Annotated in this window: 74 protein-coding genes and 1 tRNA gene (1 of these 75 running past the window's edge); 32 read left to right on the top strand and 43 right to left on the bottom strand. The window is 71.8% G+C overall.

Annotation, left to right across the window (positions count from 1 at the left end; translation table 11 throughout):
• Positions 1-295 precede the first annotated feature (295 nt).
• From ACOTKD_RS06925 to polA, 4 genes are all read right to left on the bottom strand, one after another.
• A complete protein-coding gene (locus tag ACOTKD_RS06925) occupies positions 296-502 on the bottom strand; it encodes a hypothetical protein (protein ID WP_424887959.1) in 207 nt (68 codons plus the stop codon).
• Positions 499-1,530 carry a DUF3068 domain-containing protein gene (locus ACOTKD_RS06920; protein WP_424887958.1) on the bottom strand — a complete coding sequence of 344 codons (1,032 nt, stop codon included), beginning with the start codon at positions 1,528-1,530 and terminating at the stop codon, positions 499-501. Before ACOTKD_RS06920 ends, ACOTKD_RS06925 begins: the two co-directional genes overlap by 4 nt.
• 15 nt (positions 1,531-1,545) lie before the next feature.
• The gene (locus tag ACOTKD_RS06915) at positions 1,546-1,680 is read right to left on the bottom strand and encodes an SPW_0924 family protein (protein WP_424887957.1); all 135 of its coding nucleotides are present in this window, start codon (positions 1,678-1,680) and stop codon (positions 1,546-1,548) included.
• Positions 1,681-1,858: 178 nt separating this feature from the next.
• Positions 1,859-4,516, bottom strand: a complete 2,658-nt coding sequence (gene polA, locus ACOTKD_RS06910) for a DNA polymerase I (RefSeq protein ID WP_424887993.1) — start codon at positions 4,514-4,516, stop codon at positions 1,859-1,861.
• A gap of 252 nt (positions 4,517-4,768) precedes the next feature.
• On the opposite strand from polA, the gene ACOTKD_RS06905 reads away from it, so the two are divergent.
• From ACOTKD_RS06905 to ACOTKD_RS06870, 8 genes are all read left to right on the top strand, one after another.
• Complete coding sequence (locus tag ACOTKD_RS06905) at positions 4,769-7,054, top strand: FdhF/YdeP family oxidoreductase (RefSeq protein WP_424887956.1); 2,286 nt, start codon at positions 4,769-4,771, stop codon at positions 7,052-7,054.
• 119 nt (positions 7,055-7,173) lie between these two features.
• A complete protein-coding gene (locus ACOTKD_RS06900) occupies positions 7,174-7,629 on the top strand; it encodes a PaaI family thioesterase (RefSeq protein WP_424887992.1) in 456 nt (151 codons plus the stop codon).
• Positions 7,630-7,864: 235 nt separating this feature from the next.
• Entirely contained in the window at positions 7,865-8,257 is a 393-nt protein-coding gene (locus ACOTKD_RS06895; protein WP_424887955.1) for a hypothetical protein, read from the top strand.
• 301 nt (positions 8,258-8,558) lie between these two features.
• Positions 8,559-9,803: a branched-chain amino acid ABC transporter substrate-binding protein gene (locus ACOTKD_RS06890; protein WP_424887954.1), complete on the top strand. Its 1,245-nt coding sequence runs from the start codon at positions 8,559-8,561 to the stop codon at positions 9,801-9,803.
• A gap of 167 nt (positions 9,804-9,970) precedes the next feature.
• The gene (locus tag ACOTKD_RS06885; RefSeq protein WP_424887953.1) at positions 9,971-10,903 is read left to right on the top strand and encodes a branched-chain amino acid ABC transporter permease; all 933 of its coding nucleotides are present in this window, start codon (positions 9,971-9,973) and stop codon (positions 10,901-10,903) included.
• 5 nt (positions 10,904-10,908) lie between these two features.
• Positions 10,909-12,759, top strand: coding sequence for a branched-chain amino acid ABC transporter permease (locus tag ACOTKD_RS06880; RefSeq protein ID WP_424887952.1), 1,851 nt, complete (start codon positions 10,909-10,911; stop codon positions 12,757-12,759).
• Complete coding sequence (locus ACOTKD_RS06875) at positions 12,756-13,622, top strand: ABC transporter ATP-binding protein (RefSeq protein WP_424887951.1); 867 nt, start codon at positions 12,756-12,758, stop codon at positions 13,620-13,622. Before ACOTKD_RS06880 ends, ACOTKD_RS06875 begins: the two co-directional genes overlap by 4 nt.
• Positions 13,619-14,335 (top strand): ABC transporter ATP-binding protein, encoded by a 717-nt coding sequence (locus tag ACOTKD_RS06870; protein WP_424887950.1) that lies wholly within the window; start codon positions 13,619-13,621, stop codon positions 14,333-14,335. Before ACOTKD_RS06875 ends, ACOTKD_RS06870 begins: the two co-directional genes overlap by 4 nt.
• 56 nt (positions 14,336-14,391) lie before the next feature.
• Here ACOTKD_RS06870 and ACOTKD_RS06865 read toward each other — a convergent pair whose 3' ends face one another.
• Positions 14,392-15,042, bottom strand: a complete 651-nt coding sequence (locus ACOTKD_RS06865; RefSeq protein ID WP_106680612.1) for an ANTAR domain-containing response regulator — start codon at positions 15,040-15,042, stop codon at positions 14,392-14,394.
• 102 nt (positions 15,043-15,144) lie between these two features.
• Between ACOTKD_RS06865 and ACOTKD_RS06860 the strand changes: the two genes are divergently transcribed.
• Positions 15,145-15,217 (top strand) — tRNA-Leu (locus tag ACOTKD_RS06860).
• Positions 15,218-15,346: 129 nt separating this feature from the next.
• Positions 15,347-16,111 carry a helix-turn-helix domain-containing protein gene (locus ACOTKD_RS06855; protein ID WP_424887991.1) on the top strand — a complete coding sequence of 255 codons (765 nt, stop codon included), beginning with the start codon at positions 15,347-15,349 and terminating at the stop codon, positions 16,109-16,111.
• 10 nt (positions 16,112-16,121) lie between these two features.
• Here ACOTKD_RS06855 and pyk read toward each other — a convergent pair whose 3' ends face one another.
• The gene (gene pyk / locus ACOTKD_RS06850) at positions 16,122-17,543 is read right to left on the bottom strand and encodes a pyruvate kinase (RefSeq protein WP_424887949.1); all 1,422 of its coding nucleotides are present in this window, start codon (positions 17,541-17,543) and stop codon (positions 16,122-16,124) included.
• Between the two features lie 120 nt (positions 17,544-17,663).
• Positions 17,664-18,350 (bottom strand): SIMPL domain-containing protein, encoded by a 687-nt coding sequence (locus tag ACOTKD_RS06845; RefSeq protein WP_424887948.1) that lies wholly within the window; start codon positions 18,348-18,350, stop codon positions 17,664-17,666.
• A gap of 140 nt (positions 18,351-18,490) precedes the next feature.
• On the opposite strand from ACOTKD_RS06845, the gene ACOTKD_RS06840 reads away from it, so the two are divergent.
• Positions 18,491-20,305 carry a bifunctional metallophosphatase/5'-nucleotidase gene (locus ACOTKD_RS06840; protein ID WP_424887947.1) on the top strand — a complete coding sequence of 605 codons (1,815 nt, stop codon included), beginning with the start codon at positions 18,491-18,493 and terminating at the stop codon, positions 20,303-20,305.
• Here the strand turns inward: ACOTKD_RS06840 and ACOTKD_RS06835 are convergent.
• Positions 20,261-21,775 carry a lysine N(6)-hydroxylase/L-ornithine N(5)-oxygenase family protein gene (locus ACOTKD_RS06835; RefSeq protein ID WP_424887946.1) on the bottom strand — a complete coding sequence of 505 codons (1,515 nt, stop codon included), beginning with the start codon at positions 21,773-21,775 and terminating at the stop codon, positions 20,261-20,263. The two genes, ACOTKD_RS06840 and ACOTKD_RS06835, sit on opposite strands and share 45 nt — an antisense overlap.
• Positions 21,772-23,274: a pyridoxal phosphate-dependent decarboxylase family protein gene (locus ACOTKD_RS06830; RefSeq protein WP_424887945.1), complete on the bottom strand. Its 1,503-nt coding sequence runs from the start codon at positions 23,272-23,274 to the stop codon at positions 21,772-21,774. Before ACOTKD_RS06830 ends, ACOTKD_RS06835 begins: the two co-directional genes overlap by 4 nt.
• A gap of 220 nt (positions 23,275-23,494) precedes the next feature.
• Here ACOTKD_RS06830 and ACOTKD_RS06825 point away from each other — a divergent pair, with 220 nt between their 5' ends.
• Positions 23,495-24,049, top strand: coding sequence for a F0F1 ATP synthase subunit B (locus ACOTKD_RS06825; protein WP_424887944.1), 555 nt, complete (start codon positions 23,495-23,497; stop codon positions 24,047-24,049).
• Positions 24,050-24,136: 87 nt separating this feature from the next.
• On the opposite strand, the gene pepN is transcribed toward ACOTKD_RS06825, so the two are convergent.
• From pepN to ACOTKD_RS06805, 4 genes are all read right to left on the bottom strand, one after another.
• Positions 24,137-26,662 (bottom strand): aminopeptidase N, encoded by a 2,526-nt coding sequence (gene pepN / locus ACOTKD_RS06820; RefSeq protein ID WP_424887943.1) that lies wholly within the window; start codon positions 26,660-26,662, stop codon positions 24,137-24,139.
• Positions 26,663-26,963: 301 nt separating this feature from the next.
• Complete coding sequence (locus ACOTKD_RS06815; RefSeq protein WP_030364772.1) at positions 26,964-27,269, bottom strand: chorismate mutase; 306 nt, start codon at positions 27,267-27,269, stop codon at positions 26,964-26,966.
• Between the two features lie 11 nt (positions 27,270-27,280).
• Positions 27,281-28,171, bottom strand: coding sequence for a helix-turn-helix domain-containing protein (locus ACOTKD_RS06810; RefSeq protein ID WP_424887942.1), 891 nt, complete (start codon positions 28,169-28,171; stop codon positions 27,281-27,283).
• A gap of 95 nt (positions 28,172-28,266) precedes the next feature.
• Positions 28,267-31,374, bottom strand: a complete 3,108-nt coding sequence (locus ACOTKD_RS06805) for an endo-alpha-N-acetylgalactosaminidase family protein (protein ID WP_424887990.1) — start codon at positions 31,372-31,374, stop codon at positions 28,267-28,269.
• A gap of 121 nt (positions 31,375-31,495) precedes the next feature.
• On the opposite strand from ACOTKD_RS06805, the gene ACOTKD_RS06800 reads away from it, so the two are divergent.
• Positions 31,496-31,876: a VOC family protein gene (locus ACOTKD_RS06800; RefSeq protein ID WP_424887941.1), complete on the top strand. Its 381-nt coding sequence runs from the start codon at positions 31,496-31,498 to the stop codon at positions 31,874-31,876.
• Between the two features lie 9 nt (positions 31,877-31,885).
• On the opposite strand, the gene ACOTKD_RS06795 is transcribed toward ACOTKD_RS06800, so the two are convergent.
• Positions 31,886-32,791 (bottom strand): hypothetical protein, encoded by a 906-nt coding sequence (locus ACOTKD_RS06795; RefSeq protein WP_424887940.1) that lies wholly within the window; start codon positions 32,789-32,791, stop codon positions 31,886-31,888.
• Positions 32,792-33,036: 245 nt separating this feature from the next.
• Here ACOTKD_RS06795 and ACOTKD_RS06790 point away from each other — a divergent pair, with 245 nt between their 5' ends.
• The 4 genes from ACOTKD_RS06790 (at position 33,037) to ACOTKD_RS06775 (ending at position 37,051) form a co-directional block, all read left to right on the top strand.
• Positions 33,037-33,846, top strand: a complete 810-nt coding sequence (locus tag ACOTKD_RS06790) for a S1 family peptidase (protein WP_424887938.1) — start codon at positions 33,037-33,039, stop codon at positions 33,844-33,846.
• Positions 33,847-34,389: 543 nt separating this feature from the next.
• Positions 34,390-35,091 (top strand): hypothetical protein, encoded by a 702-nt coding sequence (locus tag ACOTKD_RS06785; protein WP_424887937.1) that lies wholly within the window; start codon positions 34,390-34,392, stop codon positions 35,089-35,091.
• 134 nt (positions 35,092-35,225) lie between these two features.
• A complete protein-coding gene (locus ACOTKD_RS06780; protein ID WP_424887936.1) occupies positions 35,226-35,903 on the top strand; it encodes a response regulator in 678 nt (225 codons plus the stop codon).
• The gene (locus ACOTKD_RS06775) at positions 35,900-37,051 is read left to right on the top strand and encodes a sensor histidine kinase (protein WP_424887935.1); all 1,152 of its coding nucleotides are present in this window, start codon (positions 35,900-35,902) and stop codon (positions 37,049-37,051) included. The genes ACOTKD_RS06780 and ACOTKD_RS06775 overlap by 4 nt, the downstream gene beginning before the upstream one ends.
• 42 nt (positions 37,052-37,093) lie before the next feature.
• Here ACOTKD_RS06775 and ACOTKD_RS06770 read toward each other — a convergent pair whose 3' ends face one another.
• Positions 37,094-38,155 (bottom strand): glycoside hydrolase family 113, encoded by a 1,062-nt coding sequence (locus ACOTKD_RS06770; protein ID WP_424887934.1) that lies wholly within the window; start codon positions 38,153-38,155, stop codon positions 37,094-37,096.
• Positions 38,152-39,963 (bottom strand): DUF2334 domain-containing protein, encoded by a 1,812-nt coding sequence (locus ACOTKD_RS06765; protein WP_424887933.1) that lies wholly within the window; start codon positions 39,961-39,963, stop codon positions 38,152-38,154. The genes ACOTKD_RS06770 and ACOTKD_RS06765 overlap by 4 nt, the downstream gene beginning before the upstream one ends.
• A gap of 370 nt (positions 39,964-40,333) precedes the next feature.
• On the opposite strand from ACOTKD_RS06765, the gene ACOTKD_RS06760 reads away from it, so the two are divergent.
• From ACOTKD_RS06760 to ACOTKD_RS06745, 4 genes are read left to right on the top strand one after another with little or no spacing between them, the layout of a single operon-like run.
• Positions 40,334-40,543, top strand: coding sequence for a hypothetical protein (locus ACOTKD_RS06760; RefSeq protein ID WP_424887932.1), 210 nt, complete (start codon positions 40,334-40,336; stop codon positions 40,541-40,543).
• Positions 40,540-41,796 (top strand): glycosyltransferase family 2 protein, encoded by a 1,257-nt coding sequence (locus ACOTKD_RS06755; protein WP_424887931.1) that lies wholly within the window; start codon positions 40,540-40,542, stop codon positions 41,794-41,796. Before ACOTKD_RS06760 ends, ACOTKD_RS06755 begins: the two co-directional genes overlap by 4 nt.
• Before the next feature lie 51 nt (positions 41,797-41,847).
• The gene (wecB, locus tag ACOTKD_RS06750) at positions 41,848-43,038 is read left to right on the top strand and encodes a non-hydrolyzing UDP-N-acetylglucosamine 2-epimerase (RefSeq protein WP_424887930.1); all 1,191 of its coding nucleotides are present in this window, start codon (positions 41,848-41,850) and stop codon (positions 43,036-43,038) included.
• A complete protein-coding gene (locus ACOTKD_RS06745) occupies positions 43,035-43,700 on the top strand; it encodes a family 16 glycoside hydrolase (protein ID WP_424887929.1) in 666 nt (221 codons plus the stop codon). The genes wecB and ACOTKD_RS06745 overlap by 4 nt, the downstream gene beginning before the upstream one ends.
• Positions 43,701-43,785: 85 nt before the next feature.
• Here ACOTKD_RS06745 and ACOTKD_RS06740 read toward each other — a convergent pair whose 3' ends face one another.
• The 14 genes from ACOTKD_RS06740 to hisI all read right to left on the bottom strand — a co-directional run bounded on the left by ACOTKD_RS06740 (position 43,786) and on the right by hisI (position 60,024).
• Positions 43,786-45,246, bottom strand: a complete 1,461-nt coding sequence (locus tag ACOTKD_RS06740) for a glutamate synthase subunit beta (RefSeq protein ID WP_424887928.1) — start codon at positions 45,244-45,246, stop codon at positions 43,786-43,788.
• Complete coding sequence (gene gltB, locus ACOTKD_RS06735; RefSeq protein WP_424887927.1) at positions 45,239-49,789, bottom strand: glutamate synthase large subunit; 4,551 nt, start codon at positions 49,787-49,789, stop codon at positions 45,239-45,241. The genes ACOTKD_RS06740 and gltB overlap by 8 nt, the downstream gene beginning before the upstream one ends.
• Positions 49,790-50,111: 322 nt before the next feature.
• On the bottom strand, positions 50,112-50,843 hold the full coding sequence (locus ACOTKD_RS06730) for a VIT1/CCC1 transporter family protein (RefSeq protein ID WP_424887926.1): 732 nt from the start codon (positions 50,841-50,843) through the stop codon (positions 50,112-50,114).
• 619 nt (positions 50,844-51,462) lie between these two features.
• Complete coding sequence (gene lgt / locus ACOTKD_RS06725; RefSeq protein WP_424887925.1) at positions 51,463-52,332, bottom strand: prolipoprotein diacylglyceryl transferase; 870 nt, start codon at positions 52,330-52,332, stop codon at positions 51,463-51,465.
• Positions 52,333-52,415: 83 nt separating this feature from the next.
• Positions 52,416-53,198 (bottom strand): DsbA family protein, encoded by a 783-nt coding sequence (locus ACOTKD_RS06720; protein ID WP_424887924.1) that lies wholly within the window; start codon positions 53,196-53,198, stop codon positions 52,416-52,418.
• A gap of 82 nt (positions 53,199-53,280) precedes the next feature.
• On the bottom strand, positions 53,281-54,096 hold the full coding sequence (trpA, locus tag ACOTKD_RS06715; RefSeq protein WP_424887923.1) for a tryptophan synthase subunit alpha: 816 nt from the start codon (positions 54,094-54,096) through the stop codon (positions 53,281-53,283).
• Complete coding sequence (trpB, locus tag ACOTKD_RS06710) at positions 54,096-55,337, bottom strand: tryptophan synthase subunit beta (protein ID WP_424887921.1); 1,242 nt, start codon at positions 55,335-55,337, stop codon at positions 54,096-54,098. Before trpB ends, trpA begins: the two co-directional genes overlap by 1 nt.
• A gap of 51 nt (positions 55,338-55,388) precedes the next feature.
• Entirely contained in the window at positions 55,389-55,610 is a 222-nt protein-coding gene (trpM, locus tag ACOTKD_RS06705; RefSeq protein WP_424887920.1) for a tryptophan biosynthesis modulator TrpM, read from the bottom strand.
• An 8-nt stretch (positions 55,611-55,618) separates the two neighbouring features.
• A complete protein-coding gene (gene trpC, locus ACOTKD_RS06700; protein ID WP_424887919.1) occupies positions 55,619-56,428 on the bottom strand; it encodes an indole-3-glycerol phosphate synthase TrpC in 810 nt (269 codons plus the stop codon).
• A gap of 149 nt (positions 56,429-56,577) precedes the next feature.
• Complete coding sequence (locus ACOTKD_RS06695; RefSeq protein ID WP_424887918.1) at positions 56,578-57,018, bottom strand: DUF2752 domain-containing protein; 441 nt, start codon at positions 57,016-57,018, stop codon at positions 56,578-56,580.
• A gap of 104 nt (positions 57,019-57,122) precedes the next feature.
• Complete coding sequence (locus tag ACOTKD_RS06690) at positions 57,123-57,356, bottom strand: HGxxPAAW family protein (protein WP_424887917.1); 234 nt, start codon at positions 57,354-57,356, stop codon at positions 57,123-57,125.
• A gap of 109 nt (positions 57,357-57,465) precedes the next feature.
• Positions 57,466-58,068, bottom strand: coding sequence for a TIGR02234 family membrane protein (locus ACOTKD_RS06685; protein WP_424887916.1), 603 nt, complete (start codon positions 58,066-58,068; stop codon positions 57,466-57,468).
• Positions 58,069-58,111: 43 nt separating this feature from the next.
• Positions 58,112-59,644: an anthranilate synthase component I gene (locus ACOTKD_RS06680; RefSeq protein ID WP_424887915.1), complete on the bottom strand. Its 1,533-nt coding sequence runs from the start codon at positions 59,642-59,644 to the stop codon at positions 58,112-58,114.
• A gap of 11 nt (positions 59,645-59,655) precedes the next feature.
• On the bottom strand, positions 59,656-60,024 hold the full coding sequence (gene hisI / locus ACOTKD_RS06675) for a phosphoribosyl-AMP cyclohydrolase (RefSeq protein ID WP_424887914.1): 369 nt from the start codon (positions 60,022-60,024) through the stop codon (positions 59,656-59,658).
• A gap of 74 nt (positions 60,025-60,098) precedes the next feature.
• On the opposite strand from hisI, the gene ACOTKD_RS06670 reads away from it, so the two are divergent.
• Genes ACOTKD_RS06670 through ACOTKD_RS06660 form a run of 3 tightly spaced genes read left to right on the top strand, consistent with a single transcriptional unit; the run spans position 60,099 to position 62,217 of the window.
• Positions 60,099-60,959, top strand: a complete 861-nt coding sequence (locus ACOTKD_RS06670) for a hypothetical protein (RefSeq protein WP_424887913.1) — start codon at positions 60,099-60,101, stop codon at positions 60,957-60,959.
• 45 nt (positions 60,960-61,004) lie between these two features.
• Positions 61,005-61,637, top strand: coding sequence for a TIGR03085 family metal-binding protein (locus tag ACOTKD_RS06665; RefSeq protein WP_424887912.1), 633 nt, complete (start codon positions 61,005-61,007; stop codon positions 61,635-61,637).
• Between the two features lie 40 nt (positions 61,638-61,677).
• Positions 61,678-62,217, top strand: coding sequence for a DoxX family protein (locus tag ACOTKD_RS06660; RefSeq protein WP_424887911.1), 540 nt, complete (start codon positions 61,678-61,680; stop codon positions 62,215-62,217).
• Positions 62,218-62,399: 182 nt separating this feature from the next.
• Here ACOTKD_RS06660 and hisF read toward each other — a convergent pair whose 3' ends face one another.
• The 8 genes from hisF to hisD are packed head-to-tail and all read right to left on the bottom strand — an operon-like array spanning position 62,400 to position 68,113.
• The gene (hisF, locus tag ACOTKD_RS06655) at positions 62,400-63,155 is read right to left on the bottom strand and encodes an imidazole glycerol phosphate synthase subunit HisF (RefSeq protein WP_424887910.1); all 756 of its coding nucleotides are present in this window, start codon (positions 63,153-63,155) and stop codon (positions 62,400-62,402) included.
• Positions 63,152-63,553, bottom strand: coding sequence for a RidA family protein (locus tag ACOTKD_RS06650; RefSeq protein WP_424887909.1), 402 nt, complete (start codon positions 63,551-63,553; stop codon positions 63,152-63,154). Before ACOTKD_RS06650 ends, hisF begins: the two co-directional genes overlap by 4 nt.
• Complete coding sequence (gene priA / locus ACOTKD_RS06645; RefSeq protein ID WP_106677822.1) at positions 63,550-64,275, bottom strand: bifunctional 1-(5-phosphoribosyl)-5-((5-phosphoribosylamino)methylideneamino)imidazole-4-carboxamide isomerase/phosphoribosylanthranilate isomerase PriA; 726 nt, start codon at positions 64,273-64,275, stop codon at positions 63,550-63,552. The genes ACOTKD_RS06650 and priA overlap by 4 nt, the downstream gene beginning before the upstream one ends.
• Positions 64,272-64,913, bottom strand: coding sequence for an imidazole glycerol phosphate synthase subunit HisH (gene hisH, locus ACOTKD_RS06640; RefSeq protein WP_424887908.1), 642 nt, complete (start codon positions 64,911-64,913; stop codon positions 64,272-64,274). The genes priA and hisH overlap by 4 nt, the downstream gene beginning before the upstream one ends.
• On the bottom strand, positions 64,910-65,077 hold the full coding sequence (locus ACOTKD_RS06635) for a hypothetical protein (protein ID WP_189382868.1): 168 nt from the start codon (positions 65,075-65,077) through the stop codon (positions 64,910-64,912). Before ACOTKD_RS06635 ends, hisH begins: the two co-directional genes overlap by 4 nt.
• Positions 65,077-65,670 (bottom strand): imidazoleglycerol-phosphate dehydratase HisB, encoded by a 594-nt coding sequence (hisB, locus tag ACOTKD_RS06630; RefSeq protein ID WP_424887907.1) that lies wholly within the window; start codon positions 65,668-65,670, stop codon positions 65,077-65,079. The genes ACOTKD_RS06635 and hisB overlap by 1 nt, the downstream gene beginning before the upstream one ends.
• Positions 65,667-66,773, bottom strand: coding sequence for a histidinol-phosphate transaminase (locus tag ACOTKD_RS06625; protein WP_424887906.1), 1,107 nt, complete (start codon positions 66,771-66,773; stop codon positions 65,667-65,669). The genes hisB and ACOTKD_RS06625 overlap by 4 nt, the downstream gene beginning before the upstream one ends.
• A gap of 14 nt (positions 66,774-66,787) precedes the next feature.
• Positions 66,788-68,113 carry a histidinol dehydrogenase gene (gene hisD, locus ACOTKD_RS06620; RefSeq protein WP_424887904.1) on the bottom strand — a complete coding sequence of 442 codons (1,326 nt, stop codon included), beginning with the start codon at positions 68,111-68,113 and terminating at the stop codon, positions 66,788-66,790.
• A gap of 145 nt (positions 68,114-68,258) precedes the next feature.
• Between hisD and ACOTKD_RS06615 the strand changes: the two genes are divergently transcribed.
• The 3 genes from ACOTKD_RS06615 to ybaK are packed head-to-tail and all read left to right on the top strand — an operon-like array spanning position 68,259 to position 71,164.
• Positions 68,259-69,860: an oxidoreductase gene (locus ACOTKD_RS06615; protein ID WP_424887903.1), complete on the top strand. Its 1,602-nt coding sequence runs from the start codon at positions 68,259-68,261 to the stop codon at positions 69,858-69,860.
• A 44-nt stretch (positions 69,861-69,904) separates the two neighbouring features.
• Positions 69,905-70,642 (top strand): LON peptidase substrate-binding domain-containing protein, encoded by a 738-nt coding sequence (locus ACOTKD_RS06610; RefSeq protein WP_424887902.1) that lies wholly within the window; start codon positions 69,905-69,907, stop codon positions 70,640-70,642.
• 18 nt (positions 70,643-70,660) lie between these two features.
• On the top strand, positions 70,661-71,164 hold the full coding sequence (gene ybaK / locus ACOTKD_RS06605; protein WP_424887901.1) for a Cys-tRNA(Pro) deacylase: 504 nt from the start codon (positions 70,661-70,663) through the stop codon (positions 71,162-71,164).
• A 418-nt stretch (positions 71,165-71,582) separates the two neighbouring features.
• On the opposite strand, the gene ACOTKD_RS06600 is transcribed toward ybaK, so the two are convergent.
• From ACOTKD_RS06600 to ACOTKD_RS06585, 4 genes are all read right to left on the bottom strand, one after another.
• Positions 71,583-72,227, bottom strand: coding sequence for a DUF2567 domain-containing protein (locus ACOTKD_RS06600; RefSeq protein ID WP_424887900.1), 645 nt, complete (start codon positions 72,225-72,227; stop codon positions 71,583-71,585).
• 56 nt (positions 72,228-72,283) lie between these two features.
• Entirely contained in the window at positions 72,284-73,123 is an 840-nt protein-coding gene (locus tag ACOTKD_RS06595) for an ABC transporter permease (protein ID WP_424887899.1), read from the bottom strand.
• 40 nt (positions 73,124-73,163) lie between these two features.
• Positions 73,164-74,144: an ABC transporter ATP-binding protein gene (locus ACOTKD_RS06590; RefSeq protein WP_424887989.1), complete on the bottom strand. Its 981-nt coding sequence runs from the start codon at positions 74,142-74,144 to the stop codon at positions 73,164-73,166.
• 110 nt (positions 74,145-74,254) lie between these two features.
• Positions 74,255-75,580, bottom strand: coding sequence for an NYN domain-containing protein (locus ACOTKD_RS06585; RefSeq protein WP_424887898.1), 1,326 nt, complete (start codon positions 75,578-75,580; stop codon positions 74,255-74,257).
• A 255-nt stretch (positions 75,581-75,835) separates the two neighbouring features.
• Here ACOTKD_RS06585 and ACOTKD_RS06580 point away from each other — a divergent pair, with 255 nt between their 5' ends.
• Positions 75,836-76,006, top strand: a complete 171-nt coding sequence (locus ACOTKD_RS06580; protein WP_424887897.1) for a hypothetical protein — start codon at positions 75,836-75,838, stop codon at positions 76,004-76,006.
• A 148-nt stretch (positions 76,007-76,154) separates the two neighbouring features.
• Here the strand turns inward: ACOTKD_RS06580 and dnaE are convergent, their stop codons facing one another.
• Positions 76,155-79,700, bottom strand: coding sequence for a DNA polymerase III subunit alpha (dnaE, locus tag ACOTKD_RS06575; RefSeq protein WP_424887896.1), 3,546 nt, complete (start codon positions 79,698-79,700; stop codon positions 76,155-76,157).
• Between the two features lie 169 nt (positions 79,701-79,869).
• On the opposite strand from dnaE, the gene ACOTKD_RS06570 reads away from it, so the two are divergent.
• From ACOTKD_RS06570 to ACOTKD_RS06555, 4 genes are all read left to right on the top strand, one after another.
• On the top strand, positions 79,870-81,216 hold the full coding sequence (locus ACOTKD_RS06570; RefSeq protein ID WP_424887895.1) for a DUF2252 domain-containing protein: 1,347 nt from the start codon (positions 79,870-79,872) through the stop codon (positions 81,214-81,216).
• Between the two features lie 37 nt (positions 81,217-81,253).
• Positions 81,254-81,898, top strand: coding sequence for a hypothetical protein (locus tag ACOTKD_RS06565; protein WP_424887894.1), 645 nt, complete (start codon positions 81,254-81,256; stop codon positions 81,896-81,898).
• A gap of 34 nt (positions 81,899-81,932) precedes the next feature.
• Positions 81,933-82,766: a thioredoxin domain-containing protein gene (locus tag ACOTKD_RS06560; protein ID WP_424887893.1), complete on the top strand. Its 834-nt coding sequence runs from the start codon at positions 81,933-81,935 to the stop codon at positions 82,764-82,766.
• A gap of 96 nt (positions 82,767-82,862) precedes the next feature.
• Positions 82,863-82,970, top strand: partial view of a hypothetical protein gene (locus tag ACOTKD_RS06555; RefSeq protein WP_424887988.1) — the start only. The gene runs 561 nt beyond the window's last position; 108 of the gene's 669 nt are visible here — the first part of the coding sequence; its start codon is at positions 82,863-82,865; the stop codon falls past the right edge of the window.

Below are 82,970 nucleotides of genomic sequence, written 5' to 3'. Positions count from 1 at the left end.
TGCTCGCCGCCGCGGCGGCAGTAATCCGTTCGGCTCCGCCGATCCCATCCCGCCGCGGCGGCGAGCAACCGGACACGACCTGGTCGGCGGTGCCGGATCACGCCGTGCCGACAGCGCCCGCCCGGCCCCGCAGGGCACCCGCGGCGCGGCCGCAGCGAACCCGCCCCCGCCCGGCAGGGCCGGGGCACCCGCGGCGGCCCGTCGTCGCGGCGGAAGAGGTGTTCCCGTTCCCGCGCACCCTTTCCTTCCGCCGCGACGGCGGGTCACCACTGCGCCCCGGACGGCGCGGCGGTCCTCAGGGGAGGTACCGCTCCACCGCCGCCGCACCCTTCTCCTCGATGAGCCGCTTCGCGCGCTCCACCCGTTCCGGTGTCACGTCCCGGCCCGAGGCCATGACCAGGTCCTCGGGGTCGATCGGCCGCTCGCCCCCGGTGTACAGCTGCCTCGGCCGGGACGCGAGGGATCCGTCGTCCGTCTTCTCCTTCGTGGTCTTCTCCTTCACGGCGAGCCTCCTCTGCTCCGCGCGGCCCTCTTCCGCGGGGCCTGCCGCTCGGTTTTCCCTCCATCGTGTGCCTTTTGTCCGGTAAATGCACGACGAGGGCGGGTCCGGGCTTCCAGGAACAGGGCGAGGGCGGCGAGGGCGACGCCCAGCCCGGCGCTCCCCCAGGGCAGCCACGAGGTCAGCAGGAGGACGAGCCGCCGCTGGGAGGTCACCAGGGCGACGGTGGAGTCGACGTAGTCGGCGCGCATCTTCACGTGCCCGGCGAAGGCGGTGACCGGCTGCTTCCCGGGCCGGTCGGTCCAGCGCAGCTCCTCGCGGTGGATCTCTTCGCCGTTGACGGGGGCACCGGTCGCGGGGTCGACCCAGAACATGCGCCGGGTCGTGTACCACCGCTCCAGGCCCAGTTGACGGAGGGTCTCGGGCGTGACCCCGAGGGGCAGCACCTTGGGGAAGGGCACCCGGGTCCAGGGGACGGTCTGCTCGAAGTAGTAGACGTCGAGTCCCCGGAAGGAGCGGGTGCCGCGGTAGTGGATGGGCGCGGAGGTGCGGGTCTGCATGTCGAAGTAGCGGTAGTCGCGCTTCTCGACGAGGAACGGCCACTTGTACTCGATGCCGTCGCGCCGTACGGGCGTGCCGTCGACGTGCTCCCCGCCCGCGTGCACGGGCTGCTGCCCGTGGGCGTCGAACACGTACCGCTCGGGGATCCGGGAGATCATCGCCCCGTCGGGCCCGGTCATGTGGGTGAGGGTGTCCCAGACGACGACGTCGCGCCCGGTCGCGCGCCTGACCTTGCGCGCTTCCTCGACATTGCCCTTGAGGGTCTGGACGAGGGTGACCTTGGGGACGGTCCGCGGTTCCATCCGCGCGTAGTCGACGAGCGTGGCGTCCTTCGCCTCCAGGACGGCGGTCTGGTACGTGCCCGCCGGGACCTTGGCGAGGCGGGGGTAGGCGTACCAGCGCAGCAGCGGGGCGAGGGCCACGAGGAACACGGCCACCGTGAGAAGGACGAGGCTCGCTCTGCGGCGCACGGCGCGGCCGGCCCGTCAGGGGTGCGCGGGGGCGGAGGTGAGCAGGGGCTTCGGGGAGGTCGTGCCCTCGGGCGGGCCGATCGCGGTGACGGTGAGGACGAGGGCGAGGGCGGCGGCCAGCCCGACGGCCGCGGCGACGAGTGCGCGCATGTGAAGCCTCCCGGCGGATCGCCCCGGATCCCCTACAGCTGACGCCTAGTCAGAAACAGGCAGGGCGGCACGGTAGCAACGCACGGCGCAGATGAGAACCACGCGGACGGCCCCTCTCCCCCGCGGGAAACGCGGAGGAGAGGGGCCGTACGGACGTCACGGACGGGCCCGGACGGGCTCAGTGCGCGGCGGACTCCCAGTCCCGCCCCACGCCGACCGACACGTCCAGCGGGGCGCGCAGCTCGACCGCACCGGCCATCTCGCGGCGCACCAGCGCCTCGACGGCCTCCCGCTCGCCCGGAGCGATCTCCAGCACGATTTCGTCGTGGACCTGGAGCAGCATCCGGGACACGAGCTCCCCGGCCTCCAGCGCCTTCCCCACCCGCAGCATCGCGATCTTCACGATGTCGGCGGCGGTGCCCTGGATCGGAGCGTTCAGCGCCATCCGCTCGGCCATCTCACGGCGCTGGCGGTTGTCGCTGTTGAGGTCCGGGAGATAGCGGCGGCGGCCGAGCATCGTCTCGGTGTAGCCCGTGGCGCGGGCCTCGACGACGACCCGCTGCAGGTAGTCCCGCACGCCGCCGAAGCGCTCGAAGAAGGTGTCCATCAGCTTGCCCGCCTCGCCGGGGGCGATGTTCAGCTGCTGGGACAGACCGAACGCCGACAGCCCGTAGGCGAGGCCGTACGACATCGCCTTGATCTTCCGGCGCATCTCCGGGTCGACCTCGGTCCGCTCCACGCCGAACACCTGGGAGGCGACGGTGGTGTGCAGGTCCTCGCCGGAGGCGAAGGCCTCGATGAGGCCCTCGTCCTCGGAGAGGTGCGCCATGACCCGCAGCTCGATCTGGCTGTAGTCGGCGGTCATGAGGGACTCGTAGCCCTCGCCGACGACGAAGCCGCGGCGGATGGCCCGGCCCTCGTCCGTCCGCACCGGGATGTTCTGCAGATTGGGGTCGGTGGAGGACAGCCGGCCCGTGGCCGCCACCGTCTGGTTGAAGGTGGTGTGGATCCGGCCGCCGGGCGCGATCGACTTGATCAGGCCCTCGACCGTGGACCGCAGCTTCGACTGCTCCCGGTGCCGCAGCATGATCACCGGGAGTTCGTTCTCGGTCTGCGCCGCGAGCCACGCCAGGGCGTCGGCATCCGTGGTGTAGCCGGTCTTGGTCTTCTTCGTCTTCGGCAGGCCGAGCTCGCCGAAGAGCACCTCCTGCAGCTGCTTGGGCGAGCCGAGGTTGAACTCGTGGCCCGCGGCCGCGTGCGCCTCCTGCACGGCCTGCTGCACCGCGGCGGCGAACTGCTGCTCCATGCGCTCCAGCCAGCCGCGGTCGGCCGCGATGCCCGCCCGCTCCATACGGGCCAGCAGCGCGCTCGTCGGCAGCTCCACATTGCGCAGGAGCTCCGCCGCACCGACCTCCTCAAGGCGCGTGGTGAACGCCGCCCCCAGGTCGAGGACCGTACGGGCCCGGCCCATGAGGGCGTCGGCCTCGGCCTGCTCGTCGGCGCCGAAGGCCAGCTGCCCGTCGCCCGCGGCGGCCGTGGCCAGCTCGCGGCCCAGGTACTCCACCGACAGGGCGTCCAGCGCGAAGGAGCGGCGACCGGGCTTGACCAGATAGGCGGCCAGCGCCGTGTCCATGCTGACGCCCTCGACCGTCCAGCCGTGCTCGGCGAAGACCCGCATCGCCGCCTTGGCGTCGTGCATGACCTTCGGCGCGCCCGCATCCGCGCTCCAGCCCGCGAACGCCTTCTCGTCGGCCTCGTCGAGCTCCGCCGGGTCGAACCACACGGCCGGGCCCTCGCCCGTGGCCAGCGCGATCTCCGCGACGCGGCCGCTGCCCAGCTTCCACGCGTCGACGATCGCCACACCGAGCGGGGACGCGCCGTGCTCCGCCAGCCACGGCGCGAGCTCACCCGCCCCGAGCACCGTGCCGTCCACCTCGGCGCCCGCCGCCGGAGCGACCTCCTCCTCGGCCTCCGCACCCGGGTCCGCGGCCAGCAGCCGGTCCCGCAGGCCCTGGTTGCGGATCTCCAGGCCCTCCAGGAACGCGATCAGCGCCTTGCGGTCGTACGCCTCGCGCCGCAGGCCCTCCGGGCCCACCGGCAGCTCCACGTCGCGCACCATCTCCGTCAGACGGCGGTTCAGCTTGACCGCCTCCAGGTGATCACGGAGGTTCTGCCCGGCCTTGCCCTTGACCTCCTCGACGCGCTCCACCAGCTCCGCGAACGAACCGAACTGGTTGATCCACTTCGCGGCGGTCTTCTCGCCCACGCCCGGGATGCCCGGCAGATTGTCCGACGGGTCGCCGCGCAGGGCCGCGAAGTCCGGATACTGCGACGGGCTCAGACCGTACTTCTCCTGGACCTTCTCCGGCGTGAAGCGCGTCAGCTCCGAGACGCCCTTCGTCGGATACAGCACCGTGACGTCGTCGGACACCAGCTGGAAGGAGTCCCGGTCACCGGTGACGATCGAGACGTGGAAGCCCTCGGCCTCGGCCTGCGTGGCCAGCGTGGCGATCACATCGTCCGCCTCGAAGCCGTCCACCGCGAAACGCGGCACCCGCATCGCGTCGAGCAGCTCGCCGATCAGCTCGACCTGGCCCTTGAAGTCGTCCGGCGTCTTCGAACGCGTCGCCTTGTACTCCGGGAACTCCTCCGAGCGCCACGTCTTGCGCGACACGTCGAACGCCACGGCGAAGTGCGTGGGCGCCTCATCACGCAGGGTGTTCGCCAGCATCGACGCGAAGCCGTACACCGCGTTCGTCGTCTGGCCGGCGACCGTCGTGAAATTCTCCGCGGGCAGCGCGAAGAACGCCCGGTACGCCATCGAGTGCCCGTCCATGAGGAGCAGGCGGGGGCGACCTCCCTCCGCTGCCTCGGTGCCGGTCGGTTCGTTCGTCTTCACTGCCTTTGCTGCCACGCCCCCGATCCTGCCACGGCCCACTGACAATCCCGGCCACGGCGACCTCGCCCCGGCACCCGGCGCCGCCCCGTGACAGGATCGGGGCCGTACGACACCGCAGCCGTACGACAGCCGCGCACGGGAACCCGTACGCGACACCGCGCACCACCGACCGCTCAAGGGGGAGCGAAGATGGCAGGCAAGCCACCCACCGGCGATCCCGTCCAGGACGCACCGGACGTCACGGCCCCGCAGCACGCCGCCGCCGGACTGCCCGCCGTCGCCCACTCCCTGCGCATCGCCCACCAGCAGATGGGCGCCCGCCGCACCGCCCTCACCCTCCTCAAGGTCAACCAGAAGGACGGCTTCGACTGCCCCGGCTGCGCCTGGCCCGAGCCCGACAAGCGGCACGCCGCCGAATTCTGCGAGAACGGCGCCAAGGCCGTCGCCGAAGAAGCCACCCTGCGCCGCGTCACCCCCGACTTCTTCGCCCGCCACACGGTCACCGACCTCGCCGGGCGCAGCGGCTACTGGCTCGGCCAGCAAGGCCGCCTCACCCAGCCCATGTACCTGGCCGAAGGCTCCGACACCTACGAGCCGGTGAGCTGGGAACGCGCCTTCGACATCATCGCCGAGGACCTCACCGCCCTCGGCTCCCCCGACGAAGCCGTCTTCTACACCTCCGGCCGCACCAGCAACGAAGCGGCCTTCCTCTACCAGCTCTTCGCCCGCGAGTTCGGCACCAACAACCTGCCCGACTGCTCCAACATGTGCCACGAGTCCTCCGGCTCCGCGCTCTCGGAGACCATCGGCATCGGCAAGGGCAGCGTCCTCCTGGAGGACCTCTACAAAGCCGACCTGATCATCGTCGCCGGCCAGAACCCGGGCACCAACCACCCCCGCATGCTCAGCGCCCTGGAGAAGGCCAAGCGCGGCGGAACGAAGATCATCACTGTCAACCCGCTCCCCGAAGCCGGCCTGGAGCGCTTCAAGAACCCGCAGAACGCCCGCGGCCTCGCCGGCGGCGGCACCGCCCTGACCGACCTCTTCCTGCAGATCCGCCTCGGCGGCGATCAGGCCCTCTTCCGCATCCTGGGCCGGCTCGTCCTGGAGACCGAAGGCGCCGTCGACACCGCGTTCATCGACGAGCACACCCACGGCTTCGACGACTTCCGGCGCACCGCCCTCACCGCCGACTGGGACGAAACCCTCCGGGCCACCGGCCTGAGCCGCGCGGAGATCGAGCAGGCCCTCGCCATGATCCTCGGCTCCAAGCGCACCATCGTCTGCTGGGCCATGGGCCTCACCCAGCACAAGCACGCCGTCCCCACCATCAAGGAGGTCGTCAACCTCCTGCTCCTCCGCGGCGACATCGGCCGCCCCGGCGCCGGCGTCTGCCCCGTCCGCGGCCACAGCAACGTCCAGGGCGACCGCACCATGGGCATCTTCGAACGCCCCGCCCCCGCCTTCCTCGACGCCCTGGAAAAGGAATTCGGCTTCACCCCGCCGCGCGAACACGGCCTTGACGTCGTCCGCGCCATCCGCGCACTCCGCGACGGACAGGCCAAGGTGTTCTTCGCCATGGGCGGCAACTTCGTCTCCGCCACCCCCGACACCGACGTCACCGAAGCCGCCGTCCGGCGCGCCCGCCTCACCGTCCACGTGTCCACCAAGCTCAACCGCTCCCACGTGGTCACCGGCGCCCGCGCCCTCATCCTCCCCACCCTCGGCCGCACCGAACGCGACCGCCAGGCGAGCGGCGAACAGTTCGTCACCGTCGAGGACTCCATGGGCATGGTCCACGCCTCCCGCGGCGGCCTGAAGCCCGCGAGCCCCCACCTGCTCTCCGAACCCGCCATCGTCTGCCGAATGGCCCGCCGCGTCCTCGGCGACGCCTCCCCCACCCCCTGGGAGACCTTCGAGCAGGACTACGGCACGATCCGCGACCGCATCGCCCGCGTCATCCCCGGTTTCGAGGACTTCAACGCCCGCGTCGCCCGCCCCGGCGGCTTCACGCTGCCCCACGCCCCCCGCGACGAACGCCGCTTCCCCACCACCACCGGCAAGGCCAACTTCACCGCCGCCCCCGTCGAATACCCGCACGCCCCCGAAGGCCGCCTGCTCCTGCAGACCCTGCGCTCCCACGACCAGTACAACACCACCATCTACGGCCTCGACGACCGCTACCGCGGCATCAAGAACGGCCGCCGCGTCGTCCTCGTCAACCCCGACGACGCCCGCGAACTCGACCTCGCCGACGGCAGCTACGCCGACCTCGTCAGCGAGTGGACCGACGGCACCGAACGCCGCGCCGACGGCTTCCGCGTCGTCCACTACCCCACGGCCCGCGGCTGCGCCGCCGCCTACTACCCGGAGACGAACGTCCTCGTCCCGCTCGACCACACCGCCGACACCAGCAACACCCCGGCGAGCAAGTCGCTGGTCGTCAGGATCGAGCGGACGGAACGGACCGACTGATCCGAGGGGAAGAGCGACCCGGCCGGCTGACGGCGGTTGCTGACGGCGGTTGACGGCAAGGCCGTTGAACTGAAAAAACTTTCACACCACAACGGCCGACGGTGATCGGAGCACGAGGCATGGGCGAGCACGGCAAGACCACGTTCCCGCAGGAGGTCCTGGACCAGTGGGCCGGCAGCGGGCTCGACCTGCCCGCCCTCTTCTCCGCCGGGCACCTCGGCGAGCGCATGAACGTACGCGTCGTCGAGGCCTCCGCCGAGCGCGTGGTCGGCACCATGCCCGTCGAGGGCAACACCCAGCCCTACGGGCTGCTGCACGGCGGCGCCTCCGCCGTGCTCGCCGAGACCCTCGGCTCCGTCGGCGCCATGCTCCACGGCGGCCCCTCCCGGATCGCCGTCGGCGTCGACCTCAACTGCACCCACCACCGGGGCGTCCGCTCCGGGCTGGTGACCGGCGTCGCCACGCCCGTGCACCGGGGGCGCACCACCGCCACGTACGAGATCGTCGTCACCGACGAGCAGGACAAGCGGGTGTGCTCGGCGCGGCTCACCTGCGTCATCCGCGACGCGGGGTGACCGGCGTCGCCGACGCCTGACCGGCGGTGCGGGGTGACCGGCGGCGCCGAAGCCTGGCCGCTGGTGCGGGTGGTTGCCCATTCCGCCGGACCCTCGCCGTCGGAGCACCTCGCCGTTGCGGCGGGCATTTCGTTTCCGCCGCAACGGCGCGACACCACGACGCGCCGGAACCGGCGGTGCCCGGCCCACCGCAAGACGGGTTCCCCGTACCGCACATGCGCCGTACCTTCCCAGCATGCGGGCACCCCGAACGGCCGGCGCGGCACTGCTGCTGACGGCCGCCATCCTCACCGGCTGCGGAAACCCCGGCCCCGCAGCCGGCCCCGCCGGCCCCGCCTCCCGCTCACCCTCGCCCGACTCCCCCGTGCAGCTGTGCACCAGGCTCATCTCGTACTGGGCCGAGCAGGACATCACCGGAAGCAAGTGGGCCGGCCTCGACTGGGAGCAGAAGGGCCTGTCGAACGAGCAGTACGGCCTCTACGGCGACATCGTGCAGGAGGCGCGCGGCGAACAGCGCCGGCGCGGGACGGACGCGGCGCTCGAACTGATCCGGCGCCGGTCGGCCGAGCGCTGCGAGGCCACGAACGGAGCGACGTACAGCTCCGAGAACTGGCGGCCCCCGGCATAACGGTGTGTGACCACAGGGCAGGGCGGGAAGCGTAGGGACGGCGACGCGAGCACGATCGGCACGGCCCCGAACCGCCTTCCCCCACCCACGACCACTTAGCGGAACTGCACTTTCTGGCTCCGCACTCGGGGGACAAATCACCATCCGCGAAGATCATTCGCTCAGCACTGCTACACAAAATTCCCCAGAAGTGATCTGCGTCATAACAAGACAGTCACATCATGGCCAGCACCTCTGCCCCCCGTCGCCGCACCCCCCTAGAGTCACGGCCAGTCACCGCCCGCCGGGGAAAGGACACACCGTGCGCCATCGTCCCCTGCTCCTCCTCACCAGCACCCTCGCCGCCGGCGCGCTCACCCTCAGCGCCTGCGGCTCACGCGACGACGGCGGCAAGAGCGACGACAACGACAACGGCGGCGGCACGCAGACCACCGTGGTCATCGGCGTCGACGCCCCGCTGACCGGCTCCCTCTCCGCCCTCGGCCAGGGCATCAAGAACTCCGTCGACCTCGCCGCCCGCACCGCCAACAAGAACAAGGAAGTCAAGGGCGTCACCTTCCGCACCGAACCCCTCGACGACCAGGCCGTCCCCGCCTCCGGCCAGCAGAACGCCACCAAACTCGTCGCCGACAAAGCCGTGCTCGGCGTCGTCGGCCCCCTCAACTCGGGCGTCTCCCAGTCCATGCAGGGCGTCTTCGCCCGCGCCGACCTCACCCAGGTCTCCCCCGCCAACACCAGCCCCGAACTCAGCCAGGGCGACAACTGGCTCAAGGGAGACAAGAAACGCCCCTTCAAAACCTACTTCCGCACCGCCACCACCGACATCATCCAAGGCCGCTTCGCCGCCCAGTACGCCTTCAACGACGCCAAGAAGAAAAAAGCCTTCGTCGTCGACGACAAACAGACCTACGGCGTCGGCCTCGCCTCCATCTTCGGTCAGGAATTCAAACGCCTCGGCGGCGAAGTCGTCGGCACCGACCACATCACCGTCAAGGAGACCGACTTCTCCAGCGTCGCCAACAAAGTCAGGAACAGCGGCGCCGACATCGTCTACTACGGCGGCCAGTACCCCGAAGGCGGCCTCCTCGCCGACCAGGTCAAGAAAGCCGGCGCCCACATCCCCCTCATGGGCGGCGACGGCGTCTACGACCCCGCCTTCATCAAGGCCTCCAGCGAGAGCAACGACGGCGACCTCGGCACCTCCGTCGGCTACCCCGTCGAAGACCTCGACTCCGCCAAAACCTTCGTCCAGAACTACAAGGCAGCCGACTACAAAGACCCCTACGCGGCCTACGGCGGCTACTCCTACGACGCGGCCTGGGCCATCATCCAAGCCGTCAAGAGCGTCGTCACCGCCAACAACGGAAAACTCCCCGCCGACGCCCGCGCCAAAGTCACCGAAGCCATGGGCAAAGTCTCCTTCGAAGGAGTCACCGGAAAAGTCTCCTTCGACGAATTCGGCGACACCACCAACAAACAACTGACCGTCTACCAGGTCAAGGGCGACGCCTGGAAGTCCGTCAAGAGCGCCACCTTCAAGGACTGAGCTCCTTCAAGGACTGAGCTCCTTGAGAAACGGAGCTCACCCAAGCACCGAACACCCTCGGAACCCGAGCACCCACCGCACCCACCCGGACCCCGGCCCACCGCGCGAGGAAGCGTCCCACGCCCTCGCGAGGACCCGCATCCGACACCCGCATCGGAGGCCCAGCGGTGCACCAACTGCCGCAAACGCTGGTCAACGGACTCGCCCTCGGTGCCCTCTACGGCCTCATCGCCATCGGGTACACCATGGTCTACGGCATCGTCCAGCTCATCAACTTCGCCCACGGCGAGATCGTCATGATCGGAGCCTTCGGCGCCCTCACCATCCACCTCTGGCTCCCCGGAGACACCCCCCTCCCCGCCGCCCTCCCCCTCATGCTCATCGGCGGCGCCATCGCCTCCGTCGCCGTCGCCACCGCGGCCGAACGCTTCGCCTACCGCCCCCTCCGCAACGCCCCCAGACTCGCCCCCCTCATCACCGCCATCGGCCTGTCCATCGCCCTCCAGCAAATCGTCTGGGCCTTCTACCCCGACGCCAAGAAATCCCGCGGATTCCCACAGTTCCAGGGCGACGCCCTCGAACTCGCCGGCAACCTCCACCTCCAGCGCGACGACCTCTTCGTCCTCGTCGCCGCACCCCTGTGCATGCTCGCCCTCGGCTACTTCGTCGCCAGAAGCCGCACCGGCCGCGCCATGCAAGCCACCGCCCAGGACCCCGACACCGCAAAACTCATGGGCATCAACACCGACCGCATCATCGTCCTCGCCTTCGCCATCGGCGGCGCCTTCGCCGCGGTCGCCGCAGTCGCCCAAGGACTCCGCGCCGGACAGATCAACTTCGAAATGGGCTTCATCCTCGGCCTCAAAGCCTTCACCGCAGCCGTCCTCGGCGGCATCGGCAACATCTACGGAGCCATGCTCGGCGGCGTCGTCCTCGGCATCGCCGAAGCCGCCGCCTCCACCTACATCCAGCACATCCCCGGAATGCAACAACTCGGCGGAGGCGGCTGGAAGGACGTCTGGGCCTTCGCCCTCCTCATCCTCGTCCTCCTCATCAGGCCCCAAGGACTGCTCGGCGAACGCGTCGCGGATCGGGCGTGAGAGCAATGAACCCACAACACACCACACCAGCAACAACCGAAACAACGCAAACACCCACCACCGAAACCGCCCCCGTCATCCCCCTCCCCCTCACCACCGCACGCACCCTCACCGCCACCGGCGCCCTCCTCAGCGCCGCCTCCACCTTCCTCTCCTGGACCTGGACCACCCGCTTCCCCGGCAACCTCACCGTCAACGGCTACCCCGGCGGCCTCCAGCTCCTCACCCTCACCGGCGCCCTCCTCACCCTCGCCTACACCCTCACCTCCTGGAACACCCCAGGCCTCCGCTGGCTCAACCCCACCCACAGCCACAACGCCACCGCGCTCCTGGCCACCGCCACCCTCGCCACCACCTGGTACACCCTCATCGCCATCGCCGCACAACTCGGCGGACTCGCCAACCTCGAACCCGGCGGCTACGCGGCCGCCCTCACCACCCTCCTCACCCTCCTCGGCACCCTCGCCCTCCCCCTCGACCGGCACGCCGACGACACCGCCCCGGACACCGGACACCCGACAGCCGCTGCCCGCGCCCGGGCACTCACCCGCACCCTCCTCCGCACCCTCCGCCCCAGCCACCCCAACCAACAGCCACCACCACCCCGGCCCCTACCCCCCTGGGCCGAAATCCTCATCATCGCCGCAGCCTTCGGCCTCGCCCTCGGCATCGTCACCTACGGAATCGGCACCGCCTACGGCGAACTCTTCACCGGCTTCCTGCTCCTGGCCGGCATCGGCACCGCAGGCCTCGCCCGCGCCGGACTCCTCAGCCGGCTCACCACACTGACCACCAAACACCGCACACCCACCATCACCGCCGCCTTCATCGCCGCCGCGCTCTTCCCCCTCACCCAGGACACCGACCAATACACCCTCATCGCCGTCAACATCCTGATCTTCTCCACCGTCGCCCTCGGCCTCAACGTCGTCGTCGGCCTCGCCGGCCTCCTCGACCTCGGCTACGTCGCCTTCCTCGGCGTCGGCGCCTACACCGCCGCCCTCGTCTCCGGCACCACCGCATCCACCCTCGACATCCACTTCCCCTTCTGGGCCGCCGTCCTCACCGGCGCCGCCGCCTCACTCGTCTTCGGCGTCGTCATCGGCGCCCCCACCCTCCGACTGCGCGGCGACTACCTCGCCATCGTCACCCTCGGCTTCGGCGAGATCTTCCGCATCACCGTCGGCAACCTCAACGGCGAATCCGGCCCCTCCCTCACCAACGGCCCCAACGGCATCCCCAACATCCCCGACCTCGCCCTCTTCGGCTACTCATTCGGCGAGACCCACCACCTCGGCAGCATCACCCTCAACCCCTTCGCCAACTACTACCTCCTCATGCTCCTCTTCACCGTCATCGTCGTCCTCGTCTTCAGCCGCGCCGGCAACTCCCGCATCGGCCGCGCCTGGATCGCCATCCGCGAAGACGAAACCGCCGCCACCGCCATGGGCATCAACGGCTTCCGCCTCAAACTCCTCGCCTTCGCCCTCGGCGCCACCCTCGCCGGACTCGCCGGCACCGTCCAAGCCCACGTCGCCTACACCGTCGTCCCCGAGCAATACGTCTTCGCCGGCCCCGTACCGCCCAACTCCGCCTTCCTCCTCGCAGCAGTCATCCTCGGCGGCATGGGCACCATCAGCGGACCCCTCCTCGGCGCCGCCCTCCTCTACCTCATCCCCGCCAAACTCCAATTCCTCCAGGACTACCAACTCCTCGCCTTCGGCGCCGCCCTCATCCTCCTCATGCGCTTCCGCCCCGAAGGCCTCATCCCCAACCGCCGCCGCCAACTCGAATTCCACGACACAACCACCACCGGCCCCGGCACCCTCACCCACCCGGAGGCGTCCACCCCATGACAGCCACCGACGCCCCCGCGAACGCCCCCGCCCCCGTCCTCACCGCCACCGGCGTCACCATGCGCTTCGGCGGCCTCACCGCCGTACGCAACGTCCACCTCACCGTCCACCAAAACGAAATCGTCGGCCTCATCGGACCCAACGGCGCCGGAAAAACCACCTTCTTCAACTGCCTCACCGGCCTCTACATCCCCACCGAAGGCACCGTCGCCTACAAGGGCGACGCCCTACCCCCCAAACCCCACCTCGTCACCAAATCCGGCATCGCCCGCACCTTCCAGAACATCCGCCTCTTCGCCAACATGACCGTCCTCGAAAACGTCCAAGTCGGCCGCCACACCCGCACCAAAGAAGGCCTCTTCTCCGCCCTCCTCCGCGGCCCCTCATTCCGCCGCGCCGAAAAAGCATCCGAAGAACGCGCCATGCAACTCCTCGAATTCACCGGACTCGCCCCCAAACGCGACCACCTCGCCCGCAACCTCCCCTACGGAGAACAACGCAAGCTCGAAATCGCCCGCGCCCTCGCCAGCGACCCCGGACTCCTCCTCCTCGACGAACCCACCGCCGGCATGAACCCCCAGGAAACCCGCGCCACAGAAACACTCGTCCACGCCATCCGCGCCCAAGGCACCGCCGTCCTCGTCATCGAACACGACATGCGCTTCATCTTCGCCCTCTGCGACCGCGTCGCCGTCCTCGTCCAAGGCGAAAAACTCACCGAAGGCACAGCGGAAGCCGTCCAGGCCGACGAACGCGTCATCGCCGCCTACCTGGGCACACCCTTCGAAGGAGCACCAGGAGAAGAAGAAGCCGCAGAAGTCGCCGCCGCCGAAGCCCGCACAGAGGAAGGGGGCGAGCGATGACCCCCCTCCTCGAAGTCGACAACCTCCGCGTCGCCTACGGCAAGATCGAAGCCGTCAAAGGCATCAGCTTCAGCGTCGAAGCCGGCCAGATCGTCACCCTCATCGGCACCAACGGCGCCGGCAAAACCACCACCCTGCGCACCCTCTCCGGACTCCTCAAACCCCTCGCCGGCACCATCCGCTTCGACGGCCGCCCACTCACCGGAGTCCCCGCCCACCGCATCGTCGCCCTCGGCCTCGCCCACTCCCCCGAAGGCCGCCACATCTTCCCCCGCCTCACCATCGCGGAAAACCTCCAGCTAGGAGCGTTCCTCCGGAAGGACGGGGAAGGCATCGCGAAAGACGTACGACGCGTCTACGACCTCTTCCCCATCCTCGGCGAACGCGCCCGCCAAGCCGCCGGCACCCTCTCCGGCGGCGAACAGCAAATGCTCGCCATGGGCCGCGCCCTGATGTCCCGCCCCAAGCTCCTCATGCTCGACGAACCCTCCATGGGCCTCTCGCCGATCATGATGCAGCGGATCATGGCCACGATCACCGAGCTCAAGGCCTCCGGCACGACCATCCTGCTCGTCGAGCAGAACGCCCGGGCCGCGCTCTCCCTCGCCGACCGCGGCCACGTCATGGAGATCGGAAAGATCGTCCTCTCCGGGACGGGGGCGGACCTCCTCCACGACGAGTCGGTACGCAAGGCGTACCTGGGCGAAGACTGACGAGGGCCCGCGTCCGGTACGGACACGGGCCCTCGTCAGTGCGGCTACGGCCGGGACTACTGCCCCTTCGCCGCCTTCTTCTCCTCGGCGTCCTCGATGACGGCCTCGGCGACCTGCTGCATCGACAGACGACGATCCATCGACGTCTTCTGGATCCAGCGGAACGCCGCCGGCTCGGTCAGGCCGTACTGCGTCTGCAGAATGCTCTTCGCCCGGTCCACCAGCTTCCGCGTCTCCAGCCGCTGAGAAAGGTCGGCGACCTCCTTCTCCAGGGCCTTCAGCTCCGTGAACCGGGAGACGGCCATCTCGATGGCCGGGACGACATCGCTCTTGCTGAACGGCTTCACGAGGTAGGCCATCGCACCGGCGTCCCGGGCCCGCTCGACGAGCTCGCGCTGCGAGAAGGCGGTGAGCATGAGGACGGGCGCGATCGAATCGCGGGCGATCTGCTCGGCGGCGGAGATCCCGTCGAGGACGGGCATCTTCACGTCAAGGATCACCAGGTCGGGCTTGTGCTCCCGGGCCAGCGCGACCGCGGTCTCGCCGTCGCCCGCCTCGCCCACGACGGAGTAGCCCTCTTCCTCAAGCATCTCTTTGAGGTCGAGCCGGATCAGGGCCTCGTCCTCGGCGATCACCACGCGGGTGACGTGGGGAGGGGTGTGCGTCGGCTCGTCGTCGACGGGCGGGGTGGGCTCGGCGGCGGTCACGGGTCTCCTCGTTCCAGGGCAAGGGTGCTGCCCCATGAGCCTACCTAGCTGCGGTATGTTTGACGCACGGCAGGATTCCGCTAACCTTGGTTTCATAGGCTAGCCCCGGTAGCCCAGCGGTAGAGGCCATGGATTCAAAACCCATTCAGCGTCGGTTCGAATCCGACTCGGGGCACTTTCCCTTCTTTTCCAAGGTCACCAATCGGATCCGGCCAAGCGCGGACCTTCGCTCATCAGGGTGAACGCACATTCGAATCCTGTCTTCCGGTGAAGCTCCTCGGCAAGGCTCGTCCTTGTGTACGACATGGAGACGCGCAACCGAGCCGTAGCCCTGATGAGGGACGGCGTACCGAACCGCATCGTGGCTGAGGAACTAGGCATACCCCGCGGAACCATCGGCTGGTGGCGATCCGAAGACCGGCGACGCAGGGGCGAAATCTTCACACGCCCGACGGATTGCCCCAGATGCACCGGCCGGGAGTTCGATCACCCGGCCTACTCCTATCTCCTCGGTCTCTATCTCGGCGATGGCCACGTCATCGCGAAGCCCAGACAGCACCACCTGTCCATCTACTGCGGCGACGTATGGCCCGGCCTGATCGATGCAGCCGAGGAGGCCATGCAGAAGGTCATGGCGCTTCCCAGCACCGGCAGGCGTCAGAAGAAGGGCTGCATGGAGGTGAAGTCCTACTCAGCGCACTGGCCATGCATGTTTCCGCAGCATGGACCGGGCAAGAAGCACGAGCGGCGCATCGCCTTGGAGGACTGGCAACAGAGCGTCGTGGACGCTCACCCCTGGGAGTTCTTACGGGGACTCATCCACTCCGACGGATGCAGGGTCATGAACTGGACCACCAGAATGGTGAACGGAGTACGCAAGCGCTACGAGTACCCGAGGTACCTGTTCACCAACAAGTCTGACGACATCCGCCAGTTGTACTGCGACACCCTCACCAGTGTGGGCGTCGAGTGGACCATCCTGGCCCGTGGCCGCGACCCCTTCAACGTCTCCGTCGCCCGTAAGGCATCCGTCGCCCTCATGGACGCCCACATCGGCCCGAAGTACTGACGTAGTCGGTCTACTCCTCACCGATGTGGTGCACCCGCACCATATTCGTCGTGCCCGGCGTCGCCGGTGGCGAGCCCGCCGTGATGATCACCCGGTCCCCCTTCCGGCACCGGCCGATCCTCAGCAGGTACTCGTCCACCTGGTCGACCATCTCGTCCGTCGTCTGCACCATCGGGCCCAGGAACGTCTCCACGCCCCACGTCAGGCTCAGCTGCGCCGCCGTCGACGCCTCCGGCGTGAACGCCAGCAGGGGGATCGGGGAGCGGTACCGGCTCAGGCGGCGGACCGTATCGCCGGATTGAGTGAAGGCGACGAGGAACTTCGCCTCCAGGAAGTCACCCATTTCCGCCGCCGCGCGGGCCACGGAGCCGCCCTGGGTGCGGGGCTTGTGCCGCTCGATCAGGGGGGAGAGGCCCTTCGCGAGGAGGTCTTCCTCCGCGGCGGCCACGATGCGGCCCATGGTCTTGACCGTCTCGACGGGGTACTTCCCCACGCTCGTCTCGCCGCTGAGCATGACCGCGTCCGTGCCGTCGATGACGGCGTTGGCGACGTCCGAGGCCTCCGCGCGCGTGGGGCGGGACGCGTCGATCATCGAGTCGAGCATCTGCGTCGCCACGATGACCGGCTTCGCGTTCCGCTTCGCGAGCTTGATCGCTCGCTTCTGCACGATCGGGACCGCTTCCAGTGGCATTTCTACGCCGAGGTCGCCGCGCGCGACCATGATGCCGTCGAAGGCGGCGATGATGCCGTCGAGGTTCTTCACGGCCTGCGGCTTTTCGATCTTGGCGATGACGGGGAGGCGGCGGCCTTCCTCGTCCATGACGCGGTGGATGTCGGCGACGTCGTCCGCGCTGCGGACGAAGGACAGGGCGATGATGTCGGCGCCGGTGCCGATGGCCCAGCGCAGGTCCTCGACGTCCTTGTCGGAGAGGGCGGGGACGGAGACGGCGACGCCGGGGAGGTTGAGGCCCTTGTGGTCGGAGACCATGCCGCCCTCGATGACGATGGTGCGGACGCGCGGGCCGTCGACCTCGGTGACCTCCAGGGTGACGCGGCCGTCGTCGACGAGGATGCGCTCGCCTCGGCTGACGTCGCCGGCGAGGCCGTCGTAGGTGGTGCCGCAGGTGTGGCGGTCGCCCTCGACGGGGTCGACGGTGATGGTGAATTCGTCGCCGCGTTCAAGAAGTACAGGGCCTTCGCGGAAGCGGCCGAGGCGGATTTTCGGGCCTTGAAGGTCGGCGAGGACGCCGACGCTGCGGCCGGCTTCCTCGGCCGCCTTGCGTACGCGCTGGTAGCGGGCCTCGTGGTCGGCGTAGGTGCCGTGGCTGAGGTTGAAGCGGGCTACGTCCATTCCGGCGTCGACGAGGGCCTTGATCTGCTCGTACGAGTCGGTGGCGGGCCCGAGGGTGCAGACGATTTTTGCTCGGCGCATGGCTCGACCATATGGCCTACCAGTGGGTAGTGGATCCGTCGTCAGCGACAGCCCAACAGCCTTTGGGTAAAAGGTTTTTGACAATGCATGAACGTGCGCGTGCGCGCTCCGATGAGCGGTTCAGAGTTGGGGCGGGGTCATGGTGAAGCGGGCGTTGACCTGGGCGTGGACGGTCTGGCGCTGGGGTTCGAGATCCAGTTCGGGTTCGGCGGCGGCTCCGGCTCCGTATCCGCCGCGGGCCATCCGGGGGTAGCCGGTGTTCTCGGCGCCGTCGTCGGCGAGTTCGAGGAGGGCGGTGAGGCGGGCGCCGAGGGCGTCGGCGTATTCGCGGGCGCGTTGGACGGCTTCCTGGACGGCGAGGCGGCGTGCTTCGCGGTGTGCGGGTGAGTCGGGGCGGAGGGACCACCAGGGGCCGGTGATCTGGGTGAGGGGGAGGTCGGCGAGGCGGGTGGTGAGTTCGCCGAGGACGGTGAAGTCGTTGAGGGTGGCGGTGAGGTGGACGCTGCCGTGGTAGGAGCGGACGCGTTCGTGGCGGCCTTTGTCGGCGAACTGGGGTGCCACGGTGATGAGGCCGGTTTCGAGTCTTTCGACGGCGTCGCCGTAGGACTTGACGAGGTCGAGGGCCCGGGTGTTGCGGCGGGTGAGTTCGTCGAGGGTGGTGGTGCGGTCGGTGTTGCGTGCGGTGACGGCGATGTTGATGTGGGCGATTTCGGGGTCGACTTCGAGGCGGGCTTCGCCGCGGACGGAGACGCGGGGGGTGTCGGGGGTGCCGTAGGGCAGGGGCGTGGCGGGTGTGGATGCGGTCATGGGTTCAGTGTGGCCTCTCGCTGCTCCGGGTGGGGTTACTGGGGAGTCACCGGATCGCAACCTTGGGAGGGTGTCGCGGGTGGGGTGGGCCGGGTCAGAATCTACGCGCGTTGTCAGCTTTGCGACTTTGGGGAGAAGAAGTGCCGCTGAACCGGAGGAATTTTCTGGGGCGTACTGCCGCGACGGGTGCGGGGGTTGCGCTCGTGGGGGCGGTGGGTGCCGGGTCGGCCGAGGCGCAGGGGGTGGATGCGGGTCTCGTGGGTGGCCGGGGGAAGCGGAAGTACTCCTTCACTGTGATGGGGACGACGGATCTGCACGGGAACGTCTTCAACTGGGATTACTTCACGGATGCGGAGTTCGACGACAAGGCGCACAACGATGTGGGTCTGGCGAAGATTTCGACGCTGGTGAATCAGGTCCGGTCGGAGAAGGGGCGCCGGAACACCTTGCTGATTGATGCGGGGGATACGATTCAGGGTACTCAGTTGTCGTATTACTACGCCAAGGTGGATCCGATCACCAAGGCGCATGGTCCGGTGCATCCGATGGCGCAGGCGATGAATGCGATCGGGTATGACGCGGCGGCGCTGGGGAATCATGAGTTCAATTACGGCATTCCGGTGCTGCGAAAGTTCGAGGAGCAGTGTGATTTTCCGCTGCTGGGGGCGAATGCGCTGGATGCGAAGTCGTTGCGGCCGGCCTTCGCTCCGTATGTGATGAAGCGGGTGTGTACGCCGTTCGGTCGTGATGTGAGGGTGGCGATCCTGGGGCTGACGAATCCGGGTATTGCGATCTGGGACAAGGCGAATGTCCAGGGGAAGATGGTGTTCCCGGGTCTGGAGGAGCAGGCGGCGAAGTGGGTGCCGCGGTTGCGTTCGATGGGTGCGGACGTGGTGATCGTGTCGGCGCATTCGGGTTCGAGCGGGACGTCTTCGTATGGTGATCAGTTGCCGTATGTGGAGAATGCGGCGGCGCTGGTGGCGGAGCAGGTGCCGGGGATCGACGCGATCCTGGTGGGTCATGCGCATACGGAGATCCCGGAGTACCGGGTGGTGAACAAGGAGACGGGCAAGCAGGTGGTGCTGTCGGAGCCGTTGAAGTGGGGTCAGCGGCTGACGTTGTTCGACTTCGGTCTGGTGTGGGAGCGGGGCCGCTGGCGGGTGGAGTCGGTGTCGGCGAAGGTGCTGAACTCGAACACGGCGGCCGAGGACAAGAAGATCACCCGGTTGCTGCGTGATGAGCACGAGAAGGTCGTGGCGTATGTGAATCAGGTGATCGGTACGTCGACGGCGGCGATGAGTGCCGCGGAGGCGGCGTACAAGGACACGCCGGTCATCGACTTCATCAATCATGTGCAGAAGGAGACGGTGCGGGCGGCGCTGGCGGGGACGGCGTACGCGTCGCTGCCCGTCCTGTCGCAGGCGTCGTGTTTCTCGCGGACGGCTGCGGTGCCGGCGGGGAAGGTCTCGATCCGTCAGGTGGCGGGGCTGTATCCGTTCGAGAACACACTGGAGGCCCGGGTGCTGACGGGTGCGCAGCTGCGGGAGTATCTGGAGTTTTCGGCGCGCTATTACGTGCGGACGCCGGCGGGTGGTCCGGTGGATCCGGCGAAGCTGACGAATGCGGAGAGCATTCCGGATTATAACTATGACGTGGTCAGCGGCCTCTCGTACGAGATCGACATCGCGAAGGCGCCGGGGGCGCGGGTCGCGAGGGTGATGTTCGACGGGAAGCCGCTGGACGACGCGGCCGAGTTCGTCCTGGCGGTGAACAATTACCGGGCCAGTGGCGGGGGGAATTTTCCGCATGTGGCGCGGGCGAAGCAGGTGTGGGCCAACTCGGAGGAGATTCGTAACACGATCATTTCCTGGGTGCAGGCGCAGGGGACGATCGATGTGGGGCGTTTTGCGTCAGTGGACTGGAAGCTGACGCGGGATGGTGCGCCGGTCTTCTGATCCGGTGGTGCGGGGTCGTGGTTGTGGCCGTGGCTCCAGGCCGAATGTGGTGAAGGCGGTCCGCTCCGGTAGGGGGTAGGCCGCCTTTCCCGTGATGGCGTTGAGGATGGTGGCGCTGCGCCAGGCGGCGAGGCCGAGGTCGGGGGTGCCGATGCCGTGGGTGTGGCGTTCGGCGTTCTGGACGTGGATGGCGCCGCGGACGAGGGGGTCGAGGACGAGGCGGTGGTTCTCGTCGATGCGGGGGCGTTCGCTGTGGTCGCGGCGGATGTAGGGGTCGAGGGCGGCGAGGAGGGTGTCGACGGGGCGTTCGCGGTAGCCGGTGGCGAGGATGACGGCGTCGGTGGTGATGCGGGAGCGGGTGCCTTGCTGGGCGTGTTCGAGGTGGAGTTCGACGCGGGTGGTGCCGACGCGGCCTGCGGTGCGGACGAAGACGCCGGGGGTGAGGACGGTGTCGGGCCAGCCGCCGTGGAGGCTGCGGCGGTAGAGCTCGTCGTGGATGTCGGCGAGGGTTTCGGCGGCGATGCCTTTGTGGAGCTGCCATTGCTGGGGGAGGAGTTGGTTGCGTACGGGTTCGGGGAGGGCGTGGAAGTAGCGGGTGTAGTCGGGGGTGAATTGTTCGAGGCCGAGTTTGCTGTATTCCATGGGGGCGAAGGCGGGGGTGCGGGCGAGCCAGTGGAGTTTTTCGCGGCCGGCGGGGCGGTTGCGGAGGAGGTCGAGGAAGACTTCGGCGCCGGATTGGCCGGAGCCGATGACGGTGATGTGTTCGGCGGCGAGGAGGCGTTCGCGGTGGTCGAGGTAGTCGGCGGAGTGGATGACGGGGACGGCGGGGGCGTCGACGAGGGGGCGTAGGGGGTCGGGGACGTGGGGGGCGGTGCCGACGCCGAGGACGAGGTTGCGGGTGTAGGTGCGGCCGAGGGCTTCGGCTTCGCCGTCGGAGTCGAGTTGGGTGAAGTCGATTTCGAAGAGGCTGCGTTCGGGGTTCCAGCGGATGGCGTCGATCTGGTGGCCGAAGTGGAGGCCGGGGAGGTGCTGGCTGACCCAGCGGCAGTAGGCGTCGTATTCGGCGCGCTGGATGTGGAAGCGCTCGGCGAAGTAGAAGGGGTAGAGGCGTTCGCGTGATTTGAGGTAGTTGAGGAAGCTCCAGGGGCTGGTGGGGTCGGCGAGGGTGACGAGGTCGGCGAGGAAGGGGACTTGGAGGGTGGTGCCGTCGATGAGCAGGCCGGCGTGCCAGCGGAAGGTGTGGTTCTGGTCGTAGCAGGCGGTGCGGAGGCCGGGGATGCCGTGGGCGAGGGCGGCGAGGGAGAGGTTGAAGGGGCCGATGCCGATGCCGGCGATGTCGAGGGGCTGGTCGGGGGTGGTCTGGGCGGATGGGGGGGTCGGCTGGGTCTGGGGTGCGGGGTCGGGCTGGGGTGCCGGCGGGGTGTCGGGGGTGTTCTCGGGGGGGTTGGCGGGGGGTGGTGGGGTTTTCATCGGCGTACCTGGCCTTCCACGAGGGTGAGGAGTGTGCGGAGGTCGTCCGGGGTGGTGTGGGGGTTGAGGAGGGTGGCTTTGAGCCAGAGGCCTTCGGGGGTGGTGGTGCGGCCGAGGACGGCGTGGCCGTGGTGGAGGAGGGTGCGCCGGAGGGCGGCGGTGGTGTGGTCGTCGGTGCCGGTGGGGCGGAAGAGGACGGTGCTGAGGGTGGGGCGGGCGTGGAGGTCGAAGGAGGGGTGGGCGTCGATGAGGTCGGCGAGGTGCTGTGCGGCGGCGCAGACGCGTTCGACGAGGTCACCCAGGCCGCGGCGGCCCAGGGCGCGGAGGGTGACGGCGATCTTGAGGATGTCGGGGCGGCGGGTGGTGCGCAGGGAGCGGCCGAGGAGGTCGGGTAGGCCGGCGCGGGTGTCGTCGGGGGCGTTGAGGTAGTCGGCGTGGTGGGTGAGGGGGGTGAGGGCGGTGGTGTCGGGGACGGCGAGGAGGCCGGCGGCGACGGGCTGCCAGCCGAGTTTGTGGAGGTCGATGGCGATGGTGTGGGAGTGGTCGAGGCCGTCGAGGGCGGGGCGGAGGGTGTCGCTGAAGAGGAGTGGGCCGCCGTAGGAGGCGTCGGTGTGGAGGCGGGCGCCGTGGGTGCGGCAGAGGTCGGCGATGGCGGGCAGGGGGTCGATGCGGCCGGTGTCGGTGGTGCCTGCGGTGGCGATGACGAGGGTGGGGGTGCGGGTGGCGGTGGGGTCGGTGAGGGCCTGCTGGAGGGTGGTGGGGTCGAGGGTGCCGGTGGGGGTGGGGAGGGTGTGGGGGGCGGGGAGGCCGAGGAGCCAGGCGGCGCGGTGGATGCTGTGGTGGGCGTTGGCGCCGCAGATGATGCGGAGGGGCGCGGGGGCCTGTCCCCCGGTTTTCGCGGTCTTCCCGGCCTTTCCGTCGACCGTGCCCGTGCCGCCTTTCGCGGCTTCTTCCCTGGCGAGGAGGAGTGCCAGCTGGTTGGACTCGGTGCCGCCGGTGGTTACCAGGGCGTCCGGGGCGGGGCGGCCGGGGTAGGCGAGGGCGGCGAGCGCGCGGGTGGTGAGGGCTTCGAGGGCGGCGGCGGCCGGGGCCTGGTCCCAGGAGTCGAGGGAGGGGTTGAGGGCGGCGGCGGCGAGGTCGGCCGCGGCGGCCAGGGCGAGGGGCGGGCAGTGGAGGTGGGCGGCGCAGTGGGGGTGGGCGGGGTCGGCGGCGCCTTCGGCGAGGGCGCCGACGAGGGTGTGGAGCGCTTCGTGGGCGCCGGTGCCGGTCTCGGGGAGGGCGGGGCCGGCGAGGGCGCGCAGGCGGGCGGTGACGGCTTCCGGGCCGCCGGGCGGGAAGGGGCCCCGGCGGGTGGCGGCGCCCTGGGCGAGGGCGTCGAGGGTGGTGTCGAGGAGGGGGTGGAGGGCGTGGGGGCCGTGGGTGCCGCCGGCGAGTGGGGCAGGGGTGTCCTCGGCGGCCTCGCGGGGCGAGGTGATGGTGGGGCCGGCGGACGCAGGCATGACTTTGCCCCTTTTGGGTTGACTTCGCGCGCGTGCTGTGCGGTCGCTTGCGGGCGGTGACGAGCGGCAACTGCAACAAGTTACGTTCGAAGTACGGTCGGTGACCGGCGTAGGGGCGGGTTTCGCTCGATGGTGGTACGGCCGTGCGACGGGCGTGAGTTGTGTCTGCTAGTGGGGTCCGGGGCGGACGCACCGCGTTCCGTCGACTAATCTGCACCCCATGGCCATGAACTTTCTCGCTCTCGACGTAGGGCCGCTCAAGCCCGAGCCCGCGCCGCTCGTCCTCGGCGCGGTGCTGTTCTTCCTCACCTTCGCCGTGATGGCGAAGGTGCTGCTGCCCCGGATCAACAAGGTCCTCGTCGAGCGCGAGAAGGCCACCGAGGGCCGTTTCGACGAGGCGGAGGAGACGCGCGCCGAGGCGGCCCGCGTCCACGCCGAGTACCAGGAGCTGCTGGCGGAGGCCCGGCACGAGGCCGCGCGCCTGCGCCAGGAGGCGACCGAGCAGGGCACCGCGATCATCGCCGAGCTGCGGGCCGAGGGCCAGCGCCAGCGCGAGGAGATCATCTCCGCGGGTCACGCGGTGATCGACGCCGAGCGCGCGGTCGCCGAGGCCGAGCTGCGCGAGCAGGTCGGCGTGCTGGCCACGGAGCTGGCCGGCCGCATCGTCGGTGAGGACGTCGCCCAGTCCGCCCGCGAGAACGGCACGGTGGACCGCTTCATGGAGGAGCTGCGCACCGCGCAGGCCTCCGACGCCGCCCGCGAGTCGCGCGGCTGACGGCGGCCGGCCGCCGCTGGGACATTCTCGGACGCCGAAGGCTCCGCACCCCTTCCGGGGCGCGGAGCCTTCGGCGTTCCGGCGTGCCTATCGCCCGGCCGTCCTGATGCGCAGGGCGCGGCGCAGGTCGTCGAGCTCGTCGGTGAGCCTGCGGCGCAGGGCGGGGGTGGGGTCCGCGGTGCGCAGGCACTCCTCGCCGAGGTCGAGGGTGCGCTGCTCGACGAGCGGGCGGGGGAAGCCCGCGGCGCCCGCGGCGGTGGCCAGGGCGGGGCCGCGGCGGGCGGCGAGGGCGACGGCGGCCGGGTAGTAGCGGTCGAGGTAGGGGCGGACGAGGGCGTGCTGTTCGGGCTGCCAGAAGCCCTGGGCGGTGGCGGTGAAGAGGTAGTTGGAGAGTTCGGGCCGGTGCCCGGGGTCGTACATGGCCTGCCAGGCGGCTTCCTTGGCGGCCGGGTCGGGCAGGGCGGCGCGGCAGCGGGCGGCGCCTTCCCTGCCGGTGGCGCTGGGGTCGCGGGCGAGTTCGGCGTCGACGGCCTCGGCGGTGGTGGCGCCGAGGACGGCGAGGCGGGCGAGGGCGCGCCAGCGCAGTTCGGGGTCGAGGGCGGGGCCGGCGGGGACGGTGCCGTCGCGGAGCCAGGCCTGGAGGGTGCCGGTGTCGGTGGTGCTGTCGATGAAGGTGCGGACGGCCGTGAGGCGCAGGCCCTGCGAGGCGGTGTCCTCACCCTTTTCCCGGGTGCGGTCGAGGAGGTCCTGGGCGAGGGCGGTGAGGGTGGCCAGGGCCGCGGGGCGGTCGGCGGGGGCGGCGTAGCGGTCGGTGACCTGTCCGCGGGCGAAGGCGAGGACGGCGCCGGTGATGGCCACGTCGGTCTCGTGGGGCAGGTGGGTGCGGGCGGCGTCCAGGTAGGCGGCGGGGGCGAGCTCGCCGTCGCGGACCATGTCGCGGGCGGCGTTCCACAGGACGGCGCGGTTCAGCGGGTCGGGCAGGCCGGTCAGGGAGCGCAGGGCGGTGTCCCAGGAGGTGGCGTCGAGGCGGACCTTGGCGTAGGTGAGGTCGCCGTCGTTGAGGAGGAGCAGGTCGGGGCGGGGGCCGGGAAGGGCCTTGGCGGGGCCTTCCTGCGGCACGTCCGTCTCGAAGCGGTCGCGGAGGACGAGGCGGGCGGGGTCCGCCGGGTCCCGGTCGTAGGCGCCGACGGCGATGCGGTGCGGGCGAGTGCCGTCCTGGCCGACGGTGAGGTGCCAGTGGCCTTCGGTCTCGCCGGTCGCCGGGGTGAGCGTGTCGACGCCGCTGGTGCGCAGCCAGCGGTCCGCCCAGGCGTGGACGTCGCGGCCGGTGCGGCGGGCCAGGGAGTCGAGGAAGTCGGCGAGGGCGGCGTTGCCGAAGCGGTGGCGGGCGAAGTGGTCGTTGATGCCGGCCAGGAAGTCCTTCTCGCCGAGCCAGGCGACGAGCTGGCGCAGGGCGGAGGCGCCCTTGGCGTAGGAGATGCCGTCGAAGTTCAGGAGTGCGGAGGCGGTGTCGGGGACGGCGCCGGGGTCGGGGGCGACGGGGTGGGTGGAGGGGCGCTGGTCGGCGTCGTAGCCCCAGCCCTTGCGGGCGCAGGCGAAGTCGGTCCAGGCGCCGTCGAAGCGGGTCGCTTCCGCGAGGACCTGGTAGCCCATGTACTCGGCGAAGGACTCGTTGAGCCAGATGTCGTCCCACCAGCGGAGGGTGACGAGGTCGCCGAACCACATGTGGGCCATTTCGTGGGCGATCGTCACACCGCGGGTCTGGCGTTCGGTGTCGGTGACGGCCGAGCGGAAGACGTATTCGTCGCGGAAGGTGACCAGGCCCGGGTTCTCCATGGCGCCGGCGTTGAACTCGGGGACGAACGCCTGGTCGTAGGAGTCGAACGGGTACGGCTCGTCGAAGATCTCGTGGAAGCGGTCGAAGCAGCGGCGCGTGATGTCCAGCAGTTCTTCGGCGTCGGCGTCGAGGTGGGGGGCGAGGGAGCGGCGGCAGTGCAGGGCGAAGGGCAGGCCGGCGTGCTCGGTGCGGACCGAGTGCCAGGGGCCGGCGGCGAACGCCACGAAGTAGGTGCTGAGGGGTTGTGTCGTGGCGAACGTCCAGCGGCCCTCGGCCGGGTCGCCCGTACGGGTCGCGACGGCGTTGCCGAGGACGGTCCAGTGGGGCGGGGCGGTCACGGTGGCGTCGAAGACCGCTTTGAGGTCGGGCTGGTCGAAGGACGCGAAGACGCGCTGGCCGTCGTCGAGGAAGGCCTGCGTGTAGAGGTACGTCTCGCCGTCGGCGGGGTCGGTGAAGCGGTGCATGCCCTCGCCCGTGCGGGAGTAGCGCATGTCGGCCTCTATGAGCAGTTCGTGCTCGCCGGGGGTGAGGGACAGCGGCAGCCGGTTGTCGTCCAGCGCGGCGGGGTCGAGGGGGCGGCCGTCGAGGGCGGCGCGGTGCAGGGTGGCGGGCCTGAGCTCGACGAAGGTGTCGCCGGCTGTGCGCGCGGTGAAGCGGATCCGGGTCGTCGAGGCGAACAGCTCGTCGCCGCGGGTGAGGTCGAGGTCGACGGCGTAGCGGTGCACGTCGAGGAGGCGGGCGCGGGTGCGGGCTTCTTCGTGGGTGAGTGCGGGCATGGGCACATTGTTGCGGGGTCGCTGGGCGCTGTGCCGAGGCGGGTTTCGGGCCCGCGGCTGGGCGTGGCCCGCGCCCGCTCCCCCGCCGCGGCGGAAGAAGGGTGTGCGCCCGCACATGGACGAGCGCCGCGCCCGCTCCTCCGCCGCGGCGGAGGCCGGCGGTGCCGGACCCGGCTGCGGGTGAGCGCGGCACCGCCGGAACACGCCGTCCCGGCTGATCACCGCCGCAGCGGAAGGAAAGTGCGCGGCCCGCACTCGGAAAGGCGCCCCCTGGGCGTTGTCGTGCGGACGCGCCGACGCGTTAGGCGCGCGCGATCGTTTCGTGGTGGCGGATGACCTCGGCGATGATGAAGTTCAGGAACTTCTCCGCGAACGCGGGGTCGAGTTTGGCGTTCTCGGCCAGTTCGCGGAGGCGGGCGATCTGGCGGGCCTCGCGGGCCGGGTCGGCGGGGGGCAGTTTGTGGGCGGCCTTGAGGTGGCCGACCTGCTGGGTGGCCTTGAAGCGCTCGGCGAGCATGTGGATCACCGCTGCGTCGATGTTGTCGATGCTGTCGCGCAGGCGGCCCAGCTCGGCCCGTACGGACTCGTCCATGGAACTGTTGCTCATGGCCACCGAGCCTATGCGGACGGACGGGGTGCGATGACCGGTGGGTGGTCCGGGTCGGGGACGCGCGCGCTCCAGCCGCCGGGTACGGCACGCCCTTGCCGGGCGCGGAAGCGGACGGGCGCGGTGCCGACCCGGCGGGTGAAGAGGCGGCTGAAGTAGGCGGGGTCGGTGTAGCCGACGCGGCGGGCGACGGCGGCGACGGGCAGTTCGGTGGCGGCGAGGAGTTCCTTGGCGCGGCCGAGGCGGATGGTGAGGAGGTAGTCCTTGGGGCTGCAGCCGGCTCCGCGGCGCACCGCGGCGCGCAGTTCGGCGGTGGTCATGCCGTGCCGGGCGGCGTGCTGGGCGACGGTGAGGGGGAGGAAGGCGTCCCGGGCGAGGGCCTGGAGGACGGGTTCGCCGCCGGGGGTGGTGTCGGCTCGTGCCCGGCGCAGGGCCACGAGCAGTTCGTGGACGGCTGCTGACGTTTCGAGTTCCAGGAGGGGGTTGCCGCGGCGCGCTGCGCGGGCGATGCGGTGGATGGCGGTGCACGCGGCGGTGGTGTCGGTGAGGGGGACGAGGGGCCGGTGGGGTTCGATGCAGCCGAGTTCCGTGTAGGCGCTCACGGCCGGGCCGGTGAAGTCGACGAAGGCCTCGTCCCAGCCTGTGCCGTCGGCGGCGCCGTAGTGGTGGGGAACGCCGGGGGCCAGCCAGAGCAGGGCGGGCGCGGTCACGGTGCGGGTGCGGCCGTCGGGGGTGCGGAGCCAGCCGCTGCCGGCGTGGATGACGACGGCGACGTGGTGGTCGAGGGTGCGGGGTCCGACCGGTGGCAGTGCCCCGTGCTGGAGTCCCACGCCGAGGCAGACGAGGCCGAGGCGGTGGTGGACGGGGCCGGGGCTGAAGTAGCGCATCCATGTCTGGTACATGGGTCCCGGCCTCCCGCGGTGTCGGCGCAGTGGGCCGATCTTCGCGCATGGCGGTGCGGTTCACCAGAGTGCTTCCGGAGTGCTTGCGGAGTGCTTCACGAGGGGCCGGGGGCCTCGCTCGTCTCGTACACCGTGAAGCCGTCCAGGACGAACTCCGCGGTGCCGCTGTCGCCCGTCTTGCGCAGCCCCACCCATGCCTCGCCCGTTTCCGGCGCGGTGAACTCGTACGTGTGGGTGGCGGGGGTGTGGGCGGCGGGCAGGGGTGTGCGCTGCAGTTCGCGGCTTTCGGGGGTGTCCGTGCCGGTGATCCAGGCGTACTGCCCGGCGGTCTCGTTCTCGTAGCGGAAGGCGATCCGGTAGCGGTGCCCGGGGCGGAAGCGCACGGTGTGGGGGACGGTGCGGTAGACGATCCCGGTGTTCTCGCCGCGCGACTTCAGGGACTGGGTGCCGTCGATGACGTCGTCGACGGCTTTGCCGTTCCAGCCGCGCTGCGTGTACGGGGCGTGCCGCTGGGCGATGTGCGTACGGGGGTCCGTGGCGCCGCCGGCGTCGCCTTTGACGAAGGGTCCCCATCCTTGGGGGACGTTCTCGAAGTCCTCGAAGACGAGGGCGCCGGGGCGTTCGGCCCGCGGCCCGGCGGCCACGACCCGCAGTGCGTCGAACCGTACCCGTGCGCTGCCTTCGGCGACGGTCAGGGTGAGGGTGACGGGCCCGCCGCCGGGCGGCACGGTGAAGCGGGTGAACATCCGCTGGAAGCGGGTGCCGTGCTTGCGATCGGCGGCCACGTGGTTGACGGCGGTGGAGGTGTCCGTCCAGTTGGCGGCGGTGATGCCGTCGGCGGTGCGGACCCGCAGGCCGGCCCGGCGCCGCTCCCCTGCGGTGGCGCCGATCTCGACCTGCACGGACGCGGCGTAGGTGCCGGGTTTCAGCCGGGTGAGCCGCTGCCCCACGGTGGCCGCCGCTCCGGCGCGGACGACGAGCTCCCAGTCGCCGAGCGGGCTGCGTTCGACGGCCGCGGGGCCGGTGACCTGCCATCCGTCGAGGCTGCCGGAGTGGAAGCCGGGGTCGTGCAGCGGCGTGCCCTCGCCCCACGCGGGGTGCGGGGAGCGGCCGTGGCCGCGGGTGAGGACGTACGGCTGCCCGGCCGCGGCCTCGATCGTGACCTCGCCGCCGCGCACGGGCAGTTCGGCCGGGTCGGTGCGGCCCTGGTCGGTGAGCCGGTGGAGGACGACCGTGCGGCGGCCGGCCCAGCCGCGGGGCAGGCGCCAGCGGGTGGTGCCGCCGGCGGGGTTGTAGTGGTAGAGCTTGGCCGGGTCGAGGGCTTCGCGCGGCTCCCAGGGGAGCAGGTAGGTCCCTCCCTTGTAGACCACGTTCCCGTCGGTGGTGATGGTGCGGGTGCCGTCGGTGTCGCTGACGGCGGTGCGTGCCGGGCCCTCGAAGGTGATCTCGTGTTCGTCCCAGGTGCGGACGGGGTGGGCCTGCAGGTATTTGGCGGGGAGGTTCTCGGTCCAGATCAGGCGGTGGAAGGGCTCCCAGTCGGTCTTGCCCTGCCAGCCCTCGAAGGTGCCGAGCCTGGCCGTGCCGAGGAGGGGCCATTTGTCGGCGAAGACGTCCTTGTGGTGGTGATGGAGGAAGCGGATGAGGCGGGAGTTGATGCCGCGCGAGGTGTCGGGCCCGTAGTCGGTCTCGTTCGCCCAGTGCGCCCAGATGCTGGAGCGCTCCAGGCCGTGGCCCCATTCGGTGGCGATCCGCCAGCCCTGGTCGCGCAGGGCGCGCTGCAGCCGGTCGGAGTTCCAGCCGGATTCGCGGAAGACGTCGATGTAGAGGGTGGTCAGGGCGGGGTCGGTCTCGGCGCGCAGCTGCCGGAAGCGGCGGACGACGTCGCCGGAGAGGAGGTCGCGGCGGGGGTCGATGCGATACGACTGGTCGAGCCAGTCCCACTGCTTGTCGCCCGCGTCGACGAGGGTCTCGGAGAAGGCGTGGGCGACGGGGTAGGACTCGGTGGTGTTCACGTGCACGGCGAAGTCGCTGTTCCACTTCTTTCCGGCGCGCAGCAGGGTGTTGAGGTCGGCGAGGCCGCCGGCGCGGGTGTTGTGGTTGCCGCCGTAGTCGGGGTGGGCGGAGTCGTGGCCCTCGGACTGGTAGCCCTTGAGGAGGGTGAACTGGCGCAGCCCGTCGGTGGCGAGGGCGATGCGTTTGATGTTGTCGAGGGTGGTGAGGAAGGGGTTGGTGGCCTGGCTGGCGAAGTTGAAGGGGATGTGGGGGACGACGCGCAGGTGCTGGTCCGCGGCGCCGAGCGGCTCGGTCATGACGTCGCGCAGGGCGATGGCGGCGTCCTGCCAGTCGGCGTGGCCGTCGCCGTTGCGGTCGCGGGTGACGACGACGGTGGCGCGGGGCAGGGGCTCGGTGTCGGCGGCTGCCGCGCCGGCGGCGCGGTGGGTCCACTGGCCGCAGGTGATGCGGGCCTCGGTGCCGTAGGGCCGGGTGAGGGTCTGCCGCCGGAGGCGGCCGTTCTCCCAGGCGGTGGCGGCGTCCGGGCGGTCCTGGACGGTGTTGGTGTCGACGGCGGCGGCGAGCCGGCCGGTGCTGACGACGGCGTAGGCGCAGCCGATGGGCGCCTCGTCGGCGGGCGTGTGCGGGCCGGGGCGGACGAGGGTGTCGCCGTTCTTCGCTTTGTCGAGCTGGATGCGGGCGGCGAGGAGTTCGGCGCCGGGCTGGGTGCTGCGGACGCTGAGCAGGGCGAGGCCGGGGATGCGCAGGGTGCCGATGCGCAGGGCGGGGGTGTCGGTGATGCGGGTGACCCGCCAGTCGACGCGCGTGCCGGTGACGCGGATCTCGGCGTCGATGCGCGTGCCGCCGGTGAGGGTGAGGACGTACGCGGCCCGGTCGCCGTGGAGGGTGGAGGTGACGTGGGGGGTGTGTTCCTTCTCGTCCACGAGCAGGGTGGTGACCGGTTCCTCCTGGCCGTGGACGACGTCTCCGGTGGTGCGGTCGGTGTAGGAGATGACGTAGGGGAAGGCGGTGCCGACGCGGACGTCGAGGCCGGTGGAGCGCAGGACGGCTGCGGCCGGGGGTGCGGCGGCGGCAGCCGTTCCGGTGAGGCCGGTGAGTGCGGCGAGCCCGGCGGCGGCGCCCGTGGTGACCACGGCGCGGCGGGTGGGGGTGTGGGGGGCTGTGTCGTCCGCTCTGCGGTCCTCGTCCACGCTGCGGTCCTCCTCGGTACTGATGGCCACGGGCACAGGGTGGTGGGCGGGGGCGGTGGCGCCCATGGACAAAAGCGGTACGGGTGTTGGACTCCTGTCCGTGGCGGGGCAGGATCAGCGCATGATTGCGAAGCTGATGTATCCCGTCGTGGACTGCCCGGCCCCGGCCGCGCTGGCCGGTTTCTACGCCCGGGTCCTGGACTGGGAGGTGGACGCCTCCGACTCGTCCTGGGTGTGGCTGACCTCGCCCGCGGGCGAGCGGATCGCCTTCCAGGAGGCGAAGGGCCACCGGTCGCCGCGCTGGCCGGACCCGGCGTTCCCGCAGCAGTTCCACCTGGATTTCGAGGTCGGCACGCGGGAGGACGCGGAGCGGGCGCGGGGCGAGGTGATCGCGCTGGGGGCGGAGTTCCTGCACGACAGCGGCGGCAAGGAGAGGGGCTGGCTGGTCTTCAACGACCCTGCGGGGCATCCCTTCTGCATCTGTTTCGGGCAGTCGCTGTAGCAGCGGGCGTCAGGTGTCGCACTCCAGCACCGACCGGCACAGGCCGCACCGCACCCGTACGCTCCCCCGCACGGGCACGCGGATGCGCTGGTGGCACGTGGGGCACGGGAAGCTCACACGCAGCGGGTCGTGGCCCTCGAAGGCGTAGCCCCAGCCGGAGGGGGCGCTGCGGCGGGCGTTCTGGACGGCGCGGCGGTCGCGGGCGTAGCGGTGGCGGCCGAGGCGGCCGGCCGCGGCGAGCGGGGGGCGGCGGCCGTCGCGCCGCGCCTCCGTGAGGCCCTTGGTGTACGCCTCGTACGCCTGGGGGCTGGTGAACCACGGGGAGGGGTCCTCGCCGAAGGCCAGGGCCCGCTTGGCGAGGACGTAGCCGAACTCCTCCGGGGTGAGGTAGCCGAGCTTCTGCGTGGAGACGGACGACTCGCGGTAGGCGTCGAGCAGCAGCCATCCCGCCCCCAGGTACGCCGCCGCGGTGTCGGTGAGGATCTCGTTGTCGCGGGTGCCGGGGAAGGCGAGGCCGAGCCGGTGCAGGTAGACGTGCATGACCTCGTGGGAGAGGGCGGCGCCGATGTCCTTGCGGTGGGTCTTGAAGCGGGAGTTGAGCTCGATGAAGTACTCGGGCCCGGCGGCGAGCTCGACGCTTCCCGCGTGCCGCATGTCGCGGAAGCTGACGATCATCCGGGCGTCCGGCAGGCGCAGGTGGCGGACCATGGCGCCGGCGACGCGCTGGACGCCGAGGTAGGGGTTCTCGTCGTCGTCGAAGGCCACGTCGGCCGGGGGCACGCTGAGCTCGAAGGTGTGCACCGTGTCGTAGGAGAGGCGCTTGTAGAGCGCGGTGATCGCGGTGCGCACGGTCTCGATGTGCGGATAGCCGTGCACGATCTCGACGCCGTTACCGGCTCCGGTCCCGGTGCCCACGCGTGACCACCCCCTGGGGTCCCCCTGCCGGCCGCTGCGCCCCCGCCTCCACTGTACGGGGGCGGTGCCGTGCGGCGGCAGACCGTGGCGCCGGTGGCACGGCTGGCCGAAACGGGGTGCTTGTCGCACGTTCGTTCGCTGCTCATAATCGCACCGCGCAGCGAAGGCTCGATTCCGGTAATCGGACGGCCGGGATTGTCATGAGCCTGACATTCGCCGCGTAACCTCCCACGAAAGGAAGACCCTTGCGTTCCTTCCTCTTCCTCGGCACGCTCAGCAGAACCCTCGCCGTCGGCGCCGCGGCCGTCGCCGCGCTCACCCTCACCGCCGGCTCGGCCCTCGCCGACGGCCCGCGCGACCAGCGCCCGCACGAGGGCGTCGTCGGCGGCACCCAGGCCCAGCAAGGCGAGTTCCCGTGGATGGTGCGGCTGTCCATGGGCTGCGGCGGCGCGCTCTACACCAAACAGATCGTCCTCACCGCCGCCCACTGCGTCGGCGGCAGCGGCGCCAACACCTCCATCACCGCCACCGCCGGAGTCGCCGACCTCAGCTCCCCGCAGGCCGTCAAGGTCAAGTCCACCCAGGTCATCCAGGCGCCCGGCTACAACGGCTCCGGCAAGGACTGGGCGCTGATCAAGCTCGCCCGGCCGGTCGACCAGCCGACGCTCAAGATCGCCGACACCGACGCGTACAACAACGGCACCTTCACCGTCGCCGGCTGGGGCGCGGACCGCGAGGGCGGCAGCCAGCAGCGGTACCTGCTCAAGGCCACCGTGCCCTTCGTCGACGACGCCGCCTGCCAGCAGGCCTACGGCAACCTCATACCCGGCGAGGAGATCTGCGCCGGATACCTCGACCAGGGCGGCGTCGACACGTGCCAGGGCGACTCCGGCGGCCCGATGTTCCGCAAGGACGGGGCGGGCGCGTGGATCCAGGTCGGCATCGTCAGCTGGGGGCAGGGCTGCGCGCGGCCGCACTACCCCGGCGTCTACACCGAGGTGAGCACGTTCGCGGCGGACATCAGGAACGCGGCGGCGAGTCTGGGCGGCGCCTGACCCTGCGGGTGCTTCACCCTCCCGTACGTCCTGACCCCGCGGGTGCTTCGCCCTCCCGTACGTCCTGACCCCGCGGGTGCTTCGCCCTCCCGTACGTGCGGACGCCCGGTGATTCCGCCGGGCCCTCGCCGCCGCGGCTGATCGCCGCCACGGCGGAGGGGAGGAGCCGGCCCGCAGCGGCGCGCAACCCGCCACCCCGGCGCCCGGCGGTGCCGGACCGAGCGCAGTACGGCACCGCCGGACCGGCCGGCGGGGGCTGATCACCGCCGCGGCGGAGGGGACGCGCCGGCCCGGCGCCGCACGCTCCCCCACCGGGCCGTACGGGCGGCCGGTGCCGCCCGTACGGCCCAATCGCGCACCCGCTTCCGGGGGCCGTCCACGCGACTCCGGTATGACGTGGGCGGGCCCTCGTCATCCTTTCGGCCGAGGCGAGAATGGTCGGACAGTCGAGGTGTGAGCGCCGTAAAGGCCCGTAACGTGAAGGTCATGGTCCGCCGCCCGGCGGCCCGCAGACCGAGCCGACCGTTACGGAAAGGGCCTCCCGTGTCCGCCAAGCACCGCATCGCCGCCGCCACCGTCCTCGCCGCCGCCGTCGGCGCGGTCGTCTGGCCGACGGCCGGCGCGCTCGCCGCGGACGCCCGCTCCACCGGCGGCAGGGACACCGGCTCCGGCCGCCCCGTGGTCGTCCGGCAGGTCCAGCTGCCCGACGGCAGCCGGGCCCGGCTGGCCTCCGGCGAGCGCGGCACGACGGTCACGGTGACCAAGCACGGCAAGCAGCGGCACACGATCGACGCGTCCCGCCCCGCGGCCGACATCGACCGCCTCCACCTGCGCATCCTCGGCGGGGACACCGCGAAGCCGACGCTGCGCGCCTCCCTCGACGGGGCGCAGCTGACGAACTACTACGACTTCGCCTCGGGCGCCCTGCGGCACACCCCCGACGGCGCCGAGCCCACCGCGGTCCGTCCCAAGGGCGACAAGCACGCCGGCCGCGCCGCCACCGGTTCCGGCCATGTCGTCACCGTGCGCAGCAGCGACGAGCAGGCCTCGCCCCGCCCGCGCGCGCTCCGCGCCGCCTCCAGCAACCCCGTCAAGCGGGTCGTCGAGGCGGGCGAGGTCATCAAGGGCCGGCACGACATCGGCGCCCCGGCCCTCGCGGGCGGTGTCGGCCTGCTCGCCCTGGGCGGCGGCGCCTACGGCGTGCGCCGCCTCGCCGCCCGCCGGGCCGGCCGCACGGGCGCCTGATCCGCGGTTGCGGCGGCCCACGCCCCCCGCTCACATGGAGGGGCGGAGGGGCGGAGGGGCGCCACCGGGAAGTCCTCCGTACGGCGGTGCCCGCCGTACGGTCAGCACAGCGCAAGGAACCGCAAGGAACGAGTATGGCGATCACCGTGGTCATCGCGGACGACCAGGAGATGGTCCGCACCGGCTTCCGCATGATCCTGGAGAGCCAGCCCGACATCGAGGTCGTCGCCGACGTCGTGGACGGTGAGGCCGCCCTCGCCGCGGTCGAGGAGCACGAGCCCGACGTGCTGCTCCTCGACATCCGCATGCCGAAGCTGGACGGCCTGGAGGTCACCCGCCGCCTGTCGGAGCGCGCGGGCGCCCGCCCGGGGACCGGCGGGCGGCCGCGCATCGTCATCGTCACCACCTTCGACCTCGACGAGTACGTGCACACCGCGCTGCGCAACGGCGCCTCCGGCTTCCTCCTGAAGGACGCGAGCCCGGCCATGCTCGTCGAGGCCGTGCACGCGGCGGCCGTGGGCGACTCCCTCATCTCGCCCGCGATCACCGTGCGCCTCCTGCGCGACATGGCACCCGGCGGGCCGGCGGGCCCGGCGCGGGCCCCCTCCGAGCCGCTGACCGACCGCGAGGCCGATGTCGTGCGCTGCCTGGCCCGCGGGGCGACCAACGCCGAGATCGCCGCCGAGCTCTTCGTCTCGCTGTCCACGGTCAAGACCCACCTGGCCAACGTGCAGCTGAAGCTGGACGCCCGCAACCGCGTCGAGATCGCCGCCTGGGCCTGGGAGAGCGGGCTGGCCGCGGGCGGCACGTGACCAGGTGGGCGGGGTGGGCCGTCCGCCATCCCCGGCGGGCGGTCTTCGCGAAGGCCGCCCTCGGGGCCGTCCTGCTCTGCCTCGTGGGGCTGGAGGGCATCGCGCTCGCCCGGCAGCCGAGCGAGCCGCACGCCGTCGTCCTGGCCTCGGGCGTCCTGGTCTGCTTGTGCGCCGTGCCCTACGGGTGGATCCCGCTGACCGTGCGGGCGGGCATCGCGGCCGCGGTCTCCCTGGTCGCCTCCGCCGTCCTCATGATCGGGCCGCACCCGCGCGTCGTCTGGGGGATGGGCGAGGACGTCGCCCTGCTCGTCCTCCTCACCCTCGTCGTCAGCAAGTCCTCCAGCCGTGTCGCGGGCGTCCTCGGCCCGCTGCTCGCCCTGGCCGTCGTGGCCGCGCCCATGCGCGACCTCAACCCCGAGTGGTTCACGGCCCTCTTCTCGATGCTGCTGGTCGTCGTGGGCACGTACTCGCTGCTCCTGCGCAGCCACGCCGCCCAGCGCGTACGGGACCTGACCGCCGTCCGCACCGCCGAGCGGCTCGAACTCGCCCGGGAGCTCCACGACCTCGTCGCCCACCACATCACCGGCATCGCCGTGCAGGCGCAGGCCGCCCGCTTCACCGAGCTGGAGGGGCCGGTGGCGGCCGGTGCCTTCGAGCGGATCGAGACGTCCGCGGGCGAGGCGCTCGGCGCGATGCGCCGCCTGGTGAGCGTGTTGCGGGAGGGGGAGGCGGAGACGGAGCCGGTGGCCGGGCTGCCCGAGGTGCGCGCACTCACCGAGGCGTTCGCGCGCACGGGGCCGCCCGTCGTCCTCTACATCGAGCAGGGGCTGGAGGACTGGATACCCGCCGAGGTCGCCGCGGGCGTGCACCGCGTCGTACGCGAGGCCCTCACCAACATCCGCAAGCACGCCGCCGACGCCACGGCCGTGCGGATCGGTGTCCGCGGGGTGCCCGCGGGCGTGGAGCTGCGCATCGCCGACGACGGCAGGAACGCGGCCGCGCTCCCGGAGAAGGCCCGGGGCGGGGGCTTCGGCCTGGTGGGCCTGAGCGAGCGGGCGAAGGCGATGGGCGGGCTGCTGCGCGCGGGCCCCGCGCCGGAGGGCGGCTGGGAGGTCACGGCGCTGTTCCCGGCGGACCGGAGGAGGTGACGGGCGGACCCCTCACTTCCCGTCACTTCCCGTGCTGTCGCATCACTTCCAGTGCTGTCGCAGCACCTTCTCCGCCGGCTTGCCGTGCGGCGTGTACGCGAGGCGGCGCGGCGTCTCGCCGGCGTCGGGCCAGTCGTCCCACATCCACCAGCAGACCCCTGCCCACCAGGGCTTTCCGTCGAGGGCGGTGAGCAGCGCCGCGTAGGCCGCGGCCTGTTCCTCCTCGCCGCCGCTCTTGCTGACGGTCCAGGAGTAGGGGGCGGTGGTGGTGCCGCGCTGGCTGACGTAGCCGGCCTCGGTGAAGAGGATCTTGCGGTGGTGGCGGGCGGAGAAGGCGGCGAGTTCGCCGGTGATGGGCTTCCAGGCGTCGCGGAGCCGGGCGGTGTCGGTGGTGGGGCGGTCGGCGAGGGGCCAGTAGGCGTCGATGCCGATGACGTCGAGGTCGTCCCAGAAGGGGACGGCGCGGTACTCGTCGTAGTTGGCGGCGTAGGTCAGCGGGCCGCGGTAGCGGGTGCGGACGGCGCGGACGACCTTGCTCCAGCGGGTGCCGTCGCGGGAGGTGCCGGCCAGTTCGGTGCCGACGGCGAGCTGTTCGGTTTTGGTGGTGGCGGCGATGTCCGCGTAGTGGGTGATGAAGCGCTCGTAGGCGGTGAACCAGGCGTCGGGGTCGCTCGGCCGGATGCCGGCCCGGTCGCCGCCCTTCGCGAGGTCGACGTGCGGTTTGAGCATGACCTTGAGGCCGGTGTCGTGGGCGAGGCCGATGATGTGCCGGAGGGCGTCGTCGCCGGCGGTCTCGGCGGTGGTGTGCATGCCGGCGTCGGTGGTGCCGTCCTGGTACCAGGTGGGGGTGAAGGTGACCCAGCGGGCGCCGGTGGCGGCGATCTGCCGCAGGTAGGGCGCGGCGTCGGGGCCGGCGTAGTCGCCGGTGTTCCAGGAGGGGAGGGTGATGCCGCGCAGTCCGGCCGCCTTTCCGTCGTCGGTGCGGGCGCCGGGGCCCGGTCCGGGCTGCTCCTCGCCGTTCTCCCCGCCGGAGCCCGAGGAGCATCCGGCGAGGAGGAGGGCGGCCGCGAGCAGCGCGCCGGCCGCCCTCCTCCCGCGGTTCACTGGCCGAGCGCCGTGGGGCCGACGAAGGTGTAGCCGAGGGCCTTGATGCCCTCGATCGTCTGCTTGAGCGGGGTCACCGGGTAGTAGGGGTGGTAGAAGAAGCTCGCCACGCCGTCGCGGACGGCCAGGTTGGCCTTGGCCGAGGCGATGAGGTCGGCGGGGAGGCGGGGCGGGTGGTTGTTGTACGCCTCGGGCTCGTAGTTGCCGATGTTCTCGGGCAGGACGGTCGTGCCGTAGACGTCTTTGACCGAGTACGGGAAGAACTGGCCGATGTAGCGGCTGTTGTCCGGTGTGCCACCGGTGAGCGTGCCGGCGAAGTACAACGAGCGCTCCAGGCGGGCGGAGTAGTTCTGGCCCAGGACACGGTAGTCGGTGGCGGACGCGGCGTAGTGCGGAGTCGTCCACAAGGCCGGTTTCGGCAGTCCGGCGGCGGCGAAGCCGGCCAGGGCCTGGGTGATGCGGCCCTGGGCCCAGACGGTGGAGTCCTCCGCCGGCGGCCCGTCGAGGACGACGTTGTCCGCGGTGTCGACGTGCGCGCGGAAGAACTCGAAGTCGTCGCCGGTGACGCCGTTGTAGGGGTTGTTCGCCGTGCCGTACTGGTGGGTGTAGCCGTGGTTCATCAGGACCGCGCCGTTGGCGAGCATGTTCTTGAGCTCGGTGACGACGGCGGGGGCCTGGGCGAGGGTGACGGTCTCGGGCACGCCGTTGTTGTAGACGCCCTTGGGGTCCTTGTAGACGGGGATGACGTTGATCCCGTACGGGATGTTCTGCGACTTGAGGTAGTTCGCGATGGACCGCAGCTGGGCGGGGTCGGCCTTGGGGCTGATGTCCTCCAGGCGGACGAAGGCCCGGTGGCGTTCGGTGGTCGCGGGGGCGAGGGCGTCGAATAGGAGGTCCTCGAAGACGATGACGCGGTCGCTCTCGGAGACGTAGGCGAAGGGGATCTCGCCGAGGTAGGTGAGGTTCGAGGAGCGGATCGCCCAGGGGCTGGTGGCGCCGGTGGTGCCGTCCTTGGCCACGGCGAGGGTGGTGACGGCCGGGTAGCCGGGGCCGGTGAGGAGGGCGGGGTGGAGCACTCCCCCGTCCTGGCCCGCGGGGATGTTCCGGGTCAGCTGCTGGTTCTTGTACGTGACCTGGTCGATGTCGCCGAGGGAACCGCCGGATTCGTAGTACGAGTTGGTGGGGTCCCAGCCGTACTTCTGCTCGAACTGCAGGACGCCGACCGCGGTGGCCATGTTCCAGATGTTGTCGCCGATCCAGGTGACGGGACGGCTGGTGGCCATGGCGTCCTGGTAGAAGGCGGCGGGGACGGCGTCGGGGACGGTGCCCCCGTAGTAGGTCGAGCCGAGGTAGACCGTGGCGGTGTACTGGTTGACCATGCCGGCGGTGTAGGCCGAGACGGGCTTGGCGGTGACGGTGCCGAAGTGGCCGGCGAGGTTGGCGGTCGCCATGGCGTAGAGCTCGCCCAGTTGCCCGTAGGGGCCGGTGTTGTCGTAGAGGACGAGGGCGGAGGTGCCGGCCTGCGGGGCGAGGGCCGCGGTGACGGTCTTCGTGACGGGCGCCGGGGTGACCGTGAGGGCGCCGGTGCGGCGCAGCCGGTCGTTGGCGAGCCGGGCCCTGGCCGCGGCGGCGAGGTCCTTCTTGCTCTCCGGGGAGAGCGCGAGCGGGTTGACGGCGTCGGTGCTGCGCGGCTTGGATATCGCGGCCCCGGCGGGCCAGGAAAACAGGACGCCGCCCAGCAGGGCGGCGAGGAGCAGGGCAATGGCGGAGATCCGGGCTTTCCCGGATCTGCCTCGCTTGTTCAGCATGGAAATTCCCCCTGGTAATGCTGCGGTCGCCACCCCCGTTCCGCCGGGGGCCCGACAGTCGCCAGATTCTTCTGGCGAGGATGGATGCATGTCAATAGACAACTTCGGTCCCGAGCGGGCAGTTCCGTGCAGACGCTTTGGTGCAGACCAAAAATCACTCCCGTCACATCCGGCCGCGATCAGGCATAACGACCGGTAGGTTCTTCGAATTTGAGATTCCGCTCCAACAATAGTCACCAAGTCCGACAGTATTACCTGTCTGATCTGATACCTTCCCTGCGCATGCCTTGCCTCGCCATCGAGAGGCGCAAGAGGCGCAATTCGGGGGGAACTCATGTACGGAAAACCCGCTCTGGGCTCCGTCCTGCCCATGGCCGGGCTGACGGCGGCACCTGAAGTGCTACCGGGCATTCCTTTTGCCAAAGGACTGCAGGAAGCCGCCGGGGCCGGATTCCTGCTCTACTGCACGGCCGCGCTCGTCATCATCGCCGCCAAACTCTGGTTCGCCGCCCGCAACACGCCCGACCACAGTGCGCCGGCCCCCGGCACACCGGCCGGGACCACCGGTGACCTGCCTTGACCGGCGAGGTCCTGCTGGGATCCGCCATCGCCATCATCGTGATGGCCGGCTGCTACAACACCACGATGTTCCTGCTCTCCCGGCGCCGCACACGCCGCGTCCGGGGCCCCCGGCGGAAACGGCTGTACGTCTTTCTGCTCGCCTGCCTGAATGAGGAAAAGGTTCTCGCGGAGAGCCTTGCCCGGATCACTGCCCTGCCCGCAGGCAATTTCCTGGCCCTGGTGATCGACGACGCGTCCGACGACGGCACCGCCGACATCGCCCGGGCCGCCGACCCCGAGCGCGTCCGCCTCCTGCAGCGCACCCTGCCGAACGCCCGCCGCGGCAAGGGCGCCGCCCTCAACGCCGGAATCCGCCACCTGCGCGAGTCGGGCCTCATGGACGGCTACGACCCGCACGATGTCATCGTCTGCGTCGTCGACGCCGACGGCCGGCTCGACGAACACGTGGTCCAGTCCGTCGACCCCTTCTTCGACAATCCGAGCGTCGGCGCCACCCAGGTCGGCGTCCGCATGTACAACCGCCACCAGGGCCTCCTGGCCCGGCTCCAGGACATGGAATTCGTCATCTACGGCGACATCTTCCAGTGCGCCCGGCGCTATATCGGCAGCGTCGGAATGGGCGGCAACGGGCAGTTCATGCGGCTCGCCGCACTCGACTCCCTCGCCGTCCCCGGCCAGGAGGCCGGGCCCTGGAGCGACTCCCTCACCGAGGACCTCGACCTCGGGGTCCGGCTCATCGCCCGCGGCTGGACCAACCAGCACTGCACCGCGGCCGCGGTCTCCCAGCAGGCCGTGCTCGACGTCCGCCGCCTGGTGCGCCAGCGCTCGCGCTGGTTCCAGGGTCACCTGCAGTCGGCGGGGCTGGTGCCGCTGATCCTGCGCTCCGTCCCCACCCGCGCCGCCGTCGACCTGCTGTACCACCTCTCCAGCCCGGTCCTCATCCTGCTCACCTCACTGCTGCCGCTGTCCTTCCTGGTCGCGGTGGCCGGCACCGCCATCGGCTCCGTCCAGGCCGGGCGCCCGCTGATCACCCCGATGTGGATCATCGGCCCGTACGTGCTGTCCTTCACGGCGGCCTACGCGTACGGCTTCGTCTACCGCCGGCGCGAGCGCGGCCTCGGGCTCCTGCGCTCGATCCTGCTCTCGCACGTCTTCATCTTCTACGGCTACATCTGGTTCGCCGCGGGCTGGTGGGGGCTGTGGCGGATGCTCACCGGCAAGCAGACGTGGCTGAAGACCGCGCGCACCTGAACCACCCGCCTCTCCTCCTCTCACCTCGTCAGGCCCTTCCCAGGGAGAACCATGTCCGCTGACCTCATCACCGCGCCCGTACGCGCCATGCTCGTGCTGGGCACCCGACCCGAGGCCATCAAACTGGCGCCCGTGGCCCGTGCCATGGCGCTCTCCCCGCTCTTCGAACCGCTCGTCGTCACCACCGGCCAGCACCGCGAGATGCTCCACCAGATGCTGGACCTCCTGCGCGTCCCGGTCCACACCCAGCTCGACGTCATGCGCGACCGGCAGCAGCTGTCCACGCTCACGGCCCGCCTCGTGGACGGCCTCGGCGACGTGGTCCGGGCCGAGCGCCCCGACCTCGTCATCGTCCAGGGCGACACCACCACCGCCCTGACCGGCGCCCTCGCCGCCTTCTACGAGCACGTCCCCATCGCCCACGTCGAGGCGGGGCTGCGCACCGGCGTCCTCGACAACCCCTTCCCCGAGGAGCTCAACCGCCGCCTGATAGGCCGGATGGCGCGCTGGCACTTCGCCCCCACGCAGCGGGCCGCGGACCATCTGACGGCCGAAGGCGTCCCCGGCGCCGAGGTGTTCACCACCGGCAACACCGTCATCGACAACCTGCTGTGGGTGCTGGAGGAGGGCACCGGCCGCAGCCTCTTCCGCACCGGCCTGCGGCGCGTGCTCGTCACGCTGCACCGCCGCGAGAACCAGGGCGCCGTGATGCGCGCCATGGGCAGGGCCCTGTGGCGGCTCGCCGACCGGGGCGACGTGGAGATGGTGCTGCCGCTCCACAAGAGCCCCGCCGTCCGCGAGGCGCTCCTGCCCGAACTGGCCGGCCACCCGCACATCGAGATCACCGAGCCGCTCGGCTACCTCGACTTCTCCGCCACCCTCGCCGCCTGCGACCTGGTCCTCACCGACTCCGGCGGCATCCAGGAGGAGGCCCCCACCCTCGGCAAGCCCGCCCTCGTCCTGCGCACGACCACCGAGCGCCCCGAGGCCGTCGAGGCCGGCGCCGCCCGGCTCGTGGGCACCGAACCGGAAGCCATCCTGGAGGCCGCCGTCCACCTTTTGGATGATCCTGCCGCCTACGCGCGGATGGCCACGGCCGGCAATCCCTTCGGGGACGGCCACGCCACCGACCGCATCATCGCCCAGCTCGCGGAGGACTTCGGAGCCGACGCGGACGACGGCGACGCCGCCGAACTGGTCACCACCCGCACCGAGGGGCCGGGGTCATACTCGACGGCATGACGAGAGTTCAGCGGCTGCTCGGTCTCGCACTGCTCGCCACCCTCGCGGTGGCGGGCGCCGTTCTCGCGGTGAGCAGCCTCTTGTCCGGTGACGAGGCGCCGGACCGGCCGTGGGCCGAGGGATCGGTCCACGGCCCGTGGCGGTCGGTCTTCGACGGCCACGGCGAGAACATCGGCCGCCACGACGGCCTCTTCCTCTCCCCCCGCCCCTCCCGGGTGCCGGACGAGACCCACGCCGGGCTGATCGTCTCCACGGACCGCTTCGAGGACGTGGACTTCGAGGCGCGCATGCGCACGGTCGCCCAGCTGCGCACGCCCGAGCCCAACCCGTGGGAGGTGCCGTGGCTGCTGTGGGCGTACACCGACCCCGAGCACTTCTACTACGTCACCCTCAAGCCGAACGGCTGGGAGCTCGGCAAGCGCGACCCCGCCTACGGGGGCGGGCAGCGCTTCCTGGCGACCGGCCAGGGACGGTTCCCCGTCGGCGCGTGGTCGGCGGTGCGGGTGGCGCAGCGCGGGGCGCGCATGGAGGTGAGCGTCGACGGACAGGGGCTGATCGCCTACGAGGACCGGGAGCGCCCGTACCGGAAGGGCAGCGTGGGGGTCTACACCGAGGACGCGAAGGTGGAGTTCCGCGATCTGCTGGTGCACCGGGCCGGGTAGCGGCGAGGACGGCGCGGGTACGACAGCGCGGCGCCTGCCACCTGTGGTCGGGGTGGGGCAGGCGCCGCGAGCTTTCCGGGACGGGTCAGACCGTCAGGGCGCGGTCCGTGGGACGGACCGGGGCCGGCAGGGTGCTGGTGCCGGTGAGGTAGCGGTCCACGCCGCGGGCGGCGGAGCGGCCCTCGGCGATGGCCCAGACGATGAGGGACTGGCCGCGCCCGGCGTCACCGGCGACGAACACGCCGGGGACGTTGGTGGCGTAGTCGGCGTCGCGGGCGATGTTGCCGCGGGCGTCCATTTCCAGGCCGAACTGGTCGACGAGGCCGTTCTGCCGGTCCGTGCCCGTGAAACCCATCGCGAGGGTGACGAGCTGGGCCGGAATGCGGCGCTCGGTGCCCGGCTTCTGGACGAGCTTGCCGTCGGTGAACTCGACCTCCACCAGGTGCAGCCACTGGACGTTGCCGTCCTCGTCACCCTCGAAGCGGGTGGTCGAGACGGAGTAGACGCGCTCGCCGCCCTCCTCGTGGGCCGAGGTGACCTTGTAGAGCATGGGGAAGGTCGGCCAGGGCTGGTTCGCGTTCCGCTCCTCCCCCGGCTTGGGCATGATCTCCAGCTGGGTGACGGAGGCCGCGCCCTGGCGGTGGGCGGTGCCGACGCAGTCTGCGCCGGTGTCGCCGCCGCCGATGACGACGACGTGCTTGCCCTCGGCGGTGATCGGGGAGACCGTCAGGTCGCCCTCCTGCACCTTGTTGGCCACGGGCAGGTACTCCATCGCGAAGTGGACGCCCTTGAGGTCGCGGCCGGGGACGGGCAGGTCGCGGGAGGTGGTGGCGCCGGCGGCGATGACGACGGCGTCGTAGCGCTTGCGGAGCTTGGCGGCGTCGATGTCGCGGCCGATCTCCACCTCGGTGCGGAACTTGGTGCCCTCCGCGCGCATCTGCTCGATGCGGCGGTTGATGTGCCGCTTCTCCATCTTGAACTCGGGGATGCCGTAGCGCAGCAGGCCGCCGATGCGGTCGGCGCGCTCGTAGACGGCGACCGTGTGACCGGCGCGGGTGAGCTGCTGGGCGGCCGCCAGCCCGGCGGGGCCGGAGCCGATGACGGCGACGGTCTTGCCGGAGAGCCGCTCGGGCGGCTGCGGGGTGACGTCGCCCGCGGCCCACGCCTTGTCGATGATGGTGACTTCGACGTTCTTGATGGTGACGGGCTGCTGGTTGATGCCGAGGACGCAGGCGGCCTCGCAGGGGGCCGGGCAGAGCCGGCCGGTGAACTCGGGGAAGTTGTTGGTCGCGTGCAGCCGCTCGCTGGCCGCCCGCCAGTCGTCGCGGTAGGCGTAGTCGTTCCACTCGGGGATGAGGTTGCCGAGCGGGCAGCCGTTGTGGCAGAAGGGGATGCCGCAGTCCATGCAGCGGCTCGCCTGCTTGCTGATGACCGGCAGCAGGGAGCCGGGGACGTAGACCTCGTTCCAGTCGCGGACGCGCTCGGCGACGGGGCGGGTCTGCGCGACCTCGCGCCCGGTGGTCAGGAAGCCCTTGGGGTCAGCCATGGGTCGCCGCCTCCATCATCTTCTCGTGGGTCTCCGTCTCGGAGAGACCCGCTCGCTCGGCGGCGTCCTTGGCGGCGAGCACTGCCTTGTAGGTGGCCGGGACGACCTTGCTGAACCGGCCGGCGGCGGTGTCCCAGTCGGCGAGGAGGCCGGCCGCGACGGTGGAGGCGGTCTCCTCGTGGTGGCGGCGCACGACGTCGTGCAGCCACTGCCGGTCGTCGGCGCCGAGGGGTTCGACGGCGGCGGCCAGCTCCTTGTTGACGTTGTCGGGGTCGAGGTCGATCACGTAGGCGACGCCGCCGGACATGCCGGCCGCGAAGTTGCGCCCGGTCTCGCCGAGGACGACGGCCCGGCCGCCCGTCATGTACTCGCAGCCGTGGTCGCCGACCCCTTCGGAGACCACGGTGGCGCCGGAGTTGCGGACGCAGAAGCGCTCGCCGACGCGGCCGCGCAGGAACAGCTCGCCGCCGGTCGCGCCGTAGGCGAGGGTGTTGCCGGCGATGACCGAGTACTCGGCGAGGTGGTCCGCGCCGCGGTCGGGGCGGACGACGATCCGGCCGCCGGAGAGGCCCTTGCCGACGTAGTCGTTGGCGTCGCCCTCCAGGCGCAGGGTGACGCCGCGCGGCAGGAAGGCGCCGAAGGACTGGCCGGCGGAGCCCGTGAAGGTGATGTCGATCGTGTCGTCGGGCAGGCCCGCGCCGCCGAAGCGCTTGGTGACCTCGTGGCCGAGCATCGTGCCCACGGTCCGGTTGATGTTGCGGATGGGGACCTGGGCGCGGACGGGCCGGGCGTCCTCGGCGGAGGGGACCGCGAGGGCGTCGGCGGCGAGCTCGATGAGCTCGTTGTCGAGGGCCTTGGCCAGGCCGTGGTCCTGGTCGGTGGTGCGGTGGCGGACGGCCCCGGCGGGGAGGTCCGGCACGTGCAGCAGGGGGGCGAGGTCCAGGCCCTGGGCCTTCCAGTGGGTCACGGCCCGGCCGGTGTCGAGGAGTTCGGCGTGGCCGACGGCCTCCTGAAGGGTGCGGAAGCCCAGCTCGGCGAGGAGCTCGCGGACCTCCTCGGCGATGAACTCGAAGAAGTTGACGACGAACTCGGCCTTGCCGCTGAAGCGCTCGCGCAGGACGGGGTTCTGGGTGGCGATGCCGACCGGGCAGGTGTCCAGGTGGCAGACGCGCATCATGACGCAGCCGGAGACGACGAGCGGGGCGGTGGCGAAGCCGAACTCCTCGGCGCCGAGGAGAGCGGCAATGATCACGTCGCGGCCGGTCTTCAGCTGGCCGTCGGTCTGCACGACGATGCGGTCGCGCAGGCCGTTGAGCAGCAGCGTCTGCTGGGTCTCGGCGAGGCCGAGCTCCCAGGGGCCGCCCGCGTGCTTGAGGCTCGTCAGGGGTGAGGCGCCGGTGCCGCCGTCGTGGCCGGAGATCAGGACGACGTCGGCGTGGGCCTTGGAGACGCCCGCCGCGACCGTGCCGACGCCGACCTCGGACACCAGCTTCACGTGGATGCGGGCGGAGGGGTTGGCGTTCTTCAGGTCGTGGATGAGCTGGGCGAGGTCCTCGATGGAGTAGATGTCGTGGTGCGGGGGCGGCGAGATCAGGCCGACGCCGGGCGTGGAGTGCCGGGTCCTGGCGACCCAGGGGTAGACCTTGTGGCCGGGCAGCTGGCCGCCCTCGCCGGGCTTGGCGCCCTGGGCCATCTTGATCTGGATGTCGTCGGAGTGGACCAGGTACTCGCTGGTCACGCCGAAGCGGCCGGAGGCGACCTGCTTGATGCTGGAGCGGCGCTCGGGGTCGTAGAGGCGCTCGGGGTCCTCGCCGCCCTCACCGGTGTTGGACTTGCCGCCCAGCCGGTTCATGGCGATGGCGAGGGTCTCGTGGGCCTCGCGGGAGATCGAGCCGTACGACATGGCGCCGGTGGAGAAGCGCTTGACGATCTCGCTGACGGGCTCGACCTCGTCGAGGGGGACGGGCTCGCGGTCGGCCTTGAGGGAGAACAGGCCGCGGAGCGTCATCAGCCGCTCGGACTGCTCGTTCACGCGCTCGGTGTACTGCTTGAAGATGTCGTAGCGGCGGGCGCGCGTGGCGTGCTGGAGCCGGAAGACGGTGTCCGGGTCGAACAGGTGCGGCTCGCCCTCGCGGCGCCACTGGTACTCGCCGCCGATGTCGAGGCGGCGGTGGCTGGCCGCGATGCCGGTGGCCGGGTAGGCCTTGGCGTGGCGGGCCGCGACCTCGCGGGCGACGACGTCCAGGCCGGCGCCGCCGATCTTGGTGGCGGTGCCGTGGAAGTAGGTGTCGACGAAGCCCTCGTCCAGGCCGATCGCCTCGAAGACCTGGGCGCCGCGGTAGGAGGCCACGGTGGAGATGCCCATCTTGGACATGACCTTCAGGACGCCCTTGCCGAGCGCCTTGATGAGGTTGCGGATCGCGGCCTCGGGCTCGATGTCCGTGAGGAACGTCCCCGCCCGGACGAGGTCCTCGACGGACTCCATCGCCAGGTACGGGTTGACGGCGGCCGCGCCGTAGCCGATGAGCAGCGCGACGTGGTGCACCTCGCGGACGTCGCCGGCCTCGACCAGCAGGCCCACGTGGGTGCGCTGCTTGGTGCGGATGAGGTGGTGGTGGACGGCGGAGGTGAGCAGCAGGGAGGGGACCGGGGCGTGCTCGGCGTCGGAGTGGCGGTCGGAGAGGACGATGAGGCGGGCGCCGCCGGCGATGGCGGCGTCGGCCTCGGCGCAGATCTCCGTGAGGCGGGCGGCCAGGGCCTCGCCGCCGCCGGCGACGCGGTAGAGGCCGGAGAGGGTGACGGCCGCGAGGCCCGGCATGTCCCCGTCGGCGTTGATGTGGATGAGCTTGGCGAGCTCGTCGTTGTCGATGACGGGGAAGGGCAGGGTGACGCTGCGGCAGGAGGCCGCGGTGGGCTCCAGGAGGTTGCCCTGCGGGCCGAGGGAGGAGATCAGCGAGGTGACGAGCTCCTCGCGGATGGCGTCCAGCGGGGGGTTGGTGACCTGTGCGAACAGCTGGGTGAAGTAGTCGAAGAGCAGCCGGGGCCGCTCGGAGAGCGCGGCGATCGGCGAGTCGGTGCCCATCGAACCGATCGGCTCCGCCCCGGCCTTGGCCATGGGGGCGAGGATGACGCGCAGCTCCTCCTCGGTGTAGCCGAAGGTCTGCTGGCGGCGAGTGACCGAGGCGTGGGTGTGCACGATGTGCTCGCGCTCGGGGAGGTCGGCCAGGTCGATCAGGCCGGCCTCCAGCCACTCCCCGTAGGGCGCGGCGGCGGCGAGCTCGGCCTTGATCTCGTCGTCCTCGATGATGCGGTGGCGCTCGGTGTCGACCAGGAACATCCGGCCGGGCTGGAGGCGGCCCTTGCGGACGACCCGGGCCGGGTCGATGTCGAGGACGCCGACCTCGGAGGAGAGCACGACGAGGCCGTCGTCGGTGACCCAGTAGCGGCCGGGGCGCAGGCCGTTGCGGTCGAGGACGGCGCCGACGAGGGTGCCGTCGGTGAAGGTGACGCAGGCCGGGCCGTCCCAGGGCTCCATCTGGGTGGAGTGGTACTGGTAGAAGGCGCGCCGGGCCGGGTCCATGGAGGCGTGGTTCTCCCAGGCCTCCGGGATCATCATCAGCACGCTGTGCGGGAGGGACCGGCCGCCGAGGTGGAGGAGCTCCAGGACCTCGTCGAAGGAGGCCGAGTCGGAGGCGTCGGGGGTGCAGACGGGGAAGAGGCGGTCGAGGTCCGTGCTCTCGCCGAACAGGCTGCTGGCCAGCTGGGATTCACGGGCCCGCATCCAGTTGCGGTTGCCCTTGACGGTGTTGATCTCACCGTTGTGGGCGACGAAGCGGTACGGGTGGGCGAGCGGCCAGCTGGGGAAGGTGTTGGTGGAGAAGCGGGAGTGGACCAGCGCGATGGCGGTGGCGCAGCGGCGGTCGGAGAGGTCCGGGAAGAAGGGCTCCAGCTGACCGGTGGTCAGCATGCCCTTGTAGACGATCGTGCGGGCGGAAAGCGAGGGGAAGTAGACCCCGGCCTCGCGCTCGGCACGCTTGCGCAGCGCGAACGCCTTGCGGTCCAGGGCGAGTCCGGTGTTCTCGTGGTCCGCGACGAACAGCTGGCGGAAGTCCGGCATGGTGGCGCGGGCGCTGGCGCCGAGCAGCTCGGGGGCGACGGGGACGGTGCGCCAGCCGAGGACGGCGAGGCCCTCCTCGCGGGCGATCGTCTCGATGGACGAGACGGCGGCGTCCGCCTCCGCGGGGTCCGCGGGGAGGAACGCGATGCCGACGGCGTACGCCCCGGGCTCGGGGAGGGCGAAGGCGACGCTCTCGCGCAGGAAGGCGTCCGGGACCTGCAGCAGGATGCCGGCGCCGTCGCCGGAGTCGGGCTCGGAGCCGGTGGCGCCGCGGTGCTCCAGGTTGCGCAGGACGGTGAGGGCCTGTTCCACGAGCGCGTGGCTCGCCTCGCCGGTGAGGGTCGCGACGAAGCCGACGCCACAGGCGTCGTGCTCGTTCCGCGGGTCGTACATTCCCTGCTGGGCGGGGTGGGATGCGGATCGCATCGGCGGCTCCCGTCGTCGTCTTGGCAGTCCTGGCCGGCCGGCCAGTGCATGTGCCGAGGGACGACGTTGGCCCTCTGCGGAAGAAGTTGGTGCAGGTTACATGATGGGGTGCTTCCCGAAAAGTGGAAGCACCGGTTCAGCATGTGGACGCTGCGGGGTGATGCGGCGAGCTGCCGGAAGCCTTGGGGATCGCCCGGACCGGCGGCGCCGGACACAGCACAGAGCGGGCGGCGTTGCCCGCTGCGCTCCCGGATTGTGCCCGGTCGTCAGGGGCCTGAAACCGCTCCGTCACATGCACGTTATGCGGGACCCCGCATAAGCATCACCCCAGGGCGGTGCCGAAGGCAATACCGAGGGCGTAAGTCACACCCGCCGCGGCCGCACCCAGGAACAGCTGGCGCAGGCCGCTGTACCACCACGAGCGCGCCGTCACCCGGGCCACGACCGCGCCGCAGGCGAAGAGACCGAGCAGCGCCAGCAGCACCGCGGGCCACAGGGACGTGGCCCCCAGCAGGTACGGCAGCAGGGGCAGGAGCGCGCCCAGCGCGAACGAGCCGAACGACGACACCGCCGCGACCATGGGCGACGGCAGGTCGGAGGGGTCGATGCCGAGCTCCTCGCGGGCGTGGATCTCCAGCGCCTGCTCCGGGTCCCGGGACAGCTGCATGGCGACCTCCATCGCCAGCTTCGGCTCCACGCCCCGCGACTCGTAGAGCGCGGCCAGCTCCGCCAGCTCGTCGGCCGGGTGCTTGTGCAGCTCGCGGCGCTCCACGTCCAGCTCGGCGAGGACCAGCTCGCGCTGCGAGGCCACGGAGGTGTACTCGCCGGCGGCCATCGAGAACGCGCCGGCGGCGAGGCCGGCCAGACCGGCGATCACGATCGTCTCCGAGGAGGCGGCCCCGCCCGCCACGCCCGTCATCAGCGCGACGTTGGAGACCAGCCCGTCCATGGCACCGAACACCGCGGGACGGAGCCAGCCGCCGTTCACGTCGCGGTGGGTGTGGTTGTCACGGTGCGCTATGTGCGGTGCCGCGACCGCTTCCAGGACAGACATCTCCGGTTCGCTCCCTTCGCCGGGGCGTGACGGCTTGCCCGTGCGCCCCCCGATGCGTTCGAAGGTACGCAGGATGGGGTTGATCCGCTAGCAAGGAAGGCCTGCCTGACCTGCGCGGACGCACCCCCGGGAAGCGGCCGGCGTACGGGCGCGAGACCGGTTCGGCACCGCCCGGCACCTCCGGTGCGGGTGCGCGCCGTCGCGGCGGGTCTTGCTGCCCGGGCAGCGGCCGACCTGCGGGCCCGAGACCGGTACGGCACCGCCCGGCACCTCCGGTGGGGGTGCACGCCGTCGCGGATCTTGCTGCTCGGGCAGTGGCCGGCCTGCGCAAGCCCGGTACGGCACCGCCCGGCACCTCCGGTGCGGGTACGCGCCGTCGCGGATCTTGCTGCCCGGGCAGCGGCCGACCTGCGGGCCCGAGACCGGTACGGCACCGCCCGGCACCTCCGGTGGGGGTGCGCGCCGTCGCGGCGGGTTTTCTTGCCTGCGGCAAGGACCGCTTGACCGGCACCGCCGCCTCAGCGGCCGGGCCGGCCGCTCTCCCGTGCCGCAGGCACGAAAAAACCGCCGCAGCGGCGATCAGCCACTGCGGCGGAGTCCGGCGGTGCCGAGCCGACCCTCAGACCTTCTTCTTTTCGGGGGACGCGTCGTCCATCGACGCGTCCCCATCAAGCGGCGGCTCCACGACAAGCTCCCGGCCAGGAACCCGCTTCGCGGAGACGATCATGTAGATGACGGCCCCCACGAACACCACGATCGACGTCCACCCGTTGAGCCGCAGGCCCAGCACGTGGTGGGCGTCGTCGACGCGCAGGTACTCGAACCAGAAGCGGCCCACCGTGTACGAGGCGACGTACAGCGCGAACGCCCGCCCGTGCCCGAGCGTGAAGCGGCGGTCCGCCCAGATCACCAGGCCCGCGATCAGCAGGCACCACAGCGACTCGTACAGGAACGTCGGGTGGTAGGTGCCCGCCACCCGCCCGATCGCCGGGTCGGCGTCGATCTTCAGCGCCCACGGCAGGTCCGTCGGCTTGCCGTAGAGCTCCTGGTTGAACCAGTTGCCCCAGCGGCCGATCGCCTGGGCCACCGCGAGGCCGGGCGCGAGGGCGTCCGCCCAGGCCGGCAGCGGGATGCCGCGGCGCCGGCAGCCGATCCACGCGCCGACCGCGCCGAGCGCGACCGCGCCCCAGATGCCGAGGCCGCCCTCCCAGATCTTGAAGGCGTTGACCCAGTTGCGGCCCTCGCCGAAGTACAGCTCGTAGTCGGTGATGACGTGGTACAGCCGGCCGCCGACGAGCCCGAAGGGCACCGCCCAGACGGCGATGTCCGCCACCGTCCCCGCCCGTCCGCCGCGGGCGATCCACCGCCGGTTGCCCAGCCAGACCGCCACGAAGACGCCGATGATGATGCAGAAGGCATAGCCGCGCAGCGGGACCGGGCCGAGGTGGACCACGCCGGTCGAGGGGCTGGGAATGTATGCGAGTTCCATGACATCCCCGACGCTACCCTGCCGGGGCGACGGAACGGCAACCCACCCGGCGCAACAGCTGCGTAACGCCCTGCACGCCCCGCTCAGCCCTTCTGGGCGTCCGCCACCATCTTCCGCAGCTTGTCCGGAGTGAGCGGGTTGGCCGGGTCGCCGTAGATGCTCTTGCCGTTGAGGAGCACGGTCGGGGTGGCGCGGTAGGAGGTCTTGCCGAAGGCCTCGTGGGACTTCTTCACCCAGCTGTCGTGGGTGCCGTCGTCCACGCACGTGCGGAAGGCGGGCGTGTCCAGCCCCGGCACCTGGCCGGCCAGCTCCAGCAGGCGCGCCTTCTTGCCGAAGGCGTCGTCGGTCTCCTGCGGCTGGTTCTTGTAGAGCAGGTCGTGGTAGGCGGAGAACTTCCCGGCGTCCTGGGCGCAGGCCGCCGCGTTGGCGGCGTTGAGCGAGCCGCTGCCGCCGAGGTTGCCGTCGATCAGCGTGACGATGTGGTACTCGGCCTTGAGCTCGCCCTTCTGCTCGAGCTGGTTGACCGTGTCGCGGAAGCCGTTCTCGAACTGGGCGCACGCGGGGCAGCGGAAGTCCTCGTAGACCGTGAGGGTCGCCTTCGAGGCGGGCTTGCCGGCGGGGATGGTGACGCTGTCCTTGCCGGTGGCGCCCTGCGGGGCGACCAGCGGGCCGGCGGTCTCCTTCTTCTTGCCGCCGCCCGTGTTCGCCACGATCGCCGCGATCCCGGCGCCCGCGCCGAGCACGCCGACGACGACCGCGACGGCGATCAGCGTGCGCCTGCGCCTGCTCCGGGCCTCTTCGCGCTGACGCTGTTCCTGCAGCCGCTCGCGGGCGCTGCGCTTACCGTCCGAGTTCTTCTGGCTCACATCCCCCTACAACGAACCGGGGGCGCGCCGCAGCGCGCCCCCGGTCGCCGGTTCCTTCAAAAGAGTTACCCGCGCGAAGGGGTCACCCGCGCTTGCGCACGCCTTCGGCGAGCTCGCCCGCGAGGGCGCGGACGGCGGCCAGGCCCGTCTCCAGGTCGGGCGCGTCCAGGAGCCGCTTGACGAAGGCCGAGCCGACGATCACGCCGTCGGCGAAGGCGGCCACCTCCGCGGCCTGGGCGGCGTTGGAGACGCCGAGGCCCACGCAGACCGGCAGCCCGGTGACCGCGCGCGTGCGCCGCACCAGCTCCTGCGCCTCGTTGCCCACGGACTCCCGGGTGCCGGTGACGCCCATCAGCGAGGCCGCGTACACGAAGCCGCTGCCCGCCGCCGTGATCTTGGCGAGGCGCTCGTCGCGGCTGCTGGGCGCGACCACGAAAACGGTGGCGAGGCCGTGCTGCTCGGCGGCCTTGCGCCAGGCCTCGGACTCCTCGACCGGCAGGTCGGGCAGGATGCAGCCCGCTCCGCCGGCGGCGGCCAGGTCGGCGGCGAACCGCTCCACGCCGTAGGCGTCGACCGGGTTCCAGTACGTCATGCACAGCACGGGCGCGCCCGTGATCTCGTGCGCTTCCCTGACCGTGCGGATGACGTCGGCGATCTTGATGCCGCCGCGCAGGGCGATGTCGTCGGCGGTCTGGATGACCGGGCCGTCGAGGACGGGGTCGCTGTGCGGCAGGCCGACCTCCACGACGTCGCAGCCGCCGTCGAGCATGGCCGTGATGGCCCGTACGCCGTCGTCCACGGTGGGGAAGCCGGCGGGGAGGTAGCCGACGAGCGCGGCGCGGTTCTCCGCCTCGGCCGCGGCCAACACGGAGCTCAGGAGTTCGATGTTGCCGGCCATTACTGCTCCCCCGCCTCGTTGTCGTACAGCCCGAAGTAGCGGGCCGCCGTGTCCATGTCCTTGTCGCCGCGGCCGGAGAGGTTGACGAGGACCAGCCCGTCCTTGCCCAGCTCCTTGCCGATCTCCAGGGCTCCGGCGAGCGCGTGGGCGCTCTCGATGGCCGGGATGATGCCCTCGGTGCGCGAGAGCAGGCGCAGGGCCTGCATGGCCTCGTCGTCGGTGACGGCGCGGTACTCGGCGCGGCCGGCGTCCTTGAGGTAGGAGTGCTCCGGGCCGATGCCGGGGTAGTCGAGGCCGGCCGAGATCGAGTACGGCTCGGTGATCTGGCCGTCCTCGTCCTGCAGGACGTAGCTGCGCGAGCCGTGCAGGATGCCGGGGGTGCCGGCGGTGAGGGTGGCCGCGTGCTCGCCGGTGGCGAGGCCGTGGCCGCCGGGCTCGCAGCCGATCAGGCGCACGCCCTCGTCGGGGAGGAAGGCGTGGAAGAGGCCGATGGCGTTGGAGCCGCCGCCCACGCAGGCCACGGCGGCGTCCGGGAGGCGGCCGGTGCGCTCCAGGATCTGGCGGCGCGCCTCGACGCCGATGACGCGGTGGAAGTCGCGCACGAGGGCCGGGAAGGGGTGCGGGCCGGCGACCGTGCCGAAGAGGTAGTGGGTGCGGTCGACGTTGGCGACCCAGTCGCGGAACGCCTCGTTGATGGCGTCCTTCAGGGTGCGGCTGCCGGACTTCACGGCGATGACCTCGGCGCCGAGCATCCGCATCCGGGCGACGTTCAGCGCCTGGCGCTGCGTGTCGACCTCGCCCATGTAGATGGTGCATTCGAGGCCGAAGAGGGCGCAGGCGGTGGCGGTGGCGACGCCGTGCTGGCCGGCGCCGGTCTCGGCGATGACGCGGGTCTTGCCCATGCGCTTGGTGAGCAGGGCCTGGCCCAGCACGTTGTTGATCTTGTGCGAGCCGGTGTGGTTGAGGTCCTCGCGCTTGAGGAAGACGCGGGCGCCGCCGGCGTGCTCGGCGAAGCGCGGCACCTCGGTGAGGGCGCTGGGGCGGCCGGTGTAGTTGACCATCAGGTCGTTGAGCTCGGCGGCGAAGGCGGGGTCCGCCTTGGCCTTCTCGTACTCGGCGGCGACTTCGTCGACGGCGGCGACGAGCGCCTCCGGGATGAACTTGCCGCCGAACGCGCCGAAGTAGCCTTCGGCGCTTGGAATCTGACCCTCCGGGTCCGGGACGAAGAATTCGCTGGGCATGCCGGTCTCCTCAGGAGATGAGTGAGGTTGACGTGATCACTGAGCTGGTGCTCAGCCACGCCATCGGCGCCCGTTGACCTGACCCGGCTCGCAGCCGATGTGGTACCTCACCCTGCGGCCCCGGACGCGGCGCGCGGGCGCGCGGCAGCCCCGGGGGCGGCAGCCCCGGGCCAGGCGTGCGTAAGGGTCCTGTGCGGACAGCCCGGCCGCGGGCGCACCGGCGGGGGCCGGGCGTCGGCCCGGCCCCGTGCGGCGGGTGCGGCGGCCGCTCATCCGGGGTGTCAGCCCCGCCCGTGCCGCAGCGCGGGGTGCGCGCCCGCGGCGACCAGGTCGGCGACGGCCGCCTTGGGGTCGCGGCCGGTGACCAGGGACTCCCCGACCAGCACCGCGTCGGCGCCGTCGTTGGCGTAGGCGATGAGGTCGTGCGGGCCGCGGACGCCGGACTCGGCGATCTTGATGATGCCGTCCGGGATCTCCGGGGCGACCCGGGCGAAGGTGCCCCGGTCCACTTCGAGGGTCTTGAGGTTGCGGGCGTTGACGCCGATGATCCGGGCGCCGGCGTCCACCGCGCGCTGGACCTCCTCCTCGTCGTGCACCTCGACCAGCGGGGTGAGGCCGATCGACTCGGCGCGCTCGATGAGGGAGACCAGGGCCTCCTGCTCCAGCGCGGCGACGATCAGCAGGGCCAGGTCGGCGCCGTAGGCGCGGGCCTCCCACAGCTGGTAGGCGGTGACGATGAAGTCCTTGCGGAGGATGGGGATGTCGACCCGGGCGCGGACGGCCTCCAGGTCGGCCAGCGAGCCGCCGAAGCGGCGCTGCTCGGTCAGCACGCTGATGACGGACGCGCCGCCCGCCTCGTAGTCGGCGGCGAGGCCGGCGGGGTCGGCGATCGCGGCCAGCGCGCCCTTGGAGGGGCTGGACCGCTTGACCTCGCAGATCACTCCGACGTTCTCGCCGCGGAGGGCTGCGACGCCGTCCTTGGCCTGCGGCGCCCTGGCAGCCCGCTCCTTGAGCTCGTCGAGGCTGACGCGCGCCTGCCGCTCCGCGAGGTCGGCACGGACGCCCTCGATGATCTCGTCGAGCACACTCACGCGAGCGGCCCCCTTCCGGACTCGGATGGTCTGGGCTGGTGCGGCGGGAATCCTCCCCCACCAGGTCTTGCGATGGTACTTGCCGCCGGGCGAAGGTTTCGCATCCGGTTGACGCGGGTCCCATCTTGTGGACGCGTGCCGGAGGCCCGTCAGGGAGCGAGGGCGGCGCCCACGGGCAGGTTCCGCAGGACCGTGAAGAGCAGGACGACGGCGGCGAGGCCCCACCAATGGCGGGCGCGCGGCGACAGCGACACGCCCCCGCGGCCCCGCAGGGCCCTGGTGAACCACACGCACCAGAAGACGGCGAACGCGGCGTACGCGGCGACGGCCAGGGCGTTGGCCCCGAGCGCGCCGGTGAGGTCGCCGTGGGTGAGGGCGTGGAGGCCGCGCAGCCCGCCGCAGCCCGGGCAGTACAGGCCCGTGCAGCGCAGCAGGGGGCAGGCCGGGTAGCGGCCGGGGCGGTTGGGGTCCACGGCCGCGACGTAGCCGGCGGCCGCGGCGAGGCCGGCCGCGACGCCCAGTGGGGCGGCCAGTCGGCGCGCGCCGTCCCTCGCCCGGCCCCTCGCCCGGCCCCTCGTCCAGCCCTTCACAGGGCACAGTCTCCGCCGGACAGCACGAAGGCGCAGCTCAGGGCCGTCGTACGGGGGTCGTACGGGCCCGGGGCCGCGCCTCGGGGCGTCAGGGGAGGGCGGGGTCAGCCCTGGTTCGCCTGCCCGGACACCTTCAGAGGAGCCCTCTTGGGCATGCCCATGCCCATCATGCTCATGACGCCGCCGACGATGCCGCCGACCGCGATGATGGCGATGCCGGCCCAGAAGCCGACCGGCTTGGCGGCCACGGTGAAGGCACCGGAGACGCAGAAGCCGATGAAGGCGATGGTGACACCGGTCCAGGCGGCCGGGGTGTGTCCGTGGCTGGTACCCGCCATGACTAAGACTCCTCGTTGCTGTGGCGCGCCCGCGGGCGCGGAGAACGCTCATGGTCATTGTCCCCGACGGCCGGGGCCGCCTCGATCCGGGGGGAGGCGGTAGGGCGTGTCACGCCCTCGTCGGGTCCTCGCCGCGGTCGAGGGCCTTCCACAGCTCCTCGGGGCGCTCGGGGTCCGGGACCGTCCGGACCCGGCGCGGACGGGGGGTGCCGTCGCGCTCGTAGCGGCCGGACATGGCCGGCCAGTGGCGGCCGAAGCGCAGGGCCAGGAGCCCGGCGAGCAGCAGCAGGACACCGCCCGCAAGGGCGACCCACGGCCAGGCGGTGTGGGTGACGTGGTCGACGGCGCCGCTGGTGAGGCCGTTGGCCTTGGCGGCCTGCTCCTCCAGGGCCGAGGTGTCGCCCGCGCCCGTGACGGCGCCGGCGACGACGCCGGCACCCGCGAGCACGAGGCCCGCGGACACCACGGTGCGCCAGACGCCGCGGACGGCGAAGACCGCGACGAGGGCGGCGAGGCCCACGACGGCGAGGGCGCCGGGCAGGCCCGTGACGTCCTGGCCGCTGACGTGCTTGGTGACGGTGCTCTGGGCGACGGTCGTCGTGCCCTCGGCCCAGGTGCGGCCGCCCGCGAGCAGGGCGAGGGCGGCGCCGGCGGCGCCCAGGAGCAGTGCGGCGCCGACGGTTCCGCGGCGGGGGGTTACGACTTTGCTCACGGGTCCACTATCCCTTGTGGGGGTGTTTGCGGTGCCGCCGGGGTCACGGCCGGGCGAGCCGGTTCGCCGAGTGCACGGCCCGGAGCACCGCCGCCGCCTTGTTGCGGCACTCCGCGTCCTCCGCGGCCGGGTCCGAGTCGGCGACGACGCCCGCGCCGGCCTGGACGTAGGCCGTGCCCTCCTTCAGGACGGCGGTGCGGATGGCGATGGCGGTGTCGGAGTCCCCGGCGAAGTCCAGGTAGCCGACGCAGCCGCCGTAGAGCCCGCGCCGCGACGGCTCCAGCTCCTCGATGATCTGCATGGCCCGCGGCTTGGGCGCGCCGGAGAGCGTGCCGGCGGGGAAGCAGGCGGTGAGCACGTCGAAGGCGGTGCGCCCGGCGGCCACGCGGCCGGTGACCGTGGAGACGATGTGCATCACGTGGCTGTAGCGCTCGATGGACATGAAGTCGACGACCTCGACGCTGCCGGGCTCGCAGACCCGCCCGAGGTCGTTGCGGCCGAGGTCGACGAGCATCAGGTGCTCGGCGCGCTCCTTGGCGTCGCCGAGGAGCTCCGCGGCGAGGGCCGCGTCCGCCTGCGGGGTGGCGCCGCGCGGCCGGGTGCCGGCGATGGGGTGCACCATGGCCTGCCCGTCCTCGACCTTGACGAGCGCCTCGGGGCTGGAGCCGACGACGTCGAACCCGTCGAACCGGAAGAGGTACATGTAGGGGCTGGGGTTCGTGGCCCGCAGCACGCGGTAGACGTCGAGCGCGGAGGCCGTGCAGGGCGTCTCGAAGCGCTGCGAGGGCACGACCTGGAAGGCCTCGCCGGCGCGGATGCGCTCCTTGATGTCCTCGACGGCCGCCATGTAGTCGGGGCCGCCCCAGCGGGCGGTGTACCCGGGCAGCTCGGAGGACGGCAGGGCGGTGGGGGCCGAGGGCGCGGGCCGGCGGAGGTCGGCGGCCATGGCGTCCAGCCGGGCGACGGCGTCCGCGTACGCCTCGTCCACGCCGCTGTCGAGGTCGTTGTGGTTGATCGCGTTGGCGATCAGCAGGACGGTGCCGTTCCAGTGGTCGAGGACGGCCAGGTCGGAGGTGAGGAGCATGGTGAGCTCGGGCAGGCCGAGCGGGTCGCGGTCCTCGCCGCCGTGCTCGCCGATCTTCTCCAGGCGGCGGACGACGTCGTAGCCGAGGTAGCCCACCATGCCGCCGGTGAACGGCGGCAGCCCGGCGCCCTCCATGAGGTCGCGCGGGGTGTGCAGGGCGGCCACGGTCGCGCGCAGCGCCTCCAGCGGGTCGCCGCCGGTGGGCACGCCGACGGGCGGGGCGCCCAGCCAGTGCGTGCGGCCGTCCCGCGCGGTGAGGGTCGCGGAGCTGCGGACGCCCACGAAGGAGTAGCGCGACCAGGTGCGGCCGTTCTCGGCGGACTCCAGCAGGAAGGTGCCCGGCCGCTCGGCGGCGAGCTTGCGGTAGAGGCCGACGGGCGTGTCGCCGTCGGCGAGGAAGCGCCGGGTGACGGGGATGACCCGGCGGTCCTTCGCGAGCGTACGGAAGGTCTCGGCGTCCGGGGTGACGTCACCGGTGGTCGTGGCAGCCATGGCAGCGGAGCCTACTGGCCGAGCGGGAGGACGTCGGCATCGAAACAGGTGCGGTCGCCTGTGTGGCAGGCGGCGCCGACCTGGTCGACCTTGACGAGGAGGGTGTCCGCGTCGCAGTCGAGGGCCACGGACTTCACGTGCTGGACGTGTCCGGACGTGTCGCCCTTGACCCAGTACTCCTGCCGGCTGCGGCTCCAGTAGGTGCAGCGGCCGGTGGTGAGGGTGCGGTGGAGCGCCTCGTCGTCCATCCAGCCGAGCATGAGGACCTCGCCGGTGTCGTACTGCTGGGCGATGGCGGGGACGAGCCCGTCGGCGCTGCGCTTGAGGCGTGCGGCGATGGCGGGGTCGAGAGAGGACGCGGGGACGGTGTTGCCGGTCATGGGTCCATTCTGCCGCGCGGACGGGCCGGGACCCCCCGGGCGGCGGTGTCAGTGGCGTACGGCATGCTTCGCCCATGAGTACTCCGCCCTCGAACTCCCCGCAGCCTCCCGGTGGCGGCGGTGGGTTCGGCCCGCCGCAGCAGTTCGGGCCGCCGTCAGCCCAGCCGCCCGCCCCGCCCTACGGACAGCCGCAAGCTCCGCAGGGGTACGGCCAGCAGCCGGGCCAGCAGCCGGGATTCGGCCAGCCCGGCCAGCAGCCGGGATTCGGTCAGTACGGGCAGCAGCAGTACGGCCAGCAGTTCGCCCCGCCGATGCCGCCCCCGCCCTCGGGCAACAAGGGTGCGAAGATCGCCGGGTTCGTCATCGGCGGCGTGCTGGTGCTCGGTCTCCTCGTGGGCGGCTTCATGCTGACCACCGGTGGCAACAAGGGCGACGACAAGCCGTCCGCCAAGGGCTCGTCCACCCCGTCGGCCGCGCCCTCCGCGCCGAGCGCCGCCCCCGGCGGCACGGGCGGCCCGGGCGCCGACCCGTCGAACCCCGACCCGTCCGCGTCCTCCTCGTCCCCGTCGGTGTCCCGCGTGCCGTACGTGGTCCTCAAGCCCGGCCAGTGCTTCGACCACCCGCGCATGTCCATCGGCCTCACCGAGGTGAAGACGAAGCCGTGCAGCGGTCCGCACGACGGCGAGGTCATCGCCAACGAGACCCTGACCGGCAAGTTCGACTCCGAGCTGGACATCCAGACCAAGGCCCGCGAGATGTGCAAGAAGGACGCACAGGCCCGGATGCGCTCCATAACCGACGGCAAGAACTACTACTCGTACGTGCTCTACCCGACCCCGGTCACCTACTCCCGCGGCCAGGACCAGATCACGTGCTCGATGACGCTGAGCGTCTCGCAGGGCGGCCAGAAGATGGACGCTCCGCTTCCTCAGTAGCCGCGGGGCGTGGCAGCGGCGGGGCGCCGGCCGTAGGGTGGCGCCATGTCGACCCACGCCCAGCGCGAACGTCTGCTCCTCGCCGATCTGTTGGAGTCGGCGGGCCCGAACGCCCCGACGCTCTGCGACGGCTGGCGGACGCGTGACCTGGCGGCCCACGTCGTCGTGCGGGAACGCCGCTCCGACGCCGCCGCCGGGCTCGTGTTCAGACCGCTGGCCGCGCGCCTGGAGCGGGTGCAGGCGGAGTTCGCCGCCAAGCCGTACGAGGAGCTGGTCCAGCTCATCCGCACCGGTCCGCCGCGGCTGTCGCCGTACGCCCTCAAGCAGATCGACGAGGCCGCGAACACCGTCGAGTTCTACGTGCACGCCGAGGACGTGCGCCGGGCCCAGGAGGAGTGGACCCCGCGCGAGGTGGACCCCGTCTTCGCGGACGCCCTGTGGGTCCGCCTGGAGCGGGTGGCCCGGATGCTCGGCCGCCGCTCCCCCGTCGGCCTGGTCCTGCGCCGCCCCGACGGCCGCACGGCGGTCGCGCAGCGCGGCGCGCCCGTGGTCACCGTCACGGGGGAACCCGGCGAGCTGACCCTCTTCGCCTTCGGCCGCCGGGCCGCCGCCCGGGTGGAGCTTGAGGGCGACAAGGACGCGGTGGCGAAGCTGGAGGGGGCACGGCTGGGAATCTGAGGGTCCGCGCCGGACCCCGACCCCGGAAGGTGCCCCCGCCATGGCGTACACCAGCAGATCCGCCCACTCCGTCCCGGCACCCGCCGTGCTCTCCCCGGCCGGGTTCTCGCTCGGGGTCCTGCTCCTGCGGCTGATGCTCGGCATCATCATGGTCGCGCACGGCACGCAGAAGCTCTTCGGCTGGTTCGACGGCCCCGGCCTCGACGGGACGGCGAAGGGCTTCGAGGCCTGGGGCTATCCCGTGCCCAAGGCGATGGCCGTCGTCGCCGGCCTCAGCGAGACGCTCGGCGGCGCGGGCCTCTTCCTCGGACTCCTCACGCCGCTCGCCGCGGCCGCCGTGCTGGGCACGATGGTCAATGCGCTCGGGGTGACGTGGGAGGGCGGGTTCCTGCTGCCGAAGGGCGTGGAGTTCACCCTGCTGGTCGCCGTCTCGGCGGCGGCGCTCGCGCTCACGGGCCCCGGGAGGTACGCGGTGGACGCGTATCTCCCGGTGCTCCGGCAGCACCGGCTGTCCTACGGGGTCGCCGCGATCGCCCTGGCACTGGTGGCCGGGGCGGTCTTCCTCCTGATCCGGGACTAGCCGGGCCCCCGTCCGGGGCGGGGCTTCGGCCCGGGCTGCGGGCCGGTCCGGCACCGCCGGGCCACCACGCCGTGGTTCCTCGCCGCCGCGGCGGAGGAAACCCGCCCGCCGCTGCGGCGGGCGACCACCACGGCGGGAGTCCGGCGGAACGGGCCGCCACCGTGATGATCCGCCGCACGCGACTAGCGGACCGGGTGGCCCGCCTCGCGGAGGGTGTTCTTGACGTCGGCGATCCGCAGGTCGCCGAAGTGGAAGACCGACGCGGCCAGGACCGCGTCCGCGCCCGCCTCCACCGCCGGGGCGAAGTGCTCCAGGCGGCCCGCGCCGCCGCTCGCGATGACCGGGACCGTGACGTGCGCGCGCACGGCGCGGATCATCTCGGTGTCGTAGCCGTCCTTCGTGCCGTCGGCGTCCATGGAGTTCAGCAGGATCTCTCCGGCGCCGAGCTCCGCCGCGCGGTGGGCCCACTCGACGGCGTCGAGGCCGGTGCCCCGGCGCCCGCCGTGGGTGGTGACCTCGAAGCTGCCGGACGGGGTACGGCGCGCGTCCACGGACAGGACCAGCACCTGCCGGCCGAAGCGCTCGGCGATCTCGCGGATCAGCTCGGGCCGCTCGATGGCCGCCGTGTTGACGCCGACCTTGTCGGCGCCGGCCCGCAGCAGCTTGTCGACGTCGGCCGCGGTGCGGACGCCGCCGCCGACGGTCAGCGGGATGAACACCTGCTCGGCGGTGCGGCGCACCACGTCGTAGGTGGTCTCGCGGTTGCCGGAGGAGGCGGTGATGTCGAGGAACGTCAGTTCGTCGGCGCCCTCCTGCCCGTAGACCTTGGCCATCTCCACGGGGTCGCCCGCGTCGCGCAGGTTCTGGAAGTTGACGCCCTTGACGACCCGGCCGTTGTCGACGTCCAGGCAGGGGATGACTCGGACCGCCAGGGTCATGTGCTCGTTGCTCCTCGGTACGCTTCCAGCTCTACTTCGACCAGGACGCGCGAGTCGAGGAATCCGGAGACCACGACGAGGGTCGCCGCCGGGCGGACCGCGTCGAAGAGCTCCTTGTGGGCACGGCCCACCTCGTCCACGTCTCGCGCGTGGGTCAGGTACATCCGGGTGCGGACGACGGCCTCGGGGCCGAGTCCGAACCGCTCCAGCGCGGCGAGGGCGTTGCCGAAGGCCGACCTGGCCTGCTCGTACGGATCGCCCTCGCCGTGCAGCACGGTGCCGGTGAACGGCATGGTGCCGGCCACCAGCACACGGTCTCCCGCCGCGACCGCGCGCGCACAACCGAAGGCCTCTTCCCAGGGACTGTCGCTCTGCACACGCTGCACGGCTTCGGTCATGCGGACACAGCCTCCAGGGCCTCTTCCAAGGTGAACGCCTTGGCGTAGAGGGCCTTTCCGACGATGGCGCCTTCGACACCCTCCGGTACCAGGTTGGCAATCGCGCGCAGGTCGTCAAGGGAGGAGACCCCGCCGGAGGCGACGACCGGCTTGTCGGTGGCGGCGCAGACGTTCTTCAGCAGCTCCAGGTTGGGGCCCTGCAGGGTGCCGTCCTTGGCGATGTCGGTGACGACGTAGCGGGCGCAGCCCTCGCGGTCGAGGCGGGCGAGGGTCTCGTAGAGGTCGCCGCCGTCGCGGGTCCAGCCGCGGCCGCGCAGGGTGGTACCGCGGACGTCGAGGCCGACCGCGATCTTGTCGCCGTGCTCGGCGATGACCTTGGCGACCCACTCGGGGGTCTCCAGGGCGGCGGTGCCGAGGTTGACGCGGGTGCAGCCGGTGGCGAGGGCGGCGGCGAGCGAGGCGTCGTCGCGGATGCCGCCGGACAGCTCGACCTTGATGTCCATGGCCCCGGCGACCTCGGCGATGAGCTCGCGGTTGTCGCCGGTGCCGAACGCGGCGTCGAGGTCGACGAGGTGCAGCCACTCGGCGCCCGAGCGCTGCCAGGCGAGGGCCGCCTCCAGCGGGGAGCCGTACGACGTCTCGGAGCCGGACTCGCCGTGGACGAGGCGCACGGCCTGGCCGTCGCGGACGTCGACGGCGGGAAGGAGTTCGAGCTTGCTCACAGGGTTCCGATCCAGTTGGTGAGGAGCTGGGCACCGGCGTCGCCGGACTTTTCCGGGTGGAACTGGGTGGCCCACAGGGGACCGTTCTCCACGGCCGCGACGAACGGCTCGCCGTGCGTGGCCCAGGTGACCTTGGGGGCGCGGATGTTGGGGTTGGTCACCTCCAGGCTCCACTCGCGCACCGCGTAGGAGTGCACGAAGTAGTAGCGGGTGTCCGCGCCGAGGCCGGCGAAGAGCTGGGAGTCCGCGGCGGGGGTGACGGTGTTCCAGCCCATGTGGGGGACGACGTCGGCCTTGAGGGGCTCCACGAGGCCGGGCCACTCGTCGAGGCCCTCGGTCTCCACGCCGTGCTCGATGCCGCGCTCGAAGAGGATCTGCATGCCCACGCAGATGCCCATCACGGGGCGGCCGCCGGAGAGGCGGCGGCCGACGATCCAGTCGCCGCGGGCGGCGCGCAGGCCCTGCATGCAGGCGGCGAACGCGCCGACGCCGGGCACGAGGAGGCCGTCGGCGTTCATGGCCTTCTCGTAGTCGCCGGTGATCTCGACGTCCGCGCCGACGTGGGCGAGGGCGCGCTCGGCGGAGCGGACGTTGCCGAAGCCGTAGTCGAAGACGACGACCTTCTTCGGGGCGCTCATGACCAGATTCCTTCGATGCGGAGGGTGCCGGCGGTCAGGCACATCGCGGCGCCTATGCCGAGGAGCACGATGATGCTCTTGGGCATGCCCTGCTTGAGGAAGGAGATGATGCCGCCGACCAGGAACAGGCCGACGACGATGAGCGTGGTGGACAGGCCGTTCACTAGAGCGCACCCTTCGTCGACGGAATGATCCCGGCCGCGCGCGCGTCGGGTTCGCAGGCGTAGCGCAGGGCCCGGGCGAGGGCCTTGAACTGGCACTCCACGATGTGGTGGGCGTTGCGCCCGTAGGGGACGTGCACGTGCAGGGCGATCCGGGCCTGCGCGACGAAGGACTCCAGGATGTGCCGGGTCATCGTCGTGTCGTATGTGCCGATCATGGGCGCCATGTTCTCGGGCTCGGTGTGCACGAGGTAGGGGCGGCCGGAGAGGTCGACGGTGACCTGGGCGAGGGATTCGTCCAGGGGCACGGTGCAGTTGCCGAAGCGGTAGATGCCCACCTTGTCGCCGAGGGCCTGCCTGAAGGCGGCGCCGAGCGCGAGGGCGGTGTCCTCGATGGTGTGGTGGGTGTCGATGTGCAGGTCGCCGTCGGTCTTGACGGTGAGGTCGAAGAGGCCGTGGCGGCCGAGCTGGTCGAGCATGTGGTCGTAGAAGCCGACCCCGGTCGACACGTCGACCTGTCCGGTCCCGTCGAGGTCGATCTCGACGAGGACGGACGTCTCCTTGGTGGTGCGCTCGATGCGGCCCACGCGGCTCATGAGTGGTTCTCCTTGCGAATGGCGCGTACGGCGTCCAGGAAGGCGTCGTTCTCCTCGGGCGTGCCCGCGGTCACCCGCAGCCATCCCGGGACGCCGTTGTCCCGCACCAGCACGCCGTGGCCGAGGATGGCCCGCCACGCGGCGGGGCTGTCCTCGAACCGGCCGAACTGCACGAAGTTGGCGTCCGAGTCGGTCACCTCGCAGCCCATCGCGCGCAGCTCGGTGACGAGGCGGTCGCGCTCGGCCTTGAGCTGCTCGACGTAGCCGAGCAGGGTGTCGGTGTGCTCCAGGGCGGCGAGCGCCGTGGCCTGGGTGACGGCCGACAGGTGGTACGGCAGGCGCACGAGCTGGACGGCGTCGACGACCGCGGGGTCCGCGGCGAGGTAGCCGAGGCGGAGTCCGGCCGCGCCGAAGGCCTTGGACATGGTGCGGGAGACGACGAGGTTGGGGCGGCCCTCGATGAGGGGCAGCAGCGAGGGGCGGTGGCTGAACTCGCCGTACGCCTCGTCGACGACCACGAGCGACGGCCGGGCCGCCTGCGCGGCCTCGTACAGCCGCAGGACCGTCTCCGCCTCGACCGCCGTGCCCGTGGGGTTGTTGGGCGAGCAGACGAAGACGACGTGGGGCCGGTGCTCGGCGATGGCGCGCTCGGCCGCCTCGACGTCGATGGTGAAGTCCGCGCCGCGGGGGCCGGAGATCCAGCCGGTGCCGGTGCCGCGGGAGATCAGGGCGTGCATCGAGTACGAGGGCTCGAAGCCGATCGCGGTGCGGCCGGGGCCGCCGAAGGTCTGCAGCAGCTGCTGGATGACCTCGTTGGAGCCGTTGGCGGCCCAGACGTTCGCCGTGGTGACCTCGTGGTCCGTGGTGCGGGTGAGGTACTTGGCGAGCTCGGTGCGCAGCTCGACCGCGTCCCGGTCGGGGTAGCGGTTGAGGTGCCGGGCGGCCTCGGCGACGCGCTCGGCGATGCGGGCGACGAGCGGCTCGGGCAGCGGGTAGGGGTTCTCGTTGGTGTTCAGGCGTACGGGCACGTCGAGCTGGGGGGCGCCGTACGGGGACTTGCCGCGCAGCTCGTCCCGGATGGGAAGGTCGTCGATACCGGTCACTTGCGTCCCTTGCGTCACTTGCCGTCCGGAACCTTCCAGTCGAACCGTGCCTTGACCGCCGCGCCGTGCGCCGGCAGGTCCTCGGCCTCGGCGAGCGTCACCACGTGGCCCGCGACCTCGGCCAGGGCCTCCCGCGTGTAGTCCACGACGTGGATGCCGCGCAGGAAGGACTGCACGGACAGGCCGGAGGAGTGGCAGGCGCAGCCGCCGGTGGGCAGCACGTGGTTGGAGCCGGCGGCGTAGTCGCCGAGGGAGACGGGGGCGTACGGGCCGACGAAGATCGCGCCGGCGTTCCGCACGCGGGCGGCGACGGCCGCGGCGTCCGCGGTCTGGATCTCCAGGTGCTCGGCGCCGTAGGCGTCCACGACGGCGAGGCCGTGGTCGACGGAGTCGACCAGGACGATGCCGGACTGGCGGCCGGAGAGCGCGGGCACGATGCGGTCCTCGACGTGCCGGGTCATGGCGACCTGGGTGTCGAGCTCCTTCTCGACCGCGCTCGCGAGCTCCTCCGAGTCGGTGACGAGGACGGAGGCCGCCAGCGGGTCGTGCTCGGCCTGGCTGATCAGGTCGGCGGCGACGTGCACGGGGTCGGCGGTGGCGTCGGCGAGGATGGCGATCTCGGTGGGGCCGGCCTCGGCGTCGATGCCGATGCGGCCCTTGAGCAGCCGCTTGGCGGCCGCGACCCAGATGTTGCCCGGGCCGGTGACCATGTTGACCGGGCGGCACTCCTCGGTGCCGTAGGCGAACATGGCGACGGCCTGGGCGCCGCCGGCCGCGTACACCTCGTCGATGCCCAGCAGCGCGCAGGCGGCCAGGATCGTGGGGTGCGGCAGGCCCCCGAAGTCGGCCTGGGGCGGGGAGGAGACGGCCATGGAGCCGACGCCGGCCTCCTGGGCCGGCACCACGTTCATGATCACGGACGAGGGGTAGACGGACCGGCCGCCCGGCACGTACAGCCCGACGCGCTGGACCGGGACCCAGCGCTCGGTGACCGTGCCGCCGGGGACGACCTGGACGGTCTTGTCGGTGCGGCGCTGCTCGCGGTGGACGATGCGGGCGCGGCGGATGGACTCCTCCAGCGCGGCCCGGACGGCCGGGTCGAGCTCTTCGAGGGCGCGGGTGATCGCCTCGGCGGGGACCTTGATGCGGTCGAGCGTGACGCCGTCGAACCGGTGCGCGTAGTCGATCAGGGCCGCGGTGCCGCGATGATGCACGTCCTCGCAGATGGGCCGCACCTTCTCCAGGGCGGCCTCGACGTCGAGTTCGGCTCGGGGCAGCAGGTCGCGGTCGACACCGGCCTCGGAGGAGGCGGCGCCGCGCAGATCGATTCGGGAGATCACACGGTAATTGTCTCAGACCCGCCCCGTCGCACCGCGCCCCGTACCACTCACTGGTACAGGTGTTTCACCGAGAGTGTTCAATCGGTCACCCGGAGGGAATGGGGACGGTACACCGAGGTGCACGTGACGGGAGGGGGTGCGGAGCGTGACCGATCCGCGAGACGGCGGCCCGCCGCCGGAGCTGGGGCTGACCGCGACCGAGCAGGCGATGTGGAAGGCGTTCCGCGCGGGCCGCACGCACGACCTGCGCACGCCCCGCCCCGAGTGGAACGACCCGCGCGGCCCCCACGCGTGGGGGCCCGAGCGCAGCGTGCGGGCCCGCGTCGTGGCCCTGCTCCTGCTGGACGGCCCGCCCCCGCTGCCGGGCCGGGTGGCCGCCCTCAAGCTGAACGGCGTGCAGATCACCGGCACCCTCGACCTCTCCGGCGGCAGGGTCGTGCCCTACGTCGAGCTGCACAACTGCCGCTTCGAGCAGGAGGTGCTGCTGCCCGAGAGCCAGTTCACCACCCTGCGCCTGGTCGCCTGCTCGCTCCCCCGGCTGGAGGCCGCCCGGCTGCGCACCGAGGGCGACCTGCACCTGCCGCGGTGCGTCGTCCGGCGCGGCATACGCCTGACCGACGCCCAGATAGGCACCGACCTCCTGCTCAACCAGCTGGTCGTGCGTCCCGACCGGCGCGGGGTCTCCATAGCGGCCGACGGGATGAGCGTCGGGCAGGACATGCAGGCGGAGATGATGCGCTCGTACGGCGAGCTGAGCATGCGGGCCGCGGCGATAGGGGTCTCGCTGAGCCTGCGCGGCTCCACGCTGAGCAATCCCCACGGCAGACGCGCCTTCAACGCCCCGCAGCTGACCGTGGAGCGCACCCTCTATCTGACGGGCGCCGGCGTCGGCGGCTATCCGTTCACCACCGGCACCACTCCCCCGTACGGCATCACCACCACCCCGCAGCAGGGCGTCCGCACGCAGGCCTTCGAGTGCCGGGGCGGGGTGCGGCTGGACGACGGCCGGTTCGGCGACGCGGTCGACTTCAGCCGGGCCCGGTTCGTGCTGGAGGTTGACCAGGAGCTGTCGCTGCGCCGCATCCAGACGCCCGAGCTGCGCTTCCTCGGCGAGTGGGCGCAGCGCGGGCGCGTCGTGCTCTCCGGCGCCCGCGTGTCCAACCTGGTCGACCGCTACGAGAGCTGGCCCGGGCCCGGCAGCCTGGTCATGGCCGGTTTCTCCTACGAGACGCTGATACCGCTCGGCCACTTCCCCTTGAGCCTGCGCCTGGAGTGGGTGGCCGCCGCCACGCCCGAGTACGCCCCCGAGCCGTACGAGCAGCTGGCGGGCGCCCTGCGCGACAGCGGCGAGGACGCCGACGCCCGGGCCGTCCTCCTCGCCAAGCAGCGCCGCCGGCGCGAGACGCTGCCCCCGGCCGGCAAGGCCTGGGGCTACCTCCAGGACTGGATGGTGGCCTACGGCTACCGGCCCGGCCGGGCGGCCGTGTGGATGGCCGTGCTGTGGGCCGCCGCCACCGTCTACTTCACCCTGCGGCCCGTGCCGCCCCTGAAGGAGGGCGAGGGCCCCGCCTGGAACCCCTGGCTGTACGCCCTCGACCTGCTCGTGCCGGTCATCGACCTCGGGCAGGGCAACGCCTGGCGGCCCACGGGCCTCACGCAGTGGGTGGTCGCGGTGCTGATCCTGCTCGGGTGGGTGCTCGCGACGACCGTGGCGGCGGGCGCCTCCCGGCTGCTGCGCCGGCAGTGAACGCCGGGGCGGCACCGGTGCACAGGCCATTAGGCTTACCGGCTGTGACCACCGCGCGCCTGCCCCTCTTCCCGCTGAACTCGGTGCTGTTCCCCGGACTCGTCCTGCCCCTGAACGTCTTCGAGCAGCGGTACCGCGCGCTGATGCGCGACCTGTCGGCGCTCCCCGAGGAGGAACCGCGCCGCTTCGGCGTCGTCGCCATCCGCGACGGCAGCGAGGTCGCGCCCACGGCGCCCGGCCTGCCCGAGGGCGCCCGCCCCGAGCCCGGGCCGGCGTCCGGGTTCGGCCCCGACCCGCTCAAGGCGTTCCACACCGTCGGCTGCGTGGCGGAGGCGGCCACCATCCGGGAGCGCGCCGGCGGCACGTACGAGGTCCTCGCCACCGGCACCACCCGCTTCCGGCTGCTGTCCGTCGACACCTCCGGGCCGTACCTGACGGGCGAGGTCGAGGACATCGAGGAGGAGCAGGGCGAAGGCGCGGGCGCGCTCGCCTCCGGCGTCGTCCGGGCCTTCCGCGCCTACCAGAAGCGGCTCGCCGGGGCGACCGAGCGCACGCTCGCCGGGCAGACCGACCTGCCGGGCGAGCCGTCCGTGCTCTCCTACCTCGTCGCCGCGGCGGCCATGCTCGACACCCCGGCGAAGCAGCAGCTCCTGGAGACGCCCGACACGGCCACCCGGCTCGCGCGCGAGCTGAAAATGCTGCGCGCCGAGACCGCGGTGATCGCTAAGCTCCCGTCGCTGCCGGCCACGGAGCTGACCCGGCAGCCGACGAACCCCAACTGACGCGGACGGAACGGACCCTTGGCCCGCAAGCAGCGATCGAACCCGGGCTCCGGCCCGACCCCGGCCATCGTCGCCCTGGAGAAGGCGGGGACCGCCTTCACCGTGCACTCCTACGACCACGACCCGGCCGCCGCGTCCTACGGGACGGAGGCCGCGGAGGCCCTCGGGCGGGATCCGGCGCAGGTCTTCAAGACCCTCGTCGCCGAGGTCGACGGCGCGCTGACCGTCGCCGTCGTGCCCGTCTCCGGCTCTCTCGACCTCAAGGCCCTCGCCGCGGCCGTCGGCGGCAAGCGGGCGGCGATGGCCGACCCGGCGGCCGCGGAGCGCACGACGGGGTACGTACGGGGCGGCATCTCGCCGCTCGGGCAGCGCCGGCGGCTGCCGACCGCGCTGGACGCCTCCGCGCGCTCCCACGCGACCATCTGCGTCTCGGCCGGTCGCCGGGGCCTGGAGGTCGAGCTCTCGCCCGGTGACCTGGCCGCCCTCACGGACGCGGTGATCGCGCCGATCGCCCGCGGGTGACCCTGCGGCGGCTCCGCGGGTGCGGGGGGTCTGGACGGCCGCCCGCCCCGGGGCTACGACCTGCGGCGCGGGCCGCCGCGCGGGCGGCCCGCGCCCCGGGAGGGACGCCCATGTCGAAGCGCACCCGCAAGCGTCGCTGGCGCCTGAAGAAGAACCGAGCGAATCACGGCCGCAGGCCGGCGTAGGCCCTTGCCGGGCCGGCCCGGAATCCAGCGGCCGGCCGGCTCGGCACCGCCGGTCCGCGCCGCGGGGGTTGCTCGCCGTCGCGGCGGGGATGTTCTGCCCGGCGGCAGGGCCGGGCCGCCGGGCCCAGAGCCCTCCGCAGGAGGAAACGGTGAAAGGGCGGGGCCGGGGCAGCCCCCTCCGCCGCGACGGCGCTGAGCCGCACGCATACGCATCCGGCGGTGCCGGACACGGCTCAGGCCCGGGCGTCCGGATCCCCGGACGGAGTCCAGTCCGGCACCGGATCCGGATCCCGCGGCCCGAACAGCGCCGTCAGCACGAGATGCACGGCCATCGCCGCGAGCGGCCACGCCAGGAGCGTGCCCTTCGCCGCGAGCTTGAGCGGCGCGTCGAAGACGACGCCGCGCCCCGCCGCGCGGGCCGCCGCCACCACGTCCGACGTGGGGCCCAGCCACATGCCCAGGCGCCAGGCGACGAGCGAGGCGAGGAAGGACCCCGCGGCCAGCCCCACCACGAGCGGGACGCCCCCGCGGCGCCGCAGCCAGAAGGCGACGGCCCCGCTGAGCACGCCGAAGCCGAGGGCCAGCAGCGCGAACGTGCCGTCGGCGCCGATGGCCTGCTCGCCCTCGCTGTTCTTCAGGTAGACGGCCTTGCCGTCCGAGATGAGCGGGACCCGCGGCGCGAGCCACATCCACAGCAGGCCCAGGAACACGCCGGAGACGGCCACCGCCGCGGCGATGACCGCGGCCTGCCGCAGTTCGGCGCGCGTCTCGGCACGGCGCTCGGCCTCGTCTGCGGGGGCGAACGCGGGCTCCACGGGCCCGGCTCCGGGCCCGGGCTCGTCCGAGGGCGGGTCATGCGGCGTCAGCGGTGCGGTCACCCTGTCATCGTGCCAGGTCGGCGCCGCGGACCCGGCGGCAGGACGGTCCTGGCGCGTCACCGCACGGCCGCCCGGCGGTACGCCCACGTCGCCGCGGCCAGCGAGACCACGCCGACGGCCGCGCACACGCCGAGGTCGGCGGCGACGACGGCCCAGTCGGGGCGCGCGTCGAAGGTGCGGGCGAGCGCCTCCACCCCGTACGTGGAGGGGAGCAGGTCGCGCGCGTAGGCGATGGGGGCGGGCATGTGCGCGGCGGGCAGCACGCCGAGGAGCAGCGCCGCCGACATGCCGAGCTGTCCGCAGAGCGTGGCCAGTTCCTGGCGCGGTGCGAGCAGCCCGAGGGCCGCGCCGAGGCCGGCGAGGGCCGCGCCGGAGAGCGGGACCACCGCGGCGAGCACCCACAGGTGCCCCATCGGCAGGCCGAAGAGCACGCTGCCCACGACCGCGGTGACGGCGGTGCCGGGCACGGTGAAGGAGGCATACGCGGCGGCCGCGCCGAGCACGACGGCCGCGGGCGGCACGGGCAGGGTCGCGTAGTGGTCGAGGCCGCCGCTCGCGCGCAGCTGGCCGAAGTACTGGGCGAGGAGGTTGAGGGCGACGAAGGCCACGACGAGCACGCTGGAGCCGGCCACGACGGCCCGCGCCTCGTCGCCGCCGTCCACCACGCCTCGCATCATGATCATGATGCCGACGGACTGGAACGTCGCCACGAACAGCAGGGGGATCCGCGCGACCCGGGCCCGCGAGAGCTGCGCGCGGTACACGGCGGCCAGGGCGGGCAGCAGCTTCGCCCGGGGCGCGAGCGGGGCGGCGCCGTCGCCGCCGGACCGCGGCCGGGAGTCGCTCCCGGACCTGACCGCCCCGGCGGTCACCGCTTCTGCGGACACAGCACTCACCCGGCACAGCTCCTGTTCAGTCCGGTCGGCAGGGCTCTCGTCACGCCTTCACCAGCCCCTCCGCGCCCTCCGCGCGGCCGCCGAGCGCGAGGTACACGTCCTCCAGGCTGGGTGTGGTGAGGGTGAAGTCGTCGAGCGCGGCGAAGGCGGGCCCGCCGGTCACGGCGGCGACGGCGGCGCGCGCCTCGGCGGGGGCGAGCCGCAGCGTCCAGCGCCGTCCGGCGGCCTGCGCGGCGTCGCGCAGCGCGGCGACCTCGGGGACGTGCAGGGGGGCCTCGGCGCGCCAGACCAGCTCGACGCGGACCTCGTCGCCGACGAGCTCCTTCAGCCCGGCGGGCGTGTCGCAGGCGATGATCCGGCCGCGCTCCAGCACGGCGACGCGGTCGAGGACGGTCTCGGCCTCGATGACGTTGTGGGTGACGAGCAGGACGGTCGTGCCGTGCTCGGCGCGCCGCCGGTCGACGGCGGCCCAGACGGCGCGGCGCGCGACCGGGTCCATGCCGGCGGTGGGCTCGTCGAGGACGAGGACGGGCCTCTCGCCGACGAGCGCGGCGGCGAAGCAGGCGAGGCGGCGCTGGCCGCCGGAGAGCTTCTTCAGGGGGCGCCCGGCGAGCGGGGTGAGGCCCAGTTCGCCGAGGACGGCGTCGCGCTCGGCGCGGGCCTCCCGCAGGGTGAGGCCGCGGAGCCGGCCGGTGGTCTCGGCGGCGAGGGCGACGGTCAGCTCGTCGAGGGCGGTGGACTCCTGGCCGAGGTAGCCGAGGAGCCGGGCGGCGCGCTCGGGGTGGCGCACGAGGTCGTGGCCGAGGAGCTCGACGCTGCCCTCGTCGGGGCGGAGCAGGCCGGTCAGCTGGCGGACGAGGGTGGACTTGCCGGCGCCGTTGGGGCCGAGCAGTCCGAAGATCTCGCCGCGCCGGACCTCCAGGTCGATGCCGTCGCTGGCGCGTACGGCCGCGGTGCCGGGCGCGCCGCGGCGGCCGCGCGCGGCGGGGTAGGTCTTGACCAGGCCGCGCACGGTGCACACCGTGGCGGCTGCAGCCGCCTCTTTCACGCCCGTCCTCACGAGCTATGAGGGTACGCGGTGGGGGGCGCGCCCCGGCCGTCGGGGCGGTCCGGGCGCGGAGCGTGGCGCGGTCAGTCGCCCGCCGGTGCCTTCTCGGCCGCGGTGCGGGTGTCGATTTCGCGCCAGAAGCCGGCCCGGATGGCATAGCGGTCGTGCTCGTCGATCTGGTCGTCCTTGTGGGCGAGCAGGCCGAAGCGGGCGGCGTAGCGCAGCAGCTCGCCGTCGATGCGGTGCGGGATGCGGGGGTATTCGGTGGAGAGCGACTGCAGGTGGACGGGGTCGGGGAGGCGCTCGGCCCAGCGGCGGGCGAAGACCTGGCCGACCTCGAAGGGGTCGCCGCCGACGGTGGTGATGTCCTCCTCGCGGTCGGCCCAGCGCTGCTCGGCGCTGGTGAGCTGGGCGAGCATCGGCAGGGCGGCGGTTTCGGGGGGCTCTCCGGGGCCGCCGGTGCCGGGGCGCTCGATCCAGCCCTTGTCGGAGGACCAGCGCAGGGTGGCGTTGGCGGCGAGGGCGGAGCCGTTGCTCTGGCCGGAGGCGCCGCCCGGGCCGGTGCCGGGCCCGCCGGACCGGTCGGCGGGCTGGCTGGCGAGGCCGCGGCCGAGGGTGGCGAGGTCCTTGGGGGTGGGCACGCCGCGGGCGGCGGGGGTCTCGGGGGCGTCCTGGTCGCCGGGGGTGCCGTCGGTGGTGGCGGGGGCGGCGGGCCGGGAGCCGTTGCGCTCGGCGGGCACCGGTTCGGGGGAGCGGGGGGCCGGGGCGGCGGCCGCGGCGGCGCTCTCGGGGAGGGGGGCGGAGAGGATCGCGGCGATCTCGGGGCCGGGGGCGGGCTGCGGGGCGCAGGCGCCGGTGAGCTCCTTGGCGCGGACGGCGCGGGTGATCCACGTGCGGTCGAGGACGCGGCGCTCGTCGGCCTCGGCGACGAGGTCCTCGGACTGGTTGTAGTCGCCGTCGGCGGCCTGGACGGCCCACAGGTGGACGGCGACGCCGTGCTCCTTGGCGGACATCAGGCCGGGCAGGAGGTCGCCGTCGCCGGTGACGAGGACGATGTCGGAGCACGCGCGGTTGCGTGCGAGCTCGGTGAGCTCGGCGTGCATGGCGGCGTCCACGCCCTTCTGGGCCCAGCGGCCGTCACTGCGGGTCAGGGCGCCCAGCCGGACGGTGACCCGGGGCATGACGCGGAGCCTGCGGTGCTCGGGCTGGGGCACCCGGTCGGGCGCGCCGTCGAACCAGTAGATCCTCAGGAGGGGCTGCTCGGTCTCGGCCTCGGCGCGCTCGCGCAGCCCCTGAATGAGGATCGCGTGGTCGACGGAGATGCGGGACCGGGCGGGCTCGCCGGCCAGCAGGCTCGCGGCGGCGCCCAGCAGATACCCGGCGTCCACCAGGACGACGCAGCGGTCCACGTTCCACCCTCTTTCTGTGCGTGCAGAAATTGCGGTCGCCCCCCGGCACGGCAGTGCCCCGGTTTTCCTCGGCTTTCCCTGGAGTCTGCCCGACCGTGCGGGGGTTATCAGTCCGAACTGGATCTTCGGCGTGGCGGATACGCCCTCACGGCGGTAAGTGCACGCATCACGCACGGTAATTACCCGAAATGCGCCGTTCGGTGGTGCGTGCGAGGGTGACCGCAGGGGGTCGTCCCGATGTGGAGGCACTTCAGCATGGCGAAGAACAAGGACCGGAAGCAGCCGAAGTCGGCCAGCGCCGCGGAGCGCGGCCAGCAGCAGGCCAGGAGCTCCTCGATCGAGTCCCAGAGCGAGCAGCGGGCCACGCAGGTCACCCCGGGCGACATGGCTCGCAAGAACAAGCAGAAGCGCTTCGGCCACAACTGAGCGGCGGCGGGACGGCGCCCGGCCGACAGGAGAGGGCGCCCACGGGCGGTTGGCCGCACCGTGGGGCGCCCCCGGCTGACCCGGGGGCGCCCCTCGTGCGCGGGTGCGGGTGCGGGCGCGGCGGGCCGCCGGGCCCGCCCGCGGTGACTCAGCCGGCCAGGCAGGACGGGCCGAGCAGCTGCTTCAGGTCACCGAAGAGCGCCGGGTCGGGGGTGACCCGGTGCCGGTCCAGGCGCAGGACGGTGGTCTTCCGCGGCCCCTGGAGCTTGATCCGCACCTCGGTGGAGCCGCGGTGGTGGGTGAGGACCTGGCCGAGCCGCTCCACCATCGGCGGGGTGACCTTCACCGTGGGGATGGTGATGATCACGGGGGCGTTGGTGCCCGCGTTCGACAGGTCGGGGACCATCAGCTCCATGGCCACCAGGCGGGGGATGTCCTCGCGCTTGTCGAGGCGGCCCTTGACGAAGACGACGGCGTCCTCGACGAGCTGGGTGGAGACCAGCTGGTAGGTGGCGGGGAAGAACATGCAGTCGATGGAGCCGGCCAGGTCCTCGACGGTGGCGATGGCCCAGGCGTTGCCCTGCTTGGTCATCTTGCGCTGCAGGCCGGAGATGATGCCGCCGATGGTGACGATCGCGCCGTCGGCGTGCTCCCCGCCGGTGAGCTGGGAGATCGCGGCGTCGGCCTTGTCGTTGAGGACGTGCTCGATGCCGAAGAGCGGGTGGTCGGAGACGTAGAGGCCGAGCATCTCGCGCTCCTGCGCGAGGAGGTAGGCCTTCTCCCACTCGACGTCGGAGAACTCCACGTCGAGCCCGAAGCCCGGACCGTCGTCGCCGGTGTCGTCGCCCATGCCGCCGAAGAGGTCGAACTGTCCCTCGGCCTCCTTGCGCTTGACCTGGACGACGTTGTCGATCATCGGTTCGTAGTGCGCGGTGAGGCCCTTGCGGGTGTGGCCCATCTCGTCGAAGGCGCCGGCCTTGATCAGTGATTCGATGGTGCGCTTGTTGCAGACGACGGCCTCGACCTTGTCGAGGAAGTCGGGGAAGGAGCTGTACTTCCCCTTGGACTTGCGGCAGCGGATGATCGAGTCGACCACGTTCTGCCCGACGTTGCGGACGGCGGTGAGGCCGAAGAGGATCACGTCGTCGCCCTGGGCGGCGAAGTTGGCCTCGGACTCGTTGACGTTCGGCGGGAGGACCTTGATGCCCATGCGCCGGCACTCGTTGAGGTAGATCGCCGACTTGTCCTTGTCGTCGCGCACGGAGGTGAGCAGCGCGGACATGTACTCGGCGGGGTAGTTCGCCTTGAGGTAGGCCGTCCAGTACGAGACGAGGCCGTACGCGGCGGAGTGGGCCTTGTTGAAGGCGTAGCCGGCGAAGGGGACCAGCACGTCCCAGAGGGCCTGGATGGCCTCGTCGGAGAAGCCCTTCTTCTGCGCGCCCTCCTTGAAGAAGACGAAGTTCTTCGCCAGCTCGTCGGGCTTCTTCTTGCCCATGACGCGGCGGAGGATGTCGGCCTCGCCGAGCGAGTACCCGGCGACGATCTGAGCGGCCTTCTGCACCTGCTCCTGGTAGACGATCAGACCGTAGGTGACACCGAGGACCTCTTCGAGAGGCTCCTTCAGCTCCGGGTGGATCGGCGTGATCTCCTGCTGGCCGTTCTTGCGCAGCGCGTAGTTCGTGTGCGAGTTCATGCCCATCGGGCCCGGCCGGTACAGGGCGGACACGGCGGAGATGTCTTCGAAGTTGTCGGGCTTCATCAGCCGCAGGAGGGACCGCATGGGCCCGCCGTCGAACTGGAAGACGCCGAGGGTGTCACCGCGCTGGAGCAGCTCGAAGGTCGTGGGGTCGTCGAGCGGGAGGGCCAGGAGATCGATGTCGATCCCCTTGTTGGCCTTCACCATCTTGACGGCGTCGTCCATGATCGTGAGGTTGCGCAGGCCGAGGAAGTCCATCTTCAGCAGGCCGAGCGACTCGCAGCTCGGGTAGTCCCACTGCGTGATGGTGACGCCGTCGGTGTGCCGGACCCAGACCGGCACGTGGTCGGTGATCGTCTCGCTGGACATGATCACGCCGGCCGCGTGCACGCCCATCTGCCGGACCAGGCCCTCGACGCCGCGCGCGGTGTCGATGACCTTCTTCACGTCCGGCTCGTTCTCGTACATCCCGCGGATCTCGCCGGCCTCGCTGTAGCGCGGGTGCTGCGGGTCGAGGATGCCGGAGAGGGGGATGCCCTTGCCGAGGACGTCGGCGGGCATCGCCTTGGTGAGGCGGTCGCCCATCGCGTACGGGTAGCCCAGCACGCGGGCGGAGTCCTTGATGGCGTTCTTGGCCTTGATGGTGCCGTAGGTGCCGATCATGGCGACCTTGTCGGCGCCGTACTTCTCGGTGACGTACCGGATCACCTCGGCGCGCCGGCGCTCGTCGAAGTCGATGTCGACATCGGGCATGGAGATGCGCTCGGGGTTGAGGAACCGCTCGAAGATCAGGCCGTGCGGGATGGGGTCGAGGTCGGTGATGCCCATGGCGTACGCGACGATCGAGCCGGCCGCGGAGCCTCGGCCGGGGCCGACGGCGATGCCCTGCTTCTTGGCCCACATGATGAAGTCGGCGACCACGAGGAAGTAGCCCGGGAAGCCCATCGAGATGATGGTGTCCATCTCGTACTCGACCTGGCGCATCCGGTCCTCGGGGATGCCGTCGGGGAAGCGGCGGTGCATCCCGCGCATGGTCTCCTCGCGGAACCAGGTGACCTCGGTGTAGCCCTCGGGGATGTCGAACTTGGGCATGAGGTTCTTGGCCTTGAACATGCCGTCGGTGTTGATCTGCTCCGCGACCAGGCGGGTGTTCGCGCAGCCCTCCTGCCAGGCGTCCGAGGAGTCGATGGCGTACATCTCGTCCGTGGACTTCAGGTAGTAGCCCGAGCCGTCGAAGCGGAAGCGGTCCGGGTCGGAGAGGTTCTTGCCGGTCTGGATGCAGAGCAGGGCGTCGTGGGCCTCGGCCTCGTGCGCGTAGGTGTAGTGGGAGTCGTTGGTGACCAGGGGCGGGATGCCGAGCTTCTTGCCGATCTCCAGCAGGCCGTCGCGGACGCGGCGCTCGATCTCGATGCCGTGGTCCATCAGCTCCAGGAAGTAGCGCCCCTCGCCGAAGATGTCCTTGTAGTCGCTGGCGGCCTGGACGGCCTCGTCGAACTGGCCGAGGCGGAGCCGGGTCTGCACCTCGCCCGAGGGGCAGCCGGTGGAGGCGATCAGGCCCTCGGACCACTTGGCGATGGTCTCCTTGTCCATCCGGGGCCACTTGGTCAGCCAGCCCTCGGCGTAGGCGTCGGAGGACAGCCGGAAGAGGTTGTGCAGGCCGGTGGAGTCGGCCGCCCAGATCGTCTTGTGGGTGTAACCACCCGAACCGGAGACGTCGTCCCGCTTCTGGTGCGGCTGGCCCCACTGGATGCGGCGCTTGTTGCGCCGGGACTCGGGGGCGACGTACGCCTCGATGCCGATGATCGGGATGATCCCGGCCTTCTGGGCGGAGTGGAAGAAGTCGTACGCCCCGTGCAGGTTGCCGTGGTCGGACATGGCGATGTGTGTCATGCCCATCTCATTGCAGGCATTGAACATGTCCTTGAGCCGCGCGGCACCGTCCAGCAGGGAGTACTGGGTGTGGACGTGCAGGTGCGTGAAGGGCGGCTTGTTGGCCACGGTGGGAGACCTCCGACGGGAGCGGGCAGCGGGACGCAGCGGACGCAACGGGACTGTTTTGAAGGTTACCGGCCCCCACCGACAGCCGCGGGCACGCGCCGGTACCCTCACGCGTTGAGCACGACAGCACACATGTTCGTTCCATGCCCCACCCCAGGAGGACCCCGCGATGGCGACCGAGCACGACCGGGCCGCGCAGCGCGGCGAGGAGATCCTCGCCGTTTTCGACACCGCTTTCGGTGAGCTGCTCGCGGCCGACCCCGCCGCCTTCCGGGTCAAGTTCCGGAAGATGGCGGCCTCGGCCTTCGCCTTCTACCGGGGCACCGCGTGCCTCTTCTACCGCGACCTGGCCGCCGGGGCGCCGGAGGGCGCCGCCGGGCCGTACCTGGACGAGCGGACGAGCCGGGTGTGGATCCACGGCGATCTCCACGCCGAGAACTTCGGCACGTACATGGACGCCAACGGCCGCCTGATCTTCAACGTCAACGACTTCGACGAGGCCTACGTCGGCCCCTTCACCTGGGACCTCAAGCGCTTCGCCGCCTCCGTCGCCCTGATCGGCTACACCAAGGCGCTCAGCGACGAGAAGATCACCGAGCTGGTGCGGACCTACGCCGCCGCCTACCGCGAGCGCATCCACGCCCTGGCCACCGGTGCCGGGCAGGACGACCTGCCGCCCTTCACGCTCGACACCGCCGGCGGCCCGCTGCTCGGCGCCCTGCGCGAGGCGCGCTCCATGACGCGCTTCGGGCTGCTCGCCTCGATGACGGAGATCCGCGACCACGACCGCCGCTTCGCGGCCGACGACGGCGCGATCGAGCTGGACGCCGCCACCCGCTACAAGGTCCTCGCGGCCTTCGACGGCTATCTGGAGACGCTGCCCGACAGCAGCCTCGCCCGCCCCGACTCCTACCGCGTCAAGGACGTGGTCGGCCGCCGCGGCGTCGGCATCGGCAGCGCCGGACTGCCCTCGTACAACATCCTCCTGGAGGGCAACAGCGACGCCCTGGAGAACGACGTCGTCATCTACATGAAGCAGGCGCAGACCCCGGCGGTCTCCCGGCACGTCACCGACCGGGCCGTGCGCGACTACTTCCACCACGAGGGCCACCGCACGGTGATCTCGCAGCGCGCGCTGCAGGCGCACGCCGACCCGTGGCTCGGCTGGACGGAGATCCAGGAAGGGGGCCGGAGCCACGGGCAGCTGGTGGCCGAGGTCTCGCCGTACGCCGTCGACCTCGACTGGTCCGACCTGGACGACCCGGCCGAGATCGCGGCCGTCGTCGCCGACCTGGGCCGGGCGACGGCCACCATGCACGCGGCGGCGGACGACCAGAGCGGCCACTCGCTGGTGCCGTTCTCCACCGAGCGGGCCATCGACGCCGTGATCGCCGCCGACGAGGAGGGCTTCCCGGAGCTCCTGGTGGACTTCGCCCACTCCTACGGGGCCCGGGCCCGCGCGGACCACCAGATCTTCGTGGACCTCTTCCGCAACGGCCGCATCCCCGGCCTTTAGTCCCGGTTTACAGCAGGACGTGCCAGACTCGGTCCCCATGGACATATCGGCGGCATGGCTGCGGGCACTGCGCGCGGCGCTGTTCACAGCGCTGTGCGTCACGCTGTCCGCGGGCTCCCACGTGCTGCTGTCCGGGAAGCCGCTGCCCCTGCCCGCCGTCGCGGCGGCGTCCGCGGCCGTCTTCGCGCTCGCCCACTCCCTGGCCGGGCAGGAGCGCGGCTACCGGCACATCGCCGCCCTCCTGGTCCCCCTGGAGCTCGGCGTCACCGCGCTCTTCACCGCCGGGCAGGACACCTGTTACGGCGGCCCCGGCCACCCCGCCCCCGCCCCGGGGGCGCTGGCCTGGCTGTGCAGCGGCAGCACGGGCGGCCCGCTCGCCCGGCTCGCCGGCCAGGGCAGCGCCCCGTGGCTGCTGTTCGCGGGGCACGTCGCGGTCGGCCTGCTGGCCGCCGCGTGGCTGCGCCGGGGCGAGCGGGCGCTGGCGCAGCTCCTGTGCGCCGCGGCGGCCGCCGTGTGCCGCCCGCTGCGGCCCGTCCTCGCGGCCGGTGCCCCGCTGCCCGGCGGCGTGACCGTACGGTTCGTGCGGCCCGCCGTCCCCGGCCGCGCCCTTCCGCTCCTCGTCCACTCCGTCGTACGGCGCGGGCCGCCGCGGGGGCCGGCCTTTGGCCTCACCCCCGCCTGACCCATCCCCCGTACCACGGAAAGATCGCACCACCATGAGCAAGCGCAACAACTGGGAGAACAAGCAGTCCGCACGCGAGCGGCTGCGCGCCGAGCGCGAGCGCCAGGCCAAGAAGGACAGGACGCGCCGCCAGCTGATCGTCGGCGGGGCCGTCGTCGCGGTCCTGGCCGTCGGCGCGGGCATCGTCGTGGCCGTCTCCCAGCTCGGCAAGGACGGCAAGAGCGGCCTGAACGCGAGCTGGGAGGCCGCGTCCAAGAAGGAGCTCGTCAAGCCCGCCAACACCGGCGGCGACAAGGGCACCGAGATCCTCATAGGCAAGAAGGACGCCAAGCACACCCTGGACCTGTACCAGGACATGCGCTGCCCGATCTGCTCCGTCTTCGAGCAGAGCGTCGGCGACACCATCGACAAGGACGTCAAGGACGGCAAGTACAAGGTCTCGTACCACGTCGCCACGTTCCTCGACCGCAACTTCGGCGGCAGCGGCTCCAAGAACGCCCTCAGCGCGCTCGGCGCCGCGCTGAACGTCAGCCCCGAGGCGTTCAGCGCCTACAACAAGGCCCTCTACTCCAAGGCCAACCACCCCGACGAGACCAAGGACGACTACGCGAAGGACGACGTCCTGCTGAAGGTCGCGAACGAGATCCCGGCGCTCAAGGGCAACGCGGAGTTCGAGAAGAACGTCAAGGACGGCACGTTCGACAAGTGGGCGCTGACGGTGTCCGACGAGTTCGACAAGGCCAAGGACGTCACCGGCACCCCGACCCTCAAGATGAACGGCAAGAAGCTGACGGCGGAGGACGGGAAGAACGTCCCGATCACCCCCGACCAGTACACCAAGGCGATCGACGCGGCCCTCAAGTCCTGAGCCCCCGGCCCCCGGTGTCCCGTCCCCTCCGGTGACGTTCAGTGATGCCGAATCTTGACACGACACTTAACGGATGCCGTGGCAGACTTCGGCCTCATGGAGGGGACGGGAGTTCGACTGAGAGCGCTGCGCGCGGCGCTCTTCACGGCGCTCTGTGTCACGCTGTCCGCCGCTTCGCACGTCCTGCTCTCCCGCACGCCCCTG

It is taken from the genome of Streptomyces sp. XH2, from assembly GCF_049725035.1.
GTDB classification, from domain to species: Bacteria; Actinomycetota; Actinomycetes; order Streptomycetales; family Streptomycetaceae; genus Streptomyces; species Streptomyces roseoverticillatus.
This window is presented reverse-complemented; position numbering and strand designations above follow the sequence as displayed.

What these genes read in the sequence shown, in the direction of transcription:
- ACOTKD_RS06915 (WP_424887957.1), bottom strand. Translation starts at nt 1,680, where the DNA reads ATGCGCGCACTCGTCGCCGCGGCCGTCGGGCTGGCCGCCGCCCTCGCC.
- polA (WP_424887993.1), bottom strand. Translation starts at nt 4,516, where the DNA reads ATGGACGGGCACTCGATGGCGTACCGGGCGTTCTTCGCGCTGCCCGCG.
- ACOTKD_RS06905 (WP_424887956.1), top strand. Translation starts at nt 4,769, where the DNA reads ATGGCAGGCAAGCCACCCACCGGCGATCCCGTCCAGGACGCACCGGAC.
- ACOTKD_RS06900 (WP_424887992.1), top strand. Translation starts at nt 7,174, where the DNA reads ATGGGCGAGCACGGCAAGACCACGTTCCCGCAGGAGGTCCTGGACCAG.
- ACOTKD_RS06895 (WP_424887955.1), top strand. Translation starts at nt 7,865, where the DNA reads ATGCGGGCACCCCGAACGGCCGGCGCGGCACTGCTGCTGACGGCCGCC.
- ACOTKD_RS06880 (WP_424887952.1), top strand. Translation starts at nt 10,909, where the DNA reads ATGAACCCACAACACACCACACCAGCAACAACCGAAACAACGCAAACA.
- ACOTKD_RS06875 (WP_424887951.1), top strand. Translation starts at nt 12,756, where the DNA reads ATGACAGCCACCGACGCCCCCGCGAACGCCCCCGCCCCCGTCCTCACC.
- ACOTKD_RS06870 (WP_424887950.1), top strand. Translation starts at nt 13,619, where the DNA reads ATGACCCCCCTCCTCGAAGTCGACAACCTCCGCGTCGCCTACGGCAAG.
- ACOTKD_RS06855 (WP_424887991.1), top strand. Translation starts at nt 15,347, where the DNA reads ATGGAGACGCGCAACCGAGCCGTAGCCCTGATGAGGGACGGCGTACCG.
- pyk (WP_424887949.1), bottom strand. Translation starts at nt 17,543, where the DNA reads ATGCGCCGAGCAAAAATCGTCTGCACCCTCGGGCCCGCCACCGACTCG.
- ACOTKD_RS06845 (WP_424887948.1), bottom strand. Translation starts at nt 18,350, where the DNA reads ATGACCGCATCCACACCCGCCACGCCCCTGCCCTACGGCACCCCCGAC.
- ACOTKD_RS06835 (WP_424887946.1), bottom strand. Translation starts at nt 21,775, where the DNA reads ATGAAAACCCCACCACCCCCCGCCAACCCCCCCGAGAACACCCCCGAC.
- ACOTKD_RS06830 (WP_424887945.1), bottom strand. Translation starts at nt 23,274, where the DNA reads ATGCCTGCGTCCGCCGGCCCCACCATCACCTCGCCCCGCGAGGCCGCC.
- ACOTKD_RS06825 (WP_424887944.1), top strand. Translation starts at nt 23,495, where the DNA reads ATGGCCATGAACTTTCTCGCTCTCGACGTAGGGCCGCTCAAGCCCGAG.
- pepN (WP_424887943.1), bottom strand. Translation starts at nt 26,662, where the DNA reads ATGCCCGCACTCACCCACGAAGAAGCCCGCACCCGCGCCCGCCTCCTC.
- ACOTKD_RS06815 (WP_030364772.1), bottom strand. Translation starts at nt 27,269, where the DNA reads ATGAGCAACAGTTCCATGGACGAGTCCGTACGGGCCGAGCTGGGCCGC.
- ACOTKD_RS06810 (WP_424887942.1), bottom strand. Translation starts at nt 28,171, where the DNA reads ATGTACCAGACATGGATGCGCTACTTCAGCCCCGGCCCCGTCCACCAC.
- ACOTKD_RS06800 (WP_424887941.1), top strand. Translation starts at nt 31,496, where the DNA reads ATGATTGCGAAGCTGATGTATCCCGTCGTGGACTGCCCGGCCCCGGCC.
- ACOTKD_RS06780 (WP_424887936.1), top strand. Translation starts at nt 35,226, where the DNA reads ATGGCGATCACCGTGGTCATCGCGGACGACCAGGAGATGGTCCGCACC.
- ACOTKD_RS06765 (WP_424887933.1), bottom strand. Translation starts at nt 39,963, where the DNA reads ATGCTGAACAAGCGAGGCAGATCCGGGAAAGCCCGGATCTCCGCCATT.
- ACOTKD_RS06760 (WP_424887932.1), top strand. Translation starts at nt 40,334, where the DNA reads ATGGCCGGGCTGACGGCGGCACCTGAAGTGCTACCGGGCATTCCTTTT.
- wecB (WP_424887930.1), top strand. Translation starts at nt 41,848, where the DNA reads ATGTCCGCTGACCTCATCACCGCGCCCGTACGCGCCATGCTCGTGCTG.
- ACOTKD_RS06745 (WP_424887929.1), top strand. Translation starts at nt 43,035, where the DNA reads ATGACGAGAGTTCAGCGGCTGCTCGGTCTCGCACTGCTCGCCACCCTC.
- ACOTKD_RS06740 (WP_424887928.1), bottom strand. Translation starts at nt 45,246, where the DNA reads ATGGCTGACCCCAAGGGCTTCCTGACCACCGGGCGCGAGGTCGCGCAG.
- gltB (WP_424887927.1), bottom strand. Translation starts at nt 49,789, where the DNA reads ATGCGATCCGCATCCCACCCCGCCCAGCAGGGAATGTACGACCCGCGG.
- ACOTKD_RS06730 (WP_424887926.1), bottom strand. Translation starts at nt 50,843, where the DNA reads ATGTCTGTCCTGGAAGCGGTCGCGGCACCGCACATAGCGCACCGTGAC.
- lgt (WP_424887925.1), bottom strand. Translation starts at nt 52,332, where the DNA reads ATGGAACTCGCATACATTCCCAGCCCCTCGACCGGCGTGGTCCACCTC.
- trpA (WP_424887923.1), bottom strand. Translation starts at nt 54,096, where the DNA reads ATGGCCGGCAACATCGAACTCCTGAGCTCCGTGTTGGCCGCGGCCGAG.
- trpB (WP_424887921.1), bottom strand. Translation starts at nt 55,337, where the DNA reads ATGCCCAGCGAATTCTTCGTCCCGGACCCGGAGGGTCAGATTCCAAGC.
- trpM (WP_424887920.1), bottom strand. Translation starts at nt 55,610, where the DNA reads ATGAGCGGCCGCCGCACCCGCCGCACGGGGCCGGGCCGACGCCCGGCC.
- ACOTKD_RS06690 (WP_424887917.1), bottom strand. Translation starts at nt 57,356, where the DNA reads ATGGCGGGTACCAGCCACGGACACACCCCGGCCGCCTGGACCGGTGTC.
- ACOTKD_RS06680 (WP_424887915.1), bottom strand. Translation starts at nt 59,644, where the DNA reads ATGGCTGCCACGACCACCGGTGACGTCACCCCGGACGCCGAGACCTTC.
- hisI (WP_424887914.1), bottom strand. Translation starts at nt 60,024, where the DNA reads ATGACCGGCAACACCGTCCCCGCGTCCTCTCTCGACCCCGCCATCGCC.
- ACOTKD_RS06670 (WP_424887913.1), top strand. Translation starts at nt 60,099, where the DNA reads ATGAGTACTCCGCCCTCGAACTCCCCGCAGCCTCCCGGTGGCGGCGGT.
- ACOTKD_RS06665 (WP_424887912.1), top strand. Translation starts at nt 61,005, where the DNA reads ATGTCGACCCACGCCCAGCGCGAACGTCTGCTCCTCGCCGATCTGTTG.
- ACOTKD_RS06660 (WP_424887911.1), top strand. Translation starts at nt 61,678, where the DNA reads ATGGCGTACACCAGCAGATCCGCCCACTCCGTCCCGGCACCCGCCGTG.
- hisF (WP_424887910.1), bottom strand. Translation starts at nt 63,155, where the DNA reads ATGACCCTGGCGGTCCGAGTCATCCCCTGCCTGGACGTCGACAACGGC.
- ACOTKD_RS06650 (WP_424887909.1), bottom strand. Translation starts at nt 63,553, where the DNA reads ATGACCGAAGCCGTGCAGCGTGTGCAGAGCGACAGTCCCTGGGAAGAG.
- hisH (WP_424887908.1), bottom strand. Translation starts at nt 64,913, where the DNA reads ATGAGCGCCCCGAAGAAGGTCGTCGTCTTCGACTACGGCTTCGGCAAC.
- hisB (WP_424887907.1), bottom strand. Translation starts at nt 65,670, where the DNA reads ATGAGCCGCGTGGGCCGCATCGAGCGCACCACCAAGGAGACGTCCGTC.
- ACOTKD_RS06580 (WP_424887897.1), top strand. Translation starts at nt 75,836, where the DNA reads ATGGCGAAGAACAAGGACCGGAAGCAGCCGAAGTCGGCCAGCGCCGCG.
- ACOTKD_RS06570 (WP_424887895.1), top strand. Translation starts at nt 79,870, where the DNA reads ATGGCGACCGAGCACGACCGGGCCGCGCAGCGCGGCGAGGAGATCCTC.
- ACOTKD_RS06565 (WP_424887894.1), top strand. Translation starts at nt 81,254, where the DNA reads ATGGACATATCGGCGGCATGGCTGCGGGCACTGCGCGCGGCGCTGTTC.
- ACOTKD_RS06560 (WP_424887893.1), top strand. Translation starts at nt 81,933, where the DNA reads ATGAGCAAGCGCAACAACTGGGAGAACAAGCAGTCCGCACGCGAGCGG.